The sequence below is a fragment of the Halalkalibacter sp. APA_J-10(15) genome, from assembly GCF_023017105.1.
Lineage (GTDB): Bacteria > Bacillota > Bacilli > Bacillales > Bacillaceae_D > Halalkalibacter.
This window is the reverse complement of the sequence record NZ_JALKEV010000013.1, coordinates 55,203-143,408: the sequence shown is the minus strand read 5'-3', so window position 1 is coordinate 143,408 and position 88,206 is coordinate 55,203. Positions and strand designations below refer to the sequence as shown.

The window sequence follows — 88,206 nt, the reverse complement described above, 5'->3', positions numbered from 1 at the left end:
GAAAAAACAATCGATCAGCTACTGCCTTGGTCCGAAACTCTACCAGAGCATTGTTATGTGAAAACTGATAACTAGATTTTACTATAGTCCCCATCTTGGCCATAGGTGGGGACTATTTGACGCTTACTTTGTGGAAAAGTTAAAATGGGTCTTTATTTTGGTTCTGTTATAAATATTGGGGTATGGAGAAAATTTTGTGCAAAAACACACGCCTAATGTCTTATACTTGAATTTGCTGAAACAAGAAAAAGGATAGGAGCTGTGGCAGGCATCATAACATGATTATCCCAGAATTAGAAGATGTTATTATTACAAATTCAGAAGTTCTCAAAAGCCTTTGAGTGTGCGCTGATATACACGAAAAGACCCGCGCTTCAAAACATCCAAACCATTTTTAAAAATGAACAGGATATATTCCCTGTCGTACTTGAACTATTGCAGTCAAAACATAGAATTTGCCATGTTAATCAACTGTATTTTGATGGGTTTTCATTGATATAAAAACTCTATAACATTAAAGTACCATATTTAACTATATTATTTGAGGTAATAATAAAGGATATTTTGAAAATAAACATTTATGAGAGAAACGAGTATATAAAATGATACAGTTAAAAAGTATATTAAGTAAAAGTAAAAGGCTCATTTCTGATTTTAATTATATTAACTATGGTGCAGACTGGGGTATCCTTTGGCATTCCTTGGCTGAATAAAATACTGATTGACGAAATTTTAATAGAAAATCAGTTTCAGCTAATATTCTTTGTATTGCTGTCTCTCATTAGTATGCCCCTCTATCTAATCATGCCGATGTTTTTAAAGAAAAAGATATAAAACAAGCTGTCAAGAAAGTATCGATAGCTTGAGCCAATACTAAGAATTTGCTGTTTGCACGCAAGTTACTTTTCCGTTTTCCCACCAAGCAACTTTGATGCCAGTTGAGTGCGATTCTTAAGACCAAACTTCGATAGCATTGCATTCACATGCTTCTTAACCGCAGCCTCACTGATGTAAAGGGATGAGGCAATCTCACCATTTGTATATCCTGCTGTAAGTAGCTTAGCCACGTCCTTTTCCCGCTTAGTCAGATCGCTTAGATGCACTTTTTCAGATAGAGGTAGAGCCCTTAATTCATCCTCCACTTCACCGACCATTTTCTTCACATAAGATCTTAGTCTACTGTTTCGGGTATCCAGCCAGTAGGTGTAAGTCGGTTTGGACATCCCGTAGTCATCATGCTCTGCATCTTGTATCTGTTCGAAACCGAGCCCTAACATTGCTTGTTCATAGTAATCCAGTGGAGGAGGGGAAGAGACGATCAGATTGCCCGCTAAAATGTATTCGAATAGATGGGTGACGATATCCGAGCGCAATTGTTCGTTTTCTAGATCCTCTACGTCAGCGCTTAACAAAAACCAAGCCTTTCCCTGATCTGCAGCAACAGACAATTGCTGTCGTCGATCCGGTGTCATTGACTTAAACAATGACCGAGAGATTGGGGCAGAGGCGAGGTATTCCCAAGTCTCTGCGTTTATGGCCAAAACTGTAAATGCTCCGATTACGCGTCCCTCGACGTTCCGCAACAATTGAATGGACCGATTACAGTCTGGAATTTTTAGAACATCTGGCCAGTTCACCGCTGACAATCGAAGGAGGCTTTGTTCCGGTGTGAAAGAGAATCGGAAAATCGCTTGTGATTCCGGGTCTGAACAGAGGACATTCCATGGACAGGGTTGATTTTTTCGTGCTTCAATATAAGCTTCCAGTTCCTGCAAGTTCTCATCGTTCAGCGGTTCGCGATAATTCGGTGAGGAACGCGAATGCCGATAATGGGCCTTAAGAACCGGGCTACCAGCAAAATGTAGTAGTTCAGCAAGATCCCGCGAAATATCTTTTCTCACTGCATAGCCATTTTCAACTTTTTTCAATGAGTAGAGAATGCCAATACGGCCGTACCGTTCAAACTGTTCCGGCATGCGCTCGCGGAAGGTTTGGCGCATATTTTCCCAAACAATCTTGTGAAGCTGCCACCCGCCTGTCACACGGTTCACAAAGGAGAGCTTAATTAACTGATCAAACGAGGCGGGGCTGATCGGGTTTCCGATTAGCTCCTCAAGCATCTCTTGCTGGAAGGTTCGTACGGAAGAAGCGGCAAATAATAGACGGCGTAACTCATCATCCGTCACTTCCTGAAGCCATTTCTCCAACATTGCTTCAATCGGTTCTTTCTCGGCAAGAGAAAAGAAATCCTCTTCCCCTTTTATCTCACCGGGGGAAGGAGCAAGCAGGGAAACGGCAAGTGGATGGCCTAGCGTTCGCAACCAAACTGTATCGATTGCTTCCTCGCTTGTAACTCCCCAATGAAGAAGATATTGCCGAATCTCTTCGTAGGTTAATGAGGAGAGAGGCAATTCTACGATTAGTTTCTTCCACAAGGAAAATCTCCAAGGCCCTTCAAGCGGATAACGACCTGAAACAACGATTAGGATGTTCGGAGGCAATTGTGGGAAGTAATAGGTGCGCAGCCAGTAGTCCAAGGAGCCAGCTTCCTCATATCCGTCAATTAGGAGGACGACCTTCTTTTCCTCAGGCAAATCGCTCATCTGTTGGAGGCTTCGACTACCTGGTGCTGTTGCGCTGTCATCCTCAACCACTTTGATTCCATTCAGAACGATCTGATCGAATGCTTCGGTATCCCCATTTATTTCCTGCAGGTTGACTTGGATAGGAATGGCTCCCATAGCTTCTGCCATCGAGGCAAAACGGGTTAGCAAATACGTTTTGCCTATCCCAGCTGTTCCGTACACGTTAAGAATTCGTTCCGTCCGTTCGGAAAGATTGTTCATATACTGCTGAAAAAGTCCTGTTTCAAATGACCTTCCAACGAAATGATCTAGCATGAGTTTGCTTAATTTCTGACCGATTGTTTGTCCCATGGTAATCCCTCCCTTTGCCAAATTTTTATCCAAAAGTATACCATAAACGTAATCGAAAGGGTAGCCTCAAATCGTTCATTCTGTAGTACTGTAAAAAAACATTATGACAAGGAGGTTATCACTAATGAGTTTTAAATCAGAACAGAGGTCCACTCCTCTAACACAAAAAGGAGAAATTCTCTCAGGATCTGAGATTCTACTACGTACTTTACTTGCGGAAGGAGTTGAATGTGTGTTCGGATATCCCGGGGGTGCGGTTTTGTACATTTATGATGCGATGCATGACAACCCAGAATTCCGTCATTTGCTTACACGCCACGAGCAGGGGGCAATACACGCGGCGGACGGGTATGCTCGCTCTACAGGCAAGACGGGAGTCGTAATGGCAACGTCCGGACCGGGTGCTGCCAATTTGGTAACCGGTCTTGCAACAGCCTATATGGACTCGGTACCTCTTGTCGCAATAACCGGCAATGTGGCATCCAACCTGATCGGAACTGATTCATTCCAGGAAGTCGATATTGTCAGCATCACCCAACCGATTACGAAGCACAGCTATTTAGTTCGTGAAGTGTCCGATCTAGCCCGAATTGTCAAAGAGGCTTTCCATATTGCTGGAACAGGACGAAAAGGTCCAGTTCTAATTGATATTCCAAAGGACATTAGCGCAGCCGAGACAGAATTCGTTGTGTCTGAACAAGTTTGGATTCCAGGCTATACGGAGGAGATTGAGTCACAAACAAGCGATAAAGAAGCGGTTGAGAGGCTATTGTCCGCATTAAAGGAGAGCAAGAGGCCGTTACTTCTAGCGGGAAGAGGTGTCATTCTAGCCGGCGGGAGTGAGGCACTACTAGATTTCGTCAATCGCACGGGAACACCGGTGACGACGACTCTACTTGGCTTGGGAGCGATATCGGCAGATCATGAGCTATGGTTAGGTATGCCTGGCATGCACGGTACTTACGCCGCAAATCAGGCACTGTTACAATGCGACCTCCTGATTGCTGTTGGGGCCCGTTTTGATGATCGTGTCACGATGGAGTTGGACAGTTTTGCACCCCATGCAAAAATTGCTCATATTGACATAGACGCAGCTGAAATTGGCAAATTGGTGTCAGCCTCCATCCCAATTGTAGGGGATGCAAGGGGAATATTGGAAAAATTGAATCGAGGTATTCCAACCGATTATAAAGAGAAGAAAGAATGGATCGATAAGCTACGAAAGTTGAAATCAGATTATAGGCTCCAGTACAAGTCGTCCGATAAGGAGCTAAAGCCCCAATACGTGATTGAATTAATTTCACGAACAACTGGCGGGGAGGCGATCGTTACAACTGATGTAGGACAGCATCAGATGTGGACGGCACAATATTACCAGTTTCGAAAGCCGCGTTCTCTGATTACCTCAGGGGGATTGGGGACCATGGGCTTCGGTTTTCCTTCAGCAATTGGGGCGCAGGTTGGCAATCCGGGTACCACTGTCATATCTGTGAATGGGGACGGGGGAATGCAGATGTGCTCCCAAGAATTGGCGATTTGTGCGATACACAATATTCCCGTGAAAATCGTCGTTCTCAACAATCGTACCCTTGGCATGATTCGGCAATGGCAGGAACTAATTTATGAGGGGCGCTATAGCCATATCGATTTGGCTGACAGTCCAGATTTTGTCAAACTTGCCGAATCTTACGGAGTCAAAGGTCTTAGGGCAGAAACACCAGTTGAAGCTGAAAGGGTGTGGCAGGAGGCATTGTCAACTCCGGGGCCTGTACTAATCGACTTTGTCGTCTCCAAAAATGAGCTTGTATATCCGATGGTCCCGCAAGGTAAAGGATTAAAAGATATAATCCTAGGTCCGGATATTGGAGGTGGAACAGATGACGAATAGAAGACTAATTTCGGTTACGGTAAATGATACGTCAGGTGTACTTCAGAGAGTGGCGGGCTTATTTTCAAGGAGAAGCTATAACATCGAAAGCATTACCGTTGGGCCATGCGAACAGGAAGGTCTCTCACGCATGATTGTTGTTGCTAGAGGGAACGATGCCCAACTTCAACAGATGTGCAAACAATTAACCAAGTTAATCGACGTCTTACATGTCGTCCAGTTGCAAGATAGACCTTTAGTGAGCCGTGAACTAATGCTAGTAAAACTTAAAATGGAACCTTCCAAACGTTCGGAGATTCAAAGCCTGACAGAAACCTTTCGCTGCTCTGTTATAGATGTGAGTCCAGGTACGATGATTGTACAAATCATCGGAGATCCAGAAAAAAACGATGCATTTCTTCAACTGCTCCGACCGTATGGAATATTGGAGATGACTCGTACGGGCGATATTGCAATGAACAGGGGGTAAACATCGAAATAAGGAATGAATACGCAGTATCACATTATTAGCAATAGATAAAACATATAGGACGATCAACTTTCGGGTGATCGTCTTTCTTAGTTGACACATACTGTGCAGTAAAGGTCTTTATTTTTAAAAGCTCTGTGAAAGAATTGATTAAAGTTAATAAAAAGGGTGAATAGGTCTTCAAAAGGAGTCCAAATTAGGACCGCGATTGCAATTCGTTTATTCAAATAACGCTTCTTTAGTTGAAGGAGGAAATAAATAATTTGTCATTAGCTACCCAAAATAAAAGGATAGCTTTTTGAATGAAAGTATTAATTCACTTCTTGAGCTTGAGAAATAAATCCCCACAAAATTGTAGGGAAGTGCTAAATTGATATAAATACTTTGTGTTCAAAATTAACCATGTTATTAGTTTTTTTCGGTGAATCGTCCCATAATAGAGGCAAAGTTCTTTTTTCTTTTCTTTTGTTCTAAATCGCTCTTCGACTTATCTAACTTCTGCAACCTAATTAATTACCTTCTTAAAATCCTTTTGGTCAATAAATAAACGAACCTAACCCCCCTGTAGTATTCAGATGCATTTTTACCTACTAACTGATTATTTTCATACCTTTAAAATTTTATAGTTCGCGTGTTCATTCCTACATATATAAGTGATTTCGGTTAAAGATATTAAAGAAGTAGAATGCTTTGGAGGGAGAGCATAACTTGGATTTACATTTTATATGGAAAGCTATTGTTATTGTTTTTGGTGGGGTTCTTATTTTACGGCTGGTAGAAAGCCATTTCACAGTAGCCTGTTGTCAAGACGGTCATGAGGATTGCCGTTGGTTCATTAATTATTAAGCCGCTAGGGAATCGAAATAGAACCTTTTTACAGAAGTATTACATAAGGAGCATGACAACACCCTCAAAATCATCTGAAATGAGAAAGTAGAAGTGACTTAAATGTATAAAAACCTTTTTTTAACTCTTTTCAAATGGATATTTTTTGGAGTAATTATTGGTTTGATTATTGGCTCTACAACAGCCTTGCTCTTACATACCAATGATTTTCTTGGAGAGACACGGAAAGACAATTCTTGGTTAATTCTTTGTCTACCTATAGCAGGGTTGGTTCTAGGTTACATATATATGAATTTAGGAACGAGCGCTGGAACTGAATTATACAAAGGGAATAATCTTGTAATTGAGGGGGTTCATGGTAAGACTAAGATACTACGGAGGTTGGGACCTATAGTCTATTTAGGAACATTTATGACAGTTTTATTTGGCGGATCGACAGGCAGAGAAGGTGCGGCCATTCAAATGGGAGGAAGTGTAGCCGAAGCTGTAAACAGGTTCTTTAAAGTAAACGTTATGGATACCAAGATTTTATTGATGAGTGGAATTAGCGCTGGGTTCGGCACAGCTTTTGGTACACCAATTACGGGTGCTATTTTTGGAATGGAAATGGTCACTTTAGGAAAGATGAAATACGAAGCACTTGTTCCTTGTCTAGTATCAAGCTTTGTAGGACACTATACGGCCGAGAAAGTTTGGGGTACCCAACATGAAACATTTATTATCCAATCTGTTCCAGAATTATCACTTATGTCATTTGCAAAAGTCATTTTATTAGCCATTCTTTTTAGTCTGGTAAGTGTGTTATATAGCCAATTAAGACACGGAATACAAAAAGTTTCAGAAATATATACCAAGAAAAACCATGCATTACGAGCCTTCATTGGAGGAATGATTATTGTTGCTTTAACATTTATTGTCGGTTCCTATGATTACAATGGGCGTAGTTTAGATATGCTAGAAGAGTCATTTAAACAAGATGTTCCTCCCTATGCCTTTCTGACTAAGCTCGTCTTTACCGCGGTAACTCTAGGGACTGGTTTTGTAGGCGGGGAAGCAATACCGTTATTTTTTATTGGGGCAACGTTAGGTAATACTTTATATCATTTAATTGACTTCCCTATGTCTTTCCTGGCTGCCTTAGGGATGATTGCAACGTTTTGTAGGGGGACCAATACACCGATAGCCGCTTTCCTTTTGGGGATTGAGATGTTTGATGGACAAGGAATTGAATTTTTTTTCGTTGCGTGCTTAACGAGTTATTTATTTTCAGGTCACCATGGACTGTGGCCTTCTCAAATGATATATGAACCGAAGAGTCGTCTTTATAAAATTGCTAATGGAAAAACGATTAAAGATGTTGAACAAAAGAAAAGGAATGGGTGCTAGTGAAGAACAAATTGGAGAGTATGTAAATCGCGTATTATCGTAGTGTTGCGCTTATTTAATTAAAGGAACCTTCAGCATAACATGCCAAATAAAAAAAGTCGTTTCTTGAGCGTACAATAATTCGCCTTTTTTTAGGTTGTAATTTGTTTAATGTATTCATCGACTGATGTAATGAAAGTAATATTTCTCCACATCGTGAAGATAACTATCATGAAACTCATATATACTCCCAAAAGGAATAGGTGAAAACCATATGGAGGTTTTAAAAGAATCAGCTATTATATTAGCGAGAATTATAACGATCTTCCCGCTATTTTTATTAATAACACATTATATGGGCAAACGTTCCATTGGAGAAATGCCTATTTTCGATTTTCTCATTATTATGACCTTAGCCAATGTTGTAGGAGCTGACATTGCTGATCCAAAAGTAGATCATGTTTATACTTATTTAGCTATTATATTCATTCCACTGCTTCAAAGATTAACTGCTTATTTATCAATTACGCATCGAAAAATAGGGGGAAAAATAACGTTCGAACCTACGCTAGTCATTCAAGATGGCAAAATCTTAGTGGGAAACTTAAAAAGGATTAGGTATACGATCGATAACGTGTTGCGAATGTTACGACAAAAAAATATTTTTGATATAAGTGATGTTAAGATTGCAATTATCGAATCAGATGGAAAAATAAGTGTGTTAAAAAAAGAAAATAAATTGGAAGTAACGATTGAGGATATAAATGTAAAAAAGAAAAGTAAAAGTTTGTCTTATCCATTAATCGTAGAAGGAAAAATTTACGAAGATATACTAAACTATTTAGGCTTAAATCGTCAATGGTTAGTTGCTGAATTACAAAAAAGACAGATTGCACAAGTAAATCGCGTCTTCTTCGCTTCAATTAATGATGACCGCGAACTTCACGTTTCCCTTAAAAATGAACACCAACAAATGCCACCTATTTACAACTAGCTTTAGGGTTCTTTACATAATCATCATTTATATATGAAAAGATTCTGTTGAGGAAGGCACTGAAAAGTACCACTTAACTTTTTCAGTGCCCTCCTGTTGCGTTTTTCTTATATAATTCTTTCTTAGCCAATTCACAAACGTTCATCGATCGTTTCGTTATTCTTGTTAGTTTTCACTAAGAAAAAGGCAGTAATCCAAGAGGTAATTGGAATAACTAGTGTTACGCCAATACCAGCACAAAGAATGGTGATCATCTCAGCACTAAATATTTTAGAATTGACAATCTCGCCTAGTGAATAAGATAAATCTTTAAACCAAATAAGCAATGCCAAGTAGCCTCCAAAGAAGGCAAAAAATAACGTATTCGTGCTTGTTCCGAGAATATCTCTCCCAATACTTAATCCGGATGAGAATAAGTCTGTTCGACTAATGGATGGATGATGGTAATGGATCTCACGCATCGGAGAGGAAATAGAGATCGCTGTATCAATGATTGCTCCAATTGTGCTCATAATAATAACAGCAGCTCCAACTTTAACAAAATCGATTCCAATATAAAGGGAAAACATACTTAGTTCTTCAATCTCTTCTCCTCCAAACCCTTGGATCATGGCTTTATTTGTTACAATGATAATGAAAAACAGTAATAGAACGGTAGTGAAAACACTTGAAATGAAAGCTGTTTTGGTTTTAGTGTTCCATCCATTAATATAAAATAGATTTATACAACTTATTACTGTACATGCAACTATTGTTAAGATAATGAGATTCACATTTGGGTCATTCATAATAATGATAAACACGATAAGGACGCCAAAATTGAAGAATATAGCTAAAAAAGATCTTACCCCTTTTCCACCACCAATGATGGCCATTAATAGAAAGAGAATCGCTGATAGTACAAACAAAGTATTCATGCTCTTGCCCTCTTTCTCTGAATGAAAAATATGGTCGTATAAATAGCTATAGGGATGGTTAATACGATACCAATACCACCAGCTAAAGCGCGAGCCAATTCTAAGGAAAGGTTCATGGAAAGGGTAAACCCTAGTGGAGAATGATTTTTAAAATACAAAATAAGCATTGGAATGGAACCACTTATATAGACAAAAAATAAAATATTTGTCATCGTTCCCATAATGTCTTTTCCAATTTCCATTCCTGAAGCTTTTAGTACTTTTGCTGAAATGTTTTTATTTTTTTCATATATCCCGAATATAGAAGAGGACATTGTTATCGCTACGTCCATAACTGCTCCAAGAGAACCGAGGAATAATCCTGCCATAAACACCATTTGATAAGGGCGAGTTATAAACTGCATCCCCTCATACCTAAGTCCGTTTTCTGCCGTTAATTGAATAACAACATACGTAATGAACAGCGAGATGAAAGTAGCAAAAAGGGTAGCAACAATCGCTGAGAATGTTTTTTCATTAAACCCGTTAACGAGTAAGAGAGAAATAACAGTAAATAAAATAATACTGAAACCGCATATAAGGATAAGACTTATATCTGAATGATTTATGTATACATCTAAGGCGAAAGATAACAAGATCGCATTTACGGCCAAACTTAAAATAGAAAAGAGTCCTTGTTTTTTTCCAATAATGATTAAAGTGAAGATGAAAATCCAGGCAACCACTACTAAATATGTATCACGTTTAACATCTTTTATCATCCCTGTTAATGCGGTGTTTTCTTCTTCCATTGTAGTAATCGATACAAAAACGTTTTGCCCTATTTTATATTCGTGATCAAAAGCTTTAGATAAGGAATATTCATTAGTTAGAGTGATTAGCTTTCCTTTGTCTTCACCATTTTTTAATATTGCGTTTATTTCCTGTGTGTGTATACGATCTTCATTTCCAAATCTATCAATCGTTTCAGTTGTATCTTTTACTTCTGTTTCGATCACCTCGGCAATTGGTTGGTCATATAGAAAATCATTGTTGTTAACAAAGATGATGGAAGCAACAAAGGATACGGATAATACGATAAATAGCAAGAAATGTTTGGTCGTTACTTTTTTCAATTTTTTTATTGCATTCAAAACAAAACCTCCAATTATTCGGGAAAAATCTTATAAATAAACTTCATTGCTACTTGGGATTATCTCTTAAGAATAAAGATGGTAACTATTCAATTTTTTTCGAGCCATTTCATAATACCATCAAATGCATTTTACTTAAAAGAAAACAAGAGATCTTTCATTAGATATATCTGTTTAAATTTATTAGATTATCACATTTTAAAAAGTATTTGAAGTCTGTAAATTAAAGTAGAAGAAAAAAAACGAACAAATCAATGTCGTTTGTTACACAGTACAATGATCCTATTAATTTCATAAGGAGGGTTAGACTTTTTGACTTAAAATCATTGATAATCAGCCAGCCGAAATTTCATAAACAATTTCTAAATTGTCATCATCAATCCCATTAGTAACATATCGGGATTTTCTATGAATGCTTGCCACATCGAAAGCCTTTGCCTCATGCCAAGTGAGAAAGACTTATCTTTCTTATCTTTAACATCATATAAATCAGCCGTTTTTAGCCATGTATGTATTTTTTCGCATGTTAGGCTACACACACCCTAAGGTGCCGTTTGTATGCTGCATGGAGCATACGATAATAGAGGCACTAATATAAAGATCATTAGGTGCATTTCTACAAGAAGTGGTAAGATGGGAAGTGAGGGACAAACCGTAATATCATATTCATTTTTAGATCAATTTCATACAAAAATAACTATTTTATTTAAGGTTAAACACTGAATTTTATATTAAAAAATAATCGGAAAATTAATAAAATTAAAAATGTAAGCACTTACAAAATGAAGGGGGTATTAACTTGAAGAAGTTAATGATGACAGTCTGCTGTTCGCTATTTCTAGCCATTATATTGGTTGCTTGTGGAGAAGAAACTTCACAAGATGATGTCAGTGAAGTAGAAGTTGACGACAACGAAAATGTTGAAGAGGATGTAAATACTGGAGAGGGAGATGAGGATGTTACATTACGGATTTCATGGTGGGGTTCTCAAGATCGTCATGATTCCACGTTAGAAGTTATCTCTATGTATGAAGAAGAAAATCCACATGTTACAATCGAACCAGAGTTTATTGGTTGGGATGGCTATTGGGAAAGGCTGTCAACTCAAGCGGCAGGGAATAATCTTCCTGATATTATTCAATTAGATGAGGGAGGATATTTGATTCAATATGTTGAAAGAGATTTAATAGCAGATATTATGCCATTTATTGAAGATGGAACAATTGATGTAAAAGATGTTGCTGAGTCGGCATACTTAAATGGTCCTGAGGAAGCTCGAGTAATGGGCTTAGGTGGAAATGCACTTGGAATCATTATTGATCCTGCCTTATTTGAAGCGGCTGGTGTTGATGTACCTGAAATTGGATATACATGGGATGAATTTGAAGACATATTGACTACAATTAGTGATGAATTAGGGATTTATGGTACGGGAGAAATTGAATCAGTGAATGTTTTCCCATATTATTTACGTCAACATGGACAAACAATGTTTAATGAGGATACAACGGAATTTGCATTTGATGATGAATTGTTTGTCGATTTCTTTGAAATGAAACTTCGCTTACAAGAAGCTGGTGCAATGTCTCCGCCAGAAGTCAATATTCAACATAGTGCTCTTGAAGATTTATTACTAGTACACGAAAAGGCAGCAATGGCATGGAAATGGTCTGCTAATTTAGGGGTATTAGAGAGTGCAGCAAATAGAGACTTAGAATTACTATTTTACCCAGGTCCTAATCCAGAACAAGGTATGTATGAGAAACGTTCAATGATGTTTGGAATAGCTGAAACATCAGAAAATCAAGAGGAAGCTGCGAAATTCATTAATTATTTTATCAATGATTTAGAAGTCAATCAAGTATTAATGATGGAAAGAGGGGTATCTCCTAATTCGGTCATTTTAGAGGAATTGGAGCCAGAATTTAGCTCATCATTACAAAAAACAGTGGATTATTTAGAACTTGTTCAAGAAAATAGTAGTCCTTCTGATCTTTATCCAGTGGGAATTCCTGAGGTTAATGACTTGCTGCTTGATGTAGAAGAAAGAATTCTTTATCAAGCGATTACTGCGGAAGAAGGAGTTCAGCTTTTCAAAGAAGAAGGGGAAAGAATATTAAATCGAATCAACAATAATGATTGATGAATAGGGAAAAAATTTGGTCTTATATGGATGGTGTTTACATGTTGTAAGCATCATCGCGGGCTACCCTTTTCGATATCTACTTATTCAAAGGTGGTTAAAACGTTATGTTGTTGCAAAATTTAAACCAGTAATTGATTTATGTAAACGGGTTCATCGGGTGCGAAGAGGATGTGAGTAGGCTATGAATTTAAAGGAGATCAAACAAAGTTTTGCTAACTTGAAAATAAAACATAAATTGATTTTCTTAATCACTACGATTATGTTACTGATTACTTCGTTTAATCTTATTTCTACAATGACGGCATTAAATGTGTATGATAATCGAATTTATAGCCAATCTGAAATGCTATTAAATATGACATCCTCTTCACTTGAAAAAGAATTAAAAGAAATTGAAGATTTATCGTTAGAAATAGCAACGAATTCAGCAATACAAACTTATTTGAATGTGCCATCGATTTATAACGAATATGATAACTATCGCAGAACGTCAGCAATTATTGATTCGATGCTGGAGATGATCGACTCATTTAAGTATATTTCAGCTATTGAAATCATTGATAATCAAAGTTATTCATATGCTATAGGCACTCATCGAATTCAAAGATACGATTCTTTGAATAATGTAAATGAAATTTCGAACCAAAATGGGTCTAATGTATGGATTTATCCGAATGGGCGTCATTCTATGTTGATATCAGGTCGTGAAATTCGCCAAACATCTAATCTGACACTATCTAGTCTCGGTCAATTATTTATTTACATTGATATTAATGCATTAGTTGAAAATATCACACTTGATAGTTACAAAGATGATCATCTCTATATTTTAAAAGATGAAAACCTCATTTATCCAACAGGCAATCAAATGAACTTCACTCATTTATCTAACGACCATTTTAGAAACCCAGGCTATGATATTGTTCCAATTGACGGACAGAAACATTTTATTACTCACATGAAATCGCAAAATACAGACTGGACGTACTATAATATCATCCCATATCAGGATGAATTTCAGAGTACTAACCTTATTAAAAAGATGATCATCATTGTCTATTTAGGATTATTTGTGATAGTTTTATCGATTGGTTATTATTTTTCGAAAACGATTACAGAGCCAATTGAAAGGTTAATGACCAAAATTAAAGAAGTACAGAAGGGGGTTTTTTCATCTAGTAAATTGAATGATGTTGACAGCCATAAACAAGATGAGATCGGTCAGCTTCATTACCATTTTCAAAAAATGGTTGAGAATACAGATCAATTAATCAAAGAAAACTATGATAGTCAGCTGATCATAAAAGAGACAGAATACAAAGCATTGCAATCACAAATTAACCCACACTTTTTATATAATTCGTTGCAGTCCATAAATTGGTTAGCAAAATCAGCGGATCAAAAGGAAATTTCTGTAATGGTGGAGGCGTTAGGTGTACTTTTACGTAATTCAATCAATAATGATGGAATGATCATTCCAATACAAAAGGAATTAGACATCATTGACAATTATATTGCTATTCAAAAAATCAGATTTGGATCAAGGTTAAACTTTACTATGGAAATTGATGAAGACATTCAAAAATACTTAATTCCAAAGCTTATTCTTCAACCAATAGTGGAAAATGCAGTTCACTATGGTGTGGAGACAATGATAGATGAGTGTCATATAAGTGTTGTTTGTAAAAGGAAACTAGAGTGTATCATTATTTCAGTTATCGATAATGGTCCTGGAATGACTAAAGAGCTTCTAGAGAAAGTGCGTAATGCTGAGGTGAAGTCAAAAGGTACAGGTATTGGACTAATGAATATTAGAAAACGAATCAAGTCATACTTTGGAGAGCCATATGGTCTTTGTATCCAAAGTGATCCATTGAATGGTACGAGAGTTACTGTGTATATTCCATATAAGAGTGGTGATGAACATGCATAAAGTATTACTCGTTGATGATGAACTGATAACCCTTAATGGAATGGCGAATATTGTAAAATGGGATCAATATCAAACAAAATTAATCGGAAAATCACAAAATGGACTTGAGGCTTGGAATCTAGTTGAAATGAATAAACCTGATATTATTATATGTGATATAAAAATGCCAGGTCTCGATGGATTACAGCTTTTGGAAAAGGTGAAGGGAGCACATCCGAACATTGTATTTATTATTTTATCAGGGTATAGTGAATTTGACTTTGCTAAACGTGCGATGGAACAAGGGGTTAAACATTATTTGTTAAAACCATGTAATGAGGAACAAATTCATAAAGTGTTAATAAGTGCCGTAAAAGATATAGAAGAAAATAAGAAAAATGAAATTGAAACAATAATGTATAAGACAGAGTTTAAAAACGCCTTACCCAAAATCAAACAACAATTTCTTAAAGAATTAATTATGAATAAGTCATTTTCTCTAAATGAAAAGCAATATTATGAGAAAATGTTTTCTCTTCAACTAGATTTGGCTAAGGGACGGTTATTATTATTTTTTATTCATGAAGAAGATTCGTTTGGTTCCATTCATTTAGTAGAAAAAATTGTCGATAAAGAATTTCGTGATACCCATAGAGAAAATTTCAGCTATGTGTTGAATTCACGATTAGCATTTCTAGTACCTACCATGAAATCAAGTGATTTAATTATACATTTAAAAAAAATTCAACGTATCTTAACGAACGAAAGCGATATAAATGTAACGATTTCTTATACAAATACCGAGAAATTAATAAAAATGAGTCAATGTTACAAAATTGCTGAATGTTCGTTGGGCCAACGGTTTTATAACGGAGAAGGATCACTCATTCATGCAGAAAGTGTACACTTTACAGACAAAGAGGAGGATATCGATCTATTCATAACAAAAATAATAGGTTCATTAAAAAGTGGCAATGAGTGCAGTGCATATGAAGATATAGCTCGTTTTTTTACAGAAATTAGTGAAGCTCAGTATTCCATTGATATTGCTAAGGCCTACTCGTTTAAATTGTATACGTCTATTTTAAATGAAAGCAATTTAGGATTAGATGGGTTTGGTGTTATTGAAAAGATGAATAGTCTTGAAGAAATTAAATGTCTTATTCTAAAAGTGGTCGAAAAAGTGTTAAAAAGTCAAGGGAACCAATCATTAAGTAAACAAAGCAAAATTGTGAAGGAAATTAAATTTTATGTTAATCAATATATTGATAAAGAAATGCTATCCTTGTCTTGGTTAGCGAATGAAATCTTATATATGAATGCTGATTATTTAGGTAAAGTTTTTAAAAAGGAAACAGGAGAAAAGTTCTCGCAATATTTATTACGTATAAGAATGGAGAAGGCTCAACAGTTAATTTTGGAGACAGAAGAAATGAAGATGGTTGATATTGCGAAAGAAATTGGATTTGACCATTACCCACAATATTTTAGTCATGTATTTAAAAAGTATACGGATTATACACCAACTGAATATAAAAAAATACATGGATATAAGTCATAATTATATCTCATCTACTATTAAAAACGGTTTTGTATAAAACTGTTTTTTTTTGTTTATGACACTGTTTTTCATATTACGTAGTTAAGTCATATTGCTTAAAATTGTTTGTAAGCACTTACAACGACTGGGATTATGAAGTGTTTTATAAATAATATCATACTGGATAGGAGTGATCCTTTTGAAACCAAAACTGAACTTAGCATCAGACAATATTGCCGGTTACGCTTTTATTTCACCATTCTTACTTAGTTTTTTTCTATTTACAATTATCCCAATTCTTTCGTCACTTTATTTTTCTTTTACCAATTATGATATGCTTGCTACCCCACGATGGATTGGTTTAGAAAATTATGATCGAATGTTTAATGAAGATATGAGATTTTGGCAAGCTGTAAAAGTAACCTTATATTTTGTATTTGTTTCTGTCCCAATCAGGTTAGCTTTTGCATTGTTAGTAGCGATTATTTTGAATCATATTACGAAGTTAGTGGGCTTGTATAGAAGTGTGTTTTACCTTCCTTCTATTCTTGGTGGAAGTGTAGCAATTGCGATTTTATGGAGACAAGTATTTGGGAATGAAGGCGTTATAAATTCTATTTTGAACTTCTTTCATATTGAAGGTGTATCGTGGCTAGGGAATCCATCAACAGCCATTTGGGCTTTAATCTCATTATCAGCATGGCAATTCGGTTCTTCAATGCTTATATTTTTAGCTGGTTTAAAGAATATTCCATCTACTTATTATGAAGCAGCAAGTGTTGATGGTTCAGGTATATTCTCCACTTTCTTTAAGATTACATTACCTTTATTAAGTCCTGTTATTTTCTTTAATTTAGTTATGCAATTAATTAATGGCTTTATGACATTTACTCCTAGTTATATTATTACTCAGGGTGGTCCGCTTGATAGCACGTTATTGTATGTTTTGTATATTTATCGAAGAGCATTTGAGTTTTTTGATATGGGTTATGCTTCTGCGATGGCTTGGGTGTTACTTTTAGTTGTTGCAATTATTACTGCTATTATATTTAAAACATCTAAGTACTGGGTACATTATGAGTCGAAAGGAGATTAATTAATGGAAAATTCAAACATGAATCCGAATGTAAGAGAGCAATCGATCACCATTGACTATAGAAATAAACGACGCAAAAAAATGAAGAAACTTTCATTTTACTTTTTTCATTTTTTATTAATGCTTTTTGCGTTAATTATGATTTATCCATTACTTTGGATGTTTGCTAGTTCATTCAAAGAGAATTCAGAAATATTTGTTAATGCCCATACATTGATTCCTGTTAATTGGGACTTGTCTAATTATCTAACGGGTTGGCAAGGGTTTGGAGGTGTTACGTTTGGAACCTTTTTCAAAAATTCCTTCATTATCGTAACAATCACAACGATCGGTGCTGTTTTCTTTTCATCATTAATTGCCTATGCATTTGCTAGAATTCCGTTTAAAGGTAAGTCCTTTTGGTTTGTATGTATGATGATGACAATGATGCTACCTTATGAGGTTTTAATGGTGCCACAATATATTATGTTTAACTGGTTCGGATGGATCAATTCGTTTAAGCCTTTAATATTACCAACCTTTTTCGGATTTCCGTTTTTTATCTTTTTGATGATCCAATTTATTAGAACGATTCCGTATGAACTAGATGAGGCTGCTAAGATTGATGGGTGTAATCGATATTCTATTTTCTTTAGAATTATTTTGCCTTTAATTAAGCCAGCTTTAGTAACAGCTGCAATCTTCTCCTTTTATTGGAGATGGGATGATTTCATAGGACCGTTACTCTATTTAAATCGACCTGATTTATATCCTGTTTCACTAGCTTTGAAATTATATTCAGATCCTGATGCGATTACAAACTGGGGAGCAATGTTTGCAATGTCCGCTTTGTCACTTATACCGGTATTTTTAATGTTTTTATTCTTCCAAAAATATATCGTAGAAGGCATAAGTACAAGTGGATTAAAGAGTTAATAGGAAATTAGGAGAAAGAGTTAACGGGGTGTATTTCCGTTTTTTTCGGAATGGATTCTGACTAGTGAAACTTTCATTTATGTCCAAACAAAAATGAAAAGACCAAACGGTAGCTCTATGACGTTTGGTCTTTTATGCTCCTAAGATGATGAAAAGTGATTAAACCACGTACTATGAAAGACTGTATTTTTGATGATCAACCACTGTTTATTATATTGTTTGACATTTAAACAAAAACATATAATGAAAGCGCATACAGTGGAGGGAGGGGGGAGGGAAGTTTCCACTTCAAAAAATGCGATTAATCGTTAGGAGGAAAAAAATGAGCACTAAGGTTTTGGGTAAAATTCCTGGATTAATGTTTTTGTGTGTTGTCTTGCTTCCTTTAATAATGTTGCTACTTCTATTGAATCCTACAACTTCGTATGGTAATGAAACGGGAACTAACTTCTATGTCGATGCTACTAATGGTAATGATGATAATAATGGATTGACTGAAGAATCTGCTTGGCAGACTCTTGATCAGGTGAATGGATTTGCATTTGAACCAGGCGATAAAATTTTATTTAAATCTGGAGAAAGATGGGAAGGTCAATTAGCGCCACAAGGCTCTGGGGTGGAAGGTGCACCGATTATCATTGATAAGTATGGCGAAGGTGACTTACCTCTAATTGAAGGTGAAGGGGAAGTTGACGCAACCGTAAAATTAAAAAATCAAGAATATTGGGAAATTAGTCACTTGGAAATTACGAACACAGCACCAATTGAAACAACACTTGGAGAATCATTAGGTGATTATAGAGGGATTTATGTTACAGGTTCAGATGCTGGGACGTTACATCATATTCATATTAACGGTGTCCATATTCATGATGTCAGTGGAGAGGTCAACTGGATTCGAGGAAGTGGAACTTCTGATCCAGGCTTTAACTTTAATACAGGATGGGATCGTTCAAAGAGATCTGGTGGGATTGTTTTTGATACATGGGTAGAAGATGTTGAAAACCCTCAACCTACTCAATTTGAGGGGGTTATTATTGAAAACTCGTTACTAGAAGACAATTCATTTACTAGTATTTCAATTAAGCAATATGTAGGAAATGATAGTGGGAATCCATATACTGGGTGGGGATCTCGTGATTCTGTTTATGGGGAACCAGATTTTACTCCTCATAAAGATGTGACGATTCGTAATAACTATATATCACATTACGGTAGTGATTTTGCTGCCAATGGGATGTATGTAACTGGTGTACAAGGATCAGTCATTGAAAATAATGTCATAGCAGGTGCTGGTACGTCTGGTATTGAAATTTATTATGCGGATGATGTAATTGTTCAGTATAATGAAGTGTTCGATACAAGAAGAAAGGCTGGTGGTGCTGACCATAATGGGATCGGACCGGATCGAGCAACGACTAATATCATTGTGCAATACAATTATATTTACAATACTGGTGATGGGATTTTAATTTGTCAGTTTAGTTATGGAGATGTAATTATTAGACATAACATTATAGAGAATGTCGAAAGGTATCCTATCTATCTACATTCTGATAGAAGTGCAGTTGCGGATGTATATAACAATACTGTATACCAAGATAATGGCAGCAACTTTTTAGTTTATGGTTACGGCTCTTATGTTGAAGCAACTTATAATATTAAGAACAATATCTTATATTCTACTAATCCGAATGCCGTCATAACAACTGGTGGTGGAGTCAATTATGAAAATAACAGTTATTTCGGAAGTGACTTTGCGATACCGGGAGATGATTCTGGACCGATTACAATTGATCCATTAATGGTTAATCCGGGCCCTTTTGAACGAATAACAACCCCTGAAACAGGTACGAACCTTCATCTGTTAGAAAGATACCGGCTACAGTCAGGCTCCTCGTTAATTGATGCTGGACTTGACCTTTATAACGATGGAACGGATTTCTTCGGTAATGACCTGTATAATGATAAAGCTGATATTGGTGCAATTGAATATTATGGTGATCCAGAGTCACAATATGAATCAATTACTGGAACGGTTTATGATAGTTATGAGAATCGATTAAGTGGTGTGACTGTTAGTCTTGATGTGGACGGTGAGGAGTATTCAACTGAAACAGATGAAAATGGTTTTTACTCTATTAGAAATATCCCAATAGGCACATATAATGTTACAGCAAGTAGGGATGAGTATGAATCTCATGAGATAACCGTTGAATTAACAGCATTAAATACGGCTGCGAATAAAAACATAACGATTATGTCTAATAGCGACTATGGAAGTGTGAAAGGATTGGTATTCGATCATCGAGGTCAACCAGTTGAAAATGCAAATGTAAGCGTTATCTATGATGGTGAGGAACTATTTCAAACACTGACAAATGAATCGGGAGAATATGTTATAAAAAATATTTCACTTGGTGATAATTACACAATTAGAGCAATGAAAGACAATTATGGTTCCGATGAAGCAACTGGTATTCGTGTATTGCCAGGCTATGAAACACCTGTGCCAAATTTATTTGTCGAAGGTACACATCCAGAATATCTCGAAATAGATGATTTTAATCATAATGAAACAGGTTCTTTACCTAGTGGTTGGGATTCTATTCTATCAGGTGGTAGTATTGAAGTTGTTGAGACACCATCTCAGAATGATAAAAGTGTTAAGTTCACTAGAGATACAAATAGCGGAAGAACCCAATTGTCTAAATATTATGATGAAGGTGAAGTTACAGGGATTGTTACTGTTGAATTAGATGTCATGAGAGATGACGAAATTTTCAGTGGTAATTCATGGATTAGCATCCCATATATATATGGGTATGATAAGCCATCATCACAACCAGGTGTTGCGATAGCAATGAATAAAGGGGATTTCATTGCGTATGATGGAGGGGTTTCAAGAACAATAATGCCGTATGAGCAGGGTGAATGGTATAACCTTAAGATCGTTATGAATATGAATACTCAAACATATGATTTATATATTAATGGAGAACAGATTTTTGATTCAGTTGCATTTCGTAATCAAATGGATGAAGTAGGACATATTGAGGTGCATGCTAGTAGCTCAAATTATGGATCAGCACATATAAATAATTTAAGAGTGATTAACGGAACGCCATATGCAAAAGATGATAACATCTTAGAATCATTAAGTATGACTCAAGGTTCTTTAAGCTATAGTGGAGGATTGTATTCTACAACACTCCCGTATTCAGTTGATGAAATTAATTTAACACCAGAGACATTTAGTATATTCTCTACAATAACAATTAATGGAGAAATAGTGGAAAGTGGAGTTGAGTCGCATCCGATCAGCATTGATGAGGGAGATAATGTCATCTCACTTGTCGTGATGGCTGAAGATGGATCAGAAAGAGAATATGAAATTAGAATTCACCGTATGACAGCTGCAATCGAATCAAGGTTAGATAGTATTTCTGTAAGTGAAGGAGAATTATCACCCGAATTCTATATGGACACACTGGAATATAGTTTAGAAGTACCACATGAGGTTGACTCTATTGATATAGAAGCAGTTGCTCTTTCACCTCAAACGTTAATTTCAATAAATGGTTCTGAATTGATGTTAGCGGAAGCTATGAATGAAGTTCCTTTAGAAATAGGAGAAAATCGAATTAGAATTTGGGTTGAATCAGGGGATGGAACGGCAGATAATGAATATATCATTATCGTTACTAGAGAGCAAGGGGAAGTTCCAGAAGTAGACGTGACGGAGCTAGAAGGGTTAATCGACAAAGCCCGTGCAGTCACGAATGAGGACGGTCGCTATACAGAAGCGACATATGAAGCGTTGCAAGCAGCTATCGAAAAAGCACAAGAGGAAGTAACAAGCATCGAGACCGAGGAAGAGCTACAAGAAGCGTTAATAGCGTTACAAACGGCGATAGATGGGTTAGAGGAGAAAGCTCCAGAAGTTCCAGAAGTAGACGTGACGGAGCTAGAAGAGTTAATCGACAAAGCCCGTGCAGTCACGAATGAGGACGGTCGCTATACAGAAGCGACATATGAAGCGTTGCAAGCAGCTATCGAAAAAGCACAAGAGGAAGTAACAAGCATCGAGACCGAGGAAGAGCTACAAGAAGCGCTAACAGCGTTACAAACGGCGATAGATGGGTTAGAGGAGAAAGCTCCAGAAGTTCCAGAAGTAGACGTGACGGAGCTAGAAGAGTTAATCGACAAAGCCCGTGCAATCACGAATGAGGACGGTCGCTATACAGAAGCGACATATGAAGCGTTGCAAGCAGCTATCGAAAAAGCACAAGAGGAAGTAACAAGCATCGAGACCGAGGAAGAGCTACAAGAAGCGTTAATAGCGTTACAAACGGCGATAGATGGGTTAGAGGAAGTACAGTCACAAAAGGAAGAAGAAAAAGATTTAAGCAATGGAAATGAAAATGATCAGGATCATTCCAAAGGTGAAAAGGAAGATAAACTACCAGAAACAGCTACAGCCAATTATACGTTTCTGTTGTTTGGGAGTCTGTTTGTTGTATTAGGGTTTATCCTATACTTCCTTTCTCAAAGAAAATTCGCAGTTAAATGAACGTTTCTATTATGAAATATAAGTATTAGCATAAATTGAAGGTGAAGAGTAAGGCCTGTGTTTAGTGAAATACTGGACACAGGCCTTTTATAATTTGTTGAGTTTTAACGGATATTTAAATAAGATACAACTGTTTTTGTTCATGAATGACAATGCTTTATATTACTACGAACGGAAAAATGGCCTAATATGTCTAGTGAACATTTATATTTTTTATTTGAAAGCTTGATGAAATAGTGTGTAATGAAATACGAGAACCAGATAACTCAATAGTTGATCGTTAGTAATGATTTTTTAACTCAGAAACGATACACGGAATTTCCCGCTTATAGACAAGTTGCACGTTCCTAACTAAAAAAGCTAGCGACTATCGCACGTTTGCGCGGTTTTGTCGATAGGCTGAAGACATTCCTAATAGTTGACTTTTTAACAGCTATTCTCTTGAGTAACAACATCCTGCATAACATCATCTAAAGTAAGACTTTTCAAAACCTTTTCCATTGCCAGTTGGGCTGTTATGAATAATTGTTCAACTGTATTCTGGATATTCCTGCCTACAGGGCAATTTGGATTAGAATTTTCATGTATGCTAAATAATTCGTTCTCCTGTACAACATTCACAGCTTTATAAACGTCAAACAGTGTAATATCTGATCGTTCTTTGGTTAGTTTAGCTCCTGGAATTCCTGGCTGTACCTCTATTAAACCAGCTTTTTTTAGCATTCCCATTAGTTTTCTTATTACAGCAGGGTTCGTGTTAACACTGGAAGCTATAAATTCAGAAGTTGTTACTCCTTCTTTATTAAATTCAATTAGAGTCAATATATGAATTCCGACAGAGAATCGGCTACTGATGGACATAAGCAGTCACCACCCCTTCTAATGAACTATTTCGTTATTTAATCGTTTCTCATCATGTAAGTAATTTGGTTACAAGTTTATTATAACAAATTACGAACAAAATACTAAATTGCATGTAGTTGTTGACATATACACTACAAGTAACTAAAATGATTACATGTAATTAAAATAGTTACAATAAAAACCGAAATGGAGGAAATATGCAATGAAAATACTAGTTACAGGAGCAACGGGGAAATTAGGTTCAAAGATGGTAGATTCATTATTGAAATCTATACCGGCAAGTGATTTAGCAGTGAGTGTGCGAAATCCAGAGAAAGCAGAAGGGCTTCGTACTCGTGGTGTGGAAGTTCGTCAAGGTGATTTTGATCATCCAGAATCATTAGATCATGCTTTTTCAGGGGTGGATCGATTATTAATTATTTCTGCTGATGGTGACAATGATACTAGGGTTCTTCAACATACTCATGCAGTTGAAGCGGCTGAACGTGCAGGGGTGAAATTTATTGCTTACACAAGTTTAGCAAATGCACAAGAAAGTAAAAATGTAATGGCTCCTCCTCATGTTGCTGCAGAAGACGCCATTATTAAGACTGGCATCCCATATTCTTTCTTGCGCAACAATTGGTATTTAGAAAACGAAATCGGAAGCATTCAAGGGGCTATCGCGGGATCTCCATGGGTAACTTCTGCTGGATTAGGGAAAGTAGGCTGGGCATTGCAACAAGATTACGCAGATGCAGCAGCAGCTGTCCTTGTTGGAAACGGTCATGAAAATACAGTGTATGAACTTTCTGGTCCTCTATTAACACAAGAAGAATTGGCATCAGCTCTTGGTCATGTATTAGGTAAAGAAATACCTGTACAACAAGTAGGAGATGAAGAATATGCACAGATCATGAAAGGGTTAGGTTTACCTGATTTTGTGATTCCAATTGTAGTAGGAATTCAAGGAAGCATTCGGAACGGTTCACTAGAAGTTGAAAGCACTGATTTTGAAAAGGTTCTCGGTCGTCCAGTAACCCCGATCAACGAAGCACTAGACCAACTTGTTAATGCAATTTCATAACCTTGATAAATGAACTTTAAAAAACTGTCTTTCCATAATTGTCTTTAAACATCACAGGTAGCACGCTATATATAGTTTTTTTAATTGCTTACTACTTGCACACCAAGAAAGTACATCTATCAATAATCTGTTACATGTAGTAAAAGAGCAATTTGGTTCAGATTCCGCTAACCATAAAAATGAATTTGATTTTTTCATGGAAATAGTTCTAAGCTGATAGTAAATAAGAAAAGGAATTGTCTAGTCAAAATGAATTATTAAAAGACACTTTTATAAAGAGTTTATTGAATTGAGAAGTATATTCTCCAAAAAGGGAAGTCCTATTAGACAAGGGCTTTCCTGTTTTGAGTTTTTTTATGTTTCTTTTATTTTAATCGTTTCGTTTTATTATATAGAGGGTAAGAGAAAGTTATTGAATGTATTTCAAATATAAGGAAAAATCGATATAAATGGTTGTCAGTGATAATAATAAAGAAAGGAAAGGAACAAAAATGAAAAAACATTTTGTTATACCTTTGTTCAGTATCCTTTTCCTATTAGGATGTTCTGCAAACGATCAACCAAACATGGAGTCGGAAGAGAGTCAGCCAGTCAATGGAGGGGGAATGACAGTAGATGATGTAGAAGAAAGACAAACAGCTAATGGATATGAAATTGTTACAGAGGATTTAGACATACCTTGGGCAATTGAAAAGTATGAAGATACCATTTACTTGTCGGAGAGACCTGGGAATATTGTCAAAGTAGAGGATGGAGAAACAGAAGCACAATCTGTTCAGCTGGAAAAGGAGCTTGCAACGGCTGCCGAAGCTGGGCTGTTAGGAGTTGTATTAGATCCGCAATTCCTGGAAACGCAATTAGCCTACGCTTATTACACATATAAAGATGAGAGTGGCCAGTTTAATCGTGTTGTTAGCCTTCGTTTAGAAGAGAATGTATGGCGAGAAGAGAATGTCCTTCTCGATCATATTCCGAGCGGGAATGTTCATCATGGTGGCAGAATCAAAATCGGACCTGATGAAAAGCTCTACGTGGCAACAGGTGATGCAGCCGAGCCTCATATCGCTCAAGATCGTGATTCCTTAGGTGGGAAAATATTAAGAATGAACCTGGATGGCTCAATTCCAGACGATAATCCTTTCCCAAACTCCTATGTTTATAGCTACGGACATCGCAACCCACAAGGATTAACATGGTCTTCAGATGGATCACTGTATTCGAGTGAGCACGGACAAACAGCAAATGATGAAATCAATGAAATTGAGGCAGGACAAAATTATGGCTGGCCAATAATTGAAGGACATGAAGAAGAGGAAGGGATGATTTCTCCTCTTTTCACATCAGGAAGTGAAGAAACATGGGCTCCTTCAGGTATGGACTATTATGATGGGAAGCTATATGTTGCGACATTACGAGGGACAGCTTTATTAGAATTTGACCTTGAAACAGGTGAACAGAGAGAAGTGATTAGTAATATTGGTAGGATAAGGGATGTGCTAGTAGACGGTACTTCGCTCTATTTTATAAGCAATAATACGGATGGAAGAGGAGAGCCTGACGAGAATGATGACCGCTTGTATCGTGTTTGGCTGAAGTAGTGTTAGTAAAAATAATCATGTTACATGCTAAAGGGATTGCGTTTTTCATTGTAAAACCATTGATAATACACTCTAGATAAATAAAATGTGCAGGTTAATGAAATGAAAGTATAGTACCAGTTCCAATGTTTGTACTCAATAAGTAATGTGAATTTTTCAAATACTAGTTCGATTACTGTCATTGAAGCTGAGTATAGAACATGATAAATAAACTTTATAGACAAGCTTTTTGTTGTTGGATAGTACAAATTGAAAATGACACAAATACTAGGAAAAATAAAATACTCAAACGTAAAGCTACTAGCGTTTCCCTTTTTAAAAAACCTTTTCGGATATCGTATGAGATTCAGTTCTACAACAATTAATCCTAATAACCACGTTACTAGTTGCTTAAAAAGGAATATAATATTTGCTTGTCTCACTTTATCGCTAGGTACTAATTTAAGTAAACTTATAATGGTTATTAGCCAAACGATCACTAAAAGGGTGTAATTTATGGAATTGGATTGAATTTTTTTCATAGGGACTCCTTTGTTAAATAAAAATCATTTCACTTAAGTATAAGTTGTCCAAAATGAAAAGGAGTATTCTCATTTGTCTGCTAATATAGAGGAATTTAATAAGGAAAACGTTAAACACTTTACTTAAGTGTTAAAATCCCAATCTTGTTTAACGATCTAAATAATGATAACGTTTTAATAGAGTTAAGCAACCAAATACATTGGAGGGATTTTAGCATGACACATGGAGCGAAGTCTGCGCAATTTGATGCTTATTTATTTGTCCATTTTATCCATCAAGATGTAGGAAGCCCAGATTCAGAGCAGGTTTATTTTTCTGTGAGTAAGGATGGTATCACGTGGCAAACGCTGAATGATAGAAAGCCTGTTCTCAGATCTACGTTAGGGGATAAGGGAGTAAGAGATCCGTTTATTATTCGTTCTCCTAAGGAAGGGAAATTCTATTTAATTGGCACTGATTTATCAATGCATGACCAGAAAGATTGGGACGAGGTACAGAGGTCAGGTAGTCAGCATATCGTCGTTTGGGAATCGAGTAATTTAGTAGAGTGGTCGGAGCAACGATTGGTGAACGTCGGGTTAGAGACGGCAGGTTGTGTTTGGGCACCAGAAGCGATTTATGATAAGGAAAATGATGATTTTCTCGTATTTTGGGCATCGAGAGAAGGGTTTGGGGCAGAGAAGCAAAGAATCTATTATGCGAAAACGACCGATTTTAAAAAGTTTACAAAACCTGAAATTTATATTGAACGACAGAACCATGTGATTGATACGACGATTATTGAAGAAAATGGCGTGTATTATCGCTTTTCTAAAGATGAAACGGTTAAGAGTATTACGATGGAAGTTTCTAATTCATTGCTTGGAGAATTTCAAGAAATTGAAACGAACTTAAATCAAGTCGTTGGTGTCGAAGGGCCGGCGTGCTTTAAATTAAAGAACGAGGATAAATGGTGTCTCTTATTAGATCATTACGCAGTTGAGAAAAAGTATTTCCCGTACTACACAAATGATTTGAAAACGGGACAATTCGCAAAAAAGGAAGAAGGACTAGACATCCCTGTGCATTCGAAGCATGGTGGGGTGATGACGGTTACACGTGATGAATATAATGCATTAGTTAAAAAGTATGGTTTGTAAGCAAGGGTCTTAGCTTTTATATTGTTGTTTTTCAATAGTTTTTAGAGCTTTCTTCATTAGACACGATGTATACCGTATGATACCATTTTAATGAATATTACTTTATTAAGCAATGAGATAAAAACGTTGTTATTCTAGTAATCTAAGCTTTGGAATGGTGAAATACGTAGAAAAAAGTAAGCGGATTCATAGTAGTCGGTAGGACATGTCGAGAATGTGTACTCATTCGTTAAGTGAAAAGAGACAAGAACGGAGTGGTGAATATGGCAAATAAGCTCTATCATGGTGCAGCTTATTATCCTGAGCTTTGGGATGAGAAGGTGATAGAAGAGGATATTAAGCTCATGAAGGAAGCAGGCATTAACGTAGCACGAATGGGAGAGTTCGCTTGGCATACGATGGAGCCTGAGGAAGGGAAGATCGACATTAGTTTTTTCGTTGATATCATTAACAAGCTATATGAGAATGGGATCGAGACAGTGATGTGTACACCTACGCCTACTCCACCGATTTGGTTTACACATAATCATCCAGAGAGAATGTATGTGAACGGTGAGGGGAAAGTGATGGGGCATGGTTCACGTCAGCATGCGTGTACGAATCATCCGTACTTTCGGAAAAAAGCCAATGAGATCACTGAGCATATGGCTAAAGCGATTGGTTCGTTACCGGGAGTTATCGGTTGGCAAATTGATAATGAATTTAAATGCCATGTAAGTGAGTGTATGTGCGAAACGTGCCGGGCGTTATGGCATCAATGGTTAGAGGAGCGCTACGAGACGATTGAACAGCTAAATGAAGCCTGGGGAACGAAAATTTGGAGTGAATATTATCATTCGTTCGATCAAGTGCCTCAGTCCGGGCCAGCTCCATTTCTTCATAACTCTTCGCTAAGTACGATGTACCGTCAGTTTTCTATGGAGAAGATTGCGGAATTCTCAGATAGTCAGGCTGATATCATTCGTCAACATTCAAATGCTCCGATTACGCATAATAGTAATATTCCTTTTTCAGTTGATAATGAAAGGTTATTTGAACATCTTGACTTCGCTTCTTTTGATACATATGCTACACAGGAGAATAGGGCATCGTATTTAATGAATTGTGATTTGTGGAGAAATTTTAAAAAGGGTCGAGACTTTTGGATTATGGAAACGAGCACATCTTATGCCGCGTCACTTGAAAGCTATGCGAGTCCTCATGCGAACGGCTATTTACGTGCAGAGGCTGTGGCGGCCTATGCACTAGGTGGTGGTGCATTTTGTTATTGGTTATGGAGACAGCAGCGTGCGGGCTGTGAGCAGCCACACGGCTCGGTCATTAGTGCTTGGGGGAAACCAACGGTCGGTTTTCAAGGTGTTCAAGAAGTGGAAGAAATGAGAAAGCAAATGGAGCCTTTTATCGTTGCAACCAAACCACAGCAGGCCGACGTTGCTATCACGTATTCAGATCAGGCGAAGGCGTTTTTCCAAACGGAGCCGTTGCAACAAATGGATTTCAGGGCATTGGTGACGAATTTTTACAATCATTTTGTGTCTTTGGGTGTGCATCGTGATGTCATTCCAGAGAAGGCTAGCTTAGAAGGGTATAAACTTCTGTTTACCCCATTTTTGCCACACATTTCAGATGAGTATCGTAAGCAGGCTGTTGAATTCGTGAAAAATGGTGGAACATGGATTATTGGACCGTTAAGTGGAGGACGTACGAAGGAGCATACAATTCATACAGATGACGCACTAGGTAAGCTTGAAAAAATCGCTGATGTGGAAGCGTTGTACACATATCCTATCGATGGAACGGGTTCAATCGGGCACGCCTTTGGTTATCAAGCGCCGTTAGGATTGTGGAGTACGGTGTTTGAGTATGATGAACAAACAGCTGTCGGTACAATAAAAGGTGGAAACTCGAGTGGAAAAGCATTTATCACTGAGTCGAAGGTTGGTAAAGGGAAAATCGTACACCTTGGGTCTTTACCTGTTGGAGAAGAAGGGGACTCTTTATTAAAGACGATCATTGATCATTATGCAACAGATGCGGGAGTCAATGTGCGAACAGATGTGACACACGGAACGGTTGTCGCCCCACGAATTGATGACGAAGGCAAGCACTCGTGGGTGATTGTCAATATGGATGGTCAAGGCGGACATGTCACGCTGCCGAAAGATGCGATTGATGCATTAACGAAAGAGAAGGTGTCAGAAGGCCAGTTAGAAATCGGTGCTTATGAATACCGCGTTCTATCATTCTAAAATGTAAGCAGAAAGGATGAAGAGAGATGACTCGAGATCAGGTCGTTCAACAAATTGATTTACTAATGACGAATTTAACGACCATTCAAGATGATACAGGAGAATTTCTGTTAAACTTTGATGGGTTAGTCGTTGATGATAAGAGCTGGAAGGTGTGGAATTGGCCACAAGGGGTCGGGCTTTACGGGATTTATAAATATTGGCGTTTAACAAAGGATGAAAAGGCATTACGGATTGTAACTGATTGGTTTCATGATCGCTTTGAAGAAGGGGTACCACCGAAAAATGTCAATACAATGGCGCCCCTACTTACATTAGCCTTTCTATATGAAGATACGAATGATAAGGAACTTATTCCTCATCTAGAAGAATGGGCTGAATGGGTGATGAACGATATGCCACGGACAAAGGAAGACGGCTTGCAGCATATGACGTACGGGCCAGAGAACAAAAATCAGCTTTGGGACGATACGTTAATGATGACCGTACTACCATTAGCGAAAATCGGCATGCTTTTTAACCGTCAAGATTATATTGAAGAAGCCAAGAAGCAATTCCTCATTCATATCAAATATTTGAGTGATCGTAAAACAGGTCTTTGGTTTCACGGGTGGACATTTGAAGAGAACCATCACTATGCCGAAGCGTTATGGGCAAGAGGAAACTGCTGGATAACGATTGCAATCCCTGAAATCATTGAAATATTAGAGCTGGAAGAAGGTGACGGCTTCAGAGCATTCCTCATCGATACGTTAAACAGACAAGTCGAAGCGTTAGCGGAGCATCAGCATGAAAGCGGCTTATGGCATACGCTTATTAACGATAACACGTCTTATTTAGAAGCATCAGCAACTGCAGGCTTTGCTTACGGTATTTTGAAATCAGTTCATAAAGGCTACATTGATGCTAAATACAAAGAAGTCGGGTTAAAATCGATTGATGGACTTGTTCATGAAATCAATGAAGAAGGAGCTGTCCAAAAGGTTTCAGTCGGTACTGGGATGGGTGATACGTTCGAATTTTATAAAGAAATTAAGATTACTCCAATGCCATATGGACAATCTTTGTCAGTGCTGGCGTTGGCGGAGTATTTGCAGGAGTTTGAATAAGATAAAGATACGCAAAAACTGCTCATAGAGAGTCTTTCTTCTTTCTATGAGCAGTTTTTAATACATAACCGCACGATGCTTCTAAGAAAGCACTATGGCTGTATTAATCTTACTATGTTTCTAGAAGGCTAATTTCAATAAATTTCACTTCAAGTGGTTCAAGCGTAGCATAATAGATCCATTCGTTTTCGTTGACAGAAACAGTAAAGAAATTGGCTGATGGGGCAGATGTATTTTTTAACAAGTTGATGTCATCCTGTTCAAGTGGGACACTGCCCATCTCTACCCATTTGTCATAGGCACTTCCGTAATGCTGATTTACACGATATTCTTTCACTCGATAGTTCCCATTTTGTAAATGAGAAAGGGGGATCGAGATGTCCATTGTTGCATGATTTGGAAAAGCTGAATATCGATCAAAATGGCTTAAATCAAAGGTTTTCCCATCAGCAAAAAGATTACTATAATGCTCATAATTGTAACAAATTATTTGGATGGATCGTGCTGATTTTGTAATGAAATATCCATTCCCATAGGCAAGTAAGTCGGATCCTAGTCTATTCATAAATTCAAAAATATAATAATGGGGTTTTTTTACTTGGTTATAAGTGAATAAGCCGAGACCACCGTGGAACATATCATGATCAAATTGCTGCTCCTCAATAAGATCAGTTAATGTCCAATAGCCGAAACTATCTAAACGGTCATAGTTTTCTAATAAGTTCTTTGCCAAATAACATGCTAAAAAGCAAGTATCATTGATCGGATTGCGGTGTGAAACGGTTAAATTCCACTCCGTTAAATAAATATTTAGTGCGGGTAGTTCGACTTCAATTAATAAAGACTTCACTTTGGAAATGTATTTATTAAAGTTGTTGTCATCGGTGCTTAATTTGTTTTGACTAAAGAGTTGATTTGTGCTTTCCTTGAAATTTTCAAAATCATTAGCATAATAATGCAAATTTAAAAAATCAGGAGCACAATCCATTTGTCTTGTCCAATTCAAGAAGCTTTTGGCCCATTCGATGTTTATTTTCGTAATAAGTAAAAGGGAAGGGCTTCCAAATGATAATGGTGAATGAAATGATTTGACCGTTTGGTATGTATTTAAATATAATTCGTAAAATTCTTCTTCACTATTTAGGCCAAACATATTGGGTGACGTATCCGGTTCATTCCATACACAAAACAACCACTCTTCTAATTCCTTTCTTCCATAACGCTTTGCCAAGTGCTGCAATAGCTTTTCAATCAGTAAGTTCCACTCATTGATATCGATTGGAAAAGACGTGTTCATCTTTGCTGCAAAGATCGTTTTTTCTCGATGACTAGCAAGCGCCTCTGGCATGAAGGAAAGCTGAATTAACGGTTTCAAATCAATCGATAGCAAGAAATCGATAACCTTATCAATGAGAACGAAACTAAATGTCAATTGTCCAGATTTCATTCGACGACAAACGAGCATATCGTCTGATAGCAATCCATGAAATTTAATGTAGCGATAGCTGACTGTTTGCTGTAATTCGGTAAGCATCTCCTGTACTTCACTATACAGTAGCTCTTTGGCTCTACCAACAGATGTGAACGTTTTGAATGTGTGATCTAGCGTCCTTATAGAATTGTTTATATTCACAGGGTCTGTCGTTATGACATAATTACTTTTCTTCAAAAGCTCATAATGCTTTTCTGGTTTGTTAAAATATTTTTCTAATTTAGATAAATAGTTTTGAGGTTCGAAGTCTATATAGTTCACAAGCTTACTTTCTTCTTTTTTTGCTTCGAATGCTTCATAAGCATGTTGCTTACGGTACAGGCTAGGTAATACGCCATACTCTTTTTTGAATGCCCTTACAAAAGAACGTGTCATCGGAAAGCCATGTTTAAGGGCGATTTCTTCAATCGATAAATCAGATGATAGTAAGTCATTTACGGCATAGTCAATTCGTATTTTGTCATAATACTCCGTAAAGTTCATGCCAATATATTTATTAAAAAAACTCGATAAATAAGGTAGTGATAAATGTTCACGATTGGCAATATCCGCTAAGGAGATATTTTCAGTATAGTGTTTTTTGACATAATCTAAAATATTACTTAAACGATCTAAATGCTTTCTTGTTTTAATTTGGTGGGTCGTTGACTGAGTTGATTTGAAATTACGAGTTAGCTCAGCTATTAAAGCATAGCAAAGCGATACATTATAAATTTTCGTTGATTCATCTTGAATCGAATTGGTTTGAATCATATTGGCGATCAACGATTTAATCGTTTCATAGGATTTGCTTGGTTCCTCCATTGAATTGCAAAGAAACGTAGTTGTTTTCAATTCATCAGGAATGTTAAAGTCATCCAGGTTGATCTGCAAAGCAATTAATACACCATGGTCAGAATGGAGCTCGTGCAAATCATTACTGTTAATGAGTATAAGATCGCCTTCCTTTAGTAAATAGGACTTATCGTTAATGAGAATACTGACTTCGCCTTCTAATAGGAATAATAGTTCTATTTCCTTATGCCAATGCTTCAGAACATGGCCAATTTGATGAATGAACAATTTTAAAGGAGCAACCCCTTCGTATTGTATGATTTCGTAGTTCTGTTCCAATTTTAAAACCCCGTTTCTCCTTAGTCCATTGTGAATGGCATTATTATATATGAAAAAAGTGTAGATTAAAAGCCGACCTACAAATATTTATGATAGATGTCCTTTATAGGTGCTGTAGTAAGAAGAAAAAAAGAGGATATGAAAATCATGTATGATCCTCCTTAAAAATAAACGTAGAGCAAAAGTTCTATTGTGATTACGATAGAACTATGAAGATGGAACGATATATACGTTCAAGAAGGAGGAGGATTGTAATGCTCAAAAATGATAGCGTTTTATTAAGGCTAAAATTTCAAAACTTGAAAATAGGGTGGAAATATGGCTTAGTAATGCTAGTTATTTTCTTTTTTTTAATTGTGTCAACGGCAATCGTCTCATTATACATTAACACCATCGGCGAGACAGTTAACGAATTAGAGCATAAAGGGGACACGGCCATTGAAATGACAGAACTCGGTTCATTATTTCGTGCCAAGTCGATTCAAGCAGTTAATTTTGCTGGGTTAAGGAATTCGGCTTATATCTCAGAAGTAGAGTTTACACAATTTCAAGAGGAATTTGATACGATTATTGAACGAGTTAAAGGGGATATCGTAACAGAAGAACAACAGGTGCTTTATGAGCAAGTAATCCATAATGATCAGCTTTTTAATACGTTATTCTTTGAAGAAATTTTAGAGTTAGTGAATTCAAACAATCAAGATGGTTTATATGATTTAGTGCAGAGAGCTAATGAAGTGAGAAGTGAGACTCTTCATGTACTCGATCAATTAATTGAGACCATTAATGAAGAACGTTCAATGGCAACCAACCATACTCATCAAATGATTATGGTTACATTTTTAGTATTAGTCATAGCGATGACAATCACTCTTATAATCGGTGGATTACTTGTCTTTTTCATAAGTCGACATCTATCTGGAAGGCTTCGTCAAGTTGTTATGTGTAGTGATCAAATTGCAACAGGAAATTTAAGTGGGGACTTCACTTCATATGAAAGCAAAGATGAAATTGGGATGTTATCTCGTTCTGTTTATTCAATGAGAGAGCGTTTGAGAGAGATGGTTATAGAAATGAATCACATGTCAACTAAGGTGGATAATCAAAGTACTGAGTTAACTCATTCTGCAGGTAATGTTTTGAACCATTCAAAGCAGTTAACAGATACGATGCAGGAATTGTCAGTTGGATCTGATGTGCAAGCAGACAAAGCGACTTCTATTTCTGTATTAATGGAACACTTTGTTGAAAATCTGGAAGAGTTGAACACCAAGGGCCAAGAAGCTATGGGCTCATCAAACACTGTTTTGGAGTTAACTTATCAAGGTGAAGGTGCGATGAAGGGATCTATTAGTCAAATGGATGAGATTCATAATATTGTAAAAGAAGCTGTCTTACGTATGAAAGGACTCGAGAAAGAAACGGAATCTATTTCGAAATTATTAGCAATTATTAACGAGATAAGTGAACAAACTCATCTGTTAGCTCTTAATGCAACGATTGAAGCGGCGCGTGCAGGTGAATATGGAAAAGGATTTGCAGTGGTTGCACAGGAAGTTAGGAAGTTAGCAGAACAGGTTGGTTTTTCATTAAATGATATTAGAAATGTCGTACAAAATATTCAATCAAATCACAAGCTGTTAGCCATTCTTTAGAAAAAGGATACGAAGAAGTGGAGAAAGGGAAGGAGCAAATGAATGGGACTGAAATGACATTTAAGCAAATGAAACAATCAATTGAAGGAGTAGGTGGTAATTTAGAAGGAATCACTAATTATTTAGTACATGTGATGAGTCATTCTACTGAGATTAATCATGCGCTTCAAGAAATTGCTGCAGTATCTGAAGAATCAGCAGCAACGATTGAAGAAAGTTCTGTAACAACGAAAAAGGCTAATGAAGCCATCTCAATTATTACAAATAACGCGCAAGATTTGAAAGGGTTATCAACTAAGCTTCATGAACTTGTCTTACAGTTTCAAATAACAAAAGAAAAGAAATAGGTTTTAAATCAGGTTAGAGAAGGTACTTATTATGGCAAGTTAAGCCTAAATAAGTACCTTTATTTCATTTAGTGAAAAGCCGTAGCACGTTTCATCAAGGAGGCTGTAAGTAGAGTAACGGATGGCGTCGGTTTCGTACGTTACACGTTGATTTGAAAGAAGAGCACGTTCAGATCAACTCCCCATGCAACGAGTGAAGCCATTGCTAATCAAATGAAAGGTACTGAAAAAGTCGATTTGTCCTTTTTCAGTGGCTTAGAATATACACTTTTTTAATGTCGTTTAAAACATGGGCTTAAAAAGAAAGCTGATTCATTAAAAATCCGTATCATTCTACGTAAGGATCGTTCTAGGAGTGAAAGATTGAAAGGGTTATCATTTTATGTAGAAATGAAACATCGTGATGAGGGAAAGGGGAAAAAAATGAAAGCGGAACCCATATTACGAGCAGAAAAAATCACCAAAAAGTTTGGTGCAACAGTAGCCTTAAATCAAGTAGATATGGACTTATATCGTGGGGAAATTAGAGGATTAATTGGCGAGAACGGTTCTGGAAAGTCAACGTTATCATCAATTATTTCAGGTATTCAACGTGATTTTAAAGGGGGTCTGACCTTTAAAAATAAGCCGTATGAACCGATTAGTATGGTTGATTCGTTAAGAGAAGGTATTGGAATTATTGTTCAAGAGAATGGAACGGTTGGTGGCGTAACAGTAGCAGAGAATATCTTTTTAGGGGAAATCAATCAATTTAAGAAGTTAGGGTTTGTAAATAAGACGCGATTATATGAGAAAGCGCAGGAGGCATTGGATAAGGTCGGAATTGATCATATCGTACCTAATCAAATGATGATTTCCTTAGATATGCAAGATCGAAAGCTCGTTGAGATCGCAAAGGTGATGTATAAAGACCCAGAGGTACTGATTGTTGATGAAACAACGACGGCTCTTTCTTACCATGGACGGGAAATTTTGTACAAGATTATGTCTGATCAAAAGGACAGGGACAAATCAGTTATCCTAATCTCGCATGATTTAGATGAAATGATGGAGAAATGTGATGCTTTAACAGTATTAAGAGATGGTAACTTCATAAAAAATGTGATGAAAAGTGAATTTGATGAAGATTTCATTAAGAAGCTTTTAGTCGGCAGGGAATTAAAGGGGAGTTATTACCGAGAAGATTTTGATTGTACGAGAGATGACAAAGTCGTCTTAAAAGTGAAAGGGTTATCAAAATCAGATACTTTGAAGGATATTAGCTTTGACCTTCATCAAGGAGAGATAGTAGGAATTGGAGGCTTGTCTCATTGTGGGATGCATACATTAGGGAAATGCTTATTTGGTTTTGAGCGTGCTGAAAGCGGTACCGTTCAAGTGAATAATCAGATAGAAGTGACTTCAGAGCGTATAGCGATGCGTGAAAGAATGGGATATGTTTCAAAAGACCGTGATGTGGAAGCGTTATCGCTAAATAGTAGCATTCGAGATAATATTGCGATTGCCCATTTAGATCAGTTAAAGAAACATAAATTGTTTTTGTTTAATAAAGATGAAAAAAAATATGTTCAGGAGCAGATTGACCAACTTAATATTAAATGTCGATCGATGAATCAAGCGGTTGGAGATCTTTCAGGTGGAAACAAGCAAAAGGTTGTGTTTAGTAAATGGGTTGGAAGAGGCTCAAGTATCCTGATCCTAGATTGTCCAACGAGAGGAGTTGATGTTGGTGTTAAACAAGCGATGTATCAACTCATTATTAAGCTTAAGAAAGAAGGGAAATCATTTGTTCTTATTTCGGAAGAGATGGGAGAATTAATTGGCTTGGCAGATCGAATCTTAGTTATGAAAGATGGCGCTATAAAAAAAGAATTTTATCGAAGTGAAGAGCTCTCAGAAGCGGATATTATTCATTATATGATTTAAATCGGAGGAGAACATGGTTGCAAAAGTATTTAGTAACATAAAACATTTAACAAGGTTTTCATCCTTATTTGGGCTCATTACGCTAGCTATTATTTATTTTGTACAAATGGGTTCGAATGTATCACTTTATAGTTTAGGCATTATCGTCGAACAAGCGATTATTATCGCAATAGTTGCGACAGGGGCTATCTTTATCTTTTCGTTTGGTCAATTTGATATCTCACTAGGAGCAGCAACTGCTGTTAGTGCGATGGTTGGAGTTCTCGCATATAACCAAACAGAATCTCTTGTCATGATGTTGCTTGCGAGTATTTTAGTAGGTTTAGCGATTGGAAGTGTTCAATCTTTACTAGCTGTTGTTTTGAACTTACCTGTCTTTGTTCTAACTGTTGCAATGTTAAGTATTTTAACGTCTTTGGTTCTCGTTATACTTGGCGGACAATCAAACATCAGTGTGCCAGCTGATGCAGTCGCACCCGTAGATAATCTTTTCTTTAAAATTGCAATTTTAGTAGGGTACTTACTTTTTTGTATTGTGATTTTCAATTACACATCTATTGGACGAGAAAGTAAATTTTTAGGGGAAAACCCGGTAGCTGCTAAACAATCTGGAGTGTCACAAAAGAAAATTACGATTATTGCTTTCTTAATTGTTGGACTAGGAGTAGGACTTGCTGCTTTCCTGACGGTTGTTAGAGCACCTATATTAGGACAAACGACAGCGGCTTCCTTAGGGCTAGATGTTCTCGTTGCTATCGTATTTGGTGGTATGGCACTTTCAGGAGGGGTAAGATCGAAAATAACAGCAGCATTAGTTGGTGCGTTTTCGATTGTGCTGTTAAACCAAGTGTTACTATCATTTGGGCTTACGTCAGGTGTCAATCAAATTGCAAAAGGAATCTTATTTTTAATAGTGGTCTTTTTAGCCGGGATTAGTTATCGAAAAAAGCTACTTCCGCGGTAATTATCGTTATAGAAGCAATAAGCTTTTATATAAAAAAATTTAGGGGGATGCATGATGGAAATGTGGAAACGATCAATGTTGTTAGTAGGGCTTTGTATGGTATTCATTCTCGCTGCATGTGGTGGAGAGTCGACTGTAGAGGATAGTTCTGACCCAGAGCAAACAGAAGAAGATACAGATATGGACAGTCATACAGATGAAGATGAAGCCATTCGTATAGGTGTTCAAATTTATGATGCCACCGATTCAGAAGTAGTAGCTTTCAAACGTTATTACGAAGATTACATCGAAGACCATTATAATGTAGAATTTCTGTTTTCTGAGTCAATTAATACAGCTGAAGAAGAAGTAACATCTACAGAGAATTTCATTAATCAAGGTGTCGATGCGATTATTTCATTCTCTGATCAAGATCGAATGGCTGTTATTCGTAGAACAGAAGATGCAGGCGTGCATTATGCAATTGCTGCAGGGACGTTATCAGATGAGCAATATGATCAAGTAAAAGATAATGAGTATTTTGTTGGTTCAATTGGTCCTTCATTAGAACAAGAGGAGCAGATTGGATATGATATGGCCAAACATTATTTAGATGAGGGTTATACAAACTTTTTATTATACGCAGGTGGATATCCATATGTAGATATGCATCAAATGCGGACATCTGGTATGATCCGTGCGTTTGAAGAGGCGGGTGTAGCGTATACACCAAGAGAAGATGGACAATTTGGTGAATTTTCAGGAGATGGATTTACGATTAATACCATTGCGGGATTTCCAGATGACTCAGGTGCTTTCTTTGGAACAGCTGGTGAAAGAGTAAGTGAAACAGGATTAGAAGTTGTATTAACAGCAGCCTTAGGATTAGAGTTCTTCGGTACGCCAATAGCCCAATCTGGATCTGATATTCAATTAGCAACAGTTTCATCTTTTACAGAGGCTTATAAAGGTGGATTTGAAGCAGGGCAAGTTGATTATCTTGCAGGGAAATTTGCATCTTCGATTGGTCCGATTTTTGCGGCTGTTTACAATGCCGTTAATGGGGATGAGGATGTGGCTCGTCAAGAAGGGGGAGCTTTCAGGCTCGATCAAGGATACTGGGTTGCAACTACTCAAGATGAATTTAATGAAATGTATACTTTATCAAATAGTATAGAAGAACCTGCATATACAGATGAATTACTGAACACGGTGATTAAGCGTTTTAACGAAGAAACAACCTATCAACAATTTGCAGACTTGGTAGAGAGTTATGAATTCTCTTCTATACAAGAAATGCTTGGTGAATAACGATTTGAATTCTTTCTAGCTGAGAGTCTAGTGAAGTTCGTTCTTTACTAGATTCTCACACATTATGAAAGAAGAACAGAGGTGTATGATGAATAAGAAATGGATAGATATGATTAAACGAATGTCGATTATTATTGCACTGCCCTTAGGAATGTTTCTTATTCTTTCTTTCTTAACGTCTTTACAAGGGGTTCAATTGTTTAATAATGCTGGACATGTTCAGACATTTGTTCGTTCAACGGCGATTATCGCTTTCACAGCGTGGGCACTTGCATTAAATCTAAATTCAGGACGTTTTGATTTCTCATTAGGGTCAATGGCACTCTTGTCATCAATCGTTGGAACACAGTTAACCATTATGTTTGATTTACCAGCTGTTTTTCTCATTATTTTAACAGTTCTAATTGGTGGTTTATTAGGTTTCATCTCAGGTATGATTTATATCATTCTGAAATTGCCACCAATTATCACTTCGGTGGGTGTGATGCTTTTGTATGAAGCGTTAAGTTTCATTGTTACAAGAGGAGAAGGTTTGTTAATTTCAACTCAGTTTCAATTATTAACGTTACCCACTACGAGAAATCTTCTAATCATTTTAATTGTTGGATTTTTATTTATGTATATTCTCATGAATTACACACGATTTGATTATAACCATAAAGCCTTACAGCATGGTCAAGAAATCGCTGTAAAAACTGGTATACAGGAAAAACGAAATGCCGTTGCAACTTATGCAATCACAGGAATGTTGATGGGGGTTGTGGGGTTTATTAACATATCAGCTCAAGGGTTTGCATCGGTGGCGTTGAATTTCTCCTCAATTTCAGCAATGTTTATTGCTTTTCTTCCGTTATTCATTGGTGGATATATAGGGCGTTATAGTGAAGAGAGATTTGGTATTTTGATTGGAGCCGTTACGATGGGGATTGTTACGCTAGGGTTTGTTCGATTAGATGTAGCTTACTATAATCAAGAATTTATTAATGCTATTTTACTCGTATTATTCCTAGCGTATTTAAACAATGAAGGAAAATTAAGTAGTTTATTTAAATATAATCGGAAAACAACGTTAAACACAAGATAATATGTGACATATAGGGTGGTTACTATGATTAACAAAGAGCAGTTATCCCAAAAGCCTTTCTATTTATCAGAAAGTGATATGAAATGGGTTGAAAAGACATTAGAGTCTATGACGTTAGATGAAAAGATAAGCCAGTTATTTTGTTTAATTGCTTATTCAAGTGATGAAGAATATTTAAAATATTTATCACGCCATTTGAAAGTTGGTGGTGTGATGTGCAGGACAATGTCAAAAGAAGAAGTCATTTCGACTGTTTCTGGACTACAAGCCAATTCGAAGATCCCGATGCTTATTGCAGCTAATTTGGAGGCTGGAGGTAATGGAGTTTGCACAGATGGAACAAGATTAGGGAGTCAGTTACAAGTTGCTGCGACCGATAATGTTGAGATGGCAACGAGGCTTGGTGAAGTATGTGGAAATGAAGGGAGTGCTCTTGGAATTAATTGGGCGTTTTCTCCTATTATCGATATTGACTTTAATTTCAGAAATCCAATTACAAACACGCGTACGTTCGGTTCGGATCCAGAAAAAGTGTCAAAGATGGGAAAAGCGTATGTTGAAGCGATACAGGGAAAAGGAGTAGCAGCTTCGATTAAGCATTTTCCTGGTGATGGAGTAGACGAACGTGATCAGCACCTTGTTAGCTCAGTAAATGATTTAAGTTGTGAGCAATGGGATTTGACTTTTGGTCATGCGTATCAAGAAGCGATTGATGCTGGTGCCAAAACAGTGATGGTTGGTCATATTTTACAACCTGCATATAGCCGATTTTTTAATAAGGACCTTTCAGATGAAGACATATTACCTGCAAGCTTAAGCTATGAATTAGTCACGAACCTTTTGAAAGAAAAGCTTGGGTTCAATGGACTTGTCATTACAGATTCTACGACAATGGCTGGGATGCTCATTCCGTTAAGTAGAAAACAAGCTGTCCCACAGGCGGTCGCCGCAGGCTGTGATATGTTTTTATTTACGAAGAATATTGAAGAAGATTTCAGTTATATGAAGGAAGGCTATGAAACTGGGATTATTTCTAAAGAACGCCTACATGAGGCCGTTACAAAAATTCTCGCATTGAAAGCTTCATTGAAATTGCATAAAAAATTAGATGCAAACGAGTTAATTCCTAAGAAAGAGGAAGTTAACCGTGTACTTAGGTGCAACGAACATCTTCAATGGGAAAAGGAATGTGCAGACAAGGCCATTACTCTAGTCAAAGAAGAGAAAGGTGTCCTACCAATTAATCAGCAAAGGTATAAAAAAGTTCTTGTCTATGGAATTGAGACGGAATTAGGGACGATGGGTTTTGGAGCGAATGAGGGAGCTGTGAATCATTTTATTGATCATCTTAAAGATAGAGGGTACGAGGTTGATAAATTCAAACCGAAACCAGGCTTTGAAGGAATGCTACAACCCTATCATGATATTGTCGATAAGTATGATTTAATTATTTATGTTGCGAATATGGCAACAAAGAGTAATCAAACGATTATTAGAATTGAATGGGATGAACCAATGGGTGTCAATGTACCGATTTATATGAATGATACTCCGACGATTTTCATTTCATTAGAAAATCCATATCACTTGTTAGATGTACCTAGAGTTCGAACGTATATCAATACGTATGGCTCATCAGAGGTTGTTCTCGCTAGTTTAATCAATAAATTAGAAGGTTTAAGCTCATTTGAAGGTATAAATCCAGTTGATCCGTTCTGTGGTAAATGGGATACGAGGTTATAGGGGGGAGAGAACGATGCCAAAAGTTAAAGCTGTTATATTTGATTTAGATGGTGTACTTATTTCCACGGATCATTATCATTATGAGGCTTGGAAAAAAGTAACAAACAATCTCAATATTGCATTTGATGAACAGGTTAATCATCGTTTACGTGGTGTATCGAGATTAGAAAGTTTAAACATAATATTAGAACAAGAAGATGTTCAGCTTTCGGAATCTGAAAAGCAATTATTAGCCGAGGAGAAGAACCGATATTATGTGCAATCATTACAAAAGTTAAATAAAGAAATCGTAGATCAACGTGTGATCGTAACATTAACGAAATTGAAAGAAAGAGGATTTAAATTAGCAATTGGCTCTTCTAGTAAAAATGCTCAGTATATTTTAGATCGTTTGAAATTAACATCTTTTTTTGATGCCATTTCAGATGGTAATAATATCACTCAATCAAAACCAAATCCAGAAGTGTTTCTAAAAGCGGCTGAGTACATTGTAGAAGACCCAGGAAATTGTATAGTGATTGAAGACGCTCTTACTGGAGTTAGAGCAGCGAAATCAGCGGGAATGGCTTGTGTAGCTATTGGACATGCTGCTTTGACAGATGAAGCCGATTATCAAATTGAAACAATTGATGAGATTTTAGACATCATTTAATTATAGTGTAATGAATTGAAGAAATGATTGACTGAAGAAAGGTGTGCAAAAATGCATATTACAAAGATGAGAGTGAATCATATCGATGAACCTTTAGGTTATGATCTAAGTCCGTTAAGACTTTCTTGGGTAACAGAAGAGACGATGGGGGAATCGAATTATCAAAAGAATGCTCAAGTAGAAATTGCTTTAGATCTGTCGTTTGATGAAGTGGTTTACGATAGTGGCATACGCAATGACATTAGTAGTTTAGGGTATACTCCAGATCTCTCATTAATGCCACGTACACGTTACTTCTGGCGTGTGACAGTTTGGGGTAACAAAGAAGGTCACATCACGAGTGCTGTAAAATGGTTTGAAACCGGAAAACTAGATGAAGAGTGGCGAGCGAAATGGATTGCTCCTTCTCTTAACAGTGATACTCATCTGTTAATCCGTAAAGAATTTACCCTTTCAAAAAATGTGGAATCTGCAAGAATCTATATTTGTGGATTAGGCTTATATCATTTAGAGGTCAATGGTGAAAAGGTCGGGGATGAATATTTATCTCCTGGCTTCCATTCATATGACTATTGGTTGCAGTACCAGACATATGACATAACTAAACTCCTTCAGAGTGGGAACAACTCGATTGGTGTGTTATTAGGCGATGGTTGGTATAAAGGAAGGTTCGGTTTTGATGGTGGATATGAACAATTATATGGTGACCATTTCGCTCTTTTAGCTGAGTTATTTGTTACCCATTCTGACGGTACTGAAACGGTCATTCATTCAAATCAAGATTGGCAATGTAGGCCTTCCCCGATTCTGTTTAGTAATATATATGATGGTGAAACGTATGACGCTACAAAAGAAACCAAAGGATGGTCTTCCGTGTTAGTAGAAGCTCAATCTGATTGGAAGCTGATGAAGGAAATGGAGCCTGAAGTAGGAGAGCTAAGAGAACGTTTTAGTTTACCGATTCAAATCAAAGAAGAAAGAACACCGATTGAAATCATACATACTCCTGCCGGGGAAACCGTTCTTGATTTTGGTCAAAATATGACTGGATGGGTACGGTTTAAGGTCGATAAGCCACATGGTCATGAACTAAAGCTTGAATATGGCGAAATACTTCAAAATGGTTGCTTTTATCGTGAAAATTTACGAACAGCTAAGGCAGAGTATGTATACATTTCTAAAGGGGATGTACGTGAAGTACAACCGTATTTCACATACTATGGCTTCCGTTATGTCAAATTAACGGGATTTGGTGAAATGATTCAGCCTGAAGATTTTGTTGGTTGTGCTGTATATAGTGATATAGAGGAAATCGGTTCAATTGAAACATCCAATCGACTTGTCAATCAATTGTTTAAAAATGCAAAATGGGGACAAAAAGGCAATTTTTTAGATATACCAACTGATTGTCCGCAACGTGATGAACGTATGGGTTGGACAGGGGATGCGCAAATATTTAGTTCTACCGCGTGCTTTAATATGTATTCACCTGCTTTCTTTACAAAATATTTAATAGATATTGAAGAAGAACAAAAAAGGTTAGGAGGCTCAGTTCCTTTCATAGTACCGATGATCAAGCCAGAAAATGATCCAGGGTTTGTCACTGGAAGTGGTTCTTCTGCTTGGGGAGATGCGGCAACAATTATTCCGTGGACCGTCTATCTTCATTATGGTGACAAAGAGCTATTAAAAAGACAATTTCCAATGATGAAAGCGTGGGTTGACTTTATCAAAAAGGAGGATGAAGGAACAGGTTCCACAAGATTATGGAGAAAAGGATTTCATTTTGGTGATTGGTTAGCATTAGATGGTCCGGAGCCAGATGGAGTGATGGGAGGGACGGATCCTTTCTACATTGCTTCAGCTTATTATAGTTATTCCGCGTCAATAGTCTCTAAGGCGGCCGCTGTATTAGGTGAAGTAGAGCTGGAAAAAGAATATGAACAATTGTCCAATGAAGTGAAGGAAGCGATTGTCAATGAATATTTCACACCTAATGCTCGTAGTGCTCTTCAAACTCAAACGGCGATGATTGTTGCTTTATATATGGATCTTGTTCCTACTGACTATCGAGAGCGAATTATACATGATTTAAAACATAAATTAGGTCAGGATCAAATGCATCTGAATACAGGATTTGTTGGTACACCATATAGCTGCTTAACATTATCGGGAAATGGTGCTTCAGATTATGCTTATACATTACTCTTAAATGAAGATTATCCAAGCTGGTTATATGCGGTGAAGCTAGGGGCAACAACGATCTGGGAACGATGGAATTCCGTGTTATCAGATGGCCAGATTAGTGGTACAGGGATGAATTCCTTAAATCATTATGCGTATGGGTCGATCGTTGATTGGATGTATCGTTATATGTGCGGGATTAACCCAGTAGAAACGGAACCTGGATTTCGTAAAATTGTATTTACTCCTAAGCCTGATGCTAGACTTTCATATGCAAAGGCCAAGCTAGCTTCAGCTTCTGGCTTCATTGAAAGTGGTTGGGAAATGCTTAAAGGCGATCAAATGAAATTCACTTGTACTGTTCCATTTGATTGTTCAGCTACAGTTATTTTGCCATTTCAAAAGGGTGAGATCAAAAGAGTAATTGGCAAAGCGTTAACGAAGGAATCGGCCTCTCTAGTTGCCTTTGATGATCATGTAATGATAGAAGGTTTAGAAATGGGGACATATGAGATGATTGTCTGTGCTCGTCGCTTAATCTACCCTTATCATACGAATTGTAAGCTAAGGGAATTGCTTGATAATGATGAGACTCAACAGCTAGTTTTTTCTATATTTCCTGAATTTGAGCACAATCCACTTATTCATCAATATAGAGAGAATGCTTTTTCAGATTTGAAAGAACTTCCTATCACTGCAGCACATGTTAATAAAGAAAGGCTGAAGAATTTAGATGAGAGATTAAAGTTTGTTCGGATTAAGAGTGAGTGAGGATTTTTTATTTGAATTGAGGGTGCGCACTTTACGTAATAAAGACGCACTCTTTTTTTGTGTGAGAAATTCCTTTCAGCTTCTTTGCTGGTACCCCACCAACAATTATTTAATTCATCTAGAAAATGATTTGTATTCATAACAAAACCCCTTTCAAAAGTTAATTAACTTCATGTCGTTATGGTTCCCCCCATGCCTCTATTTCGGCTTATATGGCTCCGTCATTACATGTTTTTCTGAAAAAATCTCATTTTCAGAAAAACTGAAAACCGCTGTAATAGCTCCACGCTCCTTTAAAGAAAAGACGCTATCGCGATTTTCTTATGTCCTGTTAATTAGTAGTAGGAATCTCTATTTTATGAATATCTTCCGTACCAGCGTCTAGAGCACTTTTGTAATATGAACATTTATGCTCGATGAGTTTCATCGTTTCTGCTAGCTCTTTCATTTGTGCTTCTACAATTGCTTTCCGTTCTAAAAACATATCATACCTTTTCTGTAAGGTGGAATCACCTGTAGAACACCAATCAATAAAATGTTTAATCTCCTTAATTGGCATTCCGGTGGATTTTAAACATTCAATGATCTTTAATGCGCTTATATCTGAATCCTTAAATAACCGTGCCCCGCTTGCTGTTCGTTCTACAAAAGGCAGAAGCCCTTCTTTGTCATAGTAGCGTAAAGTATATACGGTAAGGTTTAATTCTTTTGAGACTTCGCTAATAGAATATGTTATCATCATTTGGCTCCTATTCTTAACAGTTTCTATCTTAAGTTAACTCTATATATTAAAAGGGATTCTACTAGCTTGCCAGTTCCATGTCAAAGAAATTCTAGAAAGGCGATGAAGTTTGAGGACTATCATGAAAAAATACAAATGAATTACTTGACCTAGAGTTAACTATAGGGATTATCGTTTTTGTCAAGAGCAAAATTGCGATAGAGATGAATGGAGTTTTTTAACAATAGCTTTTCATTTCTTTGCTACTTAATTGAACTCTTTTGCTCATAAAATATTATTGGAGGGATTCATATGATAACGGCTAAAGCACGCGCGATTGATGGACCTGATAAACCATTTCGCTTTGCAGAAATTAAACGACGAGAGCTTGATTCTGACGATGTTCTAATTGAAATTAAGTATGCAGGTATTTGTCATTCTGACATTCATACTGCTCACGGCGATTGGGGACCAGTAAACTACCCTCTTGTGCCGGGACATGAGATTTCAGGAATTGTTACGGCTGTAGGCCCTGATGTTACAAAGTATGAAATAGGAGACCGTGTTGGAGTCGGTTGTATGGTTGACTCATGCGGAGAATGTGAGAACTGCCGTAAAGGAGAGGAACAATATTGCTTAAAAGGAAATATCCCTACTTATGCCGGTGTTGACAAATATGGTGAGCCTACTCAAGGTGGTTATTCTACTCACATTGTCGTAACAGAGGGTTTTGTAGTTAGAATCCCAGATAATATTGGACTTGATGTTGCAGCTCCCTTACTTTGTGCGGGTATTACAACTTATTCGCCTTTAAATCATTGGAATGCTGGTCCAGGTAAAAAAGTAGCAGTTGTTGGTATGGGAGGACTTGGTCATATAGCCGTCATGATCGCACACGCCATGGGTGCCGAGGTTACGGTTCTGTCCCAAACATTAAATAAAAAAGATGATGGACGACAGTTTGGGGCTGATCATTATTATGCTACTAGTGATCCGAAGACATTTGAGAAGCTCGCTGGTACTTTTGATTTAATCATTAATACGGTAAGCGCGAAAATTGATATTAATGTCTATTTCTCTTTGCTCGTGTTAGATGGAACACTAGTGAATGTTGGGGCACCTGCAGATCATTTGTCAGTAAATGTGTTTTCACTTATTGGTCACCGACGTTCATTTGCAGGTTCGATGATTGGAGGGATCAGAGAAACACAGGAGATGTTAAATTTCTGTTCTGAACATACCATTGTTCCTAAAATTGAAGTGATCTCGGCTGATCAAATTGATGAAGCTTACGAAAGAGTGTTAGCTTCAGATGTGAAATACCGATTTGTCATCGACACTAGCACTATTTAAATCTGGTATTCCATCCCAAAATGTAGATGGAATAACTAGTCTTTATAGCTTTGTAGGTTTTTTGAGGGCACAAAAAAGTTTGAAACCAAACTTTTTATGTGCTCTCGACAAATCGACTATTTCAGTGACTTTCATTTGAGTAGCAACGGCTTCATTCGTTGTTTGATGATCGCCATGTAAATCGCTTCCAACGTAATCTTGCCCAACCTCCCCCCTGAACTAATTAGTCCATTCTTTTTTGTCTGTTTGAATTCGTATCATTCCACAGTTCCTATCATGACTTTCCTCCCACTCCATCTTGACAACGATCAACTAACTATGTTAAAAATAAAATAAGATCAATAAAGAAAACGATTACATTTATACGAATGACATAAGGATTGTTACTGCTCGGCAGGCAAAACCTAAGTTTGCATAGAGATCCTAGTGGATTTCTGTATACAAATTTAGGTTTTTTTAATACCCTAACGTCAACTCGAGTGAATAAACGACGGTCGTGCGTTTATAATGAAATGGAGTGGTTGCGATTAAGTAGAGGATATGATGATTGTAATGCGTACAGAATGATAAAGGGCAAGGGGGGGAACATCGTTGGAAATTAAAAAGGTACTTAATAATAATGTTGTTGTCGCGAATAATGAACACAATCAAGAGCTTGTTATTATGGGGAAAGGTCTTGCGTTTCAGAAGAAAGTGGGACAACCAGTTGAGACAGAAAAAATAGAAAAGACCTTTATATTGGAAAGTCTAGGAATATCAGAGAAGCTCGCGACGTTGCTTCGTGATACATCTGAAGTATATTTAAATATTTCTTCCAAAATTTTAGACTATGCGAAATCACAGCTCCCGTACAAATTAGATGACTATTTGTATGTTGCCTTAACCGATCATATTAGCTTCGCCATTAGTCGTCATGAACAAGGAATTGAACTAAAAAACGCCCTCTTATGGGAAATTCGTAAATATTATAAGCTTGAATATGAGGTAGCGCAGCATGCCCTTCATATTATTGAGGAAGAAGTGGGTGTAAAGCTGACCGCTGATGAGGCCGCATCCATTGCGTTGCATTTAGTAAATAGCCAAATTTCTGGTGAAAACATGGACATGGCTGTTCAAGTGACAGAAATGGTCAATAATGTCTTAAATATTGTTAAATATCATTTCAAAATGGAGCTGGATGAATCGACGATTAACTTTGAACGTTTTCTCACTCACCTTCGTTTCTTCGCGATGAGGTTTATTCGGAAGGAGCGAGTAGAGGATACTGGAGATCATTTCTTATATGATCAATTAAATCGGAAATATCCTGAAGCTTTTCAATGTAGTAAAAAGATTAAAACGTATTTAGAGAAAAGCTATAGCTGGTCGATTTCTAAAGATGAACAAACGTATTTGACGGTGCATATTCATCGCGTGACGAAGCGGCATGAATACCAGCAGTCAGAATAAAATCGAAAAACATAAATTTTTGTCGAAGGAAGCGTTGACAAACTATTTCTCTTGAATTATAATAAAATGACAAAGTTAACAAATAATACCTAAGGAATGTTACCTTAAGTGGGCATAACCTGGTCTAGTTTAAGCACATCGTATAAATGTGTTTAAGTTGGCCAGGTTTTTTCTTTGCTCTAATTTACAAATAATGGGAGGTATAAGAATGAAGTATGAACAATTAGCTAAAGACATTATAGAAAAAGTCGGTGGCAAAGAAAATGTGAAAAGTGTTGTCCATTGTATTACACGTCTTCGCTTTAAGCTGAAAGATGAAAGCAAAGCTGATACCGAAGCTTTAAAAAATATGGATGGTGTTGTCACCGTTATGAAGAGTGGAGGACAGTACCAAGTCGTTATCGGCAACCACGTGCCTGATGTTTACAAAGCGGTTACCGAAGTGGGTGGATTCGCAAGTCAAACACAACAGGAAGAGGATGCTGAGGACGAAAAGGCTGGAAGTTTATTTAATCGTTTTATAGATATTATCGCTAGTATATTCACACCTGTGCTCGGTGTGTTAGCAGCAACAGGTATGATAAAAGGTTTTAATGCGCTTTTCTTAGCGACAGGCCTATTAACGGAAGAACAAGGAACATATATTATTTTAGATATTATTGGTGATTCATTATTCTATTTCTTCCCGGTGTTCTTAGGTTACACAGCTATTAAGAAGTTTGGAGGGTCTCCATTCATCGGGATTGCGATAGGAGCATCACTCGTTTATCCAGCGATTGAAGGTATTTTAGCAAGTGAACCACAATATGTATTATTTGCTGGTACAGTGTTCGAATCGCCTGTACACATTACATTCTTAGGTATTCCTGTTATTCTAATGAGCTATGCGACATCGGTTATACCGATTATTTTAGCCGCTTACTTTGCATCAAAAGTTGAGAAGTTTTTGAGAAAGATCATTCCTGATGTAGTGAAGATGTTCTTAGTACCATTTTTTACTTTGCTTATTGTTGTTCCATTGACATTTATCATCATTGGACCGATTGCAACATGGGCAAGTCAGCTTTTAGGACAAGCAACGATTTTCATCTATGATTTAAGTCCTGTTATTGCTGGAATATTCATCGGGGGTCTATGGCAAGTAGTTGTTATATTTGGGTTACATTGGGGGCTTGTGCCGATTGCAATTAATAACTTAACGACAACAGGATCAGATCCAGTATTGGCGATGATGTTCGCAACGACGTTCGCTCAAATTGGAGCAGTGTTAGGGGTTTATTTAAAGACGACGAACCAAAATTTAAAAACATTAAGTATTCCAGCCTTTATTTCAGGGATCTTTGGCGTAACAGAGCCAGCGATTTACGGGGTGACGTTACCGAAGAAAAAGCCGTTTATCTTTAGCTGTATAGCTGCTGGTATTGGTGGCGCGATGATCGGTTTCTTTGGCGCTAGAGGATATATGATTGGTGGGTTAGGTATTTTCCAAATTCCTACTTTCATCGGTCCAAATGGCTTAGATATGACCGTTTGGGGACCTGTTCTTGCGGCTATTCTCGCATTTGTCTTATCACTTGTCGCAACGTACTTATTCGGTGGTGTGAACAAAGGCGAATCACCTATAGAAGAAGGTGATTCAGCTGATCAATCGCCTGAAGAAGTAACGATTGAAGCGGGTACAGTTCTTAGTCCGTTTACTGGGAAAGTGATTTCTTTAGCGGAAGTCGAGGATGAGGCATTTGCTACAGAGGCACTTGGAAAAGGTGTTGCAGTCGTACCGACGGAAGGGAAGCTTATTTCTCCAGTTTCAGGTACGGTATCGGCCTTATTCCCAACGAAGCATGCATTAGGCATCAAGGCTGATAATGGTGCTGAAATTCTGATTCATGTTGGAATGGATACGGTTCAATTGCAGGGTGAGCACTTTACAGCTCATGTGAAGCAAGGAGAGCGTGTTGAAGCAAGACAACTGTTAACGGAATTTGATATTGAAAAAATTAAGGCAGCAGGCTTCTCTATAGCCACACCTATTGTTATTACAAATCCGGACCAATTTGAATTGCTTACGACAGAGGAGGAAGAAGTGAAGCAAGGAGATCGTCTAATCGAATTGAAGAAATAATGATGGATGCTGTTCAAAAAGAGATATAATAAATCTTTTTGAACAGTCCACCTATATTAGATGTGTACTGAAAATAATAGCTCAATTAAATAAAGGAGTGAAGTATGTTGTCAACATTTCAATTTCCAGAAAATTTCTTATGGGGCGGTGCGATTGCTGCCAATCAAACTGAAGGTGCTTATTTAGAAGACGGAAAAGGGTTAACGTCCGTCGACCTGTTACCAACTGGTCAGAAGCGTTGGGACGTGATGCTAGGGAAGCTTGATCAACTAACACCGATAGAAGGTGAGTTCTACCCTTCGCATGAAGCAATTGATTTTTACCATCTCTACAAAGAAGATATCGCTCTCTTTGCAGAAATGGGATTTAAGTCATTACGTGTATCAATTGCGTGGTCGCGAATTTTTCCAAATGGAGATGATGAAACACCAAACGAGGCTGGTTTAGCTTTTTATGATGCGCTTTTTGATGAGCTGTTGAAGCATGGCATTGAACCAGTTGTAACGATTGCTCACTTTGATGTTCCTGTCCATTTAATTAAAAAATACGGAAGCTGGAGAAGTCGTCAGCTCGTTTCCTTTTTTGAAACGTATGCGAAAACAATATTTAAGCGTTATAAGGATAAAGTAACCTATTGGATGACCTTCAATGAGATTAACATGCTGCTTCATTTACCTTATGTTGGTGCGGGTCTTGTGTTTGAAGAAGGGGAGGATCAACAGCAGGTCAAATATCAAGCTGCACATCATCAATTAATAGCGAGTGCATTAGCGGTGAAGGCAGCATGGGAGATTAATCCGAAGTTTAAAGTCGGGTGTATGCTAGCAGCAGGAATGACTTATCCGTATACATGTAATCCAGATGATATCGCTGAAGCGATGAATGTCGATCGAGAATCGTTTTTCTTTATTGATGTACAAGCAAGAGGAGAATACCCAGGATATGCAAAGCGTTTCTTTAAAGAGAAGGGTTTGTCGATTGTGATGGAGCAAGGTGATGAAGAGCTGTTAAGGGAATATACCGTTGATTATATCGGCTTTAGCTATTATGCAAGTCGGGCAACGAGTACAGACCCGAAAGTGTTGGAAAATCAAACGAGTGGAAATGTCTTTGGTTCCGTATCTAACCCATATTTAGAGAAATCTGAATGGGGCTGGACGATTGACCCGAAAGGATTCCGTATTACGGCCAATCAATTGTATGACCGTTATCAGAAGCCGCTATTTGTCGTTGAAAATGGACTTGGTGCGATTGATAAAATAACGGAAACAGGTGAGATTCAAGACGATTATCGAATCGACTATTTACGTCAGCATATCGAGCAAATGGGTGAAGCGATTGAAGATGGGGTCGATATTATCGGTTATACGAGCTGGGGACCAATCGATATTGTGAGTGCATCAACGGGTGAGATGAAAAAGCGTTATGGCTATATTTATGTTGATAAGGATAATGAAGGGCAAGGAACGTTAAATCGTACACGAAAGAAAAGCTTCTATTGGTATAAGAAAGTCATTGAATCGAATGGACAGGATTTAGAACTATAAAAAAGGAGTGCTATTAATGAGTCAATTAGCTAAGTTTCCAGAGGGATTTTTATGGGGAGGAGCCGTTGCGGCTAATCAGTTAGAAGGAGCCTATCAAGAGGGTGGAAAAGGTCTCTCAACTGCAGATGTATCACCAAATGGGATTATGAGCCCTCCTGATTTTTCGATGAAGGATTTCAATTTGTATCATGAAGGTATTGACTTTTACCATACGTATAAGGAGGATATTGCTCTTTTCGCTGAATTAGGCTTTAAAGCATTCCGATTTTCGATTGCGTGGACGCGTATTTTTCCGAATGGGGATGAGCAAACACCTAATGAACAAGGATTGCAATTTTATGATAACGTCATAGAGGAATTATTAAAGTATAATATTGAACCGGTCATTACGATTTCACATTATGAAATGCCTGTCCAACTTGTGAAGGAATATGGTGGTTGGAAAAATAGAAAAGTTGTAGCGTTTTTTGAGCGATTTGCAAAGGTACTATTGAAACGTTATCATACGAAGGTCAAGTATTGGATGACATTTAATGAGATTAATGTGTTGCTACATGCGCCTTTTACAGGTGGAGGGTTACTGTTTGAAGACGGAAAGAAGGATGAACAAGCGATCTACCAAGCCGCACACCATCAATTTGTTGCAAGTGCGCTTGCGGTAAAGGCTGGTCATGAATTAAATGAAGAATTACAGATTGGTTGTATGATCGCTTCAATGGTAACGTACCCGTATTCATCAAAGCCTGAGGATATGTTTGCTGCGTTGTCACAGGATCGCAAGACGTTGTTCTTCTCCGATGTTCAAGCACGTGGTCATTATCCAGCTTATATGAAGAACTACTTCGAGGAAAATGGAATTGCGATTCAAATGGAGGATGGCGACCTAGATGTTTTGCAGCAGCATACTGTTGATTATATTGGCTTTAGCTATTATATGTCGTTTGTTGCGAGTACAGATCCTGAGCATGTGAAGGAACAAACGTCAGGCAATTTGCTTACTGGAATAAAAAATCCTTATTTGGAAGCATCTGAATGGGGCTGGCAAATTGACCCCGTCGGTTTACGTACCGTCTGTAATATGCTCTATGATCGTTATGAAAAGCCACTCTTTATTGTTGAAAATGGCTTAGGGGCAGTTGATACGATTGAAGCGGATGGCTCAATTCAGGATGATTACCGAATCGATTATTTACAAGCTCATATTCGTGAGATGAAAAAGGCAATTGGTGATGGTGTCGATCTCATTGGCTATACGTCATGGGGGCCGATTGACTTAGTAAGTGCGTCAACAGCTGAGCTGAAGAAGCGTTACGGCTATATTTACGTTGATCGTGATAGTGAAGGAAAGGGATCGAATAAACGTATTAAGAAGAAGAGCTTTGATTGGTACAAGCATGTCATTGCGACAAATGGTGAAGAGCTATAGAAGATTGTTAGCTAGCTTAAGGAGTTTCCTTGAGCTGGTTTTTTTGTGTGGCTCCTATTGAGTAACGGTGGCTTCAAATATTGAGCGCTTGACAATGGCAGGCTTTTTAATTTTGCAACGGTTACAGAGCAAGCTGAAGTCCACTGGTGTACATATTGGAGGATGAGTGTTTCTATACTACAAGGTTTATCTTATAGGTCATATTCTCTACATATCCTCATGTCCATACAGTTATTTAGTTCTGTTTTTTACTGTATTATACATTTAATAACTCGTTAAATGTTAATATTAGTAAGTTGATTTAATAGAGATAAGGAGTGAGGAGAAATGGGAAAAGTAATGTGGTTTTTGTTTAGTGTTTCAGTCTTGCTACTGGCAGCATGTTCAGATAATGCGAGTGTTGAGGACGTATTTGAATGGGGAATAGAGGCTCATGAGGCGGTTGAGTCCATGCAACTTGAAACGGAAGGGACAACAGAGTCGATTGATATTCAGTGGGTTGCTCAAATGGATTTGAATGAAGGTGTGTATTCGATAGTATATGACGAGTATTTAGAAGTTTATAAAGATAATGAATTAGTTATCGGGATGATCGATGAGGATGAGCTTGATGAAAATAGTATTGGCTTTCTAATTGAGAAGGTCATTAATGAGTATGAGTATGTGTTAAAACGATTTGATCATTATGTGGAAGATGTGAATGAAGCTTTTGAGCTTGAAGTAGAAGAAGAGCACTATGTGTTGACTTATATCGGTGACGATGAACAACAACAACACTTAGCTGATCAATTGGCGAATGATAGTATGGAGAATATTTTTGATGATATTGAGATAGTAGCAGTTGGCATTGAGCAGTTAGAGTTTACTCTTACGATTGATAAAGAAACAAATCTTGTGGATACGTTTGAACAACAAGTAAGTCTCGAAATTCAATTTGATAGCGAATGGCTTTTAGATGACCATTTGGTATTCGATGAGCATTTGACGACAACGTATACACAGTATAATGCAATCGATGAGATTGAAAGACCTGTGCAAGCAGAGTCGGCATCAGCTGGATTAGATGATGATGCTATGTCTGTGTCTGTTGATCTTTCGGAAGAAGAGGTTGAAGTAATTGAAGAAGAAGCAGCTACTTATGTTGATGCTTTAATTCAAGCTACGGTCTTTCAGAATGTTGATGGATTTGGAGAAACGGTTGCTGGCTCAAGGTCAGATGACAAAAAGCAGGCAGATGGTGAATTTCAGAGGGATTCCTTTGTTGAATTTTACCGTCAAAATACTAGAAGAAATATGGGAGATCTTGTACGTGATGAATTGATTGATGAGTTAGCTGATTCTTATATGAATGCACTGTCTCAGACGACTTATGAGGTGGTAGATTCGCAGTTGATGGATGAAGAGCAAATTATCGTTACATTATCGATTACAGGGTTATTCGATTCTCTTATTATGTATGAAATAGAACAAGATCTAACAGAGGCCATTGAACTGGGAGAAGAAGATGTTGATAACTGGTTGGAATACCAAGTGGAATTAATGATTGATGCTTACAATGGACCGTTTGTAGAAGCTGAAACAACAGAAGCAACTGTGCACGTTCTTCGTGAATCGGATGGAGCTTATCATGTGTTAATGCAAGATGAGTATTTGCTTGGTGGATTTGTACAGTGAGTTTACCAGTACCATGTATAACTCACACTGGTCTGGGAAATCTTGATATCTATCAAAAGCTAGAACGATTGAACGCCTACATGCCCTAGTCTCAAATGATCCAAACTACAAGTAAAGGATAAATGAAAATCACCATCCATCTGAAAGAATTTTATGATGGATGGTGATTTGAACTTTCTTACGATTTAGACGTAGGAAAAAGGTGCTATCTCGGCAAAAATGAAACTAAGGCGGTCGGATGGGGTGGTCGACTAGAGTAGGGATAGGGAAAGCTGAAATCAACTGGCGTAGCCAGTTAGTTCAGCGCCCGACTGTATAGCGTGCCCCTCATCCCGGTTACATCGTTTTTTTGAAGTATTTCAGGATTACAGTGATTGAGCAATATAAAAGTAATGACTTAGTGAAACAATTGTTATACTTAGATGAAGAAAAGAAAGGAGATGTGAAGAAAAATGAAGACACAACTTCAAGCATTTATTGAAACGTTTAATCAAGCTTTTGCGAATGTGGATTTAGACGTTATTGCAAGTAGTGTAACAGATGATGTCGTTTGGAAGATGGTTGGAGATCGAACCGTTACGGGGAAAGAAGAGATGATTCGTTTGTTGAAGGAAATGGATGACGGACAGTCCTATAAACTTACAATTGAACATGTCATTACACATGGGAAAACAGCTGCTGCTAATGGAAAAATGAAAACAATTAGTCCATCTGGAGAAGAGAGAATATATGAATTTTGCGATGTCTATCAGTTAAATAAACATAAAGATGGCAAGATTAAGACATTGACGTCTTACGTGATGGAAGCAGTAGGAAAGTAACATGATTAAGCGTAAAGTTATTTATTCTCAAATGGTCTCGCTTGATGGCTATATCGAAGGACCCCATCATGAAATCGATTGGGGAAAACCAGGCGAAGAATTGTTTCAACATTTCAATGAACAAGAAAAGGACTTTGATACACATCTTTATGGGCGAAAAACATATGAGAATATGAGAGATTATTGGTCAGAACGTGCCGAGGCTCGTGAAGCATCAAAAGACGAAGTGGAATTTGCACGTATGTGGAACAAGATAGAAAAAGTTGTTTTTTCAAACACGCTTGAGAAGGTAGAAGGAAATAGCATACTCGTAAACAATGATATTGAAGCTGTCATCAATCATCGAAAGGAACAATCTGGGAAGCATATGTCACTTGGCGGAGCAACCCTTGCTGAAACGTTTATTAAATTAGGGTTGATTGATGAATATCATCTTTATATCCACCCTATCTTACTAGGGGGAGGACGTCGCTTATTTCCTAGTTTGCAAACGAAAACAAACCTAGAGCTGATTGAATCAAAGGTGTTCGATCAGACGGTGGCGATGCTTCGGTATACTCCAATAATGAAGCATAAAAAAGAGGAAGGTTGAGTTAGAGGTCACTGAAAAAGTACAAATGAATTTTTTCAGCAGCCTCTTTGAGGTTCACCTTCCTCTTTTGAGGGAGTGCCAATCATGAATGTTGCTTAAATGTGTATATTGTTTCGGTAAGAACGTCCATTACATCTTTCAGCTTCGTTCTGTAATCAAACTGCTGAGCTAGCCAAAGGGCAGATTCATTCATCGCCCCAGATAGAATATGAGTAAGAGCTTCTATGGAGGTCGGTTTAAGGTGTCCGTTTTTTTGCATAGTGTGAAGCTGCTCATTTAGTAGCTTCATCGAATATGATGCATCCATTTGTCGCCATGTTTCCCAGCCAAGAACGGCTGGACCATCAATTAGGATGATCTGCCTATTTTCTTCATTTATGGCTGAAAGGATAAACGCTTGACATCCATTTAATAATTGCGCCCACACATCCGTGCTTCCTACGGCCTCAAGCTCAACATTTTTAGCCATTTCGCTTTGTATCCTTTCAAAAACGGTGAGAAACAGACTCTTTTTATTTGTAAAATGGTGATAGAGTGCTCCTCTTGTGACTCCTGCTTCCTTTACAAGCTCCTCAAGAGACGTTTTGTAAAATCCTTGCACTGCAAATTGTTTACGAGCCGTCTCGATTAGTGTTTCAATCGTTGCTTCTGCTTCGGCTTTTGTTTTCTTCATTGTATGGAGACTCCTTTTACATAATATACGCTCTTCTATGGTTTACTCGAGATCATTTAATATGTCAAGTGCTCTTGCGTCTCCTTGTTTCTTTAATGTTCGTAAGCCTTGTTGGATAACACGGCTGTTATAGTCGATGGAGCTTGTGATTTCATTTCGAAGCCAGCTTAACGTTTGTTCGGGGTGGGTTTTCGTTAGATCATTAATATGATTGGCGACTGATTTTCTGACATAAGGCGATGGATCGTTTACTAATGGTTGAAGAAGCTGGAAGTGGTACGTAATATCGCCCTTCAGCACATCAATCTTCTTCGCCCATGGTAGGCGAGGACGTGTTCCTTCACTGACAAGGCGGCGGACGTGAGAGTTTGTATCATTTAGCCAGCTTGTTAAAATTTCTAAGGTTTGCTCTGGATCATGAGCTAAGTATGGACGTAAGGCATATTCAGCAGTATGTCGTTTTGTAATCTGATAAAGAGCCTGCATAGATAAATGATAATGATTAAGACCATATGTTTCAACAAAGTGAGCAATTGGCATGAGAAAGTATCCGTTTGTAAACATCCCTTCCTCTGTTTTGTTTTCCGGACCAAGGATGTTTAACAAAATGGCTAGAGAGTCCGGATAATTATCTGGTAACTGTTCCTTCAGAGCTTGACTAATGACGGCTACCCTAGCTTTTAACTGTAGTGGCAAGACTTGATGTTTAACAGAATCAATAAAGGCTTCGGACTGAAACGAAGGGTAATGTGGAACGATCAGTGTCGAAAGATGATGAGCAAGTTCTTCGCTGAAATAGTCTTTTAAAGCTACTGACTCTGTCATGATTGTTTGTCCCAAATGTTTTCTTTGTAATGCTGATTATAGGTTTCATCTGGTGGTATGATTTTAATAATATCGAGTAATATACCGTTCGGATCACTCGTAATAAAGTGGCGTTGACCAAACGCTTCATCACGAATATCTAAGTGTAATGGTAAATTTTGTTTGCGGATTAATTCCTCGTAAAGCGTGTCAACATCATCAACTTCAATATTGAGAATAAGTCCTTCAGTTTTTTCTCGGAATCCTTCTGGAATTGTCGCGTGAGAATCGTTTAGAAGGGCAAGCTCAAAAGAATTTTTTTGCAGGCTAACGTACCAATCGTCTTCAAATATCGCTTTAAAGCCAAAATGCGTTTGATAAAATTGTCTACTTTCGGTCAATTTGTTTGTTAATAGAACAGGATAAAAGCTTTTCATTATTTTGTACCTCCTAGGAATATGAATATAATAAGATTTTAACATACATTCAGTATGTATGTAAATAGAGCAATTAAAAAGAAATAGGGGAAGCTGCTTCTTGTTATGATGGAGACATCGATGAAAACTTAATTCTAAGGAAGGGATGAATGTGGTTGAGGAAGGTTATTTTATCAATGGTTACGTCTTTAGATGGCTTTGTTGAAAAGAAGAATAGAGATATTTCATGGCATGTTTGGGATGAAGAGATGCAAGCTTATATGGATGATTTTTTAGAGGGAGTTGATACGTTACTCTATGGTCGTCGATCTTATGAAATGATGATTGAATATTGGCCTGAAGCGGAGAAGAATGAGCGAAACAGCGAAGAACACCGTGCTTTTGCTCGTAAAATGAATACACTCCGTAAAGTTGTTTTTTCTCATACGCTGAATGCTGTAACGTGGAATGCACGCATTGTTAAGGAAAACATTGAAGATGAGATTCTAGCTATGAAGCAGCAAGAAGGGAAGGACATCGTTTTGCTAGCTGGTCCTACTCTTGCTTCGACGTTGATCAGGCATAACGTCATTGACGAGTATCGCGTAATTGTGAATCCAGTTGTATTAGGTGAGGGTCAACCACTGTTTCAAGCAAGACCACGAGCGATTGAGCTAGTAAGTACGAGGACTTTTCACTGTGGAAATGTGTTGCTTGTGTATCAGACAAGCAAAGTCTAGATCTTTTACCGCAAATAGAAGGGGTGTTTTACATGAACTTGCAAAAAACATTTATCGAAGAATATAAAAGGGAAATGGATATGACACGAGAAACATTGAAAAGCATACCGGAGGACAAGTTATCTTGGAAACCTCATGAGAAATCGATGACGTTAGGTCAATTAGGTTTACACATCGCGTTGATACCTGGCCGATTATCAGAGCTGTTCAGTAAGCTAAAACGGGAGGTTCCAACTGTTCCTCTAGGTGAACCTGAATCAATTACACAACTACTAAATGCTTTAGAAGAAAGTGAAATAATCGCGATGAAGCACTTAACGATTTGGAATGAGGAACAGCTTGAAGCAGACTGGTCAATGGTTGATGGCGAACAAATATTAATGACAGAACCACGATGGGTGATGATTCGCTCGTTAATGTTTAATCACCTGTATCATCATCGTGGTCAGTTGACGGTTTATTTGCGACTATTAAATATTTCAGTACCGGCTATTTATGGGGCAAGTGCTGTTGAAAATGGATAACGCTAAAAAGTACTTCTTATGGTCATAAAAACTGTAAGAAGTATTTACTTTTGGACAGACATAAATTTTGAAAATGTGCGATATGTTTGGGGTGAGAAGTGAAAGGAGGAATCGTCTAATGAGTTCATTTGAACAAATAGCAGCATTTGAAAATGGGTTTTGGTTACAGGTGCTTGGTGATCATGCACGATTCATTCATGATGCGTTAGCCCCTAGTGAAGAAGAGAAGATTACTGAAGCGTTGTATTATATTGATGCATTTGATCAGTTGTTGGAAAATGTTAATAGAGAAGATCCGATTATACTTAGCCAAGTAACAGCGGAAGAGGTAGAGAAGCTGAGGCGCTTCAAGCTCAGTATCATTGAACAGCATTTAGTAGGTGAAATAAAAATTGATTTAGGACCAACGTTTCTTAATCATATGGTTAATGAGCTAGATGAATATTTAATGATTTTGGACTATTTGAAAAAAGGGGAGTCTCCTCCAATGTTCCATGAGCTCCATCATCATTTAGTTTGGCTGTTAGATGCAGCAGGTCATGCTGGGGCAATTACAGATAACATGGATCGGATTGAAAAGAATATTCGCGATAAAAGTGGAGCGTTTACGAAGGAATTTGAAGAGTTTTACTTAAAGGCAGTTGAATTAAAAGGATTTCTCCGAACGAACCTGTCGACTTTTCCTGCGTTAGATCGTTTTAACCATGATGTAGCATTAGAAATGCACCTGTTTCAAAGCTTTGTTGATGAAATCGAGGAGCTTGAATTAAGTAAACAAGCGTTAGGAACATTTGCACCATTAATGGCTGACCATATGATGAGAGAGCAATGCTATTATTTAATTAAGCTAGCAGAGTCAACGGATATAGAGGATCCTAATTGTGATCCTACAAAGCCTCGGTTGGAAACGTAATCTATGATCATTCATCTAGTACGTAAGCTTAATACAAGTTTATTCTTGTATTAGGCTTTTTCAATGTTGTTATCAGGAGAGCTTGTATCATTCATTAAGTAGTCACATTTATTTGGTTTAAGGTTGTCTGATTATGTGAATATAAGGGAGGAAGTGAAATTTAAGATGCGGATGGAGGAAAAGGCCGATGAATGGGCTATTAGAGCGCTCTAAGCTGTTTTTAATTTTGTTTTTATTATTTGTTATTGTTGGTGTTTATACTTTTTTAACTGTGCCACAGCGTGAAATTCCTGAAACAACATTAACTATTGGCACGATTACAACGGTCTATCCGGGTGCGACGGTTGATGCAGTGGAGCGACATGTAACAAATCCGATTGAGGTAAATCTACTAGCGATTGATGGAATTGAAGAAATAAGCTCTGTCTCAGTTGCTGGTGCATCTTCAATCGTTATAACAATAGAAGAAAGAGCAGATAAGTCAGAAGTAATGGGAGAAGTGCGACAATCGGTTGCAAATGCTTCAGTCACATTTCCAGATGAGGTTCAATCACCTACTGTATCAGATGTGCAATCGAATATGCCAATTTCCTCTTATTTTATTACAGCAGATGATCCTGAACAGATGCAAACACTGTATTCAGAAATAAAGAGATGGGAAGATGAGGTTAGTCGAGTTGCTGGTGTTGCGGATGTGATCGTAAAAGGGGTTGAAGAAGAGCAGATTACTCTTACGTTAGATTCGGAAGAACTTGGGGCTAAAGGTTTTGCTTTCCTAGATGTTATCCATGCATTGGAGAATGAGTTTGACTTGCCGCCGCTTGGGAAGCAAGAAGTGGATGGCTCTTTGTATCAATTGAAAATGGAAGAAACAAGAGAAGTTGCTGCGCTAGAGCGTGTGCTAATTGGGCAAAATCTTGCTGGGGATGCTGTTTTTATAGAAGATGTTGGCTCAGTGTCGATTGAGGCAAAACAGCCTAATGATCGGATATCGATTGATGGAACCGCAGCTATTTCATTCACGGTTGTTGTCCAACCAGGTGAGGACATTCCAACTGTACATAATCGAGTAGATGATAAGGTGCAGCAGCTGTCGACTTCGTTATCAGATGAGTTTGAGTTAGTCTCTTATTATTCACAAGCTGATCTTGTGAATGAGATATTTAGAGGGCTCTTTATGTCGCTCGTGATTGCGGTTGTCGCTGTAATTGTTACAAGCTCCTTAGGTTTAACGTTACCTGGTGCGGTTGTTGTTGCACTAGCTGTACCATTATCAGTATTAATGGGGATCATTCCACTTCCGTTTGTAGGAGTAGATCTTAATCAGATTTCAGTCATTGGACTCATTATTGCGTTAGGTATATTAGTGGATGATTCTATTGTCGTTAATGATAACATTCAACGTCGATATGAGTTAGGTGACTCCGCGAAATTAGGAATTATTAACGGAGTGAAGGAAATATGGGTGTCGATCGTGACATCAACATTAGCTATCGTCTTTACTTTTTCACCACTCGTTTTTCTGAGTGGAGCAAACGGTGATTTTATTCGTGCAATGCCGACGATCTTAATTACGACGATCCTTGCTTCGACTGTTGTTGCTTTAGTATTTGTTCCAATCCTGCGCTTTTTGTTTTTTCGAGAAGGGAAAAGAAATAGGAAGAACAGTTCAGCGGGCTTACTTGGAAAATTATTTAAATGGGTACAAGATTTCTATGCAGATAAGCTACTGAAGAATATCGGAGAAAAGCCTGTGACTGTATCAGTGGTGGGCTTACTTGCGACAGCGGCTATTTTTAGTCTCGTTATGCTAACACCATTTGAGTTTTTTCCAGCAGCTGATCGTGAAGAAGTGACAGTTGATGTGACTTTACCTGCGGGGACAACACTTGATGAGACCTACGATAGGTTAGCAGAAATGGCTAATTATTTTGAAGAAGATGAAGGAGTTTATGAAACGAGTATTTTTGCTGGAAGCGGTCTACCGAATTTATTTAATAGCTCCCTCGATCAAAGCGGTGAATATACTGGTCAGCTTGTTGTAAGAGTAGACCGTCAGAATCAAACAGCACAAGGATTTATCGAACAATGGACAGAGCCTGTTCGCGAGCAATATCCCGAGGCAACGATCTTTTTAGAGACGATCGAACAAGGACCACCAAGTGGAGCCCCAGTTACAGTTACTTTGATAGGAACAAGCATGGAACAGCTAATCGATATCCGTAATGACCTGACACAAGAAATTCAAGCGTTGGGAGCAGAATTGGTCATGGATGATGTCGGGGAATCAGAGCCGACCATTATTTACAGTGTCGATCGTGACCAAATGGAGGATGAAAATATTCGCCTTCGAGATATAAATCAACGGATTGGACTTGCGACTGAAGGTGTACCTGTGCAAGCTTTTGATGATGGGAATGAAACGATGGGAATTGTCATGTTCATGGACCGCATTGAAAGAGGAAGTGAGCTTCAGCTTGATGAGCTTGAACTAGCTGGCACTTCACAAGGAGAGCAAGGGCCACGAGAATTAATTGCATTGTCTGATTTAGTTACAGTTGATTACACGGAGGAGCTAAGGGCGATTCCTCACTTAAATGGTGAGAGAGCTATTACGATTCGGGCGTTTCCAGGTGCGGTTACTAATTTTGAGGCGAAAGTATCAGACATCGTTGAGACGTATCAAATGCAATTAGGCGATAATCAATATGACATAGTTTTAGGTGGAGAGAATGACAATCAAGATAATTTCTTTGCGGAAATTATCGTCTTATTTATCATTGTTCTTGTTCTTGTCTATTTATTAGTGGCTTTTCAATTTAATTCTTTAACGCGACCGTTCTTAATCTTAGTCGCTGTCTATTTAGCGATTGCCGGGGCTATACTTGGATTGTTTGTGACGCAAACACCGATTAGCTTTTTAGCCGTGATGGGAATGGTTTCATTGACAGGAATCGTTGTACGCAATGCGATTGTATTAATTGAATTTATCGAGCAGCGGTTACGTACAGAAATGAAACTATTAGATGCCGTAAGAGAAGCAGGCCGAGCACGAATTCGACCGATTCTCTTAACAGCGATTACGTCTATTGTTGCCTTGATACCGATTGCATTAAGTGGTGATGCACTTTTTACACCATTAGCGATTACAATTATTTCAGGAATTTTATTTTCAACCTTGTTAACGCTGCTCATTGTACCAGCTTTGTATGTGGTGATGGTTAGGAGAAGATATAATTAGTTTATGAAAACAGCCTCAAAGTCAAAAAGACTTTGAGGCTGTTTTTTTTCAAAGATATGAAAGTTTAAAGTTTATTGGGAGATGAACACAGTGGGGTTATTCGTGATTTTCATGAAAACCGAAAGATGATTCATGTCCTTTCTTAATTTCAGGAAATTTTGAAAACTTAAACAAAACTTAAACTACGATTAGTAGGATAAATGATATGAGTGGTTACATACATGAATTACGATGAAAGGCCTATGTTTTTCAGATGAAACGAGGAGATTGCTATACAGCCACAGAAATAAGGTTACTTCGTCAAATGGAGAGGAGAAAAGGGAAAAATGAGTAAGCGAAATTATTTCAAGAAGAAAATCGGTGTGGTTAGTCTAGTATTACTGTTAGTATACTCAAGTGTTCTGCCAATCGAAATCGTCATCGCTGAAGATGAAGCGAGTGATGTATTGATTACTGAGGAAGAAGAGGGCTTGTTAGGTGGTGAAGGAAACGTTAAAGAAGAAGATGAAGAATTAGACTTCACTTCTGATGTAGATAAAGGGGAAGATATTAAAGAGAATGATGATAAGGATATAGTAAAGGACCTTGAAATTACACAAGATGATCATTCATGGCAAACGTCTCAAGTAGGAGAAGCCGAGGTTGAGTCTGACATGGAATTAGCAAGTATAAGTTTAACGATGTATTCAAATGGCGATGGTTCTGTGGAAAATCCATATATTATTGAAACGGCAGAGCAGTTGAATGGAGTTAGAAATAATTTAAACGCTCATTATCTGTTAGAGAATGATATTGACTTGGCAGCATACAGCTCTGGACAAGGCTGGGTACCGATTGGGATCAGCTCTAATCAATTTAATGGAACGCTTGACGGAAATGGTCATGTAATTACAAATTTGACAATTGATCGAAGTAACACTAGACAAGACGATCAAGGACTATTTGGTGTGATTGGTGAGAATGGTGTAGTAAAAAATGTTTCCTTAGAAAATATTGAAATAGGTAGTAATCAAGGTTTTTCTGTTGGTGGATTAGTCGGCCTTAATTATGGCGAGATTAGTGGAGTGAGCATCAATAGTACGGTTGAGGGAAGATATTACGTTGGTGGACTAGTTGGTAGAAACTATGGTGATGTTAGCCGAGCATATGCTGAGGGTCTTATTTTTGGTTTTAGTAGAGTTGGTGGATTGATTGGGGAAAACGATGGTGATGTTATTCAATCGTCCGCTGAAGTCTATGTAAACGGTGATGACTTCATTGGTGGTTTAGTTGGATTGAATTTGAGTAATGGAAATGGAATAAGTCAATCATTCGCAAAATCTACCGTAAAAGGAAATCAAGATGTCGGTGGCTTAGTGGGACAGAATCAAAATACTATAGTTCAATCATATGCTGAGAGTACTGTAGAAGGATATCGAAATATCGGTGGCTTGATAGGAAATCAATCATGGAGTAACAAAAAAGTAAGTGAGTCCTATTCCAATAGTTTTGTAACAGGAAATGAGAACATGGGTGGTTTAGTAGGTTCAAAGCATGATGTAGCGACTATTGAAGCTTCTTATTGGAATAGGAGTGTCGAGAATGGAGGTTCTTTAGATAATGGATTTGGAACACCTTTAACTGAAGAAGAATTAAAACAATTTAGCAAATATGATGATTGGGACACTACAAATACGTGGTATGTCTATCATGGGCAGACGTTTCCCATTTTACAGTGGGAAAATCCATTGGAAGAAGTTGAAGTAGACATTGATTTTTCTGAGTTGAAGGTTGGGGATATGGCTCAGCTAACAATTACCGCAAACCATCAAGAAGGTTCCTTTGATGGAACGATTCATGCTAACTATGAAGTAACAGAAGGGGATCACGTTGTTGAGGTAGATAAAGATGGTGTTGTAACAGCAAATGAAAGTGGTGAGGCTGTTATTACCGTTACACTTTACGGTGAAGTGGCTACAATGAAAGTAACAGTTGAAGAGGCCATGTTTGCAGATGGAGATGGTTCTGCTGAAAACCCTTATATTATTATGACTGCACAGCAGCTAGATGTTGTTAGACAAGATGTAGTGGCTCATTACAGATTAGGTAATGATATTGATTTAGCAGCCTACCTTTCAGGAGAGAGCTGGGAGCCAATCGATCAATTTAATGGTACGTTTGATGGTGCGGGCTATCAAATAAAAGGATTAAAAATTGATGGAAATAATATTCATAGTATTCATCTAGGGATGTTTGCAAGATTATATGATTCTGGAGTGATTAAGAATGTCACTTTAGTTGATTTGGATATAACTGGTCGTCGGAATATCGGTGGGTTAGTTGGGGTGGCTTCTACGTTTGCTCGAATTGAAAACTCATCGGTAACAGGATCTTTGTCGGGAAGTAATGAAGTCGGCGGGTTGGTTGGAGTAAATTTTGGGATGATTAGTGGATCAGTTGCTTCGACTACCATTTCAGTGAGCGATTCCAGTGGTGGTGGCCTTGTTGGTCAAAATGGAGGAGAAATTAAAAATTCATATGCTAGTGGGGAAATATCAGGTGATAGCGGTATTGGTGGCTTAGTTGGAGGACATCCAAGGGATTTGAACAATAGGAAAATAATTAATTCCTATTCAAATAGTATCGTAACTGGGAATAATGATATTGGTGGCTTAGTTGGGTATGTTCATGATCCAACCTTTATAGTGAATTCTTATTGGAATACGAGTGTATATGATGGGGATTATCCAGACAATGGGATCGGTACACCTTTGACGGAAGAACAGTTAAAACAATTCAACACGTATACTAACTGGGATTTTACAAATACGTGGTACGTTTATAATGGTCAAACGTTTCCTTTTTTACAGTGGGAAAACCCATTGGAAGAAGTTGAAGTAGACATTGATTTATCTAAGCTGAAGGTTGGAGAGACTTCTCAACTAACAGTTACAGCAAACCATCAAGATGGTTCATTTGATGGAACGATTCATGCTAACTATGAAGTTACAGAAGGAGATCAATTCGTTGACGTAGATCAAAATGGGATTGTAACTGCAAAAGAAAGTGGTGAGGCTGTTATTACCGTTACACTTTATGGTGAAGTGAACACAATTGATGTAACAGTTGTAGAACCACTATTTACGGAAGGTGACGGAACAGCTGATAATCCTTATATTATTACGACACCAGAGCAATTAGATGGTGTAAGAGAGAATTTGGAGGCTTATTATCAACTAGGAGCTGATATTGACTTAGCAGAGTATCTTTCAGGAGAGAGCTGGGAGCCAATAGGTCGTGCTGGTACTCCATTTATAGGTACATTTGATGGTGACGGTTATGAAATTACAGGATTACAATTCGAGAACGAATTTAGGGAAAATTCAGGGTTGTTTAGTGCACTTAAAAACCCTGGAGTGATTAAAAACGTTACATTAGTAGATGTAGATATTAAGGCTACTAGGCACACTGTTGGTGGTTTAGTTGGTATTAATTTAGGAACAGGTAGAATTGAAAACTCAACTGTAACAGGAACCTTGTCGGGAAGTAGTAATGTGGGCGGTTTGGTTGGAATGAATTATGGGATGATTCATGAGTCAGCTGCTCATACGACCATTCAATTGAGTAATATCAATGGTGGTGGTCTTGTTGGTATAAATTATGGGAGTATTATAAAATCATATGCTATAGGTGAAATTTCTGGTAGAAATAGTATTGGCGGTTTAGTTGGAAGCTATTTTGTGGGAAGAGACAATAGTAAGGTTAGTGAATCCTATTCTAGCAGTATCGTAACTGGTGATGATCATGTTGGTGGTTTAGTCGGTTTATTGACTAATGATTCTGCCATTATTGAACATTCTTATTGGAATAAAAGTGTGTATGGTGGGGATTATCCAGACAATGGATACGGTATTCCTATAACGGAAGCAGAGTTAAAACAACTGAGTACATTTACTAATTGGGATTTTACGAATACGTGGTACGTCTATAATGATCAGGTGTTCCCATTTTTACAATGGGAAAATTCATTGGAGTCAGTAGAAGTGAAACTCGATTCTTCAACGTTACAGATTGGTAACAGCACGCAAATAACCGTCACCGCCCATCACGAAGAAGGGTCATTTGATGGAACAAGTAATGCTGAATATGAAGTTACTATAGGAGATGATCTAATCTCCATAGATGAAGATGGTCAGGTCACAGCCACCGCACCAGGAAATGCAGAAATAACTGTCCAATTATTCGGTGAAGTGAGTACGCATGAAATTGAGGTTCTTTCGTATCAGATTTCAAGGATAGAAGAGTTTCAACCTATTACTGTGGACAATGGAACTGAAATCGATCATGTTGGCTTGCCAACGACGATACAAGTGACGGTAAGTCCAGAAGATGTGTTGCGGGATATTAAGGTGCAATGGACTGATGCAGATGAAGACAATCCGTATGATGCAAATAAAGCGGGAACGTACACATTTATCGGTACATTAGTTGATATTCCAGGTGATGTTAGAAATCCTAATCATTTAACTGCATTGATAGATGTGATTGTCGATGTGCCATTTATAACTGATGTTGAAGCAATAGATAGTATTTCAGTTGAAAACGGAACGAAGCGTGCTGATCTTACATTACCTGACGAAGTTCACGTTACATTAAATAATGGTGAGACCGCGCAAATTGGTGTGAGCTGGGATAACGGAGAACCTTTATACGACGAGTTGAAGGCTGGAACTTATATGTTTACAGGAACCTTTGAATTGTCAGAGGGAGTGATAGAACAAGTAACAACCTTTGTTGCTTCGCTTATAAACAGTGAATTTGACCAGCCTTTAAAGGTGGGAAATCCTGATAACATTACGGCAACAGTTGAAGTTGAAGTTCAAAAACCATTTATAACAGAGGTAGAACAATTAGCAGCGATTCATGTCGCAAATGGGACGGAACTTAGCGAAGTTGGCTTACCAGATCAGGTTAATGTAACGTTAAATAACGGTCAAGATCTTGATGTATATGTAGATTGGAATGAAGGTGTTCCAGAATATGCGAAGATGACATCTGGAGTGTATCAATTCAAAGGAACGTTGAAACAGCATGAAGAGATTGAAAATCCTGATCAAAAAATAGCAATCGTTGATGTAGTTGTCGGTGAGCCAATCATTACAGAAGTAGGTACAATAAAGGCCATTCATGTGGCAAATGGGACAGAGCATTCAGAATTGATTTTGCCAGAGCAAGTAGAGGTTACAGTTAATAATGGAAACACGATTAACGTAGGTGTGACATGGGATAAAGGCGATCCAACGTATAATGGAATGCGGGCAGGCACTTATTTATTTGCGGGTAAGCTGGAATTACCAACCGGTGTACTGAATCCGGATAACAAGCAGGCCGAAGTCGAAGTCGAAGTAGATAAACCATTTATAACAGAGGTAGAATCATTAAGAGTTATTCAGGTTGAAAATGGCACGAAGTTATCTGAAATCGGCTTTGCAGAACAAGTTATGGTGACGTTAAATAATGGCGAGAAAAAGACGATTAATGTGACATGGGATGAAGGAGGCCCGGACTATAACGGATTAAAGGCTGGTACTTATCGTATCACGGGAGGCTTGGAGGGGTTAAGTGGAATCGAAAATCCGAATAATATAAGGGCAGTAGCAGAGGTAAAAGTAGGACGACCGTATATTACGGAAGTGGAGACTTTAGAAATCATTTCAGTAGCAAACGGTACAAATTCTGAGGAAATTGGCTTACCAAAACAAGTCGAGGTGACGTTAAATAATGGTGGTCAAGCAACCGTTGATGTGAAATGGGACGAGGGTGTCCCTAAATATGATGGAAAGAAAGCAGGAGTGTACCAATTTACGGGTACGTTTAATCAGCTAAATGAGATTGAAAATCCCAATTTTAAACAAGCAGCAGTTGAGGTGAAGGTCGATCAACCTACGATTGTAGAAGTAGGTGATTTAGGAGATATAGCTATCATTAGTGTTGCTAACGGAACGAAACGTTCTGATCTTGAATTGCCGGAGAAAGTCGAAGTCATTTTGAATAATGGTGAAACAACAGAAATTGATGTAATGTGGGATGATGGTCAGCCTCCATATGACGAGAAGAAGGCCGGGACGTACACGTTTACAGGGACCTTCGTGTTAACAAAAGGAATGTTTAGCAGTCTTACAACATCAATTGCAACGATTTTTACTAGTGAATGGAATCTGTCAAACGAAATACAGAATCCGGAACAACTAACGGTAACCATTGATGTAGAAGTTCATGAACCGTTTATATCAGAAATCGAACGATTTGAGCGGCTTCATGTTGAAAATGGTGTTAAACGGAAAGATCTTGATTTACCTCCGTATGTTGAGGTTGTGTTAAACAATGGCGAGAAAATGAATGTTCACGTAAATTGGGATGAAGGTGTGCCAAAGTATAACGAGAAACAGTCTGGAACTTATCTATTCAATGGAACACTTGAACAATTAAGTGGTATCGAGAACCGAAGTGATGAGCAGGTGACTATTGAAGTGATTGTAGGTGATCCGATCGTTATGTCAGTAGAACGCTTTGAGGATATTACTGTCGTGAACGGAACGAAACGGATAGATCTAAATCTACCGAGTTCTATAGAGGTCTTACTAAACAATGGAGAGACAATAGAGGTGAATGTGACGTGGAATGATGGGAAGCCTCAGTATGATGGAATGAGAGCTGGCTCCTATGTGTTCATAGGAACGTTAGATCAGTTGACTGATGTACTGAATCCTTCTAGTATTCATGCAAGCCTAACGGTTTACGTTTCTGAAAAGGATGATCCAGTTACTTATGACCCTCATCTAGAAGATCCTGAAGAGCATCATAATAAAAATGATCATTCTCCAATAGACCAAGGGATGTTAAGAAGAGAACATGAAGAATATAAATCTATGAGTGATGATGAAGAAGAACTATTACCTAAAACAGCAACACCACATTTCAAAATATTACTAATCGGGTTTTTCCTTGTAGTACTAAGCAGAGTTTTGCTATTTTTGAAAAGAAAGCAGCTGAAGCGATAGCCTTTTGCAAGACGAAAGGTACTATTACTGATAAACCTACATTTCATTGAGAAATGCAGGTTTCAGCCTGTCGACAAAGACTCGCAAAAGCGAGACAGTCGACAGGCTTTTTTTGAGTAGTTGCCACAATAAGGCGCTTCGACCTCGCTCCCGGGATGGGAGGTACGCTTTGAATAGAGGAAAAATAGAAATTCCCTGGTCTGAAACCTACATTTCATTGAGAAATATAGGTTTTTTATTTTAAAGGTTATAACTTCTTCATCGTTCATCTTTGAAAAATATATTGACAAAAATACTATTTGTTATTAGAGTATTATCTGTATTATATTATATAATACAGATAATACGATTTAAGAAAAAGGAGTGCTACGATGATCGAGATAAATAATCTATCTTTTTCCTACAAAGTAGGAAAAGGAGCTAAAAAACAGGATATTCATGTATTGGAAAGAAACACCTTTACTATTAATGATGGAGAGATGGTTTCAATTGTTGGACGAAGTGGTTCTGGTAAATCAACGTTGTTAAGCTTGTTGGCAGGATTTATGCCTTTAAGTGAAGGAAGTATTCGTTTTGATGGACGTGAAGTAATGACGTTTTCTGAGAAAGAATGGGCTCTATTCCGATTGGAGCATATTGGGTTTGTCTTTCAAAATTTTCAACTGATTTCGAGTGCAACGGTTTTTGATAATGTCGAGTTACCATTGATTTTAAAAGGTGTCAGTATGAAGGAAAGAAAGAAGCGAGTAATTGACATATTACAAGAGGTTGGCTTAAAAGATCATCAAAAACATTTCCCAAACGAGCTTTCAGGTGGTCAGCAGCAGCGAGTAGGGATTGCACGTGCCATTATTACGAACCCAAAATATGTGTTTGCTGATGAACCAACAGGAAGTTTAGATACAAATACAGAGCGGGAAGTTTTAGCTATATTAAAGAAGCTCAATCAAGAACGAAAGATGACGTTTGTGATGATTACTCATGATGAGGAAGTGGCGGCAATTGCAGATCGCACCCTTCTTTTAGAAGATGGTGAGCTTCAATCAGGGGGGGAACAGCATGCAATTTAATGATCAGTTTCAGTATGTAAAACGGAATATGGGGAAAAACCGATTGCGTTTATTTATGACGGTACTAGCTACAACGATGGGATGTGCGTTCTTAATTGTTCTTGCTTCAGTCGGTTTTGGGCTGCAAAATTCGATTGTTGATGAGTTTATGCAGCATCAATTAATGAATGAAATTTCGATTTATGGTAGAGAGGAAGATGAAGATTGGAAGGCAGTAGAGGAGAGTGATATAGAGGAAATTCATCAGCTTGAACATATTAAGGCGATAGTGACTCGAAGTAACGTTCAATATCCGGTGGATGTCTCGATTGATTCTTATTCGGGAGAAATGACTACAAGGTTGACGAATTTCGAAGAAGAAGAGAAATCGGGTTTTTCTTTGGCAGATGGACGCTTTCCTGAACAGGAAAATGAAATCATTGTTGGTTACCATACCCATGAAATGTTATACGATTCAGATGAAAACGAAGAACCTACTTCTTATCAGAGTAGCGTATTAAATGAGACCGTTACAATAACCGTTTACGATTGGGAAGAGGATATTAGATATGAAGAGAAGTTCGTTATTGTAGGTATAGGAGCGGAGCCTGAGCAGGAATGGAGACATGATTCATCAGTATATATATCTGATTCCATATCAGAAAAGGAAATCCTTCTTTCTGAAGAAATAGACGGTGAAGTGTATTCATATGGATTGGACCAGGTAAGTGTATACGCAACTGATGCTCAACAAGTTGAAGGCCTATCTAATTCGTTAAAGGATAAAGGGTTTATAATTGATTCAGTCAGTGAACGTATTAATGGAATGTCGTTATTTTTTACAGCTTTGAAAACGGGATTAATCATTGTAGGGACAGTAGCGGTCGTTATAGCTTCGATTGGAATCTTTAATACGATGACAATGGCGGTAACAGAGCGAACGCAAGAAATTGGGATAATGAAAGCGATTGGAGCTGACCCGACTGTAATTAGGAGATTATTTTTAATGGAAAGTGCGATTATAGGCGTATTAGGTGTAGTCATTGGTGTGATTATTTCTTACGCAATTAGCTTTGCTGTTAATTGGATCATTCCAAGAGTACTCGTGGAAGTAACAGAAACCCCTGAATTTATGGATGTGACGTTTTCTGCGATTCCGATTCAGCTTGTTGCCATTGCAGCATTTATTAGTTTGTCGGTAGCCATTGTGTCAGGAATACGTCCAGCTAAGAAAGCAACAAAAATCCATGTGCTATCGGCATTAAGAAGAGAAGCATAGATTAATTTGAGGTGAACTAAAGTAAAGTACTCCTCTAACATGTATGAGTGCACTGAAAAAGTTTGTGCTTTAACTTTTTCAGTGCACTTTTGTGTATGTTCTTTTGCTTAAATTTTTAATTGTGGATACTCACTCATCTAGCAGAAATGGCTTTTAAAGCGCATTTTCGTTGGCGAGGCCCATCAAACTCACAAAAATAGACTCCTTGCCATGTTCCGAGCAGTAATTGCCCATTTGAGACAATAATCGTTTGAGAGTGACCGACCGTACTTGTCTTTAGGTGAGAAGCAGTGTTTCCTTCCATATGACGATCCTTTGGGTGGTTCCATGGGTATACTTCATCTAGTCTCATAAGCATGTCTGTCTTTACATCAGGATCGGCATTTTCATTAACAGTAATTCCTGCTGTTGTATGTAAAGAGTTAACGATAATGATGCCATCCTGAAAGTTAATGGACCTGATCCAGTCTTGTATTCTGTGCGTGATTTCAACCATTTGATCACGAGCTTCTGTTTGAATATGTAGCGTGGTTTCCATTTTCTTCTCTCCTTTCGGTTATACTTAAGTCATATCAAAAGAAAAGCTTGCTTTCAAGTGGGGAATGATATTTCTCGGGAAATATCGACAACGCCAATGTGTGATTATAAAGGGCACTAAAAAATGTGGTTTATAACCATGTCCTCTGACGTTACCTTCTTATTATTTAGAAAAAGGTCTGTCCAAAGGATCGAATCCTAGGACAGACCTTTCACTTTTATTGATAAGGGAATTGTGTTTGGTATCCCGAAAATTGCTGGTATGCTTCTGAAAGCTTTTGTTGCTCAGCTGGTTCTAACGCATAAAATCCTTTTTTGAACATGATAGTATAAATATCACGTTGACAATTTTGGGTTTCGTTATAAATGGTAGAAATGTCTTGATAAAGCTGATCGTGACTTAATTCATTTAATGCAACCGTATAGGCGTTAGACATATATTTTTCCGTTGCTAATTGATCATTTATAAAGTCACGTTCAGACATTTGTGGTGTTTTTGGTACTTGCAGTTCAGGATTTTTAATTTTTTGTTGATTCATTTATTGGCCCTCCCTATTATTGAACCGGTATAGATTGCTGTTGATTTTGATTCGCATTCAAGTGAGTGAGTATTTTTTCGTAATGGCGTTGATGCATGGATCCGGCGTTTTCAAGGGCTTGAATAATGTCTTGGTCTTGACATTGCTGAGCGAAGAAATGAGCCTTTTTCATCGCAATTAAATTCCATGAAAGCATGTCTGTTAAATACAATTGATCCTTTGTTGAAATAATCGCTGGTGGTTGCTGCATAATAGCTTGATTTTGCTGATTTTGCTGATTTTGCTGGTTTTGTTGGTTTGAGATTTGTGTTTGCTGCATGTTGATCCTCCTTTGGGAATGCTGCATATCATGAAGCGTATCCAGTGGATACACACTTAGTTTTAAGAAAATGGCAATAGTCTATTCTAGTGAGAAGTTGTTAATAATGAAACATATTGGTTGTGGTTTTACATGAATTAAGCAATACTAAGGATGAATAAATGAGAAAGGAATGTTTGTGATGGCAATAACTTTTTATCATTATCCAAAGTGTGGAACTTGTCGAAAAGCTAAAAAATGGTTAGAGGAAAAAGGGATAGAAGTGAATGATGTACATATTGTCGAAAATCCACCGACTAAAGAAGAACTAAAAATCATGGTTGAAAATAGTGGACTAGAAATAAAGAAATTTTTTAATACAAGTGGAAAGAAATATCGTGAACTAAATGTAAAAGAGAAATTACCAACAATGACAGAAGATGAAGCGTTAGAATTGCTTGCTTCTGATGGAATGTTAATTAAGCGCCCGTTAACGACTGATCAAAAGAAAGTGACGGTTGGTTTTAAGGAGGACTTATTTGAACAAAATTGGAAATAAGTTGTTTTTCTTTTCAACAGCATCACGTTATACTAAAGAGCATAGATGAAAAGTAGGAGGTTAACCATGAGTCAATTACCAAAAGAGCTAACGTATTCGAAAGAGCACGTATGGGTGAAGAAAGAGAATGGTCAAGTTCGAATTGGGGTCACTCATTTTGCGCAGGAAGAGTTAGGGGATATTGTATTTGCTGAATTGCCTGAAGTGGGTGATGAACTGACAGCTAATGAGCCATTTGGGAATGTAGAGTCAGTGAAAACGGTTTCGGAGTTGTATGCTCCAATTAGTGGACAAGTCGTTGAAGTAAATGCAAATTTAGATGATTCACCAGAGCTTGTCAATGAATCTCCATACGAAAAAGCATGGATGCTTATTATCAAGCCAAGTAAAGAAGCGGAGCTAGATGAGCTTATGCAAGCGGAACAATATGAGGAAATGATTAGTCAAGAGTAGAAATGAACAATACAGAAGTTTCAAAGGATCTAGGTTAAATCTTTTGGAACCTCTTTTTTATATGAATTCGGAAGCACAGCCGACGTTTTTTAAATGATTTGCTTTTCGTTATGATAAGTTAGCTTACTCTGGGGAAGCTATACGTAACTTTTGTTATATATAAGGAGGTGCTTACGTGGAATTGGAATTTGTGAAGATTGATGTGACCAGTCAAGTGAAAGGTAAGTATGAAGATGGGAAGCTTAGCTTATACATGGGGGAAGCCAAGATTGGTCAAGTAATGGAAACAAACCAAGGCCTGCAGCATGAAATGGCTGAAGGTTTTGAATTTGACGCAGATAAAATATACAGATATGAAAATAAAAAGCCTAACGATGTTCAATCCTATGTAGAAAATTGTGATGAGGGCTGGTGCTAATAAAGGAGACAACGGTTTCTCTCATTGTATTTAATAGGCACTGATAAGGTTAAAAACCTTTATTAGTGCCTTCGTAATCCCTTATGGGTCATTAACATGTAAGGCTATTCACAAAATTGGCAAGAAATACTGATCAGCATTCATTGACAGCTGATTTTTTCCTATGCTATTATTCATAGGAGCTAAAAGATTAGTATTTTCATATAGTAAAACTCTTATTGCGAGAGGCGGAGGGACTGGCCCTACGATGCCCAGCAACCGATAAGGTGATAAATCATCTTATTAGGTGCTAAATCCTGCAAAGTGTTTACCACTTTGAAAGATGAGAGGAAGGACGAATGTATCATCCTTTCTGTCACGCACAGGAAGGATTTTTTTATTTTTAATAAATACGGTCTTTATATAAAGTATTATAAGAGGTTGTTCAAAAAGGGTGGCTATACCTTTTGATTGACCTCGAAGGGAAGTGGTTTTCGATGATTTCATTAAAAGGGATCAAGAAACGTTTTAATACGAAAAATGGACCCGTTCAAGCAGTGGACGGTGTCGATTTAACGATAGAGGAAGGTGAAATATTTGGTGTGATTGGCTATAGTGGGGCAGGTAAGAGCACACTGATCCGCATGCTAAATATGTTGGAAAGACCGACAGAAGGTAATGTCATTGTTGGAGAGCGTGATTTGTCCACTCTATCAGCAAAAGAATTGCGAAAGGCGCGTCAAGAAATTGGCATGATCTTTCAGCACTTTAACCTTCTATGGTCACGTACCGTACGAGAAAATATCGCTTTTCCTCTGGAAATTGCAGGTGTCGATAGAGCGCGAAGGAAAGAGCGAGTCGATGAATTAATCGAGCTTGTTGGACTTGAAGGTCGTGGAGATAGTTATCCTTCCCAATTGAGCGGTGGTCAAAAACAACGTGTCGGCATCGCGCGAGCATTAGCCAACAATCCAAGTGTGCTTTTGTGCGATGAAGCCACATCTGCTCTTGATCCGAAAACGACAGACTCGATTTTAGAGCTATTAGTTGATATTAATCAGAAGCTTGGTTTAACCATTATTTTAATTACTCATGAGATGCATGTGATTCGAAAAATTTGTCATCGGGTTGCCGTCATGGAAGAAGGACAAATTGTTGAAATGGGTCCTGTTCTAGACGTTTTTCGAAGACCACAGCAGAAAATGACAAAAGAATTTGTTAAACAAATTACCGAGCCAGAAGAGACCGTTGAGGCTTTAGCTTCCTTGGCGAGTGAACCAAATAGCCGAATGGTTCAATTAACGTTTGTTGGTGATGAAACAGAAAGCCCGCTTATTACGGAATTGATTCGAGCTTTTGATATTGAAGTAAACATTGTACAAGGTAAGATTACAAAGATTCAAAATGGTTCATATGGGACGTTGTTTGTTTCACTTAAAGGGGAAGAGCGCATAATCAATGATGCGATTGCCTTCATCAAAGAGAAGAAGGTTGATGTGGAGGTGATCAAGAATGATGAATGATCTTCTTGAGGAAATTAAAGTCGATCAATTATGGGAAGCAACTGTTGAAACAATTTACATGACAACGATCTCCGTTGCCGTTACATTTGTATTGGGAATCATACTTGGTCTTATATTATATGTGACGAGTAAGGGTGGCTTATGGGAGAATGCCATTATCCATTTTGTTTTTAGTACGATTGTCAATGTATTTCGATCAATTCCATTCATAATTTTACTTGTGCTTCTCATTCCATTTACAAGGGCAATGGTTGGGACGATGTTAGGTGCAAATGCAGCTTTGCCTGCGTTAATTATTGGTGCTGCACCTTTTTACGCTCGAATGGTAGAAATTGCTCTTAGGGAAATTGATAAAGGGGTTATTGAGGCTTCACAAGCAATGGGTGCGTCCTCTTTCACGATCGTTCGCAAAGTATTAATTCCAGAGGCGATGCCAGCTTTGATCTCAGGCATAACGGTTACAGCGATTGCTCTCGTTAGTTATACGGCAATGGCAGGTGTTATTGCTGCTGGAGGACTTGGTCACTTGGCTTATTTAGAAGGGTTTCAACGTAATAATAGTATGATTACATTGGTGGCAACAGTAGCCATCCTGATTATTGTCTTTATCATTCAATGGATCGGGGACTACTTTACACATAAAACAGACAAAAGATAAGAGTGGGGGAAAGAAAGATGAAAAAAGTAGCGGGTTTAATTGCAGCATTAGGATTATCAGTTACATTAGCAGCATGTGGAAATGGAGCAGATGAGGATTCGTTAGAAACGTTACGTGTCGGTGCGTCAGCTGTGCCACATACGGAAATATTAGAGGCTGCGGCTCCTATATTGGAGGAGAAAGGGATTGAGCTAGATATTACAACCTTTTCTGATTATATTCTGCCTAATGAAGCGTTACTGGAAAATGAAATTGATGTAAATTATTTTCAAACACCTGGGTATTTAGCTTCGCAAATGGATGAAAATGAGGCATATGATTTTGTTAGTATTGGTGAAATACATTATGAGCCAATTGGTGTGTATTCAAAAGAATATAGTAGTTTAGATGAACTTCCAGATGGTGCAACGATTATTATAAGTGATTCGATTAGTGACCATGGACGTATTTTACCGATTTTTGAGCGCGCTGGTTTAATTGAGCTTAATATTGAAGATGGCGAGCTTGCACGTGTGGAAAACATCGTATCGAATCCGAAAGACTTAAAATTTGATGAATATCAAGTCGAAGCAAGAATGTTAGCACCTTCATTTGAAAATGACGAAGGTGATGCGGTCGTTATCAATACGAACTATGCCCTTGAAGGTGGAGTTGATATTGATGCTTATGGAATTGCTTTCGAGGGTGAGGATGTTCTCCAGCCAAACCTATTAGTTGTTCGTGAAGGTAATGAAGAGGGTGAATTAGTTCAAGCCTTGTATGAAGTGTTAACTTCAGAGGAAATTCGCGAATTTATTTATGAACAATACGATGGAGCGGTTATTCCTGTTCAAAACTAAATCAATAGACACTAGAAATGAAGCCACTGAAAAAGCTAATTTGTACTTTTTCAGTGGCTTTGTAATTCCCACATTTTTTTGAGAAGATCGGACTTTTTCAATGGCCTAGCGGTAGCGGTCTTTTCTTCATTAAGTTGTGCTGCGACTTGATGGAACGTCATTCCGTTATTTCCTTTATACTGACTTTATTCCGGTTATTACGGATCCTCGTTCCGCTATTTGGCCATTTACGCTTCGTTTTGCTCTTCTTTTGGCATATTAGCGGAATGACGTTCCGTTTCTAATGCAAAAGTAGAATATTTGTCTATTTAACGGAATGAGGTTCCGCATGGCACAAGGAAAAGATCGTTTTTTTTTCGAGGGTCCTTTTTCAGAGGCCTTCCACATTCATTTTCTGGTACTTCTTTCGTATATCATACAACCTCCCTGTAAATAATACAGATGTTTAAAAGACTAGGAGGGATGATAAAATGGATCAGCAACAACAGCAGGACCAACAGGATCAAAGTCCAATTCAAATGGCGTTACAAGATTATAAAGAAGGAATAGGTGTATTTACGAAAAAAATGCCTACGATAGCGAAGAAATATAATGCATTTACAGAAGCATGCTTTGAAAAAGGCACGCTCTCGAAGAAGGAAAAACAGTTAATCGCCTTAGGGATTAGTATTTTTTCTCAAGATGAATATTGTATTATTTATCATACAAAAGGATGTTTAGATGAAGGATGCAAAGAGGATGAAATATTAGAAACGGTTGGTGTTTCAGCAGCATTTGGTGGTGGTGCAGCTATGAGCCAAGCAGTCACACTTGTTCAAGAAGCAATGAAAGAGCTAGGAGATAGCCAGCCTGTACAGTAAGAAATAGAAAAATAAGAGGATTCGATTTCGCTTGTGTTTACATTTTATGATAAAATAAAACAGAGTAGTGCCATCGGTGCTACTCTCTTTTCAATGTTTATAATAATAAAAAGATAAGGTGACAAGTTAAGATCAGTTGAGGGTGAATTCTTGAATTTTATCTAGATTTGTTATAAGATTGTAATGAGAATAAATTGAGAATCAATGAACAACAATCAATTACTTTTACTCGCTAACAATAACGAATTAGCGAAATACATTGGAGGTATGAGAATTATGTCAGCACCATTTTTGAAGATTGAAAATTTGCAAGTGTCTATTGAGGGAAAAGAAATCTTAAAAGATTTCAACCTTGAAATTAAAGGTGGCGAAATTCACGCTATCATGGGTCCAAACGGTACAGGTAAATCTACTCTTGCATCGGCTATTATGGGACATCCTAAGTATGAAATTACAAGTGGATCTGTTCATATGAACGGAGAAGATGTGCTAGAGATGGAAGTGGACGAGCGTGCTCAAGCAGGTTTGTTTTTAGCGATGCAATATCCAAGTGAAATTAGTGGGATTACGAATTCTGATTTCTTACGTTCCGCGATTAATTCGAAGCGTGAAGAAGGTGACGAAATTTCTTTAATGAAATTCATTCGTAAACTAGATGAAAAGATGGGTTTACTTGAAATGGATGAATCTTTCTCACACCGTTATTTAAATGAAGGATTTTCTGGTGGGGAGAAGAAGCGTAATGAAATTCTCCAACTGTTAATGCTAGAGCCACAAATTGCGATCCTTGATGAAATTGACTCAGGTTTAGATATTGACGCTTTAAAAGTCGTTTCAAAAGGTGTTAATGATATGCGTGGAGAAGAATTCGGCTGTTTAATTATTACACACTATCAACGTCTACTGAATTACATTAAGCCTGATAAGGTTCACGTGATGATGCAAGGTCGAATTGTCAAGTCTGGTGGATATGAATTAGCTGAACGTTTAGAGGCTGAAGGTTATGACTGGATTAAGACTGAGCTTGGCATTGAAGACGAGCGTGTGAATCAAGAAGCGTAAGAGATTGAAGAAATATACGTAAAAGGTGGGTATATGTATGTCAGTAGAGACGAAAATATTGATCGGAAAAGATCAAGTTCAGGCATTCTCTAAGAAGAGAAAGGAACCTCAATGGCTTGAGGAACTTCGTTTGAAAGGGTTAGAGCTTTCAGAAAAAACAGCTCTACCAAAGCCAGAAAAAACAAATATTAAAAATTGGAGCTTTCAAAAGGCTACATTTGATTTAGCTGAAAAAGAGGTTGTTTCAACCGTTAATGAGCTACCAGTTACTATAAAAGAACTTATAGATGAGGAAGCGAAGGAGCAAAATCTTCTCGTTCAACAAGATACGACAGCAGTATTTAAAAAGGTTTCGGATGAATTAGCTAATAAGGGTGTCATCTTCACAGACCTTCAAACAGCGGCCCAAGAGCATGCAGATAAATTGAAGCCATATTTCTTCGGTGAAGCTGTGAAGGCGGAAGAGAACCTACTTCTTGCACAACATGTATCGACCGTAAACGGTGGTGTGTTTATTTATGTTCCTCGCAATGTACATGTAGAAGTACCGTTACAAGCGATTTTTTCATTTGAGACAGCTGAGGCTTCATATAACAACCATGTAGTCGTAGTCGCTGAAGAGAACAGTACGGTGACATATGTTGAAAACTATGCTACACAGACAAACAGGGAAATGGTTGCGAATATTGTTGCAGAGGTATATGCAAAGCAAGGAGCGAAGGTAGCATTCGGTGCAGTTGATCATTTAAGCAGCAACGTGACAACCTATGTTGTTCGTAGAGGCCATGTTGAAAAGGATGCACGTATTGATTGGGCGCTAGGTCAAATGAATGATGGTGATACGATTTCTGAAAATACAACTCACCTTGTAGGAGACGGATCATGGACAGATACAAAGACTGTTTCCATTGGTCGTGGAGATCAAAAGCAGAATTTCACCACACAAATTTTCCATCATGGTAAGCATTCTGAAGGGCATATCCTAAAGCATGGTGTTATGCGTGAAGCTGCAACTTCGATCTTTAATGGTATTACGAAGATTGAACACGGTGCAACAAAATCAAATGGTGTTCAAACAGAGCGTGTTTTAATGTTAAGTGAAAAAGCACGTGGAGATGCCAACCCGATTTTATTAATTGATGAGGATGATGTAACAGCAGGCCACGCTGCTTCAGTTGGGCAGGTAGATCCACTCCAAATGTTCTACTTAATGAGTCGTGGTATTTCTCGTCAAGAAGCAGAGCGTCTTGTCATTCATGGCTTCTTAGCACCAGTTGTAGAACAGCTTCCGATTGAATCAGTAAAGCTACGCTTAAGAGAAGCAATTGAAGGGAAAGTTAAATAATGAATGCAAAAGAGATTAAGCAGCTGTTCCCGATACTGAACCAGGAAGTAAACGGCCACCCACTTGTTTACTTAGACAGCGCAGCAACATCTCAGAAGCCTGTTCAAGTCATCGAAGCGCTCGATCGCTATTACCGTGAGTATAACTCAAATGTTCACCGTGGCGTGCACACGCTCGGTACTCATGCAACGGATGGCTATGAAGGTGCACGTGAAAAAGTGCGTTCATTTATTAACGCTTCTTCAACTGCTGAGGTTATATTTACAAGAGGAACGACGACGGCGATTAACACGGTCGCTTCAAGCTATGGCAGGAGTCAATTAACGGAAGGCGATGAAATTGTCATTACCCCGATGGAGCACCATAGCAATATTATTCCATGGCAGCAGGTTGCAAAAGCAACTGGAGCGACGTTGAAATACGTGAAGCTCCATGCTGATGGCACAATTGATTTAAATGATCTTGAGGAAGTTATCACGACGAATACGAAGATCGTTTCTGTTATGCACGTATCGAATGTGTTAGGTGTTGTAAATCCTGTAAAAGAAATAGCTGAAATGGCCCACCGAAAAGATGCTATAATGATTGTAGATGGCGCACAAAGTGCACCACATTTAAATGTCGACGTACAAGATTTAAACTGTGACTTTTTCGCCTTCTCTGCGCATAAAATGTGTGGGCCGACTGGCATAGGAGTTCTTTATGGAAAGAAAGAGCTGCTAGAGAAGATGGAGCCAATTGAATTCGGTGGAGAAATGATTGATTTCGTTGGCCTACAGGATTCGACTTGGAAGGAGCTACCTTGGAAATTTGAAGGAGGCACACCAATAATTGCGGGAGCGATTGGATTAGGTGCAGCCATTGACTTTCTAGAGGAAATTGGTCTTGATGAGATTGCGCGACATGATCATGAGCTAGCTCAATATGCAGCAGAGCGTTTAACAGATATTGAAGGAATGGCCATTTACGGTCCGAAGCAACGTACAGGGCTTGTTACATTTAATATCGATGATGTGCATCCGCATGATGTTGCGACAGTACTAGATACGGAAGGGATTGCGGTTCGTGCAGGTCACCATTGTGCTCAACCATTAATGAAATGGTTAGATGTCACAGCAACAGCACGTGCGAGCTTCTATTTGTATAATACAAAAGAGGACATTGATGCACTTGTAGCAGGCTTAGTGAAAGCAAAGGAGTATTTTGGAGATGTCTTCTAATCTTGATACACTTTATAGACAGGTCATCATGGATCACTATAAAAACCCACGCAACCGTGGTGAATTTGATGGTGAGGCTGTAACAGTTAATATGAATAACCCAACATGTGGAGATCGTATTCAACTTCAGTTATTAATTGAAGACGGTAAGGTGAAAGATGCGAAATTCGAAGGTGAGGGTTGTTCGATTAGTCTCGCTTCTGCTTCGATGATGACACAGGCTGTAAAAGGCTTGGAGACAGAAGAGGCAGTAGCCATGGCTGATCTATTCTCTAACATGATGCTTGGCAATGAATATGATGAAGAGCGTTTTGACCTTGGTGACATTGAGGCACTGCAAGGAGTTACAAAATTCCCAGCACGTATTAAATGTGCAACTCTTGCTTGGAAAGCAATGGAAAAGGGAATAGAAGATAATAAGTAGTGTTTGATTATAAAATAAGGAGGGTTCAACATGGCGAAAAAAATGCCAGAAATCGGGGAATATAAATATGGATTTTCGGATCGTGACGTATCGATTTTTCGTTCAAAACGTGGTTTGACAAAAGAAATTGTTGAAGAAATTTCCCGAATGAAAGACGAACCACAATGGATGTTAGATTTCCGTTTGAAATCGTTAGAAACGTTCTACAGTATGCCAATGCCACAATGGGGCGGCGACTTAGGTGAGCTAAATTTTGATGATATTACGTACTATGTTAAGCCTTCAGAGAAGTCTGAGAAATCATGGGATGAAGTACCAGAGGAAATTAAGAATACTTTTGACAAACTTGGGATTCCAGAAGCGGAGCAAAAGTATTTAGCTGGGGTTTCAGCTCAATACGAATCAGAGGTTGTTTACCATAATATGAAGGAAGATCTTACAGAGCAAGGTATTCTTTTCACAGATACGGATACGGCCCTTAAAGAGCATGAGGACATTTTCAGAGAGCACTTTGGAAAAACAATTCCTCCTTCTGATAATAAGTTTGCGGCTTTAAACTCTGCAGTTTGGTCAGGTGGATCGTTCATTTACGTACCAAAAGGTGTGAAAACAGATACACCATTACAAGCTTACTTCCGAATTAACTCAGAAAACATGGGGCAATTTGAGCGTACGTTAATCATTGCTGATGAAGACAGCTCCGTTCACTATGTAGAAGGGTGTACAGCTCCTGTTTATTCAACAAACTCCCTTCATAGTGCGGTTGTCGAGATTATCGTTAAGAAGGATGCGTATTGCCGCTATACAACGATTCAAAACTGGGCACCAAATATTTACAATCTTGTAACGAAGCGCGCGGTTGCTGATGCAGGTGCAACAATGGAATGGGTTGACGGTAATATCGGTTCGAAGCTAACGATGAAATATCCAGCTGTTATTATGCGCGGTGAGGGAGCAAAAGGTACGATCCTTTCGATTGCGATTGCTGGTAAAGGCCAACATCAAGATGCTGGCGCGAAGGTCCATCATTTAGCACCGAATTGTTCATCGACGATTGTATCGAAGTCGATTTCCAAGCATGGTGGTAAAGTAACATACCGTGGAATTTGTCACTTTGGTCGTAAGTCAGAAGGTTCGAAGGCGAAGATCGAGTGTGACACGCTTATTATGGATAATGAATCAACTTCAGATACCATTCCATATAATGAAATTTTAAATAACAACATCACACTTGAGCATGAAGCGACGGTTTCAAAAGTATCAGAGGATCAATTATTCTATTTAATGAGCCGTGGTATTCCTGAGCAAGAAGCAGTTGAGATGATTGTAATGGGCTTCATTGAGCCATTTACGAAAGAACTTCCGATGGAATATGCGGTTGAGATGAATCGCCTGATTTCATTTGAGATGGAAGGTTCTATTGGATAACTTGTGATCGGTTCGTCACTATTAAAGAAATGCTTGATTAAGGATAATCCCTTATCAAGCATTTTTTTTGATAAAATACAGAGCTATAATGGAGAATGTAATGACAACTTTTTTCAAATAGTGTTATAAAAGATGAAAGGGAAAACCTTATCAAATGCTACAGCATATGCTAATCGTATCAATATGAGATACGGAGCGAAGTCTATGCTTTCAAAAAAACGTTCAAAAAGATATAGGTTTAGAGAGCCCATTCTCGATCATAATGGAGATGTGACAAAGGAAAGTATAAATGAACTTCAAACAAAATTAAATAAGGTTAATAATGGTGAGAAACTTGCACTAAGCTCTGCTGAATCAAAAGTTCTTACGGGGGTTTGGGTGCAATTTGTCGGAACCTTTATTGAAGCAATGGGCACAACGGAAGAACTCCAAGAGTTGAAAGAGGAAGAGGATCAAGAAGCTATTTTGCTTGAGCGTCAAGCGGTAGTAGCTATATGGTTACAAACAATTGGTTCAGGTTTATCGGCTTTTGGCTATAGTCTTGAAGTTTCTAGAGACGAAGAGAAAGAAATTCAAGGGAGAAAACTAGGTATCATTGGTTCGTGGTTTGAAGCGTATGGTTTAGCGGTAGAAGCTATTGTCGAGACAGCCTTATTGAAAGCTGATATTGAAGAGCAAGTCCCGTTTTAATTTGAAGATGTCTAAAGAAAAATATAGGTTTTGTAAAGGTTGAATGTTTAGGTTGTGTAGTCATCATGATGCTGTTATGTTTAATTCTATAGGCATGGCTCTACCTTAGATATGGTTATTGCCTCATATTATGTTAAAAACAAAAAGCAATCAAATAGATATGAGATGAGGCGAATGATGATGAACAATCTTTATAGAATTTGCGTGTTCCTTTTTCTAGTTGTGTTAAGCTATGTTCCATTTGTATTGAATGAAGTTTTGTTTGTAATTGTTGCCATTCTCTTCTTTCCACTTACCCATTATTTAGTTCGCTTAGTAGGTTATGGTGGACTAAATCAGTTAGGACTGCGATTTCACAAGAGGTGGGGTAGGAATCTTGCTTTAGGATTTATAGTAGGTTTATCCTTCAATTTAGTTTTATTTGTAGTGATTTATCTATTCATGGGTAATCGAATTCAGGGAGTAATCTCTGTTAATGAGATGTTGGTCGTG

At 37.8% G+C, this 88,206-nt stretch carries 67 protein-coding genes and 1 riboswitch (1 of these 68 cut by a window edge); of the genes, 53 read left to right on the top strand and 14 right to left on the bottom strand.

Features of this window, described 5'->3' with window-relative positions:
* Positions 1-899 precede the first annotated feature (899 nt).
* Positions 900-2,936 carry a LuxR C-terminal-related transcriptional regulator gene (locus tag MW695_RS15815; protein WP_247106298.1) on the bottom strand — a complete coding sequence of 679 codons (2,037 nt, stop codon included), beginning with the start codon at positions 2,934-2,936 and terminating at the stop codon, positions 900-902.
* A 124-nt stretch (positions 2,937-3,060) separates the two neighbouring features.
* Here MW695_RS15815 and ilvB point away from each other — a divergent pair, with 124 nt between their 5' ends.
* The 4 genes from ilvB (at position 3,061) to MW695_RS15795 (ending at position 8,498) form a co-directional block, all read left to right on the top strand.
* Complete coding sequence (ilvB, locus tag MW695_RS15810; RefSeq protein WP_247106297.1) at positions 3,061-4,824, top strand: biosynthetic-type acetolactate synthase large subunit; 1,764 nt, start codon at positions 3,061-3,063, stop codon at positions 4,822-4,824.
* Entirely contained in the window at positions 4,814-5,293 is a 480-nt protein-coding gene (ilvN, locus tag MW695_RS15805) for an acetolactate synthase small subunit (protein WP_247106296.1), read from the top strand. The genes ilvB and ilvN overlap by 11 nt, the downstream gene beginning before the upstream one ends.
* A 948-nt stretch (positions 5,294-6,241) precedes the next feature.
* Positions 6,242-7,525: a voltage-gated chloride channel family protein gene (locus tag MW695_RS15800; RefSeq protein ID WP_247106295.1), complete on the top strand. Its 1,284-nt coding sequence runs from the start codon at positions 6,242-6,244 to the stop codon at positions 7,523-7,525.
* Between the two features lie 253 nt (positions 7,526-7,778).
* Positions 7,779-8,498, top strand: coding sequence for a DUF421 domain-containing protein (locus MW695_RS15795; protein WP_247106294.1), 720 nt, complete (start codon positions 7,779-7,781; stop codon positions 8,496-8,498).
* Positions 8,499-8,629: 131 nt separating this feature from the next.
* Here MW695_RS15795 and MW695_RS15790 read toward each other — a convergent pair whose 3' ends face one another.
* The 3 genes from MW695_RS15790 to MW695_RS23230 all read right to left on the bottom strand — a co-directional run bounded on the left by MW695_RS15790 (position 8,630) and on the right by MW695_RS23230 (position 11,087).
* Positions 8,630-9,415 carry a YibE/F family protein gene (locus MW695_RS15790; RefSeq protein ID WP_247106293.1) on the bottom strand — a complete coding sequence of 262 codons (786 nt, stop codon included), beginning with the start codon at positions 9,413-9,415 and terminating at the stop codon, positions 8,630-8,632.
* Positions 9,412-10,548 carry a YibE/F family protein gene (locus tag MW695_RS15785; RefSeq protein WP_252120782.1) on the bottom strand — a complete coding sequence of 379 codons (1,137 nt, stop codon included), beginning with the start codon at positions 10,546-10,548 and terminating at the stop codon, positions 9,412-9,414. Before MW695_RS15785 ends, MW695_RS15790 begins: the two co-directional genes overlap by 4 nt.
* Before the next feature lie 362 nt (positions 10,549-10,910).
* Positions 10,911-11,087: an ATP-binding cassette domain-containing protein gene (locus tag MW695_RS23230; protein ID WP_483299862.1), complete on the bottom strand. Its 177-nt coding sequence runs from the start codon at positions 11,085-11,087 to the stop codon at positions 10,911-10,913.
* A 260-nt stretch (positions 11,088-11,347) separates the two neighbouring features.
* Between MW695_RS23230 and MW695_RS15780 the strand changes: the two genes are divergently transcribed.
* The 6 genes from MW695_RS15780 to MW695_RS15755 all read left to right on the top strand — a co-directional run bounded on the left by MW695_RS15780 (position 11,348) and on the right by MW695_RS15755 (position 22,730).
* Positions 11,348-12,691 (top strand): ABC transporter substrate-binding protein, encoded by a 1,344-nt coding sequence (locus MW695_RS15780; RefSeq protein WP_247106292.1) that lies wholly within the window; start codon positions 11,348-11,350, stop codon positions 12,689-12,691.
* A gap of 184 nt (positions 12,692-12,875) precedes the next feature.
* Positions 12,876-14,627, top strand: coding sequence for a sensor histidine kinase (locus MW695_RS15775; protein WP_247106291.1), 1,752 nt, complete (start codon positions 12,876-12,878; stop codon positions 14,625-14,627).
* Complete coding sequence (locus MW695_RS15770) at positions 14,620-16,167, top strand: response regulator transcription factor (RefSeq protein ID WP_247106290.1); 1,548 nt, start codon at positions 14,620-14,622, stop codon at positions 16,165-16,167. Before MW695_RS15775 ends, MW695_RS15770 begins: the two co-directional genes overlap by 8 nt.
* Positions 16,168-16,345: 178 nt before the next feature.
* Positions 16,346-17,242, top strand: coding sequence for a carbohydrate ABC transporter permease (locus tag MW695_RS15765; protein ID WP_247106289.1), 897 nt, complete (start codon positions 16,346-16,348; stop codon positions 17,240-17,242).
* A 120-nt stretch (positions 17,243-17,362) separates the two neighbouring features.
* On the top strand, positions 17,363-18,157 hold the full coding sequence (locus MW695_RS15760) for a carbohydrate ABC transporter permease (protein ID WP_483299866.1): 795 nt from the start codon (positions 17,363-17,365) through the stop codon (positions 18,155-18,157).
* 322 nt (positions 18,158-18,479) lie between these two features.
* Positions 18,480-22,730, top strand: a complete 4,251-nt coding sequence (locus MW695_RS15755; protein WP_247106288.1) for a carboxypeptidase regulatory-like domain-containing protein — start codon at positions 18,480-18,482, stop codon at positions 22,728-22,730.
* 426 nt (positions 22,731-23,156) lie between these two features.
* On the opposite strand, the gene MW695_RS15750 is transcribed toward MW695_RS15755, so the two are convergent.
* Entirely contained in the window at positions 23,157-23,591 is a 435-nt protein-coding gene (locus MW695_RS15750; protein WP_247106287.1) for an Rrf2 family transcriptional regulator, read from the bottom strand.
* A 205-nt stretch (positions 23,592-23,796) separates the two neighbouring features.
* On the opposite strand from MW695_RS15750, the gene MW695_RS15745 reads away from it, so the two are divergent.
* The gene (locus tag MW695_RS15745) at positions 23,797-24,660 is read left to right on the top strand and encodes an SDR family oxidoreductase (RefSeq protein ID WP_247106286.1); all 864 of its coding nucleotides are present in this window, start codon (positions 23,797-23,799) and stop codon (positions 24,658-24,660) included.
* Positions 24,661-25,151: 491 nt separating this feature from the next.
* Entirely contained in the window at positions 25,152-26,258 is a 1,107-nt protein-coding gene (locus MW695_RS15740; RefSeq protein ID WP_247106285.1) for a PQQ-dependent sugar dehydrogenase, read from the top strand.
* A gap of 20 nt (positions 26,259-26,278) precedes the next feature.
* Here the strand turns inward: MW695_RS15740 and MW695_RS22830 are convergent, their stop codons facing one another.
* Entirely contained in the window at positions 26,279-26,779 is a 501-nt protein-coding gene (locus MW695_RS22830) for a CBO0543 family protein (protein ID WP_283399266.1), read from the bottom strand.
* Between the two features lie 216 nt (positions 26,780-26,995).
* On the opposite strand from MW695_RS22830, the gene MW695_RS15735 reads away from it, so the two are divergent.
* From MW695_RS15735 to bglB, 3 genes are all read left to right on the top strand, one after another.
* Positions 26,996-27,919 carry a glycoside hydrolase family 43 protein gene (locus tag MW695_RS15735; protein ID WP_247106284.1) on the top strand — a complete coding sequence of 308 codons (924 nt, stop codon included), beginning with the start codon at positions 26,996-26,998 and terminating at the stop codon, positions 27,917-27,919.
* Positions 27,920-28,182: 263 nt separating this feature from the next.
* Positions 28,183-30,168: a beta-galactosidase gene (locus MW695_RS15730; protein ID WP_247106283.1), complete on the top strand. Its 1,986-nt coding sequence runs from the start codon at positions 28,183-28,185 to the stop codon at positions 30,166-30,168.
* Positions 30,169-30,194: 26 nt separating this feature from the next.
* A complete protein-coding gene (gene bglB, locus MW695_RS15725) occupies positions 30,195-31,277 on the top strand; it encodes a beta-galactosidase BglB (protein ID WP_247106282.1) in 1,083 nt (360 codons plus the stop codon).
* A gap of 112 nt (positions 31,278-31,389) precedes the next feature.
* Here the strand turns inward: bglB and MW695_RS15720 are convergent, their stop codons facing one another.
* The gene (locus MW695_RS15720; RefSeq protein ID WP_247106281.1) at positions 31,390-33,882 is read right to left on the bottom strand and encodes a GH39 family glycosyl hydrolase; all 2,493 of its coding nucleotides are present in this window, start codon (positions 33,880-33,882) and stop codon (positions 31,390-31,392) included.
* Positions 33,883-34,136: 254 nt separating this feature from the next.
* Here MW695_RS15720 and MW695_RS15715 point away from each other — a divergent pair, with 254 nt between their 5' ends.
* From MW695_RS15715 to MW695_RS15675, 9 genes are all read left to right on the top strand, one after another.
* Positions 34,137-35,537: a methyl-accepting chemotaxis protein gene (locus MW695_RS15715; protein WP_247106280.1), complete on the top strand. Its 1,401-nt coding sequence runs from the start codon at positions 34,137-34,139 to the stop codon at positions 35,535-35,537.
* 17 nt (positions 35,538-35,554) lie between these two features.
* Entirely contained in the window at positions 35,555-35,884 is a 330-nt protein-coding gene (locus tag MW695_RS15710) for a methyl-accepting chemotaxis protein (protein WP_247106279.1), read from the top strand.
* A 363-nt stretch (positions 35,885-36,247) separates the two neighbouring features.
* Entirely contained in the window at positions 36,248-37,810 is a 1,563-nt protein-coding gene (locus MW695_RS15705) for a sugar ABC transporter ATP-binding protein (protein ID WP_247106278.1), read from the top strand.
* A 13-nt stretch (positions 37,811-37,823) separates the two neighbouring features.
* Positions 37,824-38,774, top strand: coding sequence for an ABC transporter permease (locus tag MW695_RS15700; RefSeq protein ID WP_247106277.1), 951 nt, complete (start codon positions 37,824-37,826; stop codon positions 38,772-38,774).
* A 54-nt stretch (positions 38,775-38,828) separates the two neighbouring features.
* The gene (locus MW695_RS15695) at positions 38,829-40,064 is read left to right on the top strand and encodes a LacI family DNA-binding transcriptional regulator (RefSeq protein ID WP_247106276.1); all 1,236 of its coding nucleotides are present in this window, start codon (positions 38,829-38,831) and stop codon (positions 40,062-40,064) included.
* An 88-nt stretch (positions 40,065-40,152) separates the two neighbouring features.
* A complete protein-coding gene (locus MW695_RS15690; RefSeq protein WP_247106275.1) occupies positions 40,153-41,148 on the top strand; it encodes an ABC transporter permease in 996 nt (331 codons plus the stop codon).
* A gap of 24 nt (positions 41,149-41,172) precedes the next feature.
* A complete protein-coding gene (locus MW695_RS15685) occupies positions 41,173-42,891 on the top strand; it encodes a glycoside hydrolase family 3 protein (protein ID WP_247106274.1) in 1,719 nt (572 codons plus the stop codon).
* 13 nt (positions 42,892-42,904) lie between these two features.
* The gene (gene pgmB, locus MW695_RS15680) at positions 42,905-43,543 is read left to right on the top strand and encodes a beta-phosphoglucomutase (protein ID WP_247106273.1); all 639 of its coding nucleotides are present in this window, start codon (positions 42,905-42,907) and stop codon (positions 43,541-43,543) included.
* 51 nt (positions 43,544-43,594) lie between these two features.
* Positions 43,595-46,498: an alpha-L-rhamnosidase gene (locus MW695_RS15675; protein WP_247106272.1), complete on the top strand. Its 2,904-nt coding sequence runs from the start codon at positions 43,595-43,597 to the stop codon at positions 46,496-46,498.
* Between the two features lie 331 nt (positions 46,499-46,829).
* Here the strand turns inward: MW695_RS15675 and MW695_RS15670 are convergent, their stop codons facing one another.
* Entirely contained in the window at positions 46,830-47,237 is a 408-nt protein-coding gene (locus MW695_RS15670) for a MerR family transcriptional regulator (protein WP_247106271.1), read from the bottom strand.
* Positions 47,238-47,531: 294 nt separating this feature from the next.
* On the opposite strand from MW695_RS15670, the gene MW695_RS15665 reads away from it, so the two are divergent.
* The 8 genes from MW695_RS15665 (at position 47,532) to MW695_RS15630 (ending at position 58,203) form a co-directional block, all read left to right on the top strand.
* Positions 47,532-48,572, top strand: a complete 1,041-nt coding sequence (locus MW695_RS15665; RefSeq protein WP_247106270.1) for an NAD(P)-dependent alcohol dehydrogenase — start codon at positions 47,532-47,534, stop codon at positions 48,570-48,572.
* 591 nt (positions 48,573-49,163) lie between these two features.
* Positions 49,164-50,021 carry a BglG family transcription antiterminator LicT gene (gene licT / locus MW695_RS15660; protein ID WP_247106269.1) on the top strand — a complete coding sequence of 286 codons (858 nt, stop codon included), beginning with the start codon at positions 49,164-49,166 and terminating at the stop codon, positions 50,019-50,021.
* Between the two features lie 208 nt (positions 50,022-50,229).
* Positions 50,230-52,143 carry a beta-glucoside-specific PTS transporter subunit IIABC gene (locus MW695_RS15655; protein ID WP_247106268.1) on the top strand — a complete coding sequence of 638 codons (1,914 nt, stop codon included), beginning with the start codon at positions 50,230-50,232 and terminating at the stop codon, positions 52,141-52,143.
* Between the two features lie 104 nt (positions 52,144-52,247).
* Positions 52,248-53,690, top strand: a complete 1,443-nt coding sequence (gene ascB, locus MW695_RS15650) for a 6-phospho-beta-glucosidase (RefSeq protein WP_247106267.1) — start codon at positions 52,248-52,250, stop codon at positions 53,688-53,690.
* Between the two features lie 16 nt (positions 53,691-53,706).
* Positions 53,707-55,116, top strand: a complete 1,410-nt coding sequence (bglH, locus tag MW695_RS15645) for an aryl-phospho-beta-d-glucosidase (RefSeq protein WP_247106266.1) — start codon at positions 53,707-53,709, stop codon at positions 55,114-55,116.
* Between the two features lie 327 nt (positions 55,117-55,443).
* Positions 55,444-56,790 (top strand): DUF6612 family protein, encoded by a 1,347-nt coding sequence (locus tag MW695_RS15640; RefSeq protein WP_247106265.1) that lies wholly within the window; start codon positions 55,444-55,446, stop codon positions 56,788-56,790.
* A 452-nt stretch (positions 56,791-57,242) separates the two neighbouring features.
* Positions 57,243-57,611, top strand: coding sequence for a nuclear transport factor 2 family protein (locus tag MW695_RS15635; protein ID WP_247106264.1), 369 nt, complete (start codon positions 57,243-57,245; stop codon positions 57,609-57,611).
* 1 nt (position 57,612) lies between these two features.
* The gene (locus MW695_RS15630; RefSeq protein ID WP_247106263.1) at positions 57,613-58,203 is read left to right on the top strand and encodes a dihydrofolate reductase family protein; all 591 of its coding nucleotides are present in this window, start codon (positions 57,613-57,615) and stop codon (positions 58,201-58,203) included.
* An 82-nt stretch (positions 58,204-58,285) separates the two neighbouring features.
* Here the strand turns inward: MW695_RS15630 and MW695_RS15625 are convergent, their stop codons facing one another.
* The 3 genes from MW695_RS15625 to MW695_RS15615 are packed head-to-tail and all read right to left on the bottom strand — an operon-like array spanning position 58,286 to position 60,117.
* Positions 58,286-58,876, bottom strand: coding sequence for a TetR/AcrR family transcriptional regulator (locus MW695_RS15625; protein WP_247106262.1), 591 nt, complete (start codon positions 58,874-58,876; stop codon positions 58,286-58,288).
* 42 nt (positions 58,877-58,918) lie between these two features.
* Entirely contained in the window at positions 58,919-59,701 is a 783-nt protein-coding gene (locus tag MW695_RS15620; RefSeq protein WP_247106261.1) for a DNA alkylation repair protein, read from the bottom strand.
* Positions 59,698-60,117 carry a VOC family protein gene (locus MW695_RS15615; protein ID WP_247106260.1) on the bottom strand — a complete coding sequence of 140 codons (420 nt, stop codon included), beginning with the start codon at positions 60,115-60,117 and terminating at the stop codon, positions 59,698-59,700. Before MW695_RS15615 ends, MW695_RS15620 begins: the two co-directional genes overlap by 4 nt.
* A gap of 149 nt (positions 60,118-60,266) precedes the next feature.
* Here MW695_RS15615 and MW695_RS15610 point away from each other — a divergent pair, with 149 nt between their 5' ends.
* The 7 genes from MW695_RS15610 to MW695_RS15580 all read left to right on the top strand — a co-directional run bounded on the left by MW695_RS15610 (position 60,267) and on the right by MW695_RS15580 (position 74,882).
* Complete coding sequence (locus tag MW695_RS15610; RefSeq protein WP_247106259.1) at positions 60,267-60,836, top strand: dihydrofolate reductase family protein; 570 nt, start codon at positions 60,267-60,269, stop codon at positions 60,834-60,836.
* Between the two features lie 32 nt (positions 60,837-60,868).
* Positions 60,869-61,360: a DinB family protein gene (locus tag MW695_RS15605; RefSeq protein WP_247106258.1), complete on the top strand. Its 492-nt coding sequence runs from the start codon at positions 60,869-60,871 to the stop codon at positions 61,358-61,360.
* A 118-nt stretch (positions 61,361-61,478) separates the two neighbouring features.
* Positions 61,479-62,273 carry a DUF2935 domain-containing protein gene (locus MW695_RS15600; protein WP_247106257.1) on the top strand — a complete coding sequence of 265 codons (795 nt, stop codon included), beginning with the start codon at positions 61,479-61,481 and terminating at the stop codon, positions 62,271-62,273.
* 187 nt (positions 62,274-62,460) lie between these two features.
* Positions 62,461-65,514, top strand: a complete 3,054-nt coding sequence (locus tag MW695_RS15595) for an efflux RND transporter permease subunit (protein ID WP_247106256.1) — start codon at positions 62,461-62,463, stop codon at positions 65,512-65,514.
* Positions 65,515-65,840: 326 nt separating this feature from the next.
* Positions 65,841-72,554 (top strand): Ig-like domain-containing protein, encoded by a 6,714-nt coding sequence (locus MW695_RS15590; RefSeq protein ID WP_247106255.1) that lies wholly within the window; start codon positions 65,841-65,843, stop codon positions 72,552-72,554.
* 371 nt (positions 72,555-72,925) lie between these two features.
* Positions 72,926-73,624, top strand: coding sequence for an ABC transporter ATP-binding protein (locus tag MW695_RS15585; protein ID WP_247106254.1), 699 nt, complete (start codon positions 72,926-72,928; stop codon positions 73,622-73,624).
* Positions 73,614-74,882, top strand: coding sequence for an ABC transporter permease (locus MW695_RS15580; protein ID WP_247106253.1), 1,269 nt, complete (start codon positions 73,614-73,616; stop codon positions 74,880-74,882). The genes MW695_RS15585 and MW695_RS15580 overlap by 11 nt, the downstream gene beginning before the upstream one ends.
* Positions 74,883-75,015: 133 nt before the next feature.
* Here the strand turns inward: MW695_RS15580 and MW695_RS15575 are convergent, their stop codons facing one another.
* The 3 genes from MW695_RS15575 to MW695_RS15565 all read right to left on the bottom strand — a co-directional run bounded on the left by MW695_RS15575 (position 75,016) and on the right by MW695_RS15565 (position 76,277).
* A complete protein-coding gene (locus tag MW695_RS15575; RefSeq protein WP_247106252.1) occupies positions 75,016-75,420 on the bottom strand; it encodes a secondary thiamine-phosphate synthase enzyme YjbQ in 405 nt (134 codons plus the stop codon).
* Between the two features lie 217 nt (positions 75,421-75,637).
* Entirely contained in the window at positions 75,638-75,958 is a 321-nt protein-coding gene (locus MW695_RS15570; RefSeq protein ID WP_247106251.1) for a spore coat protein, read from the bottom strand.
* 16 nt (positions 75,959-75,974) lie between these two features.
* A complete protein-coding gene (locus MW695_RS15565; RefSeq protein ID WP_247106250.1) occupies positions 75,975-76,277 on the bottom strand; it encodes a hypothetical protein in 303 nt (100 codons plus the stop codon).
* Between the two features lie 181 nt (positions 76,278-76,458).
* Here MW695_RS15565 and MW695_RS15560 point away from each other — a divergent pair, with 181 nt between their 5' ends.
* From MW695_RS15560 to MW695_RS15495, 14 genes are all read left to right on the top strand, one after another.
* The gene (locus tag MW695_RS15560) at positions 76,459-76,815 is read left to right on the top strand and encodes an arsenate reductase family protein (RefSeq protein WP_247106249.1); all 357 of its coding nucleotides are present in this window, start codon (positions 76,459-76,461) and stop codon (positions 76,813-76,815) included.
* Between the two features lie 66 nt (positions 76,816-76,881).
* Complete coding sequence (gene gcvH, locus MW695_RS15555; RefSeq protein ID WP_247106248.1) at positions 76,882-77,268, top strand: glycine cleavage system protein GcvH; 387 nt, start codon at positions 76,882-76,884, stop codon at positions 77,266-77,268.
* A gap of 175 nt (positions 77,269-77,443) precedes the next feature.
* Positions 77,444-77,686: a YusG family protein gene (locus MW695_RS15550; RefSeq protein WP_247106247.1), complete on the top strand. Its 243-nt coding sequence runs from the start codon at positions 77,444-77,446 to the stop codon at positions 77,684-77,686.
* Between the two features lie 212 nt (positions 77,687-77,898).
* A riboswitch (SAM riboswitch) is annotated at positions 77,899-78,015 on the top strand.
* A gap of 147 nt (positions 78,016-78,162) precedes the next feature.
* Positions 78,163-79,188 (top strand): methionine ABC transporter ATP-binding protein, encoded by a 1,026-nt coding sequence (locus tag MW695_RS15545; RefSeq protein WP_247106308.1) that lies wholly within the window; start codon positions 78,163-78,165, stop codon positions 79,186-79,188.
* Positions 79,181-79,846, top strand: a complete 666-nt coding sequence (locus MW695_RS15540) for a methionine ABC transporter permease (protein ID WP_373647200.1) — start codon at positions 79,181-79,183, stop codon at positions 79,844-79,846. Before MW695_RS15545 ends, MW695_RS15540 begins: the two co-directional genes overlap by 8 nt.
* A gap of 17 nt (positions 79,847-79,863) precedes the next feature.
* Positions 79,864-80,685, top strand: a complete 822-nt coding sequence (locus MW695_RS15535) for a MetQ/NlpA family ABC transporter substrate-binding protein (protein ID WP_247106245.1) — start codon at positions 79,864-79,866, stop codon at positions 80,683-80,685.
* A 470-nt stretch (positions 80,686-81,155) separates the two neighbouring features.
* Entirely contained in the window at positions 81,156-81,545 is a 390-nt protein-coding gene (locus MW695_RS15530; protein ID WP_274169710.1) for a carboxymuconolactone decarboxylase family protein, read from the top strand.
* A gap of 276 nt (positions 81,546-81,821) precedes the next feature.
* Positions 81,822-82,607 (top strand): Fe-S cluster assembly ATPase SufC, encoded by a 786-nt coding sequence (gene sufC, locus MW695_RS15525; RefSeq protein ID WP_247106304.1) that lies wholly within the window; start codon positions 81,822-81,824, stop codon positions 82,605-82,607.
* A 37-nt stretch (positions 82,608-82,644) separates the two neighbouring features.
* Positions 82,645-83,952 (top strand): Fe-S cluster assembly protein SufD, encoded by a 1,308-nt coding sequence (sufD, locus tag MW695_RS15520; protein ID WP_247106244.1) that lies wholly within the window; start codon positions 82,645-82,647, stop codon positions 83,950-83,952.
* Positions 83,952-85,172: a cysteine desulfurase gene (locus MW695_RS15515; RefSeq protein ID WP_247106243.1), complete on the top strand. Its 1,221-nt coding sequence runs from the start codon at positions 83,952-83,954 to the stop codon at positions 85,170-85,172. Before sufD ends, MW695_RS15515 begins: the two co-directional genes overlap by 1 nt.
* Positions 85,162-85,596: a Fe-S cluster assembly sulfur transfer protein SufU gene (gene sufU, locus MW695_RS15510; RefSeq protein ID WP_247106242.1), complete on the top strand. Its 435-nt coding sequence runs from the start codon at positions 85,162-85,164 to the stop codon at positions 85,594-85,596. The genes MW695_RS15515 and sufU overlap by 11 nt, the downstream gene beginning before the upstream one ends.
* 30 nt (positions 85,597-85,626) lie before the next feature.
* Complete coding sequence (gene sufB / locus MW695_RS15505) at positions 85,627-87,024, top strand: Fe-S cluster assembly protein SufB (RefSeq protein WP_247106241.1); 1,398 nt, start codon at positions 85,627-85,629, stop codon at positions 87,022-87,024.
* Positions 87,025-87,156: 132 nt separating this feature from the next.
* Entirely contained in the window at positions 87,157-87,714 is a 558-nt protein-coding gene (locus MW695_RS15500) for a hypothetical protein (protein ID WP_247106240.1), read from the top strand.
* A gap of 180 nt (positions 87,715-87,894) precedes the next feature.
* A protein-coding gene (locus MW695_RS15495) for a CPBP family intramembrane glutamic endopeptidase (RefSeq protein ID WP_247106239.1) crosses the window boundary here: on the top strand, positions 87,895-88,206 show its start. The gene runs 468 nt beyond the window's last position; the window shows 312 of its 780 coding nt (coding positions 1-312); it begins with the start codon at positions 87,895-87,897; its stop codon lies beyond the right edge, outside the window.

Excerpts from the sequence above, each read along its gene's own strand:
- MW695_RS15815 (WP_247106298.1), bottom strand. The coding sequence starts at position 2,936 with ATGGGACAAACAATCGGTCAGAAATTAAGCAAACTCATGCTAGATCAT.
- ilvB (WP_247106297.1), top strand. The coding sequence starts at position 3,061 with ATGAGTTTTAAATCAGAACAGAGGTCCACTCCTCTAACACAAAAAGGA.
- ilvN (WP_247106296.1), top strand. The coding sequence starts at position 4,814 with ATGACGAATAGAAGACTAATTTCGGTTACGGTAAATGATACGTCAGGT.
- MW695_RS15800 (WP_247106295.1), top strand. The coding sequence starts at position 6,242 with ATGTATAAAAACCTTTTTTTAACTCTTTTCAAATGGATATTTTTTGGA.
- MW695_RS15795 (WP_247106294.1), top strand. The coding sequence starts at position 7,779 with ATGGAGGTTTTAAAAGAATCAGCTATTATATTAGCGAGAATTATAACG.
- MW695_RS15790 (WP_247106293.1), bottom strand. The coding sequence starts at position 9,415 with ATGAATACTTTGTTTGTACTATCAGCGATTCTCTTTCTATTAATGGCC.
- MW695_RS15775 (WP_247106291.1), top strand. The coding sequence starts at position 12,876 with ATGAATTTAAAGGAGATCAAACAAAGTTTTGCTAACTTGAAAATAAAA.
- MW695_RS15770 (WP_247106290.1), top strand. The coding sequence starts at position 14,620 with ATGCATAAAGTATTACTCGTTGATGATGAACTGATAACCCTTAATGGA.
- MW695_RS15760 (WP_483299866.1), top strand. The coding sequence starts at position 17,363 with ATGCTTTTTGCGTTAATTATGATTTATCCATTACTTTGGATGTTTGCT.
- MW695_RS15755 (WP_247106288.1), top strand. The coding sequence starts at position 18,480 with ATGAGCACTAAGGTTTTGGGTAAAATTCCTGGATTAATGTTTTTGTGT.
- MW695_RS15750 (WP_247106287.1), bottom strand. The coding sequence starts at position 23,591 with ATGTCCATCAGTAGCCGATTCTCTGTCGGAATTCATATATTGACTCTA.
- MW695_RS15745 (WP_247106286.1), top strand. The coding sequence starts at position 23,797 with ATGAAAATACTAGTTACAGGAGCAACGGGGAAATTAGGTTCAAAGATG.
- MW695_RS15740 (WP_247106285.1), top strand. The coding sequence starts at position 25,152 with ATGAAAAAACATTTTGTTATACCTTTGTTCAGTATCCTTTTCCTATTA.
- MW695_RS22830 (WP_283399266.1), bottom strand. The coding sequence starts at position 26,779 with ATGAAAAAAATTCAATCCAATTCCATAAATTACACCCTTTTAGTGATC.
- MW695_RS15735 (WP_247106284.1), top strand. The coding sequence starts at position 26,996 with ATGACACATGGAGCGAAGTCTGCGCAATTTGATGCTTATTTATTTGTC.
- MW695_RS15730 (WP_247106283.1), top strand. The coding sequence starts at position 28,183 with ATGGCAAATAAGCTCTATCATGGTGCAGCTTATTATCCTGAGCTTTGG.
- bglB (WP_247106282.1), top strand. The coding sequence starts at position 30,195 with ATGACTCGAGATCAGGTCGTTCAACAAATTGATTTACTAATGACGAAT.
- MW695_RS15715 (WP_247106280.1), top strand. The coding sequence starts at position 34,137 with ATGCTCAAAAATGATAGCGTTTTATTAAGGCTAAAATTTCAAAACTTG.
- MW695_RS15700 (WP_247106277.1), top strand. The coding sequence starts at position 37,824 with ATGGTTGCAAAAGTATTTAGTAACATAAAACATTTAACAAGGTTTTCA.
- MW695_RS15695 (WP_247106276.1), top strand. The coding sequence starts at position 38,829 with ATGGAAATGTGGAAACGATCAATGTTGTTAGTAGGGCTTTGTATGGTA.
- MW695_RS15690 (WP_247106275.1), top strand. The coding sequence starts at position 40,153 with ATGAATAAGAAATGGATAGATATGATTAAACGAATGTCGATTATTATT.
- MW695_RS15685 (WP_247106274.1), top strand. The coding sequence starts at position 41,173 with ATGATTAACAAAGAGCAGTTATCCCAAAAGCCTTTCTATTTATCAGAA.
- pgmB (WP_247106273.1), top strand. The coding sequence starts at position 42,905 with ATGCCAAAAGTTAAAGCTGTTATATTTGATTTAGATGGTGTACTTATT.
- MW695_RS15675 (WP_247106272.1), top strand. The coding sequence starts at position 43,595 with ATGCATATTACAAAGATGAGAGTGAATCATATCGATGAACCTTTAGGT.
- MW695_RS15670 (WP_247106271.1), bottom strand. The coding sequence starts at position 47,237 with ATGATAACATATTCTATTAGCGAAGTCTCAAAAGAATTAAACCTTACC.
- MW695_RS15665 (WP_247106270.1), top strand. The coding sequence starts at position 47,532 with ATGATAACGGCTAAAGCACGCGCGATTGATGGACCTGATAAACCATTT.
- MW695_RS15655 (WP_247106268.1), top strand. The coding sequence starts at position 50,230 with ATGAAGTATGAACAATTAGCTAAAGACATTATAGAAAAAGTCGGTGGC.
- ascB (WP_247106267.1), top strand. The coding sequence starts at position 52,248 with ATGTTGTCAACATTTCAATTTCCAGAAAATTTCTTATGGGGCGGTGCG.
- bglH (WP_247106266.1), top strand. The coding sequence starts at position 53,707 with ATGAGTCAATTAGCTAAGTTTCCAGAGGGATTTTTATGGGGAGGAGCC.
- MW695_RS15640 (WP_247106265.1), top strand. The coding sequence starts at position 55,444 with ATGGGAAAAGTAATGTGGTTTTTGTTTAGTGTTTCAGTCTTGCTACTG.
- MW695_RS15635 (WP_247106264.1), top strand. The coding sequence starts at position 57,243 with ATGAAGACACAACTTCAAGCATTTATTGAAACGTTTAATCAAGCTTTT.
- MW695_RS15630 (WP_247106263.1), top strand. The coding sequence starts at position 57,613 with ATGATTAAGCGTAAAGTTATTTATTCTCAAATGGTCTCGCTTGATGGC.
- MW695_RS15625 (WP_247106262.1), bottom strand. The coding sequence starts at position 58,876 with ATGAAGAAAACAAAAGCCGAAGCAGAAGCAACGATTGAAACACTAATC.
- MW695_RS15620 (WP_247106261.1), bottom strand. The coding sequence starts at position 59,701 with ATGACAGAGTCAGTAGCTTTAAAAGACTATTTCAGCGAAGAACTTGCT.
- MW695_RS15615 (WP_247106260.1), bottom strand. The coding sequence starts at position 60,117 with ATGAAAAGCTTTTATCCTGTTCTATTAACAAACAAATTGACCGAAAGT.
- MW695_RS15610 (WP_247106259.1), top strand. The coding sequence starts at position 60,267 with ATGTGGTTGAGGAAGGTTATTTTATCAATGGTTACGTCTTTAGATGGC.
- MW695_RS15605 (WP_247106258.1), top strand. The coding sequence starts at position 60,869 with ATGAACTTGCAAAAAACATTTATCGAAGAATATAAAAGGGAAATGGAT.
- MW695_RS15600 (WP_247106257.1), top strand. The coding sequence starts at position 61,479 with ATGAGTTCATTTGAACAAATAGCAGCATTTGAAAATGGGTTTTGGTTA.
- MW695_RS15595 (WP_247106256.1), top strand. The coding sequence starts at position 62,461 with ATGAATGGGCTATTAGAGCGCTCTAAGCTGTTTTTAATTTTGTTTTTA.
- MW695_RS15590 (WP_247106255.1), top strand. The coding sequence starts at position 65,841 with ATGAGTAAGCGAAATTATTTCAAGAAGAAAATCGGTGTGGTTAGTCTA.
- MW695_RS15585 (WP_247106254.1), top strand. The coding sequence starts at position 72,926 with ATGATCGAGATAAATAATCTATCTTTTTCCTACAAAGTAGGAAAAGGA.
- MW695_RS15580 (WP_247106253.1), top strand. The coding sequence starts at position 73,614 with ATGCAATTTAATGATCAGTTTCAGTATGTAAAACGGAATATGGGGAAA.
- MW695_RS15575 (WP_247106252.1), bottom strand. The coding sequence starts at position 75,420 with ATGGAAACCACGCTACATATTCAAACAGAAGCTCGTGATCAAATGGTT.
- MW695_RS15570 (WP_247106251.1), bottom strand. The coding sequence starts at position 75,958 with ATGAATCAACAAAAAATTAAAAATCCTGAACTGCAAGTACCAAAAACA.
- MW695_RS15565 (WP_247106250.1), bottom strand. The coding sequence starts at position 76,277 with ATGCAGCAAACACAAATCTCAAACCAACAAAACCAGCAAAATCAGCAA.
- MW695_RS15560 (WP_247106249.1), top strand. The coding sequence starts at position 76,459 with ATGGCAATAACTTTTTATCATTATCCAAAGTGTGGAACTTGTCGAAAA.
- gcvH (WP_247106248.1), top strand. The coding sequence starts at position 76,882 with ATGAGTCAATTACCAAAAGAGCTAACGTATTCGAAAGAGCACGTATGG.
- MW695_RS15545 (WP_247106308.1), top strand. The coding sequence starts at position 78,163 with ATGATTTCATTAAAAGGGATCAAGAAACGTTTTAATACGAAAAATGGA.
- MW695_RS15540 (WP_373647200.1), top strand. The coding sequence starts at position 79,181 with ATGAATGATCTTCTTGAGGAAATTAAAGTCGATCAATTATGGGAAGCA.
- MW695_RS15535 (WP_247106245.1), top strand. The coding sequence starts at position 79,864 with ATGAAAAAAGTAGCGGGTTTAATTGCAGCATTAGGATTATCAGTTACA.
- MW695_RS15530 (WP_274169710.1), top strand. The coding sequence starts at position 81,156 with ATGGATCAGCAACAACAGCAGGACCAACAGGATCAAAGTCCAATTCAA.
- sufC (WP_247106304.1), top strand. The coding sequence starts at position 81,822 with ATGTCAGCACCATTTTTGAAGATTGAAAATTTGCAAGTGTCTATTGAG.
- sufD (WP_247106244.1), top strand. The coding sequence starts at position 82,645 with ATGTCAGTAGAGACGAAAATATTGATCGGAAAAGATCAAGTTCAGGCA.
- MW695_RS15515 (WP_247106243.1), top strand. The coding sequence starts at position 83,952 with ATGAATGCAAAAGAGATTAAGCAGCTGTTCCCGATACTGAACCAGGAA.
- sufU (WP_247106242.1), top strand. The coding sequence starts at position 85,162 with ATGTCTTCTAATCTTGATACACTTTATAGACAGGTCATCATGGATCAC.
- sufB (WP_247106241.1), top strand. The coding sequence starts at position 85,627 with ATGGCGAAAAAAATGCCAGAAATCGGGGAATATAAATATGGATTTTCG.
- MW695_RS15500 (WP_247106240.1), top strand. The coding sequence starts at position 87,157 with ATGAAAGGGAAAACCTTATCAAATGCTACAGCATATGCTAATCGTATC.